108 protein-coding genes and 3 tRNA genes (2 of these 111 running past the window's edge) are annotated in these 115,343 nt (G+C 58.8%); 65 read left to right on the top strand and 46 right to left on the bottom strand.

The window, feature by feature from the left end; all coding sequences use genetic code 11:
- From kdsA to tpiA, 4 genes are all read right to left on the bottom strand, one after another.
- A protein-coding gene (kdsA, locus tag JK202_RS03355) for a 3-deoxy-8-phosphooctulonate synthase (RefSeq protein WP_211558145.1) crosses the window boundary here: on the bottom strand, positions 1-207 show its 5' portion. It extends 618 nt beyond the left edge of the window; the window shows 207 of its 825 coding nt (coding positions 1-207); the start codon lies at positions 205-207; the stop codon falls past the left edge of the window.
- Positions 204-1,835, bottom strand: coding sequence for a CTP synthase (locus tag JK202_RS03350; RefSeq protein ID WP_211558144.1), 1,632 nt, complete (start codon positions 1,833-1,835; stop codon positions 204-206). The genes kdsA and JK202_RS03350 overlap by 4 nt, the downstream gene beginning before the upstream one ends.
- A gap of 103 nt (positions 1,836-1,938) precedes the next feature.
- Complete coding sequence (secG, locus tag JK202_RS03345) at positions 1,939-2,289, bottom strand: preprotein translocase subunit SecG (RefSeq protein WP_211558142.1); 351 nt, start codon at positions 2,287-2,289, stop codon at positions 1,939-1,941.
- Positions 2,286-3,086 carry a triose-phosphate isomerase gene (tpiA, locus tag JK202_RS03340; protein ID WP_211558140.1) on the bottom strand — a complete coding sequence of 267 codons (801 nt, stop codon included), beginning with the start codon at positions 3,084-3,086 and terminating at the stop codon, positions 2,286-2,288. Before tpiA ends, secG begins: the two co-directional genes overlap by 4 nt.
- 190 nt (positions 3,087-3,276) lie before the next feature.
- Between tpiA and JK202_RS03335 the strand changes: the two genes are divergently transcribed.
- The 12 genes from JK202_RS03335 to JK202_RS03280 all read left to right on the top strand — a co-directional run bounded on the left by JK202_RS03335 (position 3,277) and on the right by JK202_RS03280 (position 16,339).
- On the top strand, positions 3,277-5,226 hold the full coding sequence (locus JK202_RS03335; protein WP_211558138.1) for a peptidyl-prolyl cis-trans isomerase: 1,950 nt from the start codon (positions 3,277-3,279) through the stop codon (positions 5,224-5,226).
- Positions 5,226-6,638: an anthranilate synthase component I gene (trpE, locus tag JK202_RS03330; RefSeq protein WP_211558136.1), complete on the top strand. Its 1,413-nt coding sequence runs from the start codon at positions 5,226-5,228 to the stop codon at positions 6,636-6,638. Before JK202_RS03335 ends, trpE begins: the two co-directional genes overlap by 1 nt.
- Before the next feature lie 59 nt (positions 6,639-6,697).
- Complete coding sequence (locus JK202_RS03325; protein ID WP_211558134.1) at positions 6,698-7,294, top strand: aminodeoxychorismate/anthranilate synthase component II; 597 nt, start codon at positions 6,698-6,700, stop codon at positions 7,292-7,294.
- On the top strand, positions 7,291-8,382 hold the full coding sequence (gene trpD / locus JK202_RS03320; RefSeq protein ID WP_211558132.1) for an anthranilate phosphoribosyltransferase: 1,092 nt from the start codon (positions 7,291-7,293) through the stop codon (positions 8,380-8,382). The genes JK202_RS03325 and trpD overlap by 4 nt, the downstream gene beginning before the upstream one ends.
- The gene (trpC, locus tag JK202_RS03315; protein ID WP_211558130.1) at positions 8,379-9,305 is read left to right on the top strand and encodes an indole-3-glycerol phosphate synthase TrpC; all 927 of its coding nucleotides are present in this window, start codon (positions 8,379-8,381) and stop codon (positions 9,303-9,305) included. The genes trpD and trpC overlap by 4 nt, the downstream gene beginning before the upstream one ends.
- Before the next feature lie 153 nt (positions 9,306-9,458).
- On the top strand, positions 9,459-10,463 hold the full coding sequence (pdhA, locus tag JK202_RS03310) for a pyruvate dehydrogenase (acetyl-transferring) E1 component subunit alpha (protein WP_211558128.1): 1,005 nt from the start codon (positions 9,459-9,461) through the stop codon (positions 10,461-10,463).
- 3 nt (positions 10,464-10,466) lie between these two features.
- Positions 10,467-11,834: a pyruvate dehydrogenase complex E1 component subunit beta gene (locus JK202_RS03305; RefSeq protein ID WP_211558126.1), complete on the top strand. Its 1,368-nt coding sequence runs from the start codon at positions 10,467-10,469 to the stop codon at positions 11,832-11,834.
- A 5-nt stretch (positions 11,835-11,839) separates the two neighbouring features.
- Entirely contained in the window at positions 11,840-13,069 is a 1,230-nt protein-coding gene (locus tag JK202_RS03300; RefSeq protein ID WP_211558124.1) for a pyruvate dehydrogenase complex dihydrolipoamide acetyltransferase, read from the top strand.
- Positions 13,070-13,072: 3 nt separating this feature from the next.
- Entirely contained in the window at positions 13,073-14,479 is a 1,407-nt protein-coding gene (lpdA, locus tag JK202_RS03295) for a dihydrolipoyl dehydrogenase (RefSeq protein WP_211558117.1), read from the top strand.
- Between the two features lie 5 nt (positions 14,480-14,484).
- Positions 14,485-15,456, top strand: a complete 972-nt coding sequence (gene lipA, locus JK202_RS03290) for a lipoyl synthase (RefSeq protein WP_211558109.1) — start codon at positions 14,485-14,487, stop codon at positions 15,454-15,456.
- Positions 15,456-15,935 (top strand): type II toxin-antitoxin system RatA family toxin, encoded by a 480-nt coding sequence (locus tag JK202_RS03285; RefSeq protein ID WP_211558107.1) that lies wholly within the window; start codon positions 15,456-15,458, stop codon positions 15,933-15,935. Before lipA ends, JK202_RS03285 begins: the two co-directional genes overlap by 1 nt.
- A gap of 86 nt (positions 15,936-16,021) precedes the next feature.
- A complete protein-coding gene (locus JK202_RS03280) occupies positions 16,022-16,339 on the top strand; it encodes a hypothetical protein (protein WP_211558105.1) in 318 nt (105 codons plus the stop codon).
- Positions 16,340-16,413: 74 nt separating this feature from the next.
- Here the strand turns inward: JK202_RS03280 and JK202_RS03275 are convergent, their stop codons facing one another.
- Genes JK202_RS03275 through JK202_RS03265 form a run of 3 tightly spaced genes read right to left on the bottom strand, consistent with a single transcriptional unit; the run spans position 16,414 to position 19,364 of the window.
- Positions 16,414-16,902 (bottom strand): CinA family protein, encoded by a 489-nt coding sequence (locus tag JK202_RS03275; protein WP_211558103.1) that lies wholly within the window; start codon positions 16,900-16,902, stop codon positions 16,414-16,416.
- Positions 16,892-18,778 (bottom strand): lytic transglycosylase domain-containing protein, encoded by a 1,887-nt coding sequence (locus JK202_RS03270; RefSeq protein ID WP_211558101.1) that lies wholly within the window; start codon positions 18,776-18,778, stop codon positions 16,892-16,894. The genes JK202_RS03275 and JK202_RS03270 overlap by 11 nt, the downstream gene beginning before the upstream one ends.
- Positions 18,762-19,364, bottom strand: coding sequence for a YjbE family putative metal transport protein (locus JK202_RS03265; protein WP_211558092.1), 603 nt, complete (start codon positions 19,362-19,364; stop codon positions 18,762-18,764). Before JK202_RS03265 ends, JK202_RS03270 begins: the two co-directional genes overlap by 17 nt.
- A 91-nt stretch (positions 19,365-19,455) precedes the next feature.
- On the opposite strand from JK202_RS03265, the gene purB reads away from it, so the two are divergent.
- From purB to JK202_RS03220, 9 genes are all read left to right on the top strand, one after another.
- Positions 19,456-20,787: an adenylosuccinate lyase gene (purB, locus tag JK202_RS03260; protein WP_211558083.1), complete on the top strand. Its 1,332-nt coding sequence runs from the start codon at positions 19,456-19,458 to the stop codon at positions 20,785-20,787.
- Between the two features lie 135 nt (positions 20,788-20,922).
- Positions 20,923-21,687 carry a phosphoribosylaminoimidazolesuccinocarboxamide synthase gene (gene purC, locus JK202_RS03255; RefSeq protein ID WP_211558080.1) on the top strand — a complete coding sequence of 255 codons (765 nt, stop codon included), beginning with the start codon at positions 20,923-20,925 and terminating at the stop codon, positions 21,685-21,687.
- Positions 21,684-21,926, top strand: coding sequence for a phosphoribosylformylglycinamidine synthase subunit PurS (purS, locus tag JK202_RS03250; RefSeq protein ID WP_099286711.1), 243 nt, complete (start codon positions 21,684-21,686; stop codon positions 21,924-21,926). The genes purC and purS overlap by 4 nt, the downstream gene beginning before the upstream one ends.
- The gene (locus JK202_RS03245) at positions 21,923-22,330 is read left to right on the top strand and encodes a Rap1a/Tai family immunity protein (protein ID WP_211558078.1); all 408 of its coding nucleotides are present in this window, start codon (positions 21,923-21,925) and stop codon (positions 22,328-22,330) included. The genes purS and JK202_RS03245 overlap by 4 nt, the downstream gene beginning before the upstream one ends.
- Complete coding sequence (purQ, locus tag JK202_RS03240; protein WP_211558076.1) at positions 22,327-23,028, top strand: phosphoribosylformylglycinamidine synthase subunit PurQ; 702 nt, start codon at positions 22,327-22,329, stop codon at positions 23,026-23,028. The genes JK202_RS03245 and purQ overlap by 4 nt, the downstream gene beginning before the upstream one ends.
- Complete coding sequence (purL, locus tag JK202_RS03235) at positions 23,025-25,229, top strand: phosphoribosylformylglycinamidine synthase subunit PurL (RefSeq protein WP_211558074.1); 2,205 nt, start codon at positions 23,025-23,027, stop codon at positions 25,227-25,229. Before purQ ends, purL begins: the two co-directional genes overlap by 4 nt.
- Before the next feature lie 5 nt (positions 25,230-25,234).
- Entirely contained in the window at positions 25,235-25,465 is a 231-nt protein-coding gene (locus JK202_RS03230) for a BolA/IbaG family iron-sulfur metabolism protein (RefSeq protein WP_062032111.1), read from the top strand.
- A gap of 86 nt (positions 25,466-25,551) precedes the next feature.
- Positions 25,552-25,887, top strand: coding sequence for a Grx4 family monothiol glutaredoxin (gene grxD / locus JK202_RS03225; protein ID WP_211558072.1), 336 nt, complete (start codon positions 25,552-25,554; stop codon positions 25,885-25,887).
- 204 nt (positions 25,888-26,091) lie between these two features.
- Positions 26,092-26,418: a hypothetical protein gene (locus JK202_RS03220; RefSeq protein ID WP_211558069.1), complete on the top strand. Its 327-nt coding sequence runs from the start codon at positions 26,092-26,094 to the stop codon at positions 26,416-26,418.
- 4 nt (positions 26,419-26,422) lie between these two features.
- Here JK202_RS03220 and JK202_RS03215 read toward each other — a convergent pair whose 3' ends face one another.
- Genes JK202_RS03215 through JK202_RS03205 form a run of 3 tightly spaced genes read right to left on the bottom strand, consistent with a single transcriptional unit; the run spans position 26,423 to position 29,248 of the window.
- Complete coding sequence (locus JK202_RS03215) at positions 26,423-26,734, bottom strand: YraN family protein (RefSeq protein WP_211558706.1); 312 nt, start codon at positions 26,732-26,734, stop codon at positions 26,423-26,425.
- A 56-nt stretch (positions 26,735-26,790) separates the two neighbouring features.
- Positions 26,791-27,801, bottom strand: coding sequence for a porphobilinogen synthase (gene hemB / locus JK202_RS03210; RefSeq protein WP_408872129.1), 1,011 nt, complete (start codon positions 27,799-27,801; stop codon positions 26,791-26,793).
- A gap of 4 nt (positions 27,802-27,805) precedes the next feature.
- Positions 27,806-29,248, bottom strand: coding sequence for an APC family permease (locus tag JK202_RS03205; protein WP_211558053.1), 1,443 nt, complete (start codon positions 29,246-29,248; stop codon positions 27,806-27,808).
- A 92-nt stretch (positions 29,249-29,340) separates the two neighbouring features.
- On the opposite strand from JK202_RS03205, the gene glyA reads away from it, so the two are divergent.
- Positions 29,341-30,645, top strand: coding sequence for a serine hydroxymethyltransferase (glyA, locus tag JK202_RS03200; protein ID WP_211558051.1), 1,305 nt, complete (start codon positions 29,341-29,343; stop codon positions 30,643-30,645).
- Here glyA and JK202_RS03195 read toward each other — a convergent pair.
- A complete protein-coding gene (locus JK202_RS03195; protein WP_249199568.1) occupies positions 30,642-31,721 on the bottom strand; it encodes a succinylglutamate desuccinylase/aspartoacylase family protein in 1,080 nt (359 codons plus the stop codon). The genes glyA and JK202_RS03195 overlap by 4 nt on opposite strands.
- A gap of 269 nt (positions 31,722-31,990) precedes the next feature.
- On the opposite strand from JK202_RS03195, the gene JK202_RS03190 reads away from it, so the two are divergent.
- Both JK202_RS03190 and JK202_RS03185 read left to right on the top strand, forming a co-directional pair.
- Positions 31,991-33,184 carry a glycosyltransferase family 4 protein gene (locus tag JK202_RS03190; RefSeq protein WP_211558049.1) on the top strand — a complete coding sequence of 398 codons (1,194 nt, stop codon included), beginning with the start codon at positions 31,991-31,993 and terminating at the stop codon, positions 33,182-33,184.
- The gene (locus JK202_RS03185; protein WP_211558047.1) at positions 33,184-34,263 is read left to right on the top strand and encodes a glycosyltransferase family 4 protein; all 1,080 of its coding nucleotides are present in this window, start codon (positions 33,184-33,186) and stop codon (positions 34,261-34,263) included. Before JK202_RS03190 ends, JK202_RS03185 begins: the two co-directional genes overlap by 1 nt.
- Here JK202_RS03185 and JK202_RS03180 read toward each other — a convergent pair.
- Complete coding sequence (locus tag JK202_RS03180) at positions 34,260-35,441, bottom strand: DEAD/DEAH box helicase (protein WP_211558045.1); 1,182 nt, start codon at positions 35,439-35,441, stop codon at positions 34,260-34,262. The genes JK202_RS03185 and JK202_RS03180 overlap by 4 nt on opposite strands.
- Before the next feature lie 62 nt (positions 35,442-35,503).
- Here JK202_RS03180 and JK202_RS03175 point away from each other — a divergent pair, with 62 nt between their 5' ends.
- The 3 genes from JK202_RS03175 to JK202_RS03165 all read left to right on the top strand — a co-directional run bounded on the left by JK202_RS03175 (position 35,504) and on the right by JK202_RS03165 (position 38,505).
- The gene (locus JK202_RS03175) at positions 35,504-36,436 is read left to right on the top strand and encodes a mitochondrial fission ELM1 family protein (protein ID WP_211558043.1); all 933 of its coding nucleotides are present in this window, start codon (positions 35,504-35,506) and stop codon (positions 36,434-36,436) included.
- Between the two features lie 11 nt (positions 36,437-36,447).
- Positions 36,448-38,334 carry a hypothetical protein gene (locus tag JK202_RS03170; protein WP_211558041.1) on the top strand — a complete coding sequence of 629 codons (1,887 nt, stop codon included), beginning with the start codon at positions 36,448-36,450 and terminating at the stop codon, positions 38,332-38,334.
- A gap of 96 nt (positions 38,335-38,430) precedes the next feature.
- Positions 38,431-38,505, top strand: a tRNA-Val gene (locus JK202_RS03165).
- A 279-nt stretch (positions 38,506-38,784) separates the two neighbouring features.
- Here the strand turns inward: JK202_RS03165 and JK202_RS03160 are convergent.
- On the bottom strand, positions 38,785-39,759 hold the full coding sequence (locus JK202_RS03160; protein WP_211558039.1) for a zinc-binding dehydrogenase: 975 nt from the start codon (positions 39,757-39,759) through the stop codon (positions 38,785-38,787).
- Positions 39,760-39,895: 136 nt separating this feature from the next.
- On the opposite strand from JK202_RS03160, the gene JK202_RS03155 reads away from it, so the two are divergent.
- Positions 39,896-40,777 carry a LysR family transcriptional regulator gene (locus JK202_RS03155; RefSeq protein WP_211558037.1) on the top strand — a complete coding sequence of 294 codons (882 nt, stop codon included), beginning with the start codon at positions 39,896-39,898 and terminating at the stop codon, positions 40,775-40,777.
- A gap of 208 nt (positions 40,778-40,985) precedes the next feature.
- Positions 40,986-42,128 (top strand): acyltransferase, encoded by a 1,143-nt coding sequence (locus tag JK202_RS03150; protein ID WP_211558035.1) that lies wholly within the window; start codon positions 40,986-40,988, stop codon positions 42,126-42,128.
- A gap of 211 nt (positions 42,129-42,339) precedes the next feature.
- Here JK202_RS03150 and JK202_RS03145 read toward each other — a convergent pair whose 3' ends face one another.
- From JK202_RS03145 to JK202_RS03135, 3 genes are all read right to left on the bottom strand, one after another.
- Entirely contained in the window at positions 42,340-43,029 is a 690-nt protein-coding gene (locus JK202_RS03145) for a DUF3313 family protein (RefSeq protein WP_408872135.1), read from the bottom strand.
- A 209-nt stretch (positions 43,030-43,238) separates the two neighbouring features.
- Entirely contained in the window at positions 43,239-44,618 is a 1,380-nt protein-coding gene (locus JK202_RS03140) for an ATP-binding protein (protein ID WP_211558026.1), read from the bottom strand.
- Positions 44,615-45,337 (bottom strand): response regulator, encoded by a 723-nt coding sequence (locus JK202_RS03135; RefSeq protein ID WP_211558024.1) that lies wholly within the window; start codon positions 45,335-45,337, stop codon positions 44,615-44,617. Before JK202_RS03135 ends, JK202_RS03140 begins: the two co-directional genes overlap by 4 nt.
- Before the next feature lie 477 nt (positions 45,338-45,814).
- Here JK202_RS03135 and JK202_RS03130 point away from each other — a divergent pair, with 477 nt between their 5' ends.
- Entirely contained in the window at positions 45,815-46,648 is an 834-nt protein-coding gene (locus JK202_RS03130) for an SDR family NAD(P)-dependent oxidoreductase (protein ID WP_211558022.1), read from the top strand.
- A 452-nt stretch (positions 46,649-47,100) separates the two neighbouring features.
- Here the strand turns inward: JK202_RS03130 and JK202_RS03125 are convergent, their stop codons facing one another.
- From JK202_RS03125 to gatC, 5 genes are all read right to left on the bottom strand, one after another.
- On the bottom strand, positions 47,101-47,709 hold the full coding sequence (locus tag JK202_RS03125) for a nucleoside 2-deoxyribosyltransferase (RefSeq protein WP_211558020.1): 609 nt from the start codon (positions 47,707-47,709) through the stop codon (positions 47,101-47,103).
- A gap of 111 nt (positions 47,710-47,820) precedes the next feature.
- Positions 47,821-47,912 (bottom strand) — tRNA-Ser (locus JK202_RS03120).
- A gap of 89 nt (positions 47,913-48,001) precedes the next feature.
- A complete protein-coding gene (gene gatB, locus JK202_RS03115; RefSeq protein WP_211558013.1) occupies positions 48,002-49,459 on the bottom strand; it encodes an Asp-tRNA(Asn)/Glu-tRNA(Gln) amidotransferase subunit GatB in 1,458 nt (485 codons plus the stop codon).
- On the bottom strand, positions 49,456-50,943 hold the full coding sequence (gene gatA / locus JK202_RS03110) for an Asp-tRNA(Asn)/Glu-tRNA(Gln) amidotransferase subunit GatA (protein WP_211558011.1): 1,488 nt from the start codon (positions 50,941-50,943) through the stop codon (positions 49,456-49,458). The genes gatB and gatA overlap by 4 nt, the downstream gene beginning before the upstream one ends.
- Positions 50,943-51,230, bottom strand: a complete 288-nt coding sequence (gene gatC, locus JK202_RS03105) for an Asp-tRNA(Asn)/Glu-tRNA(Gln) amidotransferase subunit GatC (RefSeq protein ID WP_211558009.1) — start codon at positions 51,228-51,230, stop codon at positions 50,943-50,945. Before gatC ends, gatA begins: the two co-directional genes overlap by 1 nt.
- Positions 51,231-51,299: 69 nt before the next feature.
- On the opposite strand from gatC, the gene ruvX reads away from it, so the two are divergent.
- Together ruvX and JK202_RS03095 are read left to right on the top strand one after the other, a co-directional pair.
- Positions 51,300-51,782, top strand: a complete 483-nt coding sequence (gene ruvX, locus JK202_RS03100) for a Holliday junction resolvase RuvX (RefSeq protein WP_211558007.1) — start codon at positions 51,300-51,302, stop codon at positions 51,780-51,782.
- A 209-nt stretch (positions 51,783-51,991) separates the two neighbouring features.
- Positions 51,992-52,141 (top strand): hypothetical protein, encoded by a 150-nt coding sequence (locus JK202_RS03095; RefSeq protein WP_211558005.1) that lies wholly within the window; start codon positions 51,992-51,994, stop codon positions 52,139-52,141.
- Here JK202_RS03095 and JK202_RS03090 read toward each other — a convergent pair whose 3' ends face one another.
- The 5 genes from JK202_RS03090 to JK202_RS03070 are packed head-to-tail and all read right to left on the bottom strand — an operon-like array spanning position 52,142 to position 58,490.
- Positions 52,142-52,978, bottom strand: coding sequence for a transglycosylase SLT domain-containing protein (locus JK202_RS03090; RefSeq protein WP_211558003.1), 837 nt, complete (start codon positions 52,976-52,978; stop codon positions 52,142-52,144).
- Positions 52,979-53,027: 49 nt separating this feature from the next.
- A complete protein-coding gene (locus tag JK202_RS03085) occupies positions 53,028-54,809 on the bottom strand; it encodes an aminopeptidase P family protein (RefSeq protein WP_211558001.1) in 1,782 nt (593 codons plus the stop codon).
- Positions 54,806-55,336: a GNAT family N-acetyltransferase gene (locus tag JK202_RS03080; protein ID WP_211557999.1), complete on the bottom strand. Its 531-nt coding sequence runs from the start codon at positions 55,334-55,336 to the stop codon at positions 54,806-54,808. Before JK202_RS03080 ends, JK202_RS03085 begins: the two co-directional genes overlap by 4 nt.
- A gap of 14 nt (positions 55,337-55,350) precedes the next feature.
- Complete coding sequence (locus tag JK202_RS03075; RefSeq protein WP_211558702.1) at positions 55,351-56,256, bottom strand: 50S ribosomal protein L11 methyltransferase; 906 nt, start codon at positions 56,254-56,256, stop codon at positions 55,351-55,353.
- Positions 56,256-58,490: a UvrD-helicase domain-containing protein gene (locus JK202_RS03070; protein ID WP_211557991.1), complete on the bottom strand. Its 2,235-nt coding sequence runs from the start codon at positions 58,488-58,490 to the stop codon at positions 56,256-56,258. Before JK202_RS03070 ends, JK202_RS03075 begins: the two co-directional genes overlap by 1 nt.
- Before the next feature lie 27 nt (positions 58,491-58,517).
- Between JK202_RS03070 and JK202_RS03065 the strand changes: the two genes are divergently transcribed.
- Positions 58,518-59,207, top strand: a complete 690-nt coding sequence (locus JK202_RS03065; RefSeq protein WP_211557983.1) for a RadC family protein — start codon at positions 58,518-58,520, stop codon at positions 59,205-59,207.
- A gap of 1 nt (position 59,208) precedes the next feature.
- Entirely contained in the window at positions 59,209-59,967 is a 759-nt protein-coding gene (radC, locus tag JK202_RS03060; protein WP_408872128.1) for a DNA repair protein RadC, read from the top strand.
- A gap of 4 nt (positions 59,968-59,971) precedes the next feature.
- Here the strand turns inward: radC and JK202_RS03055 are convergent, their stop codons facing one another.
- The 6 genes from JK202_RS03055 to rpmE all read right to left on the bottom strand — a co-directional run bounded on the left by JK202_RS03055 (position 59,972) and on the right by rpmE (position 63,574).
- On the bottom strand, positions 59,972-61,096 hold the full coding sequence (locus tag JK202_RS03055) for a 5-(carboxyamino)imidazole ribonucleotide synthase (protein ID WP_211557981.1): 1,125 nt from the start codon (positions 61,094-61,096) through the stop codon (positions 59,972-59,974).
- Positions 61,093-61,617: a 5-(carboxyamino)imidazole ribonucleotide mutase gene (gene purE, locus JK202_RS03050; RefSeq protein ID WP_211557978.1), complete on the bottom strand. Its 525-nt coding sequence runs from the start codon at positions 61,615-61,617 to the stop codon at positions 61,093-61,095. The genes JK202_RS03055 and purE overlap by 4 nt, the downstream gene beginning before the upstream one ends.
- Entirely contained in the window at positions 61,618-61,818 is a 201-nt protein-coding gene (locus tag JK202_RS03045; RefSeq protein ID WP_011253895.1) for a YdcH family protein, read from the bottom strand.
- Between the two features lie 117 nt (positions 61,819-61,935).
- Positions 61,936-62,520, bottom strand: coding sequence for a DUF1013 domain-containing protein (locus tag JK202_RS03040; protein WP_211557976.1), 585 nt, complete (start codon positions 62,518-62,520; stop codon positions 61,936-61,938).
- Between the two features lie 211 nt (positions 62,521-62,731).
- Positions 62,732-63,190, bottom strand: coding sequence for an Hsp20 family protein (locus tag JK202_RS03035; protein WP_211557974.1), 459 nt, complete (start codon positions 63,188-63,190; stop codon positions 62,732-62,734).
- Between the two features lie 156 nt (positions 63,191-63,346).
- Positions 63,347-63,574, bottom strand: a complete 228-nt coding sequence (gene rpmE, locus JK202_RS03030) for a 50S ribosomal protein L31 (protein ID WP_211557972.1) — start codon at positions 63,572-63,574, stop codon at positions 63,347-63,349.
- 189 nt (positions 63,575-63,763) lie between these two features.
- Here rpmE and mscL point away from each other — a divergent pair, with 189 nt between their 5' ends.
- Both mscL and JK202_RS03020 read left to right on the top strand, forming a co-directional pair.
- A complete protein-coding gene (gene mscL / locus JK202_RS03025; protein WP_211557964.1) occupies positions 63,764-64,222 on the top strand; it encodes a large conductance mechanosensitive channel protein MscL in 459 nt (152 codons plus the stop codon).
- Positions 64,222-64,617 (top strand): hypothetical protein, encoded by a 396-nt coding sequence (locus tag JK202_RS03020; protein ID WP_211557962.1) that lies wholly within the window; start codon positions 64,222-64,224, stop codon positions 64,615-64,617. Before mscL ends, JK202_RS03020 begins: the two co-directional genes overlap by 1 nt.
- A 37-nt stretch (positions 64,618-64,654) precedes the next feature.
- Here the strand turns inward: JK202_RS03020 and secF are convergent, their stop codons facing one another.
- Together secF and secD are read right to left on the bottom strand one after the other, a co-directional pair.
- Complete coding sequence (gene secF / locus JK202_RS03015; RefSeq protein ID WP_211557960.1) at positions 64,655-65,593, bottom strand: protein translocase subunit SecF; 939 nt, start codon at positions 65,591-65,593, stop codon at positions 64,655-64,657.
- A 5-nt stretch (positions 65,594-65,598) separates the two neighbouring features.
- Complete coding sequence (secD, locus tag JK202_RS03010) at positions 65,599-67,140, bottom strand: protein translocase subunit SecD (protein ID WP_211558698.1); 1,542 nt, start codon at positions 67,138-67,140, stop codon at positions 65,599-65,601.
- Positions 67,141-67,299: 159 nt separating this feature from the next.
- Between secD and JK202_RS03005 the strand changes: the two genes are divergently transcribed.
- Entirely contained in the window at positions 67,300-68,295 is a 996-nt protein-coding gene (locus tag JK202_RS03005; protein ID WP_211557952.1) for a Gfo/Idh/MocA family protein, read from the top strand.
- A gap of 15 nt (positions 68,296-68,310) precedes the next feature.
- On the opposite strand, the gene JK202_RS03000 is transcribed toward JK202_RS03005, so the two are convergent.
- Together JK202_RS03000 and JK202_RS02995 are read right to left on the bottom strand one after the other, a co-directional pair.
- On the bottom strand, positions 68,311-70,119 hold the full coding sequence (locus JK202_RS03000; protein ID WP_211557950.1) for an ABC-F family ATP-binding cassette domain-containing protein: 1,809 nt from the start codon (positions 70,117-70,119) through the stop codon (positions 68,311-68,313).
- Positions 70,120-70,180: 61 nt separating this feature from the next.
- The gene (locus tag JK202_RS02995; protein WP_211557948.1) at positions 70,181-70,921 is read right to left on the bottom strand and encodes a response regulator; all 741 of its coding nucleotides are present in this window, start codon (positions 70,919-70,921) and stop codon (positions 70,181-70,183) included.
- Between the two features lie 222 nt (positions 70,922-71,143).
- On the opposite strand from JK202_RS02995, the gene JK202_RS02990 reads away from it, so the two are divergent.
- The 8 genes from JK202_RS02990 to recQ all read left to right on the top strand — a co-directional run bounded on the left by JK202_RS02990 (position 71,144) and on the right by recQ (position 80,422).
- Entirely contained in the window at positions 71,144-71,650 is a 507-nt protein-coding gene (locus JK202_RS02990) for a sigma-70 family RNA polymerase sigma factor (protein ID WP_211558696.1), read from the top strand.
- A gap of 129 nt (positions 71,651-71,779) precedes the next feature.
- Positions 71,780-72,355, top strand: coding sequence for a sigma-70 family RNA polymerase sigma factor (locus tag JK202_RS02985; protein ID WP_211557946.1), 576 nt, complete (start codon positions 71,780-71,782; stop codon positions 72,353-72,355).
- 201 nt (positions 72,356-72,556) lie between these two features.
- Entirely contained in the window at positions 72,557-72,730 is a 174-nt protein-coding gene (locus JK202_RS02980) for a NepR family anti-sigma factor (RefSeq protein WP_211557943.1), read from the top strand.
- Between the two features lie 86 nt (positions 72,731-72,816).
- Positions 72,817-74,601: a sensor histidine kinase gene (locus JK202_RS02975; protein WP_211557941.1), complete on the top strand. Its 1,785-nt coding sequence runs from the start codon at positions 72,817-72,819 to the stop codon at positions 74,599-74,601.
- A gap of 112 nt (positions 74,602-74,713) precedes the next feature.
- Entirely contained in the window at positions 74,714-76,399 is a 1,686-nt protein-coding gene (gene cydD / locus JK202_RS02970; protein ID WP_211557939.1) for a thiol reductant ABC exporter subunit CydD, read from the top strand.
- On the top strand, positions 76,396-78,078 hold the full coding sequence (gene cydC, locus JK202_RS02965; RefSeq protein ID WP_211557937.1) for a thiol reductant ABC exporter subunit CydC: 1,683 nt from the start codon (positions 76,396-76,398) through the stop codon (positions 78,076-78,078). The genes cydD and cydC overlap by 4 nt, the downstream gene beginning before the upstream one ends.
- A gap of 54 nt (positions 78,079-78,132) precedes the next feature.
- The gene (locus tag JK202_RS02960) at positions 78,133-78,540 is read left to right on the top strand and encodes an OmpA family protein (protein ID WP_211557935.1); all 408 of its coding nucleotides are present in this window, start codon (positions 78,133-78,135) and stop codon (positions 78,538-78,540) included.
- Between the two features lie 13 nt (positions 78,541-78,553).
- Positions 78,554-80,422 (top strand): DNA helicase RecQ, encoded by a 1,869-nt coding sequence (gene recQ / locus JK202_RS02955; protein WP_211557933.1) that lies wholly within the window; start codon positions 78,554-78,556, stop codon positions 80,420-80,422.
- A gap of 4 nt (positions 80,423-80,426) precedes the next feature.
- On the opposite strand, the gene JK202_RS02950 is transcribed toward recQ, so the two are convergent.
- On the bottom strand, positions 80,427-80,918 hold the full coding sequence (locus JK202_RS02950) for a copper chaperone PCu(A)C (protein ID WP_249199566.1): 492 nt from the start codon (positions 80,916-80,918) through the stop codon (positions 80,427-80,429).
- A 131-nt stretch (positions 80,919-81,049) separates the two neighbouring features.
- Here JK202_RS02950 and nrdR point away from each other — a divergent pair, with 131 nt between their 5' ends.
- The 3 genes from nrdR to thiL are packed head-to-tail and all read left to right on the top strand — an operon-like array spanning position 81,050 to position 83,013.
- Entirely contained in the window at positions 81,050-81,550 is a 501-nt protein-coding gene (nrdR, locus tag JK202_RS02945) for a transcriptional regulator NrdR (protein ID WP_211557931.1), read from the top strand.
- Positions 81,547-82,032, top strand: coding sequence for a transcription antitermination factor NusB (gene nusB / locus JK202_RS02940; protein ID WP_211557929.1), 486 nt, complete (start codon positions 81,547-81,549; stop codon positions 82,030-82,032). Before nrdR ends, nusB begins: the two co-directional genes overlap by 4 nt.
- A 3-nt stretch (positions 82,033-82,035) precedes the next feature.
- On the top strand, positions 82,036-83,013 hold the full coding sequence (thiL, locus tag JK202_RS02935; RefSeq protein WP_211557927.1) for a thiamine-phosphate kinase: 978 nt from the start codon (positions 82,036-82,038) through the stop codon (positions 83,011-83,013).
- A gap of 27 nt (positions 83,014-83,040) precedes the next feature.
- Here the strand turns inward: thiL and JK202_RS02930 are convergent, their stop codons facing one another.
- The gene (locus tag JK202_RS02930) at positions 83,041-84,234 is read right to left on the bottom strand and encodes a hypothetical protein (protein ID WP_211557918.1); all 1,194 of its coding nucleotides are present in this window, start codon (positions 84,232-84,234) and stop codon (positions 83,041-83,043) included.
- Positions 84,235-84,373: 139 nt separating this feature from the next.
- On the opposite strand from JK202_RS02930, the gene JK202_RS02925 reads away from it, so the two are divergent.
- Positions 84,374-85,177, top strand: coding sequence for an SDR family oxidoreductase (locus JK202_RS02925; protein WP_211558692.1), 804 nt, complete (start codon positions 84,374-84,376; stop codon positions 85,175-85,177).
- A 114-nt stretch (positions 85,178-85,291) separates the two neighbouring features.
- A complete protein-coding gene (gene glk / locus JK202_RS02920) occupies positions 85,292-86,260 on the top strand; it encodes a glucokinase (RefSeq protein WP_211557910.1) in 969 nt (322 codons plus the stop codon).
- 228 nt (positions 86,261-86,488) lie between these two features.
- Here glk and JK202_RS02915 read toward each other — a convergent pair whose 3' ends face one another.
- Positions 86,489-88,600, bottom strand: a complete 2,112-nt coding sequence (locus tag JK202_RS02915) for a hypothetical protein (protein WP_211557908.1) — start codon at positions 88,598-88,600, stop codon at positions 86,489-86,491.
- 601 nt (positions 88,601-89,201) lie between these two features.
- Positions 89,202-89,275, bottom strand: a tRNA-Cys gene (locus tag JK202_RS02910).
- Between the two features lie 180 nt (positions 89,276-89,455).
- Between JK202_RS02910 and JK202_RS02905 the strand changes: the two genes are divergently transcribed.
- The 4 genes from JK202_RS02905 to JK202_RS02890 are packed head-to-tail and all read left to right on the top strand — an operon-like array spanning position 89,456 to position 95,024.
- Positions 89,456-90,889 carry a TolC family outer membrane protein gene (locus JK202_RS02905; RefSeq protein ID WP_211558690.1) on the top strand — a complete coding sequence of 478 codons (1,434 nt, stop codon included), beginning with the start codon at positions 89,456-89,458 and terminating at the stop codon, positions 90,887-90,889.
- Between the two features lie 32 nt (positions 90,890-90,921).
- Complete coding sequence (locus JK202_RS02900) at positions 90,922-91,431, top strand: DUF2497 domain-containing protein (RefSeq protein WP_211557906.1); 510 nt, start codon at positions 90,922-90,924, stop codon at positions 91,429-91,431.
- 55 nt (positions 91,432-91,486) lie between these two features.
- Positions 91,487-94,153: a valine--tRNA ligase gene (locus JK202_RS02895; RefSeq protein WP_211557904.1), complete on the top strand. Its 2,667-nt coding sequence runs from the start codon at positions 91,487-91,489 to the stop codon at positions 94,151-94,153.
- A gap of 52 nt (positions 94,154-94,205) precedes the next feature.
- The gene (locus JK202_RS02890) at positions 94,206-95,024 is read left to right on the top strand and encodes a hypothetical protein (protein WP_249199564.1); all 819 of its coding nucleotides are present in this window, start codon (positions 94,206-94,208) and stop codon (positions 95,022-95,024) included.
- Here JK202_RS02890 and ilvD read toward each other — a convergent pair.
- Positions 95,002-96,858: a dihydroxy-acid dehydratase gene (ilvD, locus tag JK202_RS02885; protein ID WP_211557895.1), complete on the bottom strand. Its 1,857-nt coding sequence runs from the start codon at positions 96,856-96,858 to the stop codon at positions 95,002-95,004. The genes JK202_RS02890 and ilvD overlap by 23 nt on opposite strands.
- A gap of 152 nt (positions 96,859-97,010) precedes the next feature.
- Between ilvD and JK202_RS02880 the strand changes: the two genes are divergently transcribed.
- The 3 genes from JK202_RS02880 to JK202_RS02870 all read left to right on the top strand — a co-directional run bounded on the left by JK202_RS02880 (position 97,011) and on the right by JK202_RS02870 (position 101,006).
- Complete coding sequence (locus tag JK202_RS02880; RefSeq protein ID WP_211557888.1) at positions 97,011-98,954, top strand: CocE/NonD family hydrolase; 1,944 nt, start codon at positions 97,011-97,013, stop codon at positions 98,952-98,954.
- A gap of 72 nt (positions 98,955-99,026) precedes the next feature.
- A complete protein-coding gene (gene msrA, locus JK202_RS02875) occupies positions 99,027-99,569 on the top strand; it encodes a peptide-methionine (S)-S-oxide reductase MsrA (RefSeq protein ID WP_211557886.1) in 543 nt (180 codons plus the stop codon).
- Between the two features lie 54 nt (positions 99,570-99,623).
- Entirely contained in the window at positions 99,624-101,006 is a 1,383-nt protein-coding gene (locus JK202_RS02870; RefSeq protein ID WP_211557884.1) for a DUF2252 domain-containing protein, read from the top strand.
- Between the two features lie 10 nt (positions 101,007-101,016).
- Here the strand turns inward: JK202_RS02870 and JK202_RS02865 are convergent, their stop codons facing one another.
- The 5 genes from JK202_RS02865 to JK202_RS02845 form a co-directional block, all read right to left on the bottom strand.
- Entirely contained in the window at positions 101,017-102,330 is a 1,314-nt protein-coding gene (locus JK202_RS02865; protein ID WP_211557882.1) for an AAA-associated domain-containing protein, read from the bottom strand.
- Between the two features lie 25 nt (positions 102,331-102,355).
- A complete protein-coding gene (locus tag JK202_RS02860) occupies positions 102,356-104,002 on the bottom strand; it encodes a transporter (RefSeq protein ID WP_211557880.1) in 1,647 nt (548 codons plus the stop codon).
- Between the two features lie 90 nt (positions 104,003-104,092).
- Positions 104,093-104,548 carry a dUTP diphosphatase gene (gene dut / locus JK202_RS02855; protein ID WP_211557878.1) on the bottom strand — a complete coding sequence of 152 codons (456 nt, stop codon included), beginning with the start codon at positions 104,546-104,548 and terminating at the stop codon, positions 104,093-104,095.
- A gap of 29 nt (positions 104,549-104,577) precedes the next feature.
- Positions 104,578-105,768: a bifunctional phosphopantothenoylcysteine decarboxylase/phosphopantothenate--cysteine ligase CoaBC gene (gene coaBC / locus JK202_RS02850; protein ID WP_211557876.1), complete on the bottom strand. Its 1,191-nt coding sequence runs from the start codon at positions 105,766-105,768 to the stop codon at positions 104,578-104,580.
- A 4-nt stretch (positions 105,769-105,772) separates the two neighbouring features.
- A complete protein-coding gene (locus JK202_RS02845) occupies positions 105,773-106,561 on the bottom strand; it encodes a class I SAM-dependent methyltransferase (protein ID WP_211557875.1) in 789 nt (262 codons plus the stop codon).
- A 30-nt stretch (positions 106,562-106,591) separates the two neighbouring features.
- Between JK202_RS02845 and mutM the strand changes: the two genes are divergently transcribed.
- From mutM to glmU, 8 genes are all read left to right on the top strand, one after another.
- A complete protein-coding gene (mutM, locus tag JK202_RS02840; RefSeq protein WP_211557873.1) occupies positions 106,592-107,425 on the top strand; it encodes a bifunctional DNA-formamidopyrimidine glycosylase/DNA-(apurinic or apyrimidinic site) lyase in 834 nt (277 codons plus the stop codon).
- 125 nt (positions 107,426-107,550) lie between these two features.
- Positions 107,551-107,820 (top strand): 30S ribosomal protein S20, encoded by a 270-nt coding sequence (gene rpsT, locus JK202_RS02835; RefSeq protein ID WP_211557871.1) that lies wholly within the window; start codon positions 107,551-107,553, stop codon positions 107,818-107,820.
- A 319-nt stretch (positions 107,821-108,139) separates the two neighbouring features.
- On the top strand, positions 108,140-109,579 hold the full coding sequence (gene dnaA, locus JK202_RS02830; RefSeq protein ID WP_249199563.1) for a chromosomal replication initiator protein DnaA: 1,440 nt from the start codon (positions 108,140-108,142) through the stop codon (positions 109,577-109,579).
- A gap of 90 nt (positions 109,580-109,669) precedes the next feature.
- On the top strand, positions 109,670-110,794 hold the full coding sequence (gene dnaN, locus JK202_RS02825; protein WP_211557869.1) for a DNA polymerase III subunit beta: 1,125 nt from the start codon (positions 109,670-109,672) through the stop codon (positions 110,792-110,794).
- 13 nt (positions 110,795-110,807) lie between these two features.
- Positions 110,808-111,911: a DNA replication/repair protein RecF gene (recF, locus tag JK202_RS02820; RefSeq protein WP_211557862.1), complete on the top strand. Its 1,104-nt coding sequence runs from the start codon at positions 110,808-110,810 to the stop codon at positions 111,909-111,911.
- Between the two features lie 85 nt (positions 111,912-111,996).
- The gene (gene gyrB, locus JK202_RS02815; RefSeq protein ID WP_211557856.1) at positions 111,997-114,441 is read left to right on the top strand and encodes a DNA topoisomerase (ATP-hydrolyzing) subunit B; all 2,445 of its coding nucleotides are present in this window, start codon (positions 111,997-111,999) and stop codon (positions 114,439-114,441) included.
- Positions 114,431-115,222, top strand: a complete 792-nt coding sequence (locus JK202_RS02810; protein WP_211557854.1) for a DUF3108 domain-containing protein — start codon at positions 114,431-114,433, stop codon at positions 115,220-115,222. The genes gyrB and JK202_RS02810 overlap by 11 nt, the downstream gene beginning before the upstream one ends.
- Before the next feature lie 104 nt (positions 115,223-115,326).
- Positions 115,327-115,343, top strand: the 5' end (the start) of a protein-coding gene (gene glmU, locus JK202_RS02805) for a bifunctional UDP-N-acetylglucosamine diphosphorylase/glucosamine-1-phosphate N-acetyltransferase GlmU (protein WP_211557853.1). It continues 1,318 nt past the right edge of the window; the window shows 17 of its 1,335 coding nt (coding positions 1-17); its start codon is at positions 115,327-115,329; its stop codon lies off the right edge, out of view.

Below are 115,343 nucleotides of genomic sequence, written 5' to 3'. Positions count from 1 at the left end.
CACGCCGCGCGCGGCGTGGACCGAGCTTCGGTTGGCCTTGTCGAAGCTGCTTTTATAAATCAGCCCAATGCCCAGCTCACGGCACAGACCGGAGATGGCGTCGGCCATCTCCGTTGCATGTTCGCGGGATTCAATCTGACAGGGGCCAGCGATCAGCGTGAAGGGCTGATCCTGACCGACCTTGAGGTCTCCGATCCGGAAGCTCACTTGCTGTGAGCCTCCTTGACCGCTGCGGCGATGAGGCCGGCGAACAGCGGATGCGGGTCGAAAGGCTTGGACAGCAGCTCCGGGTGATACTGCACGGCCACGAACCACGCATGGTCCGGATACTCGACCACTTCCGGCAGCACGCCGTCAGGGGAGAGGCCGGAGAATCGCAGGCCTGTCTTTTCAAGGCGGTCCTTGTAGTGCGCATTAACCTCCCAGCGGTGACGATGACGCTCACGGATTTCCGTACGGCCATAGATTTCCGCCACTCGGGAGCCGGGAACCAGCTTGGCCGGATACGCGCCCAAACGCATCGTGCCACCCAGATCGCCACCTTCGCGACGACGGAGCAGTTCGCCTCCACGGGCCCATTCCGTCATCAGGCCGACAACAGGCTCATCCGTCGGGCCGAACTCTGTGGAGGATGCCTTGGGAAGACCGGCGAGCGAGCGGGCACATTCGACCACAGCCATCTGCATGCCAAAGCAGATACCCAGGAACGGAATGTTGTTCTCACGAGCGTAACGGACGGCCTGGATCTTACCTTCCGCACCGCGTTCACCGAAGCCCCCCGGGACAAGAATGGCGTCCGCATCCTTCAGGCGCTCGGCGATGTTGCCGTTCTTCTCGAATTCTTCCGATTCGATCCAGTCGAGCTTCACCTTCACATGATTGGCGATGCCACCATGCAGCAGAGCTTCAGCCAGCGACTTGTAGCTGTCGAGCAGGGCCGTGTACTTGCCGACGATGGCCACTCGGACCTCGCCTTCGGGTTCACGAATCGCATGGACGATCTTTTCCCAGCGCGAAAGGTCCGGCTTGCTATCATAAGGCAGGTCGAAATAGCGCAGGACCTCCTGATCCATTCCTTCATTGTGATAGGAAATGGGGCAGGCATAGATTGTGTCCACATCGAGTGCCGCAATGACGGCTTCCGAACGGACGTTGCAGAAATTCGCGATCTTGCGACGCTCGTTTTCCGGAATGGGTCGATCCGAGCGGCACAGCAGCATCTGCGGCTGGATGCCGACGTTCTGCAATTCCTTGACGGAATGCTGCGTGGGCTTGGTCTTGAGCTCGCCGGCTGCCGGAATATAGGGCAGGAGCGTCAGGTGAACGCACATGGTCTGGGCGTGACCGAGATCATTGCGCAGCTGACGGATGGCTTCGAGGAACGGAAGGCTCTCGATGTCGCCAACTGTCCCACCGATTTCCACGAGGACGAAATCATAGTCGTCCGTGCCCGTGACCACGACGTCCTTGATGGCGTCCGTGATGTGCGGGATGACCTGCACGGTCCCGCCCAGATAATCGCCGCGGCGTTCGCGCGCGATAACATCCGAGTAAATGCGTCCCGTCGTGGTGTTGTCAGCACGTGACGCGTGTACGCCCGTGAAGCGCTCATAATGACCGAGATCGAGGTCGGTTTCCGCCCCGTCATCGGTGATGAACACCTCACCATGCTGGTACGGGCTCATGGTGCCCGGGTCCACGTTGAGATAGGGGTCCAGTTTGCGCATGCGGACCTTGTATCCGCGCGCCTGGAGGAGAGCAGCGAGGGCCGCTGAAGCGATGCCCTTGCCGAGAGAAGATACCACACCGCCGGTGATGAATACGAAACGCGTCATGGGCGGTCTTCATACACTGCCAACGTGGGGCAGGGGAAGTGAAGAGACGCGTCTGTTGAAAAGATCCCCGTTAAAAATTCTCAACGGGGATTTTCAGGCTCGGTCAGTGAGCGGGCGTGGAAGCCGGAGCCGCAGGAGCAGCCGGGGTTGCCGTCGCAGGGGCCGTGGTCGTCTGGGTCGCGGCAGGCGGCTCGGCCAGGATGTCATGCGAGCCGACGCCGGAGGAAGCGCCACGGTTCATGACGGCCAGCACCAGGCACAGCAGCATGAAGATACCGGCGAGAACGGACGTGGCCCGCGTGAGAAGCGTTGCCGTTCCGCGGCCGCTCATGAAAGAGCCCATGCCCTGGCCGCTGCCAATGCCGAGGCCGCCGCCTTCGCTGCGCTGGATGAGAATCACCCCGATCAGCGCCAGTGTGACCAGCAGATTGAGAGCAAGCAGAAGAGTGGTCATGAACGATAGGGTCCGGACAGTGGTTGGGCCGACAGGCGGAGAGAGGCTGCTTCAGCAATGCACAGAAAGCTCTTTGCTTCCAGACTGGCACTGCCGACCAGCACCCCTCCAAGCGACCCGATGGAAAAAATGGTCGGCGCCTGAGCCGGTGTTACGGAGCCGCCATACAGGATCGGGACATGAATGTCATCCATCTTGAGCCGGGACTGCAACAGTCCATGCAGCAGCGAGAGGGTTCTCTCAAGCTCGTCGATGGGCGGAACAGTGCCACTTCCGATTGCCCAGACAGGCTCATACGCCAGAATGCCGCTGAAGCCGTCGGTCAGGGACCCTTCGACCTGTGTGGCAAGAACGGTCGTCGTCCGGCCTTCCAGCCGCTCTTCCATCGTCTCTCCGATACACACGATGGGAATGAGGCCCGCGACTTCGGCAGCTTCGACTTTCCGGCGAATCAGGGCATCGGTTTCACCGTGGGCCTGCCGGCGTTCGGAATGCCCCAGAATAACGTACCTGACCCCAAGATCCGCAAGCATCTCGGCCGAGATGTCCCCGGTATGCGGGCCTGAAGAGGTTATATGGCAGTCCTGCGCGCCAAGGCGCAGCGGTGTAGTGGGCCCTTCGGAACTGATGATTCCATGAACGCTGGCGATCTGGGTGAACGGAGGACACAGGATAAGGCGCACGTCGTCAGGGAGGGACTGCGCCCCCTCAGCGACGGCACGGGCCAGCCTGGTGGACTGCTCGCGCAGCCCGTGCATCTTCCAGTTTCCAACGACGAGCTTGGGGGATGGGGACACTCTTCCTCCTTGATGATGACGTCCTGCGAAATGGCGGCGTTATCGGTGTGTGCGGGCCAACCGGATATCAAAGGATGACTCTCGTTCCGGTCTGCTTCTGGTCAAGCCGTTCTCACGACATTATGGTGCGGCAAGTTTAGCGGGCCTTCCTTGTCCGCACCATCCCGTCATCCGGATCTGCCCTGACCCTATGATTACCACGCTCCGCCACCTCTTTGTTGACTCCTGGGCCGGCCGTGCCGCCGCGCTGCTGATCTTTCTGGCCTTTATTGGCTGGGGTGTGGGGGATGTGTACTCCAATATGGGCACGGCAAGCTCCAACGAAGTCGTGCGCGTCGGCGATCGCAGCATTACGCCAGACGATTTCAGCCGGGCGCTTTCAGCCCAGCTTCCCGCAGTGGCCAAGCAGATCGGCCTCGCAGACCCGTCCAAGCTCCCCAAAAGCGAGGTTGAGCAGGTCGCACGTCAGACCCTTCAAAACCTTGTGATCCAGAACGAGACCCAGCTTGCCGCATCCCGGGCAGGCATGATGGTGCCTGATGATCTGGTACGACAGGAAGTCTTTGCCATTCCGGCATTTCATAATGCTGCCGGACAATTCGACCGGAGCGTCTTCAATGACCGTCTGACCCGCATCGGACTGTCCGAAGGCAAGCTGCTTCAGGCCATTCGCGAGGACATCGCGTCCCGCGGGCTTCTGCAGGGGATGGGACAGTCCGTTGTGGCACCGTCTTCCCTGACAGAGCGGATGCTGTCTTTCGATGCGAGCCAGCGCGTGTTCGATCTGGTGCAGATCCCGTTTGCAAGCGGTGTCGTTGCGGCAGCGCCGACAGACGAGCAGCTTCACCGTTTCTATGACAACCACCCGCAGATGTTCCGCACGACGGAATATCGCCATGCGAAAATGGTCGTCATGACGCCGGACAGCGTTGCAAAAACGATCGAGGTTCCCGACGACGTTCTGCACCGTCTCTATGATTTTCAGGCACGGACCTTTGACGTTCCCGAGACGCGGACGCTGCAGGTCCTGACATTTACGGATCAGGCGAAGGCCGAAGCGGCTGCGACGGCTTGGAAGAACGGAACGTCCTGGGACGATATCCAGAAGAAGTTCCCTGAAGCCGCAGCCGTGTCACTCCCGTCCGTGCGCCAGAGCGATATTCCCAATCCCGAGCTGGCCAAAGCCGCGTTTGCTGCTCAGGCCGATCGTATTTCCGGGCCGGAAAAAACGGGAATGGACTGGGTGGTCTTCAACATTACAACGATCGTCGCGCCTCACAAAACGACGTTCGAACAGGCGAAGAGCGATCTGAAGACCCAGGTTCAGAACCAGGAGGCGACAGAAGCACTTCAGGCTCGCCAGAAGCAGTTCCAGGATGCGGTTGCAGGCTCCTCGACGCTAGAACAGATCCCCAGCGATCTTGGCGCCGTCCCGGCTGCCGGTACGCTGGATTCCAAAGGCCTGACGCAGGATGGTCTGCCCGCCCCGATCCCGGGCGATGCGGCTCTGCGTGAGGCAATTATCCATCAGATCTTCACTCAGTCCAAGGGCGCACAGCCGACGGTGGTGAATGGTCCGAATGGCACCGCGTTCTCGCTGCTGGTTGATGAAGTCCATCCTGGTACGCTCAAACCGTTCGATAGCGTGCGCGATCAGGTCGTGCAGGCCTGGACTGCGGATCAAAAACATCATGCCGCCGATCTGCGCGCCACGGCACTGTTCAACGCGGCGAAGGCAGGGACGCTGCACAAGGCTGTCGAAGGGCAGGCCGAAGCCTCCGCTCTTCGTCAGGACGTTGCGGTCTCGCGGGTGCATCCGGATCAGAGCCTGCCGCAGAATGTCCTGCGCGGCGTGTTCGGTCTCAAGCCGGGTACGAGTGGAATGTTTGAATCACCGGATGCGTTCTGGCTGGTCAATGTGACGGCGGACAAGCCTGCTTCTGCCGAGGACATGAAGAGCCTGGGCAGCCAGCTTGCGGACGAATATCTCCAGTCCATGCGCTCCGACATTCCGGTGGCCCTGAACGCCGCCATGGAGAAGGCTGTGCCGCCCTCTCATATCAACATGGCGCTTTACAATCAGGTCGTGTCGGCGGCCACGCCGGCGGGTGCTCCGGCAGTAGAAAACGGGGCGCACTGATGGGCATTGTTTACAGCATCGAAGCCGCGGATCTCCTGACGCCGGTCTCCGCGTTTCTCCGGCTTTCCAACCTGTCGGACGATCCATACCGGCTGCTGTTCGAGAGCGTTGAGGGCGGGGCTGCCCGTGGGCGTTATTCGGTGATCGCGCTTCTGCCGGATCTGGTCTGGAAGTGCCGGGACGGGAAGGTAACGCTGGATGGCAAGCCCCTTGACGGAGTGCCGCTTGAGACCCTGAAAAGCATCGTCGACGAAAGCCAGATGGATCTTCCCGCCGGAATGCCGCCCATGATTGGCGGTGTTTTCGGTGTGCTGGGTTATGACATGGTGCGCCAGATGGAGCGCCTTCCGAACGCCCCGGTAAACGATCTGGGGCTGCCGGAAGGTGTTATGATTCGTCCGCGCCTGTTTGCGGTTTTCGATTCCGTGCGGGACGAGCTCACGCTGGCGGTGCCGGTACGTGATGAGACAACGGATGCGGAGGCCCATGCGCTTCTGGATCAGGCACGGGCCGCGCTGGCCGCCCCTCTGGGAGATGCGCGTGAGACGCTGCCTTCCGGCACGGAACTGGCACCTCCGGTCTCCAACATGACGCAGCGGCAGTTCGAAGATCATGTCCGCAAGGCGCAGGATTATATTGCTGCGGGCGACGCGTTCCAGATCGTCCCGAGCCAGCGTTTCACGACGCCGTTCCCGCTGTCACCGCTCTCGCTCTATCGCAGCCTGCGCCGGGTCAATCCAGCGCCGTTCCTGTTCGTGATGGAGCTCGAAGACTACGCACTGGTCGGTTCTTCACCGGAAATCCTCGTGCGTCTGCGGGACGGCGAAGTTACGGTGCGTCCGCTGGCGGGCACACGTCCGCGCGGAGCGGACCGTGAAGAAGATCTGGCGCTGGAAAAAGAGCTTCTGGCCGACCGAAAGGAACTGGCCGAGCATCTGATGCTGATCGATCTGGGCCGCAACGATGTGGGCCGCGTCTCACAGCTTGGGACGGTTGAAGTTCCGGAAAAATTCGTCGTCGAGCGCTATAGTCATGTCATGCATATTTCCTCGACGGTAACCGGCCGCATCAAGGACGGCAAAACGGCGATGGATGCGCTCGTAGCAGCCTTCCCGGCTGGGACCCTGACAGGGGCACCCAAGATCCGCGCCATGGAAATCATCGACGAACTGGAACCGACGCGACGCGGGCCGTATTCGGGTTGCGTCGGGTATTTCGGAGCGGACGGGGAAATGGACACCTGCATCGGGCTGCGCATGGCCGTTCTCAAGGACGGAAACATGTATGTGCAGGCCGGATGTGGCGTCGTGGCGGACAGCGATCCGAACGCCGAGTTCCGCGAGACACAGGCCAAAGCCCGCGCGCTGTTCCGGGCGGCGGAAATCGCCGTTGCAACGGCCGCGAAAGCCTGACGGAGCCTCGGAAACGTGATGTATTTGACGAAAACAGACACGGGGGTCATTCTGTTGCCATGATCCTTCTCATCGACAATTACGACAGCTTTACGTTCAACATCGTCCACCATCTGGGCGCGCTTGGAGTTGAGTGTGATGTGCGGCGCAATGACGCGCTGAGTGTCGACGAGGCTCTGGCGCTTAATCCGTCCGCGATCGTGATTTCGCCTGGTCCCGGCGCACCGACCGATGCCGGGATCTGCTGTGATCTGATCCGCGCGGCGACAGGAACAGTACCGATTTTTGGCGTGTGCCTCGGTCATCAGGCCATCGGGCAGGTCTTTGGAGCCGAAGTCGTGCGCGCGCCCGTGCCGATGCATGGCAAGATCAGCGCGGTTCAGCATGACGGGACGGGCGTTTTTGCCGGACTGCCCGATCCGGTGGATGTCGTGCGTTATCACAGCCTGACCCTTCGCCCCGACAGCATTCCAGAAACTCTCGTGGTCAATGCCCGGACGGAAGATGGCGTCATCATGGGGGTGCGTCATCGTGACTTTCCCATACATGGCGTCCAGTTCCATCCCGAGAGCATTGCTTCCGTTGCCGGAAGGGAGCTTCTGGCCAATTTTCTGGCAATTGCCGGTATTCCTGTTCTCACGTCGCAGGCCGCATGACAGTGGGTGCGGATTTCACGTCCCTTCTGCACAAGGCTGCATCAGGACATCAGCTTAACAGCCATGAGGCCGAAGCGGCTTTCCACGCCATCATGGCAGGCAATGTTGAGCCTGTTCAGCTTTCCGCTTTCCTGACAGCCCTGAAGATACGGGGCGAAACCTTCGCAGAACTGACCGGGGCCGTTCAGGCGGTCCGTCATCACATGACGGTGCTGCCAGATGCTCCAGCCGGAGCTATTGATGTCTGCGGAACGGGCGGAGACAGCCTGAAAACGCTGAACGTATCGACCGCCGTGGCTTTCGTGCTGGCCGGCCTTGGTGTGCCCGTAGCCAAGCATGGCAATCGTGCGCTTTCGTCCGCGACAGGTGCGACGGATGTTCTGGAAGTCCTCGGTATTCCGCCCACAGATGATCTGGCGCTTCAGGGCAAACGGCTGCGGGAAGACGGACTGGTCTTTCTGGCGGCGCCGCAACATCACCCGGCCATGCGGCATGCGGCTCCTATTCGCAAGGCACTGGGTTTTCGCACGCTGTTCAATCTGCTCGGGCCACTGTGCAACCCGGCTCAGGTCCGCCATCAGTTGGTCGGCGTATTCGATGGGCGCTGGTGTGAGCCGGTGGCGCGTGCGCTTGGCGCACTGGGCAGTCTTTCGGTCTGGGTCGTGCATGGCTCGAGCGAAGAAGGCGGTAGCGACGAGCTCACGCTGGCTGGCCCGTCTCAGGTTTCGGCCTGGGAAGACGGCGCTCTTTTTTCGTTCGGGATCGAACCGGATATGGCCGGGCTGGCTGCTGCACCGATTTCGGCTATCCGGGGCGGGGACGCGCAGGCCAATGCGGCCGCGCTGATCGCCCTGCTGGATGGCGCGGGTGGCGCCTACCGGGATACGGTTCTTCTTAACGCCGCCGCGGCCCTGCATGTCGCAGGGCGCGGCGATATCGTGAAGGCCGGAGCAATTGACGTTCCGGCTTTCCGTCGCAATGTAGGGATGGCGGCGGACTCCATTGACAGGGGTCTTGCCCGTGCCGCGCTTGAGGGTGCGCGCATGTCAGCTCCTTCCATTGCTTCCACAGACGCAGGACGATCATGACATTCATGTACCATCGACCGGCGATGACATATTCGCCTGAGGGAACGGAACAGTTCCCGGACCCGGAAATTCCGGAAACGACCACGCCCCCTATCAAGAATCCGGAAGCGGAAACCGCAGCAGACCGCAGTGACGTGCTGGCGCGGATCTGTGCCCGGACACGCGTGGATATCGAGCAGCGCTCACAGATCATGTCTCTCAAGGACATTACGGCGCGGGCACGAGAAGTCACGACACCAACGCGGGGCTTTGGTCAGGCGCTTCAGCACCTCACGGCGGACCGTCAGGTCGGGCTGATTGCAGAAATCAAGAAGGCCTCACCATCTGCGGGTATCCTGCGCCCGAACTACAATCCGGTCGAAATTGCCCAGGAATATCAGGCCGCTGGTGCGACCTGCCTGTCCGTTCTGACGGAAGGCTCCTGCTTCCATGGCAGCACGGAAGATATTCGCGCAGTACGTGAAGCGTGCACTCTCCCCATCCTGCGCAAGGACTTCATTCTGGACCCCTGGCAGGTTCATGAAAGCCGCCTGATCGGAGCAGACTGCATCCTGCTGATCATGGCGGTTCTAACGGAAACACAGGCCGCTGAACTGATCGCGATTGCGCGCGGACTGGACATGGACGTTCTGCTCGAAGTCCATGACGAGGCGGAGCTGAACCGGGCGCTGGCGCTGGATACGTTCCTGATCGGCATCAACAACCGCAATCTGCGCACGCTCAAGACCGATATCCAGACGACGATCGATCTTGCACCTCTGGTGCCGCCGGATCGTCTGGTCGTCTCTGAAAGTGGCATCCGCACACAGGATGACATGATGAAAGTCGGCGCGGTGGGCGCGAGTGCCGTGCTGGTTGGCGAAAGCCTGCTGCGTGAGCCCGATCCGGGTGTTGCGGCCCGTCGTCTGCTCGGTTTCGTTTGATCTCGGGCCGCCTTTCAGGGCGGTCTGAACCGTTTTTTCACGGCACATCCAGCAGGCCGGGGCTTTCCGCGAAGGCGGGGTGTGGTCTGGCTTTCGGTGGCTTCTGCCGCTAAGAGCATGCAGGATTTTGTGCATTTCCATCAGGAGACCGTCATGGACGAGACACCGTCCGCTTCAGGCCGGAGCAACGGTCCGGCCCTTTCGCCGGAGACCATGAAGCGCGCTTACAGGGACATGCTTCTTGTCCGGCGCTTTGAGGAAAAGGCTGGCCAGCTTTACGGCATGGGGCTGATCGGCGGCTTCTGCCATCTTTATATCGGGCAGGAAGCCGTTGTGGTCGGGATCGGCCTCAACATGAAGCAGGGCGACAAGTCCATCACGTCCTATCGTGACCACGGGCAGATGCTGGTCGCAGGCATGACGCCGCGCGGTGTTATGGCGGAACTGACGGGCCGGGCGGGAGGGTATTCGCGCGGCAAGGGCGGCTCCATGCACATGTTCTCCCGTGAAAAAGAGTTCTATGGCGGTCACGGCATTGTCGGCGCTCAGGTCGCACTCGGTACGGGGCTGGCTTTTGCCAACAAATATCGCGGTACGGACGAGGTTTCGATCGTGTATTTCGGCGAAGGCGCATCCGCGCAGGGGCAGGTCTATGAGAGCTTCAATCTCGCGGCCCTGCACAAGCTGCCCTGCATCTATGTGATCGAGAACAACCGCTACGGCATGGGCACATCCATCGAACGCGCCTCGGCTTCCAAGGATCTGTCTCGTAATGGCGAGCCCTGGGGCATTGCGAGCCGCAAGGTCGATGGCATGGACATTTTTGCGGTGCATGAAGCGGCGCAGGAAGCCATGGAATACTGCCGTGCGGGCAAGGGGCCATTCCTGCTGGAAATGGAAACCTACCGTTATCGCGGACACTCCATGTCTGATCCGGCAAAGTATCGCCAGCGCGCGGAAGTCGAAGAAATGCGCCGTACGCGCGATCCGATCGAGACGCTGAAGGCCGAGATGCTGCGCTGCGGGATCGAAGAGAGCGTCTTCAAGGACATCGAGACGGACGTGAAGGCCATTGTGGCGGATGCGACCGAATTTGCGCAGACGAGCCCGGAGCCCGAACTCTCCGAACTCTGGACTGATATTCTGGTGGAGGCCTGATCCATGGCATCTCTGATTCTGATGCCGGCTCTGTCGCCGACCATGACTGAAGGAACGCTGGCCCGCTGGGTCAAGAAGGCTGGTGACGCCGTTTCTGCAGGCGACGTGATTGCCGAAATTGAAACCGACAAGGCGACGATGGAAGTCGAAGCCGTGGATGAAGGCGTGATCGGCAAAACGCTGGTGGATGAGGGCGCGCAGAACATCGCGGTCAACACACCGATTGCCGTGCTTCTGGCCGAAGGCGAGGACGCTTCCGCTGCGGACAACGTAACCCGCTCTGCCGATCCGGCTGCCGGGGCCTCTGTGGCCATCGAAACACCGGCTGATCCGGGGATCGTGGAAGCGCCGGAAGTGGCACAGGCCGAAAACGACCGGGACTGGGGCGAGACCAGCGAGATCACAGTCCGTCAAGCTCTGCGTGATGCCATGGCTGCCGAGCTTCGTCGTGATGAGGACGTTTTCCTGATCGGTGAAGAAGTGGCGCAGTATCAGGGCGCCTATAAGGTCAGTCAGGGTCTGCTGGACGAGTTTGGCGAAAAGCGCGTCATCGATACGCCAATCACCGAGCATGGTTTCACGGGCATGGCTGTGGGTGCGGCACTGACCGGGCTGAAGCCGATCGTCGAGTTCATGACTATGAACTTCTCACTTCAAGCCGTTGATCATATTATTAATTCTGCGGCCAAAACGCTGTACATGTCTGGCGGCCAGATGGGCTGCCCCATCGTGTTTCGTGGCCCGAATGGTGCAGCGGCCCGCGTGGGAGCACAGCATTCGCAGTGTTTCGCGAGCTGGTTTGCGCATATTCCGGGACTGAAGGTCGTCGCCCCTTGGTCGGCGGCGGATGCTAAGGGCCTGCTGCGGGCGGCCATCCGTGATCCGAACCCGGTCATCGTGCTGGAAAACGAGATCCTTTACGGCCAGAAATTCCCGTGCCCTGTGGATGAGGATTTCATCCTGCCGATCGGTCGCGCGAAGATCGAGCGTGAAGGGACGGATGTGACGCTCGTGGCGTTCTCCATCATGGTTGGTGTGGCTCTGGAAGCCGCAGCAATTCTGGCTGAAGAGGGCATTTCGGCCGAAGTCATCAACCTGCGCTCGATCCGTCCTCTGGACACCGAGACAATCGTGCGCAGCGTGAAGAAAACGAACCGGATCGTCTCCGTCGAGGAAGGCTGGCCGGTGGCTGGCATCGGAGCGGAAATCTGCACCGTGGCCGTCGAGCAGGCTTTTGACTGGCTCGATGCTCCGCCGGCGCGTGTCTGCGGGCTGGACCTGCCGATGCCGTATGCGGCCAATCTCGAAAAACTGGCGCTTCCGAAACCCGAATGGGTTGTGGATGCCGTTCGCAAGCAGCTGCGGGACTGACAACGATGGCTACCGATATTCTGATGCCGGCGCTGTCGCCGACCATGACCGAAGGCAAACTGGCCCGCTGGCTCAAAGCCGAGGGCGATACCGTCTCTGCGGGCGATGTGATTGCCGAAATCGAGACCGACAAGGCGACCATGGAAGTGGAAGCCGTGGACGAGGGCATCCTTGGGCGAATCCTGGTTCAGGAAGGCGCTGAAGGCATCCCCGTGAACACGCCGATCGCGGTTCTCGTGGAAGATGGCGAGACCGTGCCGGATGCATCTTCCACGCAGGCCGCAGCGGCCCCGAAGCCTGAAACAGCTTCCGCAGAAACGACGGCTGCCGCTCCGGCATCCAAGGCTCCGGCTGAAGACAAGGGCGAGCGCATCTTCGTCTCCCCGCTGGCAAAGCGCATGGCGCGCGAGCGGGGCATTGCCCTTGACGCGCTGACGGGAAGTGGTCCGAACGGACGTATCCTCAAGCGCGACGTTGAAAAGGGTGTGAGCGCGCCTAAAGCAGCACCAAAAACTGCCGCTGCTGCACCCGTCACGACTTCGGAAGAGACGATCCGTCGTGTTCCGAACTCGACGATGCGCAAGGTGATCGCCCGTCGCCTGACAGAGTCCAAGACGCAGGTTCCACATTTCTATGTTTCGGTCGATATCGAGCTGGATGCCCTGCTGGCCCTGCGTTCAAAGCTGAATGCGACGGCACAGGAAAACAGCTTCAAGATCTCGGTCAACGACATGATGATCAAGGCCGTGGCGCTGGCACTGAAGAAGGTGCCGGGCGTGAACGTGCAGTTCACGGATGCCGAGACTCTGCATTTCGAGAATGTCGACATCTCGATGGCTGTTTCGGTGCCGGATGGGCTGATCACGCCGATCATCCGCAATGCCGATCTCAAGTCCCTGCGCGAAATCAGCGTCGAAGCCAAAGATCTGGCCAAACGCGCCCGTGCCGGAAAGCTCAAGCCGGAAGAATTCCAGGGCGGAACATTCTCCATTTCCAACATGGGCATGTTCGGCGTGCGTGAGTTTGCTGCGATCATCAATCCGCCGCAGGCCGGTATTCTGGCAATTGCGTCAGGCGAAAAACGCGCCGTCGTGCGCGGGTCGGACATTGCGGTTGCGACTGTGATGACGGCGACGCTCTCGGTGGATCATCGAGCGGTGGATGGTGCTCTGGGCGCCGAGTGGCTGAATGCGCTGCGCGATATCGTGCAGAACCCTTACTTTCTGGTGGTCTGAACCATGTCCGATACATTCGATCTGATTGTTGTTGGTGGCGGCCCCGGTGGCTATGTGGCAGCCCTGCGCGCCAGCCAGCTCGGGATGAGCGTGGCGGTTGTGGAAAGCACGCATTTCGGTGGGGTGTGCCTCAACTGGGGCTGCATCCCGACCAAAGCGCTGCTGCGGTCTTCGGAAATCCATCATCTGCTGCACGACCTGGGCACGTTCGGGCTTTCCGCAGACAACATCTCGTTCGATCTGTCCAAGATCGTCGGGCGTTCGCGCAGCATTGCGCGGCGAATGGGTGGGGGCATTGCGCATCTGCTGAAGAAGGCCAAGGTCACGACGTTTGACGGCCGCGCCAAGCTGGCCGGACGTTCGGGCGAGGCGCATCAGGTTGTGATCACCAAGGACGGCGTTGCGGTTGCGACCATCAAGGCACCGCATGTCATTCTTGCGACGGGTGCACGGGGGCGTCAGCTTTCTGGTCTGGAGACGGACGGCACCCTGATCTGGGGCGCACGTGAGGCCATGACCCCGAAAGAACTGCCGAAGCGGCTCCTCGTCATCGGCTCGGGCGCCATTGGCATCGAGTTTGCCTCGTTCTACCGGAACATGGGCAGCGACGTGACGATCGCCGAAGTCGCGGACAGGATTCTGATTGCCGAAGATCCGGAAATCAGTGCGGCGGCGCGCAAGGCTTTCGAAAAGCAGGAGATGAAGATCATCACCAGCGCGAAGGTCGGACCGCTGAACAAGGGTGAAAACGAAGTATCCACGACGATCGAAAGCCCGACGGGCAAGGTCGATCTGACGGTGGACCGTGTGATCTGCGCGGTTGGTATCGTCGGCAATGTCGAGGATCTGGGGCTTGAGGGCACCAAGGTTCAGGTTGACCGGACCCATATTGTCACAGACGGTTTCTGCCGGACCGGTGAGCCGGGAATCTATGCCATCGGTGACGTTGCCGGTGCTCCCTGGCTGGCCCACAAGGCGAGTCATGAGGCTATCCTCTGCGTCGAGAAGATCGCCGGACGTTCGCCGCAGCCCCTGCATGCGCTGAACATTCCGGGCTGCACCTATTCGCGTCCGCAGATTGCATCTGTCGGGCTCAGCGAAGAGAAAGCCATCGCAGCAGGCCACAAGGTCAAGGTCGGGCGCTTCCCGTTCATTGCCAACGGCAAGGCCGTGGCGATGGGCGAGACGGACGGTATGGTCAAAACCGTGTTCGATGCCACAAGCGGCGAGCTTCTTGGCGCGCACATGATCGGTGCGGAAGTCACGGAAATGATCCAGGGATACGTCATCACACGCACCGGAGAATTGACGGAAGCGGAGCTGATCGAGACGGTCTTCCCGCATCCGACCATTTCCGAGACCATGCATGAAGCAACTCTGGCCGCCTTCGACGGCCCGCTGCATATCTGAGCATCATGTCCCAGCGCATCACCATCGACCATCGTTCGGCGCCGACCACTCTTCGTCATCCGGAGAAGGCCCACCGGCCTGACAACCCGATCCAGCGCAAGCCGTCCTGGATCCGGGTCAAGGCACCGAACCATCCCGTGTATCACGAGACGCGTGCGCTGATGCGGGAGGCAGGACTTGTGACCGTCTGCGAGGAAGCGGCATGCCCCAATATCGGGGAATGCTGGTCGCAGCGTCATGCCACGATGATGATCATGGGCGAGATCTGTACCCGGGCCTGCGCGTTCTGCAACGTCACGACCGGGATGCCGAAGCATCTTGATGCAGACGAACCCCGGCGGGTCGGCGAAGCCGTGGCAAAGCTTGGTCTGAGGCATGTTGTCATCACATCCGTGGATCGCGACGACCTTGAAGATGGGGGTGCGGAGCATTTCGCGCAGGTCATCCGTTCGATCCGTCAGACGTCGCCAGACACTACGATCGAGATCCTGACGCCTGATTTCCTTCGCAAAGATGGGGCGCTGGAGGTCGTTGTGGCGGCGCGACCGGATGTTTTCAATCACAATATCGAGACCGTACCCCGGCTTTACCCCTCCATCAGACCGGGTGCGCGTTACTACCAGTCCGTCCGTCTGCTGGATGGAGTAAAGAAACTCGATCCTTCCATTTTTACCAAGTCCGGCCTGATGCTTGGGCTTGGCGAGGAACGGATGGAAGTGGCTCAGGTCATGGATGATTTCAGGATCGCGGACGTCGATTTTCTGACCTTGGGGCAATATCTTCAGCCATCCGCAAAACATGCGGCCGTTGAAAAGTTTATTACCCCCGACGAGTTTGACGGCTATGCTGCCGCAGCCCGTTCAAAAGGATTTCTTCAGGTCAGCGCCAGTCCGCTGACCCGGTCCTCCTATCATGCGGACAGTGATTTCGCGAAGCTTCAGGCTGCGCGGAACAGCCGTCTGAAAGAAAGTCTCTGATGCCGACACATGCCGAGCAACGGTTGATCGCCTATACGCCGGACCAGCTCTTCGATCTCGTGGCAGATGTGGAGAAGTATCCGCAGTTTCTGCCCTGGTGCGTGAAGGCAAGCATCCGTACCCAGACGGAACAGGAGCTTGTGGCGGATCTGACGATCGGTTTTGGTCCGTTCCGCGAGACCTTCACGAGCCGCGTGACTCTGGAGAGGCCCTCTCGCATCCGGGTGCGTTATGAAAAAGGGCCTTTCCGGTATCTGAACAACGTGTGGACGTTCACGCCTGATCCCCGTGGCTGTCTGGTCGATTTCTTTGTAGATTTCGAGTTCAAGTCGCGGCTTCTGCAAAATGCGATGGGCGTTGTGTTCAATGAAGGCGTGCGCCTCATGGTGTCCGCATTCATCAAGCGGGCGCGGGATATCTATGGAGTGCAGGGAGCAAAGGTTCCCCCATCGACACCCAGCCTTTCCCAAAGGACGTAAAATTTCGTAGTGTTTCGAGAACCATCTGGTGCTTGAGCCGTTTCAGGTCTCAAGCACCGTCATGGTGATATGAAAAGGATTACGTAATGAAAAAGATTTCCTTTGGCGCATTTGCTCTGACCGCTCTGGTTGCTGCTGCCTCTCCTGCAATGGCTGAACATCACCATCATCATGGCAAGCATCACGACAAGGCTGGCCAGATGCAGAAGACAGACAGCGAGTCAGCAACTGACGCCCTGAATGCCCGTTCGCTCCAGCAGGCTCAGACACCGGTTGCTCCGACGGCACCGACGGCCGCAATCCCGCCCGCAGCTCCGACGGCTGTCCCGACAGCTCCGAGCCTTCAGGCTGTACCGCCGGCCCCGGCAGCATCCACAATGCCGGCTCCCACGCAGGGGAACTAAGATCTGAGGCAGACTTCTGCCATCAGATTTTCGGAAAAGCGGCTCCCGATCAGTCGGGGGCCGCTTTTTTTGTTTCAAGTGGCGTCCAGAATGCTTTGAAGCGCCTGTAGCACTGACTGCCTGCGGATACTGATGCGGTCCCCCGTGAAATGACATTCCACGCTCGTCGTTTTGCCTGTGCGTAAGGCCATTCCGAAACAGACGGTTCCGACTGGCTTGGCCGCACTCCCACCTCCTGGGCCCGCAATGCCCGTTACGGAAATTGAGAGGTCGGCGTTTGCCGTATGAAGCAGGCCGCCTTCCGCCATAGCCTCTGCCGTTGAGAGACTGACAGCGCCATATTGCATAAGGGTTGCCTCAGGAACGCTGACGGCACTTATTTTCAAAGCGTTGGAATAGGTCACAAAACCGCCTTCCAGCACATCTGACGATCCGGGAATATCACTGAGGGCAGCCGCGATCATGCCACCGGTGCAGCTTTCCACTGTGACGAGCTTTCGGCGAGACTGGCGCAGATGCTCCAGGACCTGTTCAGACAGTATGCGAATTTCATTATCCAGCATGAGTATTCCTGACGCGATAGATCATCATGCCTGCTTCGATATTCTCGATATAAAGGCGGGTTTCGCGATAGGGCAGGCGCTCGATCCAGTCCAGAACCCCGTCTTCAGACAGCGGTTCCGAAGGGGGATTTGCTTTCAGCCAGAGATCAACCCGATGCGGGCCAGCATTATAGGCGGCCAGCGCATAGGGGATCACATTTCCGAAACGCTCCAGAAGCTGCGAAACATAGGCGTTACCGATTTTCAGGTTCGTCTGCGGATCAGTCAGGGCGGCAGGTGAGACATTGACCGGCCCCAGATGCGCCTTGCGGACCACGTCTTTGGCCGCAGCAGGCAGAAGCTGGAGCAGCCCAATCGCATTGGCACCGCTCAGGGCATTGGGGTCGAACCCGCTTTCCTGCCGGATGATGGCGGGAAGCAGACCGTCCGGAACTGTTGACGCCGCCGGATAAGGGTCTGGAAAACCTTGCGGATAAAGAGCAATGCCTTTACGCGCCAGAGCATAGGAAGCGAAGACCTCCGGCGCGGCCACTCCGAGGCGAGACGCGGCATCGGCGACGGCTTTCTGGCCTTCAGGAGACGGATTGACCACTTCCAGCATCATGAGAAAATCACGCGCATGATCGGGATCGCCCGCCTGCACGAGGTCTGTGGCGGCTTCAAGCAGGTCCGGACGGGCGAGCGTTCCGGCCGTCGGGGAGGACAGGGACTGAAGGGCCTGCGACAGGGCCGCGTCAAAAGCCGGCGATGACTGACCCGAGACCAGAATCGCGTTGTCTTGCGTCAGGGCGGCGAGAGCGAGCTGACCCGGAAACGTCGTTGGAAAGGCTGCAGCCTTCTGAAACGCGGCTTCGGCGTCTTGCAACCTGTCAGCGTCCTGAAGGGCACGGCCTGTCCAGTAATAGCCACGGGCCTGCATCTGGAGCGACGTCGCGCCCTGAAGCAGGGCGAAGAACTGCTCTGCGCGGGCAGGATCGTGAAGGTCTCGAAGGGCAATGATACCGCTGAGGAGAGCGGCTTCCTGACGGTCTGTCGTGTCCGGCGGCAGAGTGGTGTCGTCTGCGAGGTCTTCCGCCTCTTTCGGGCGACCGGCCAGCAACAGTGCACGGGCGAGACTGATGCGTTCGGAAGACCAGTCATGGGACGGGCTCGCCTGCTGGAGAGCTGCACCCTGAGCGTTCCACAGCGACAACGCCTCGTCCAGACGGTCTCCGCGACGCAGGGCCCGAAGGCGATAGCGGATCAGGGTTGGGTCCGATTGCAGTTCGGAGGGCAGCGACGCGAACAGGGAATCGGCATCAGGGGAGGCCAGTCGTTCGGCCAGTCGCGCGCGCGCCAAAGGCTGCTTGTCGGGGGAAAGACGCTCGATCTGTCGGGACGCAGCAGAAAACTGCCCCCGCACGATAAGAGCCTCATAGCGGCTCCATTGATCGGCGGGAGTGAAAGCCTGACCGAAACGCCCAAGCAGTATCTGCTCTTCAGGCGTGGTCAGGGTGTTTCCGGACAACCAGAGGCGGCGTGCCGTGGAGGCCGCGTCGGGAAGGTGATCGGCACACGCCGTAAACGCAGCGGGGAGGGTGAGGGGGTAGAGCGGGCAAAGGGCGCTGAGGGTTTGCGCGTCAGATGTGTGGGAGAGAGCATTCTGGTAGCGCCACAGGATGCGCACTCTCTGCGGCCACTGGGGTTGCTGTGCGAGAAAAGTGGCGTAGCGCTGCGCCGGAAAATCGCTTCCCCCGGGCCCGACGAGACTGAGCCACTCCGCGAGCCGTTCCTGTACGGGTGAGGGAGAGGCTTCCACTGGCACCGCGAGGGCTGAGGACGCAGCAAGAAGCGTCATCAGCCCGGCCAGGAGGGTTGTGTTACCTCGGAAGAACATGGGTCCAGACCTCCCCGCCGCCGCGGATGATGAGTTCGATTGCGACACCCAGAACCACCAGCAGGCCGATCCATGCAATCCAGCGATATTTGGCCAGAAGATTGGCGACGACCGATGCGGCAAGCCCCATCAGCAGCACCGAAAGCACGAGCCCCGCAACAAGAATCCACGGATGCCCGACAGCCGCGCCAGCAACGGCCAGCACGTTGTCGAGGCTCATGGACAGATCGGCCACCACAATTTTGAGAACGGCAGGGCCCAGACGGGGCGGGGCGGCTTCGACGTCCTCATGATGTTCGCCGACGCGAAGTTCGCGATACATCTTCCAGCAGACCCACAGAAGAAGAAAACCACCCGCCAGCGTCAGGCCGACCACGGCAAGGAGCGTGGTGGCCAGCAGGGCCAGCCCCACACGCAGGATCGCGGCAAAGCCTGTTCCGAAAAGAATGGCAAGACGACGCTGCCGCCCTTCCAGATTGCGGACGGCCATTCCGATGACGACGGCATTGTCACCGGCGAGGGTGATGTCGATCAGGGTGATCTGGCCGAGGGCGATAAGGGCGTGGAGCAGAGAGTCAGGGGCCAAGGTGTCATTCTTCCGAAAAGGGGTCCGTGCAATGTCTTCGTATTTGGTCTAAGGAGCCTCCGTAAAGCCCCACCTCGCATCCGGAGTTCCCATGGTACCCCGTTACAGCCGTCCGCAGATGACTGCCATCTGGTCTCCCGCCAACCGTTTTCGCATCTGGTTCGAGATCGAAGCCCTTGCCTGCGAAGCCATGGCACAACGGGGTGACATTCCTGCCGAATCAGCCAGAACCATCCGCGAGAAGGGTGACGTTGCCATGGCTGCGTTCTCCGACGCGGATCTGGCCCGCATCGACGAGATCGAGGCCGAAACGCGCCACGACGTCATCGCGTTCCTGACCTGGCTTGCAGAAAAGGTCGGTCCGGACAGCCGTTTCGTCCATCTGGGCATGACGTCTTCGGATGTGCTGGACACCTGCCTGTCCGTCCAGATGACACAGGCCGCCGATCTTCTGCTGGAAGATCTGGACCGCGTTCTCGCCGCCCTGAAGTCCCGCGCCTACGAGCATCGCAACACGGTCACGATCGGCCGCAGCCATGCGATCCATGCCGAACCGACAAGCTTTGGCCTGAAGATTGCAGGACACTACGCTGAATTCGCCCGCAACCGCGAGCGCCTCATTCAGGCCCGTAAGGAAATCGCGGTCTGTGCCATTTCCGGCGCTGTCGGCACGTATGCCCATATCGATCCAGAGATCGAGGAATACGTCGCTGACAAGCTGGGTCTGGCTGTCGAGAGCGTATCCACGCAGGTTATCCCCCGTGATCGCCATGCCGCGTTCTTCTGCACGCTCGGTGTGATCGCCAGCGGCATCGAGCGTCTGGCTGTCGAGGTCCGTCATCTGCAGCGTTCGGAAGTTCGGGAAGCGGAAGAGTTCTTCCACAAGGGACAGAAGGGCAGTTCGGCAATGCCGCACAAGCGCAACCCTGTCCTGTCGGAGAACCTGACGGGTCTGGCGCGCCTGATCCGCTCGCATGTCGTGCCGGCTCTGGAAAACGTTGCCCTGTGGCACGAACGGGACATCAGCCACTCTGCCGTCGAGCGCAACATCTGCCCCGATGCGACGATCGGTCTGGATTTCGCTCTGATGCGTCTGGCCGGGATGATGGAAAAGCTGGTCGTCTATCCCGAGCAGATGATCGCGAATATGGAAAGCCTCGGCGGCGTCGTCCATTCCGGCGAAGTGCTGCTGACGCTTGCGCGCGCAGGAATTTCCCGTGAGGACGCCTATCGCATCGTGCAGCGTAACGCCATGGAAACATGGACGAAGCTGAACAAGCCGGGCTTCAGAACCTTCCGCGAGAACCTTGAGGCCGATCCGGAAGTCGCCGGTCGGGTCAGCAAGGACATTCTCGATCAGGCGTTTGACCCGGCACAGCATCTGCGCGCCGTGGATCGCATCTTCGCCCGTATCTTTGACTGAGAGGCGTGCGGGACGTAGATTTCCTGCGTTCCGCACACTCGCAGTTCCGGTTCCGCAATGCTATGGAACCACAATTCGTCGCTGCTCCAGCCGTCCGCATTTCCTGTCAGGACGGCGCAACGCTAAGGATTGCTCATGGCTCGCCGCCGCCAGCTCTATGAGGGCAAAGCCAAGGTTCTTTTTGAAGGCCCAGAACCCGGCACACTCGTTCAGTACTTCAAGGATGACGCCACCGCCGGAAACGGCGCGAAGAGCGGTATCATCACCGGCAAGGGTGTTCTGAACAACCGCATCAGCGAATACCTGATGCTCAAGCTTCATGACATCAACATCCCGACCCACTTCATCCGCCGGCTGAACATGCGCGAGCAGCTCATCCGCGAAGTGGAGATCATTCCGCTTGAAGTCGTGGTGCGCAACGTGGCGGCGGGCTCTCTGGCCAAGCGGCTTGGCATCCCCGAGGGGACGCGCCTTCCGCGCACGATCATTGAATATTACTACAAGAACGACGCGCTCAATGACCCGATGGTTTCGGAAGAGCATATTGCGGCGTTCAACTGGGCCGCACCGCAGGACATGGATGACATGAACCAGCTTGCGCTCAGGACAAATGATTTCCTGATGGGCATGTTCACGGCCGTCGGTATCACGCTCGTCGACTTCAAGCTGGAGTTCGGCCGGGTCTGGGAAGGCGAGGAGATGCGTATTCTTCTGGCGGACGAGATCTCGCCGGACAACTGTCGTCTGTGGGATTCCAAGACGAACGAGAAGATGGACAAGGATCGCTTCCGCCGTGACCTGGGTCGCGTTGAGGAAGCCTATCAGGAAGTGGCAAAGCGTCTCGGGATCCTGCCCGAGTCCGGGAATGGTGACCTCAAGGGTCCGGAGGCAGTTCAGTGAAAATTCGTGTTTTTGTTTCCCTGAAAGACGGCGTTCTCGATCCGCAGGGCAAGGCTGTCGGCCATGCTCTCGAAACCCTCGGCTTCAAGGGCCTCGGCGAAGTCCGCATCAACCGCGTCGTTGAACTCGATGTTCCGGCCGACAATGCTGCGGACGCTCTGGCACAGGGCGAGGCCATGGCGCGCGCGCTTCTGGCCAATGAAGTCATCGAAGATTTCAGCGTTGAGGTGGCAGGATGACCCGTCTTTCCACGATGCTCCTGCTGGCCGGCCTCGTAGCCGCGCCGGCTCTCGTTGCAGCCCCGGCTCACGCGCAGCGCGTGTCCAAGGTTTCGGGCAAGGCTCTGGGCCAGATGTGCTCCGGCAAGTCGTCCATCGGCATGTGCGACGCCTATCTGTCCGGCCTGATGGACGGCGAGGCCTGGGCCAAGAAGTACGACAGCTTTGCACATGATGAGTCTGCTCCGGTGGCATTCTGCGTGCCAGCCCAGCAGACGGCACCGCAGGTCCGCGGTCTGGTCGTCGCCTGGCTGCATGCGCACAATGACGCGCTGACGGAACCGGCCGGCAAGGCCGTCTATCGCGCCCTGCATGACACCTATCCCTGCCATGCGGCTTCCGCTCCGGCGGAGGGCCAGAAATGAAGGCAGGTATCGTCGTATTTCCCGGCACGAACCGGGAGCGCGACATGGTCCATGCCCTGAAGCTGGTCACGGGGCAGGCGCCGCGTCTGATCTGGCACGGGGAGACCTCGCTGGGTGATCTGGACCTCGTTGTGCTGCCGGGTGGGTTCAGTTTCGGGGACTATCTGCGCAGTGGGGCCATGGCCGCGCACTCGCCGATCATGCGTGACGTCAAGGCATTCGCAGGCAAGGGCGGTCACGTTCTGGGCGTCTGCAACGGCTTCCAGATCCTGACGGAATCCCATCTGCTGCCGGGTGCGCTTCTGCGCAATGCGGGGCTGCGATTCCTGTCGCAGGACTGCCACCTGAAGGTTGAGAACGGGTCCTCACCCTATACGCAAGGCTGGACGCGCGGCGATGTGTTCCGTGCGCCACTCGCGCATGGTGACGGCAACTACACGGCCTCGCCCGAGACGCTGAAGCGTCTTGAGGGTGAAGGCCGCGTGGCCTTCCGCTATTGCGGCGCGGATGGTGTGGTTTCGGACGATAACCGCGCGACCAACCCCAACGGGAGCACGCGCTCCATCGCCGGTATTCTGAGCGAGAACGGCCGTGTCTGTGGCCTGATGCCGCACCCGGAGAACCTGACTGACCCCGAAATCGGCGCAACCGACGGCGTGCCGCTTTTCAAAGGCCTTGTGGAGGCTCTTGTCGGATGAGTGTGACGATTGATGCCCAGCTTGCCCAGTCTTTCGGACTGACCGGCGAGGAATACAACAAGCTTGTCACGATCATGGGACGGACGCCGAGCTTTACGGAGCTCGGAATTTTCTCCGTCATGTGGTCCGAGCACTGCTCCTACAAATCGTCGCGCATCCATCTCAAGACGCTGCCGACCAAGGCTCCGTGGGTGATCCATGGGCCGGGCGAAAACGCGGGCGTCGTGGATATTGGCGAGGGTCTGGCAGCCGTCTTCAAGATGGAAAGCCACAACCACCCGTCCTTCATCGAGCCTTACCAGGGCGCGGCGACGGGCGTTGGCGGCATTCTGCGTGACGTGTTCACGATGGGCGCCCGCCCGGTTGCGAACCTCAATGCCCTGCGTTTCGGTGATCCGAAACATGCGGGAACCCGTCGCATCGTCGATGGCGTCGTGCGCGGCGTTGGCGGATACGGCAACTGCGTCGGTGTTCCGACCGTGGGCGGCGAGGTCAACTTCCACAAGGCCTATGACGGCAATCCGCTCGTCAACGCCATGACGGTGGGTGTGGCCAAGCAGGACAAGATCTTCCTGTCGGCTGCGGCGGGCGTGGGCAATCCGGTTGTGTATGTCGGCTCCAAGACGGGCCGTGACGGCATTCACGGCGCGACCATGTCTTCGGCAGAGTTCGACGAGGAAGCCGCATCCAAGCGTCCGACCGTTCAGGTTGGCGATCCGTTCATCGAGAAGCTGCTGATCGAAGCCTGCCTTGAGCTCATGGCAACGGATGCGATCGTCGCCATTCAGGACATGGGCGCGGCTGGTCTGACGTCTTCTGCTGTTGAAATGGCAGGTAAGGGCGGCGTGGGCATTGAGCTCAATCTCGATGCCGTTCCGCAGCGCGAGCCGAACATGTCGGCGTATGAGATGATGCTGTCCGAGAGCCAGGAGCGCATGCTCATGGTTCTCAAGCCCGAGCGGACCGAAGTTGCCCGTGCAATCTTCGCGAAGTGGGAACTGGATTTCGCTGTCATCGGTGAGTTGACGGATACGGGCCGTATTACGATCCGCCATAATGGTGAGGTCGAAGCCGATATTCCGCTGGCCCCGCTAGCGGATGAAGCCCCGATCTACAACCGTCCGACCGTGCCCCTGACAGCACCGGCGCGGATCGAGACGCCCGCTGACCCGGAAGGAATCGAGAAGGCGCTTCTGATGCTGATCGGCTGTCCGGATCTGGCGTCCCGCGCCTGGGTCTGGAACCAGTATGATGGCTCGGTTGGTGGCAACACGGCACGTCGTCCGGGTGCTGCTGACGCGGCTGTTGTGCGCGTTGAAGGCACGCGTCTGGGGCTTGCCCTGACGACGGACTGCACGCCGCGCTATTGTCAGGCTGATCCGAAGACAGGTGGTGCGCAGGCTGTAGCCGAAGCCTGGCGCAACCTGACGGCGACCGGCGCGACGCCGCTGGCCGTGACGGATAACCTGAACTTCGGCAATCCGGAACGTCCGGAAATCATGGCGCAGTTCGCCGATGCCATCAAAGGCATGGGGGATGCCTGCCGTGCGCTCGACTTCCCGGTCGTGAGCGGCAACGTCTCGCTGTATAACGAGACGCGCTCTCCCTCCGGTGAGGCTCAGGCGATCCTGCCGACGCCGGCGATCGGTGCGCTTGGCGTGCTGGCAGATGCATCGAAGTCCATCGGGCTTTCGATGCCGGATGCTCATGATCTGGTGCTGGTTGGCACTATTCGCGGCGAACTCGGGCAGTCCCTGTGGCTGCGCGAGATCTGCCAGCGTGAAGATGGCGCACCGCCGACGGTCGATCTTGCGGTCGAGCGTCGTAATGGTGATTTCGTGCGCAGCCAGATTGCTGCGGGCGCAGTTGCGGCCTGTCATGACATTGCCGATGGCGGCCTGCTGGTGACGGTGGCGGAGATGGTCATGGCGAGCGGCATTGGATGCACGCTTGAAGCCGCGCCGACGGATGTTGCGGCGCATGCGTTCTGGTTCGGTGAGGACCAGGGCTGCTACGTTATTGCAACTTCCGACGGTGCAGCCCTTGTAGCAGCGGCACAGAAGGCCAACGTTCCGGCAACGCGTCTGGGACGTTCGGGCGGCAGTGATCTGGTCCTTCCGGGAACAGTCAGTGTCAGCGCGGAACGTCTCAACGAGATCAATGCCGCGTTCTTCCCGCGGTTCATGGGCGAGGGAGCCTGATTTTCATGCCGATGGCAGCATCTGAAATCGAACGCACGATCCTTGCCGCCATTCCCGATGCCCGGATCGAGATCGAAGATCTCGCCGGGGACGGGGATCATTACGCCTGCCAGGTCACAAGTGAGGCCTTCCGGGGCCTTTCGCGTGTACGCCAGCACAAACTGGTTTATGATGCGTTCGGAACCCGCATGGGCACTGAACTGCATGCGATGGCCCTCAAGACGCTCACCCCTTAAGAGCCGGGGCTGACGTCTCTTTTCCCGACGAGCACTGACAGCAGGAACGGGCCTTTCGCCCGTCCTGCCGAAAAAAGGAAAATCCAATGTCCGAAACCGTGTTCCAGCATATCCAGACCCTGATCGACACCAATCCGGTCATGCTGTTCATGAAGGGTGACAAGCTCTTCCCGCAGTGCGGCTTCTCCGCACGCGTGGTCCAGATCCTGACGCATCTCGGCGTCCCGTTTGCGACCTGCAACATCCTTGAAAGCGCTGAGCTTCGTCAGGGCATCAAGGACTTCTCGCAGTGGCCGACAGTGCCGCAGCTTTACGTCAAGGGTGAGTTCGTCGGCGGCTGCGATATCGTGACCGACATGTATCAGAGCGGCGAGCTTGAGACTCTACTGACTGAAAAAGGCATCACGACCGCTAACGCCTGAGTTGCTACGCCCTGATTCGGGGCCAATCATGGCGAAAAGTGCTGAATTCAGCACTTTTTAAGCATTGCTCCTGCCACAATTCAGCCATGAAGCGGCGAAAAGTGGCAGGACCTTGATTTTTTCGGAAACTTTCCCATCAGGGGTTGTCGAACCCCGAGTTCAGCGAATAGGCTGGTTCCATCAAACGGGATGGGATGAACGTCAATGGCGCGGAACTGGGTCAGCAGAATTGCTCTGGGCATCATGGGTGTCGGTATCTGCATGGGGGCAGGCAAAGCCTATGCCCGTCCGGCCATCACCGATTTCGAAGCCAGCAAGCTGACCTTTGATGCGCTGACCGCAACACCGGTCTATCACCGCGCAGTTTTCCATCACGCTCTTGCCCGTCGCGCCACGTCGCATAATACGGCCGTTGCCTGGAACAGCTCGCACGCGATGGTCCGCAACGTCGCCTACCGTCCGCATGCAGTGTCCCACGCACGTGTGACCGTCGCCTCCGCACATCATCACGCCCGCGTCCGTCGTACTTGATCTTTCAGAACTGGCGCAGCGCATCCTGAATGCGTCGCGCCTGACCTGAAAGGTCCACGACGATCAGATCAAACCGGGTGTTGGGCCTGTTCCATTCCGGTTTTGTCAGCAGAATATATTCGAAGGCTTCCATCAGTCTTTGAGACTGTCTGGCTGTAAGGCATGATGCACTTTCCCGCAGGCTGCGTCTTTGCTTGACCTCAACGGCAATCAGCCATTCCGAATCTGCCACCAGAAGATCGAGTTCGCCGTAAGGCGTTCGTAATCTTTGTGCGAGAATTGTCAGCCCGCGCTCCTCAAGGAGGCGGGCTGCAATATTTTCGGCGTTCAGCCCCGTGTAATAGGATTGAACGCCGCGTGTCTGTGGGCTTTTCAGCGCTCGTCCCGCAGCAGACGGGCGGCATCCAGCGCGAAATAGGTGAGGATACCGTTACAGCCTGCGCGCTTGAAAGCGATCAGGCTTTCCATGATCGTGCGGTCACGATCGAGCCAGCCGTTCTGAATGGCCCCCATCAGCATCGCGTATTCGCCCGACACCTGATAGGCAAAGGTCGGAACCTCAAAGCGTTCACGCACGCGACGGATGATGTCGAGATACGGCATCCCTGGCTTGACCATGATCATATCCGCACCTTCGCGCAGGTCCTGCTCGACTTCGCGCATGGCCTCGTCAGAATTGGCCGGGTCCATCTGGTAGGTCTTCTTGTCACCGTGCAGCAGACTGCCGGAACCCAACGCATCACGGAACGGGCCGTAGAACGCGGAGGCATATTTCGCGGTGTAGGCCATGATGCGGGTGGTGTCATAGCCGTTGCCGTCCAGCGTTTCGCGGATGGCTTTAACGCGGCCGTCCATCATGTCGGACGGGGCGATAATGTCATTGCCAGCACGGGCCTGATTGAGGGCCTGCTGGCGCAGGATCTCAACAGAGGCGTCGTTGAGGATACGGCCGTTCTCGATCACACCGTCATGGCCATGATCGGTGTACGGGTCGAGCGCCACGTCGCCGATGATGCCCAGATCGGGGAAGGCATCCTTGATGGTGCGCGAGGCGCGACACATCAGGTTGTCCGGGTTCAGGGCCTCGGTGCCAACAGCGTCGCGGACGCTCATGGGCGTGACGGGGAAGATGGCGATGGCCGGGACGCCGAGGTCCACGGCCTGCCGGACGTGTTCAACGACATTGTCCACGCTGACGCGTTCAGCACCCGGCATGGAGTCGACCTTCTGGCGCTGGTTTTCGCCTTCGCAGACGAAGATCGGCCAGATCAGATTGTCGACATGCAGGCGATGTTCCTGCACCAGACGGCGGGTGAAAGCATCGTGGCGATTACGCCGCGGACGGGAGAGGGGGTATGCTGCATTGCTCATACCCCCAATCATGCGCCTAACTTTGCTCTCTGCAAAGTCGACTGTTGCGGATGCCGTAAGCAAAATACACGGCAAGTCCAATAACGAGCCAGACAACAAGTCTGATCCAGGTCAGACTGTCGAGCGACACCATGACCGCGCCACAGGACAGCACCCCGAGCACCGGAACAAGCAGTCCACCCGGCACCCGGAACTTGCGTGGAACATCGGGTTGTCTATGCCGCAAGACCGGAACGCCGATGCAAACGATGATGAAGGCCAGCAATGTCCCGATGGAGGTCATGTTGCCGAGTTGTCCGATTGGAAGCAGGGCGGCGAGCAGGCTGGTGAGGGCTGCGAACATCAGATGGGATGTCCAGGGCGTCCGCGTCCGGGCGTTGAGTTTCGAGAAGACCGGAGGCAGCAGACCGTCATGGGACATGATAAGGAAGACGCGCGCCTGTCCCATCAGCAGGCCAAACAGCACCGAAATATATCCAGCCGTAATGCCGAGTTTCACGAGACTGGCCAGCCAGGGCATGCCCGCGACATCGATGGCTGTTGCGACAGGGCTCGGGTCATTGGCCATGGCGCGGTAATCGACCACGCCCGTCAGAACCATCGAGAACACGGCATAGACGACGGAGCAGATGAGCAGGCTCCCCAGAATGCCGATCGGAATGTCGCGTGCAGGATTGCGACTGTCCTGTGCCGTCGTGGAGACGATGTCGAAGCCCAGATAGGCGAAAAAAGCCATGCCCGCGGCCCGCATGACGCCGGACATGCCGAACTGCCCGAATGTTCCGGTGTTCTGCGGGATGAACGGATGATAGTGCGAAAAGCTGATATGGGGCGCGCAGACAGCAATCACAGCGACGATCACGGCCAGCTTGATGCAGACGACGATCGTGTTGATGGTCGTCGATTCACTCACACCGCGCATCAGCAGGGCCGTAACGCACCACAGCGCACAGACGGCCGGGAAGTTGAACCAGGCCGATGCCGTGCTGCCATCCGGCATCGTCACAGGTGTCAGCGGCGTGGCAAGCAGGCGGGGGTCGATATGAAAGCCCCAGCCCCCCAGCAGCGATGCGAGATAGCCCGACCAACTTGAAGCGACCGTCGCAGCACCTACGGTATATTCCAGCACGAGATCCCAGCCAATGATCCAGGCAATCAGCTCGCCCATCGAGGCATAGGCGTAGGAATAGGCCGAGCCGCCCGAAGGGATCATGCTGGCAAGTTCGCCGTAACACAGGCCGGCGAAGCCGCAGGCTATGGCTGCGATAATAAAAGAGAGGGTCACGGCGGGACCGGCATTCTGGCCGGCTGCAACGCCTGTGAGGGAAAAAAGGCCAGCACCGATCGTCACGCCGACACCAAGGGCAACAAGCTGCCATGGGCCAAGGACACGCTTGAGGCCAGTCTGGCTGTCAGCTGCGGATGATACGGGTTTGGTCCGCCAGAGCGGAGTGGTCATGAAAGATCCTCGTTTGATAGGCGGATTGTTTTTGCCGAGGCAGGCAATCTGGGCTAGTCACATGCCGAACTCACCCTGGAGAATGGACCACGATGTCGGAACACGCCAGCCAGTCCACGCTGAATCGTTTCTTTCATGCCCCCCTCAAGGAGGTTGATGCCGAAGTTGCCACAATCCTGAACGAGGAGCTGACGCGCCAGCAGGACGGCATCGAGCTCATCGCTTCGGAAAACATGGCCTCTTTCGCCGTCATGGAAGCACAGGGTTCGGTGCTGACGAACAAGTATGCGGAAGGCCTTCCGGGCAAGCGCTATTACGGCGGCTGCGTGGACGTGGACCGCGTCGAGAACCTTGCCATCGAGCGTCTGAAGAAAATGTTCGGCGCAGAGTTCGCCAATGTGCAGCCGCATTCCGGCGCCAACGCTAACCAGGCGGCTTTCATGGCACTCGCCGCTCCGGGCGATACGATTCTCGGCCTGAGCCTTGCCGCTGGTGGACATCTGACGCATGGCGCGGCTCCGAACTATTCAGGCAAGTGGTTCAACTCCGTGCAGTATGGCGTGCGCGCTGAAGACGGTCTGATCGATTACGACCAGATGGAAGCACTGGCCCGCGAGCACAAGCCGAAGATCATCGTGGCCGGCAGCTCCGCCTATCCGCGCGTCATCGACTTCGCCCGCTTCCGCAAGATTGCCGATGAAGTCGGTGCGTATCTGATGGTGGACATGGCGCATTTTGCCGGTCTGGTTGCCGCTGGCCTGTATCCGAACCCGGTTCCGGTTGCCGACATCACGACGTCCACGACGCACAAGACACTGCGTGGCCCGCGTGGCGGCATCATCCTGACGAACAACCCCGATCTGGCGAAGAAGGTGAACTCCGCCGTGTTCCCGGGCCTGCAGGGCGGTCCGCTCATGCATGTCATCGCGGGCAAGGCCGTCGCTTTCGGCGAAGCACTTACGGATGAGTTCAAGGCCTATCAGAAGCGCGTCCTCGCCAATGCCCGCGCTCTGGCTGACGAGCTTCAGAACCGTGGCTTCGACATCGTTACGGGTGGCACGGACAGTCATCTGATCCTCGTGGACCTGCGACCGAAGAAGGTGACGGGCAAGCTCGCCGAAGCCATTCTCGAGCGTGCCGGCATCACGGCGAACAAGAACGCCATTCCGTTCGATCCGGAAAAGCCGTTCGTGACGTCCGGCATCCGTCTGGGCAGCCCGGCGGCGACGGCACGTGGTTTCGGCGAAGCCGAGTTCCGCGAAATCGGTCGTATGATCGACGAAGTGCTGACGGCAGCTCTTGAAGAGCATAATGCCGAAGCCGTAACGGCTCGCGTGCATGAGGAAGTGAAGGCCCTGTGCCGCCGCTTCCCGATCTATGACCGCGCTTCGGCCTAAGACCTGAGCGGCGCTGCGGTCCGTCTGGCCAGCCGGACCGCAAGCTGTCCCCGCCGGGGACGAAGATTGGGCATGATCAACATGCACTCGTCATAGGGTGTATAGATCAGATCGTGCCCGTCATGGGCGAGGGGGGTCCCGGCTTCCGGGATCGTGACTCCGCCCTCCCATGGCCGGATAAAACTAAAATCTGCATTCCGTGCAATAATGTTGTCTGTCACGACAGCCATTTCAGGCTCGCAGACCTCCTGAGTCGCCTGTCCGCGAAGATGGATGGTCTCGGCTTCTGACAGCAGGCGGGTGATCGCATTTTCCATGACGGTGACTGTCGCGGGGTCCCAATGGGAACCGGCTTCCAGAAGACAGCTCCGTCCCGTACCGCCCGGCGACATGAAATGCGCATGCTCGATCAGCCTTGAACCGCCATGATGTCCAAGATCCGTTAGAACCGTCTGGGGCAAATCCTTGTCAGCTGCCAGCGCACAGGCAAGTTCAGCAGACCGTTGACGGGGAGGGGCAATGAACAGGGGCTCAGACGGCCAGAGCGTAGAATGCAGATCCAGAAGCAGGTCAGCGCGCGCGATGTAAGGCTGAATCTGACGTGCCCGCTCAAGTTCACTGGAATGATCGCGTCCATTCAAACGCGTGCTGTGCCACAGACGGTTCAGGTCTTCATCAATATGGCGGGCCATGACCGGATTTGCTGCATCAAAACGGTCGAAAGCATCAAGGTTTGCCAGAATTAGTGTCAGGCGTCCGCAGGACAGGGCAAAGCCCCGTCTGCGAAGATTTTCAAGCGCCCAGCCACCAGCATATTCATTCCCGTGCACCAGAGACGTGATGACAATTTCCGGGCCGGATCGACCCGAATCGAAAATCCACACCCCTGGTACACCCGAAGGGGGGCTGCGCCACTGTGAGAGATCGGGCGGCGAAAGCGCCACATTGAAGACCAGTGGCGGTCGCCCAAGCCCAGGTAACGTTTCCGACAGGCGGGGCTGACGGATCCGGATAGGATGGTGCCGCTGTCCCGCCTTGCAACTCATGGCATCGTGCTCCGCGTCAGGGCGAAACAAGAATGACTGCTCCCCGACCGGCGGCCCGGCGGAGCCATACCTGCACCGGGGAGCATAGGACATGGATCGGTCATGGGTTGTAGTGTAAGCACGTTGGGAGCAGGTCACCAGAGAGAGAATGTCACCTTTTTCTTCGTCTGCACCTGAAGAGAATCACATTTCGCCGAGGTTGATTTGGCGCGTTCCATTTCCGTTATTCGCCCGGTTTTTCGCAGATTTTGGCTCATAGTCTTATCCACGATCGAACACAGACGGCCCATGAACGGACAATGAAACAGTCTCTCTCCATTTTTCACAAATTATGGCAACGGCTTCCGGCAGGATCGCGACGGCGTTTTTTCGCCTGGGCCACAGCCATAGCGGCACCTCCGGTCAGGCCATACAAATGCGTTCCGGCTCACGGGATGATCGTGGCGGGCGAGTTCAGCCGGAGTTCTGGGCTGGGAGAAGGCGCCAGACTGATGGTCCAGGCGCTGCGGGACATGCACATCCCCTGCGCGACATGGGACACTGACCGCCGGGTGTTGGAAGGTGACGTCACCGGTCCAGGAGCACCGCTGGTGATGCATGTGAATGCGCCGATGTTGCCATATGCTCAGCTTTTCATGCCACGCACACTGCGGACCGGGCGACGGATCATCGGATACTGGGCCTGGGAGTTGCCGGTTGTGCCCGGAACATGGCGTCATGCCAGAAGGCATGTGCATGAAATCTGGGCGCCGTCGCACTTTACGGCCGAGGCTCTCCGTCCACTGGGACGTAAAGTGCGCGTTGTGGAACACCCGGTTGGCCTTGCGGAACAGAAGCCATCTGAACGTAACCGGGCATCTTTTGGACTGCCGGAAGACTGCGTTATTGTTCTCGTTTCGTTCAGTCTATCCTCAAGCATGGTCCGCAAGAGCCCGATCGAAACGATCCATGCATTTCGACAGGCCTTCGGGGACCGGCGCGACCGGCTTCTGGTCATGAAGGTCGGCCATACCGAACATTATCCTGACGATCTGGCGGCGATCCGCGCGGCTATTGGTGGCGCACCCAATATCCGGATCGAAACCGGGCAGCTCAGCGGTGCCGACAGACTCGCTCTGACAGCCTGTGCGGATATCGTGCTATCCCTGCATCGCAGCGAGGGGTTTGGTCTTGTCGTTGCCGAGGCCATGGCGCTGGGGCGCTGCGTGATTGCGACGGACTGGTCCGCAACGACTGAATTTCTGGATGTGAGCTGTGGCCTGCCGGTCTCTTACACGCTTGTTCCCGCACGGGACCCGCGCGGGATCTGGGACATGCCGGATAAGCAATGGGCGCTTCCGAATATTGATGACGCCGCACAAGCCCTTCGGATCGCTGCAGAGGATCCGGATTTGCGATCCCGTCTGGGCACAAATGCCAGACACCGGATTGCCGCACACCTAGATGGCGGGACGCTCCAGGGTGCCGCCTTGGCTATTGGAGCCCGGGCGTGATGGTGGCGAAGTCTTCCCAGCGCGTTCTGGTCTGGCAATGGGGGCGCCGGGGTGCCGGACCGCGAATTGCCGTTGATCTGGCGGATGGGCTGAGACGACTGGCCGGAACAGATGTTCTGCTGTGCCTGTCAGACAGAGCAGAAATTCTGCAAAGCAGGAATGCTCCGGAAGCAGTCGTTAAAATCGGAACTTACAGTTCTGTCCGGGGGCTGGCGGGGCGTCTGTTGACGGCACCATGGCTACGGATGCAGCTGAGGCGAATTGTCCGGAATTTTCGTCCGGATATGGCGATCTGTGCCATGCCGGGGCCGCTGGATCTGCTCATGGCTCATGTCCTCCGCCGGATGGGTATTCCGCTTGTGGTCATTATTCATGATGCACAGCCGCATCCAGGCGATGGGCATCCCTTTCAGGTCCTGTTGCAACGAGCTCTGATCCGCCGGGCCGATCAGATCGTGACGTTCAGCCGCCATGTTGCCGAGGGGCTGGCCTCCGGGCCGCACGCAGCGCACTGTCCCGTCCTTTCACTCGCCCATCCTCCGTTCATTGGGACTGCGGGAAGTGTACCATTTGCTCATGCAGGGACACCGCGCCTTCTCATGTTCGGGCGTCTGCTGCCTTACAAGGGGCTGGACCTTCTGGCGGAGGCTCTGCCACTGGTTTCGCACGCATTTGAATGCCGGATAGTCGGGCAGGGACCGCAAAGCCCGGAACTGCAGCGGCTTTCAGAATTAGAAAATGTCAGCGTCGAAAACCACTGGGTAGCGGAAGACGAGCTTCCACGACTGGTCGAGTGGGCTGATATCGTGGTGCTACCCTATCGTGAGGCGTCCCAGAGCGGCGTGGGAGCCATGGCGATGGCCAGCGGACGCTATGTGGTGGCCACGCGGGTCGGGGGACTGGTGGAACAGTTTTCGGGCAACACGCACGCCGTGCTGTGCGATCCGGACGCCACGTCAATCGCCAGAGCGCTGGAGACAATCCTGCAAGCGCCTCCACCCATAGGCCTGTGTGTTGATAACGGGCAGGCATGGGAAAATCTGGCGAGGAACATTCTCGCCAGCCGGGATGCCGCTTAACGGTCCAGCGTGTCTTCCGTCGCGATCCGGACGCGGTAGCCGATATGTTTTTCGACATCCCGCAGGAACGTGCGCTCATCGATATTGATGAGGGAGAACGCTACACCCTTGCGTCCAGCACGGGCTGTCCGGCCGATACGATGGACGTAGGCCTCTGGCGTTTCAGGCATGTCCATGTTGATGACGAGGTCCACATCCGGAATGTCGAGACCGCGCGAAGCGATGTCGGTCGTCACCAGAATGGGCACTCGCCCCTGACGGAACAGGTCCAGCGCCTTGTTGCGAGCGCCTTGAGTACGGTCGCCGTGCAGGGTTTCGATCCGCAGGTTCTGCCTCCGCAGGATTTTGGCGAGAGCGTCCACCGTGTTCTTCGTCCGTGCAAAGACGATGCTCCGGCCCTCGAAATGCTTCAGCAGACGCGCCACGGTTTCGGGCTTGTCGTCCTTTTCCACGAAGATCGCCCGCTGGCGGATATTCTTGGGTGTGAAGGACTCCGCCGCGATTTCCACACGAACAGGATTGCGGGTCACGCGTTTGGCAAGATCCATCACAGGCTCGGGCAACGTGGCCGAACAGAAGACGGTCTGGGGCGGCTGATCCGGAAAATAAGGCGTCAGGGCCGTCATGCTGGCAGAGAAGTCCTCGTCCAGCAGGCGGTCAGCTTCGTCCAGAACAAGATAGGTCAGATGTTCCAGAACAAGGTCCGCCTGCTGGACCAGATCCAAAAGACGGCCATGCGTGGCAACAACGATATCCACGCCATCGCTGACAGACAGGACCTGCTGCTCACGCGACGTGCCACCGCAGACGACGCGGGTTTTCAGGGAGAGCCTGCGTCCAAGCTGACGGCACACGGCAGCGGTCTGGGCTGCGAGTTCGCGCGTGGGCTCAAGGATGAGTGCACGCGGCCCCGGCGCCGGGCCGGCCTCTTCGAGCTTCTGGAGCATGGGCAGCACGAAGGCTGCGGTTTTGCCACTTCCGGTCTGGGAGCCGACCAGAACGTCCTTTCCCTTCAGCAGGGGGGGAATGGCCTGCGCCTGGATCAGGCTCGGACGTTTGTGTCCGGCCTGGGCAAGAGTTGCCAGCAGGGGAGCAATCAGCCCAAGCTCTTCAAATCCGGGAGCAGGGGCGGTGGGCGTTGCAATCGGCGCGGCGGTCGGCGTCTGTGGCGTTGTCATATGCGCTTCTTGCCAAATTTCTCGCAGTTCGGGAAACACCTTCTTTTTTGCGGAGTTCCGTCATGAAAGCCATCATCATCGCGGAGGACTTCGCCGGCATGCGCGCACAGGGGGCGGGACTGGCTGAAAAGGCCGGACTTGAATGGGATTTCCGCCCTGTGTGCATCCAGCCGTTCTGGTCACGTTTTCCCGCCCGGTACTGGCCTTTTCCCCTGCGGCGGGTCGATCCCATCAGGATTCCCGAAGACACGCGGCTCATTATCTGTATTGGGGGGACGGGCGGGGTGGTCGGCCGGGCTGTAGCACGGCGTGAGGGACTACCAGTCGTACAGATCCAGAACCCGCGCATTCCACCCCAAAAGTTCGATCTGGTAATTGCCAACACACATGATGGCATCACTGGGCTGAACGTCTTGATCTCGCGCAATGCACTTCATCCCATAACGCAGCAGAAGCTCGATCTGGCACGTGCCCAATGGGAAGGGCGGCTAAAGCGGGATGAACGTCCGCTTCTGTCCGTTCTGATCGGGGGCGCAAATGGCCGTTTCACACTGGGGGCGGCAGAAGCGGAACGGATAGCGGAAGGGATCATCGCTTTTACGATGCGCAGCACCATGCAGGCCGTTCTGACACCCTCGCGCCGGACCGATCCGGCTGCGGTCGCCATTTTTCGCGACCGGCTGGAGCCGCACGGAATTGCCGTCCTAACGGGAAGCGGCGATGACAACCCGTATATGGGTATGCTGGCCTGTGCGGACATGATTGCTGTGACGACAGACAGCGTTTCCATGATTTCCGAAGCAGTCGCGACATCAGCCCCAGTGCTGGTTTTGCCACTGCCCGGGCGGTCCAGCCGGATCTCACGCTTTGTGAAAACACTCGAAGACGCCGGGAACGTGAAAATGTTCGACCCTGAACAGGCCCCGTGGGACGTGGCCCCGCTTGACGATACCCCCCTCGTGGCGAGAGAAATGCGCCGACGTCTGAAGCTCTGAAAGGGCCCTGTATGCTCGATATCCGCACCTTTGGTCCGCAGGGTGGCAATATTCTGTACAAGGCGCTGGCACATCCGCTGGCCGCCGAAGCCCTCGTTCGCATGGAAGCCGAATTCGCCGGGCGGACCCTCGCTGTCTACGATCCGGATGATGCTGCACGTACGCTGGCTGCGCTCTATCCTGGCCTGAAACCGGCCCATGTCTATGTTCATGACACGGAGCAGGTCGGAAAGCCGGACGGGTTTGGCGGGACACTGCGTGCGCTTGTGGATCTTCCGACGACGGAAGCGGATGTCATTCTCGCCCTGTCGTTTGAAGATGCGAAAATGCGTACGCGCCTGAAGGGGCTCCTGAACGGACGGGAACTTCAGACCCTCGCACCCGCCCGCCTTCCGGATAACATGCTCGTTAAGGGGCGGCCGTATCTGGACAAGCTGAACTTTGCGACCAATTTTGCTTTTTTTCGCGAAACGGACCGCTTTTCCTGCCGGATCGTGACGGCCAACTACTGGTCCAGCTATGCCGCTGAAAACCTGCGCTACTGGATGCGGCTGTATGACGAAACCGGCAACATCCTGGCGCAATGGGAACAGCCGGTAACGGAAGCCGGTGCGGGAATTACGATCGACAGCGCCGAAGTGCGGCACCAGTTTGATCTGCCTGAGTTTACCGGACAGCTTTTCATTCACGTTCTGGGCGCGCGTGGGCATGACGTCGTAAAATACGCGCTCGATAGCTGGGGCAAGAACGGCGATCCGAGCCTGTCCGTCACGCATGACGCGAATGCCTGGCCCTCCGTGCGTTATGCGACCCTTCCGGCCCCTGAGCCTGACGAGACACTGATCGTCTGGGTCCAGAACAGCCATGCGACGACGATTCCGGCGGGTGCGATCTCATTTAATCGTATGGGTGAGGACACGGCGCATCCGCTCGATCGGGCGGTCGGACCGTTCGAGACGGTGGCTGTCGATGTGGGTGCGCTCTTTCCGGGACTACACTGGCCTGCACAGCTTGAACTGCGCTCCGGGCGGCATCTGGTTCGCCCGCGCTATGAAATCACCCAGCGGGGCCTGACCCGCATTGCCCATCTGAACGTGGAGCGGGACAATTTGCGTCCCGACCCCGCCATCCGTCAGTTTCCGCCTTCGCTGGGCCGGGGCTTCCTGCTGCCGTTCCCGATCCTCGACCCGAAGCGCTTCGAGACCTTCCTTCAGCCGAACCCGATGTCCGAAGCACTGGAAACGCTTCCCGTCAGGCTGGACCTGTTTGATGAATCCGGAGAAAAGACCGGCTCACATTTTCTTGGAAACCTCCCGCGCAATCACGACACCACCGTGGCCCTACATGACCTGACCAACCGTCCCGGCCATGCGGATCTGGTCTATGATTTCCGCGATGGTGGCGAGGCAGACGGCTGGTTGCATGCCATGATGCGTTATCGCAACCGCGAGAGCGACCACGCGGCCGAAACAAGCTTCGGAGCGCATATCTTCAACACGCTCATGACGTGGCGTTCAGAACCTCAATCCTATTCCGGTCCACCGCCGGGCCTGACAACGCGGCTTTTCCTCAAACTGGGGCAAAAAACAGCCCAGGACACGCTGCGCAGCTTCTGTTGCCTGATCCATCCAGCCTCTGTTAAGGGAACGGAAGCCTCGGAAACGACGCTTCTGCTCCACGGCGCAAACGGAAGCCTGCTGTCCCAGACAACCATAAGGATCGCGCCAAATGGATCATTCATGGTCCGCCCGCATGAACTGTTCGAGGCATCACATCTCGAACGGGCAGGGGAGGGCGGCTATGTCCTTATCCGTGACCTGACCTGCCGCCTCTTCGGCTATCACGGACTAGAAAACGGGAAGGGCGCATTCTCACTGGACCATATGTTCGGCTTCTGAGCGCCAGAACAGGGAAGCCGGAGCGAACAATCCGGCTTCCTGAGAAAAAGACCTTGTCAGAAAAACATCACCTTGCTAGAAGCCCGTCCAGCGGATGGGCGCGTAGCTCAGCGGTAGAGCACTGCCTTCACACGGCAGGGGTCACAGGTTCAATCCCTGTCGCGCCCACCATCCTAAATCCTTGAAAATAAATCATAACATTCTTGATATCTAATCTTGCATGAGACAGATCGAGGCAGTGTCGTGAATATTTTATTTCTGATCGTGGTAACACCTCAAGGCGGTGAGGGGTTACTTCTTGCTTTCCTTTTAGAGAAATAACACAATTTCATCCGAAGTATTTTCTTGGGTTAAAAGTGATGGGACGTCGCACACCATCATCACAGATAATTAAATGTCGGACTGTTTATACTTAGTATCTCTGAGAAAAATGAAATATTGACATCAATACTATCTTAACTGGGATGTAGAGAGAACAATTTTTCCAGCAAAATTCCGATCTTCCAGCAGGCGATGGGCATCCTGTCCTGCACTCAATGGAAAGCTTTGGATGCGAGGTAATGTAATATCGCCTGCAGCCAAGGAAGCGAAAAGGCGGTTTACGCGGTCTTGGCGGCTCTTGCGGCTATCCAGATAGGTCCATAGATCTCCGCCAATGATAGCTTTTGACCCTTCCATCAAATCAAGCGGGTTTATGAGCGGAGGCTGTCCCCCGGCTTTGCCAAAAATGACTGCGCGACCACCAGGGCGTAATACAGCCATACTTTTCATCAAGGTTGTGCCAACCGAATCATAGGCAATATCGACACCTTTCCCGGTGTCCTGCTGAATAAGTGTCACCCAGTCCTGCTCATAACCATATGTTGCGATAGCGCCGTTTTCGCGGGCCTGCGCACGCTTTCCAGGCGTTGAAGCCAGTGCATAGACCTGAGCGCCCCGTGCGGTCGCCATCTGTGTCAAAAGCCGACCAACGCCTCCTGCTGCTGCCTGGATCAGTATCTGGTCGCCAGCACGCAAGGCTCCGCTGTTCTCAAGCAGATACTGCGCTGTTAGCCCCTGAAGCAGTAGAGCGGCAACATTCTCGTCTTCAACGTCATCTGGCAACGTGACCAGTTGATCAGGAAGCGCAACAACGAGGCTGGAATGGGCACGAGGCACATCTGCAAAGCCGACACGCTGCCCTATCTTCCAATCCAGGACATCCGCGCCAACCGCCACGATGCGGCCGACACCTTCGTAGCCACCAATCCATGCCGCCTCACCCTGTAATATATAGTGGCCCTGACGCCGATAAATATCCGCGAAATTCAAACCAACAAAAGATGGAGCAATCAGTACCGAATTTTTGTGCAAAGTGGGAGAGGGGATATCCCCGAAAGACAAAACATCTGAACCTCCAAAATTTTTGAAATATAACGCTTTCATAATTACATACCTTTATTATCATTAGCTTGATTACATTCTTTTTGGTTCAAAATAAATTCTACTATAGCTTCAAACTGGAATTAATCGCCAGTTCGTGTGATATTTCCAAACCATCAGTTTTGAATGAAGTCGTTTTATGGATCGTCTGACAAGTATGGCCGTTTTCTTATCGGTCATCGACCTGGGCAGTTTTACTGCAGCAGCCGAACGGCACTCAATTTCCGGCCCCATGGTCGCCAAGCACGTCAATGCACTTGAAGCAGAGTTTCAGACACGCCTTTTACACCGAACAACACGCCGGCTCACATTGACGGAGATTGGCTCGGTTCTGGCGGAACGATACCGCAGAATACTTGCTGATATGGCAGAGGCCCAAAACGTCGCACGAGCGGCAGTGATCAAACCTTCGGGCCGTCTGCGCATCAGTGCACCAGTGACGTATGGAAGCCTGAGAGTTGCTCCATTACTGGCAAGCTATCTCGAGCTTTATCCGGATGTCCAGGCGGAGCTTATGTTTGATAACCGTATAGTGGATCTCATCGAAGACAGCTTCGATGTCGCGTTTCGGATCGGAGAGTTGAAAGACGACTGGCTTGTTCCCAGTCGTCTGGGTTCCTACCAATCTTTTCTCGCTGCAGCCCCCGCTTATCTTGCTAAATATGGATGTCCACGCAGCATTGAAGATCTTCAGTTCCATCGCCTGATCGGCTTTCCTCAGTGGCAATCAGACAATGTGTGGACGCTTTATGGACCAGGCGGGGAATATCAAATTCCATTACCGGCGGCCCGGATACGCATCAATCACGCTGCTGGTCTGCGTGAGGCTGCAGTTGCCGGCTTCGGAATCATTCTTCAGTCCTCATTAGCACTGGAGTCTGAATTATCAGCCGGACGACTTGTAAGAATCCTGCCGGATTATGCGCCAATGCCGCGTCCCATTAATCTTCTTCATCTACCTGATCGACGAATGCCCGCAAGCCTCCGTTTATTTATTAATTTTATTAAAAATAATATCTAAGCATGAAAAATATTATTGAATATACATATTATTTCTTTGTAGTTTATTTTTGATATTTATTTTTTACTCAAATAGATACAATTATCTACAAAATCTATGAAAATCATGGCTTTTTGAATGGCATCGAAAAACGCACAATACACTTAAGTTGCTTGGCTGCGCTTATGATGCTATCGCCCAGAAAATCAGCTTATAGAAAGAAAAAAGAGTGAAGCGACAGTATTTTCCACTTATCGACCTGCTTCGTGGTTTTGCTGCGCTTAGCGTTGTTGTCTATCACGTTGTCAATCATTTCAATTGGACCTCATTCCCCATCGATGGACCATTATGCTGGTTTCGAATTGGCTGGATGGGGGTGGATCTGTTCTTTGTTATTTCCGGGTTTGTTATAGCCCTCACCACCATGCGTACGTATGATAGAAGTCCAAATTATCCTCAATTCTGTAAGACTTTTCTTACCCATCGTATGGCGCGTATTGTTCCCTTATATTATTTAACCTGCTTTATATTTATTATTTTTATTCAGCCTGCATTTCTATTCTCAGATAATTTCAGTCATCTTCTGGGAACGCATCTTCTTTTTATTCACAACTGGTTCATTACCGATCAGGGGGCAATTAACGGTGTTAACTGGTCTTTGGGTGCGGAGATGCAGTTCTATGTTTTGATGATGTTGGTAGCGCCCTGGCTTGCGAAAGCGCCCTGGTGGCTTATTGCTATGATAACCATAACAATCTCGTGGTGCTGGCGTGCGGTAGTCTTTCACTACGCCACGGAAAATGGAGCACCAGACGTCTATCATGAGTTCGTCTACTCAACACAGATGCCTGGAATGCTTGATGAATTTGGCTTCGGTATTCTTACTGCTCGATTTGTCATAAGTGAGTTCGGCGGAAAATTAATGGATAACCGCCTTTTCTCAATTGCTTTTTTACCGATTGCCACGCTGGGAGCCATTCTGGTTACGAAATCCATATTCTGGCAAGAAGCGGATTACTGGCAGTCTGCCCCAATGGTCATCTGTTTCCGTACACTGCTGGCAATATGCTGCTTGTTGGTGATTCTACTGATGTGTAGCCTAGGCCGCAGTGAAACACTCTGCAGACTTTTACGCCCACTGACCTATATTGGAACGATTTCATATGGGATATATCTTTGGCACCTTTCAGTAATTCTATCACTACATCGCCTTGACTGGCTTACCGGGCAACGCTGTATCTGGATTGTTCTGGCTGCCTCGATCATTCTTGCGATGCTTTCTTGGCATTTCTTTGAAAAGCCGATTTATCAGCGGTTTGCTCGCAAACCCGCTCCCGACAAACCGGTAAATATACTCCAAACCATGTCCTGAACCGTAGTCGGTAGGCACAGGCATTTTCCTACCGGCGAATTAATATTGTTTTACGATCTACTCGACTTGCAACGGCATGAATTGTAAGCGGGAGATAGACCTCCAGAACATTCAACACCGAGCGGTTCACAACAAGCCCTAAAAGGGGCCAGTTTTTACGGATTTGTATTCTTAACCGGTTCACGCGGCGATGCTCCTGATCTGGGATGACTCACGAAGGGGTTCGTGAGGCGAGCTGCGTACTTTCTTCTTTTCTGATTTTGTGGAATTCCTCATCCATCAGTTCGGAAGCGAGGCGGAAAGCCCGTTTCGCGTGGGCATAAGGAAGCCACTGGCCCAAAGCATTCCAAGGCATCCCGTTGTTGTAAGTCGCCACTGCGATCAGGGTTTCCCCCGTTGTTGCATCCGTCGCTACAAGCTCCTCGCTTGCTCCACCAGGAAAAGGCGGTGGGATCGGGGGCATGCCACCACCTGCAGCGCCTGCTGCAAATCCTGCAACGACTGGAATGGCATTATAGTACCACTTGCTACGGCGAATATTGGTAATGGCTGCACGAATACGAATAGTATTGTCACAGGTCGTGCCGCATTCTTCCGGCGTAATGATCTGGAAGTCATGCGCGAGTGCTTTAGCGAGTGAGTCGTGGAAAGCCTGCGTCATACGGGCTTCGGCCTTGGAATTGAGCTTTGGTGCCTTTGCAACCGGATGCCAGACGACTGGATCGATGACCATGAAGCGATATTTTGCGGCGTCGATCTTCGGAGACACGTAAACCAGATCGTCCGTATGGTCCTTCTGGTGCGTCATCTGCCCATAAGTGTCTTTTGGAATGAAACCCGTCTGAGTAGGCTTCTGACCTGCACATCCCGTAAGGGAAAGGATGAATGCACAGGAGATCAATACCGGAACGGCCGGTAAAAAGCGTGATGATTGATTTAGCTGAGTACTATTTGCGAGAAGCGTCATGGTGTGGTTCTTTTCTGAAAAAGAAGGTTAATCCAGAAGCTGCAGCACTCTGATTATGCGAGCGCTGCGTGTTGAAGCCACTTTAAGGAACCTACTTTTCCAGCGTGTGTCTCAAATATACCAGTTCTGAAACATGCGTCTTTTTATCGAATTTTCGGAAGGATGATCTGGACTTCGAGGCCACCTTCGGGGCGATTGACCATTATGATATCGCCGCCATTGGAGCGGACGATGGTTTGTGCGGATGTCAGTCCCAGACCCACTCCGCCAGTCTGGCGGTTACGTGATTTGTCGAGGCGGAAGTAGGGCTCGAAAACTTCGGAGAGCGCGTCTGGCGGGATGCCTGGCCCCCTATCGCGAATCAGGATCCTGTAACCCCCATCGCCAGATGCCTCGAGGGTAATAGTCGGTGGGGTTGCATATTTGATGGCGTTTTCAACCAGGTTCGAAAAGACCCGCTTCATGGCATAAAGCTGACCGACATATCCTGCTTTTGCAGGCCCATCATATTCCACGAAAAACTCCTGATCGCAGTAATCGTTTGCGATGGTCTGCAAGAGTCCCGGCAGATCGAACATGATACTGTCTTCGCGCGATGCATCATTGCGGAAGAAAGACAGCGCGCCATCAATCATGGCCTGCATTTCATCTACGTCCCGGAACAGGTTTTTTTGCTGCTCCGGGCAGTCGATGAACTCACCACGCAGCCGAATGCGCGTGAGAGGAGTACGAAGGTCGTGCGAAATAGCGGCCAACATGGTTGTTCGATATTCAATGAACTGCTGGATCTGGGCCTGCATGCCATTAATTGTTTCCGAGACGAGCCGGATTTCGCGTGGCCCGTCCTCTTCTAGTCGGGCAGAGCGGGGCTGAAGCCCGAGACTGCGAACCGCGCCTGCAAGATGCTCGATCGGACGTGACAGCTGACGAGATGCGATTAGGGAAACAGCAATGGCCCACAAAGCAAACATCAGGAACTGAAGACAAAAGCGCTCAAACGCATAAAGGCCCCAGAAGCGTTGCAGCGCGACACACAGGATCCAGCTTCCATCGTCCAGTTGAATTCCCGCGAAATAGGCATCGTCGAAACGGGATCTGTCATAAGGAAGACCAGCGGTCCGGGAGACAGGATTATTTTCCTGAAAAACAACCATCCGATCCGGATGTTGCCCAAGATAAGGCTGGAGAAACCGCCACCCTTCAGAGATTTCATCACTACTGTAATGGCCGTTTTGAAGAGCCTGGGCCAGTAGAGAGTCTGATGGATACCATGCGAAATGGACCTCATCAGTGTTCGCTGCCCGGGCCAGATGCTCACGGTCGGATGCCGGGGCAGCACTTACAATACGGATAACCGCCCCGACCTGACTGACCACGCCAGCTTCCTGGATATCGGGCTTGGCCCACTTGCCCCCAAAGGTGAAAAACAGTTCGAGAAGAACAAGTGTAACAGCGGCAGCAAGGGTAACGGTAACAGCTAGGCGCCTTGCAATGGTGTCTTCCATGAAGGATGGGCGTTTCATACGCGAGTCACCGTCGTTTCGAAAATATAGCCACCATTGCGAACCGTGCGGATCAGGGCGGGATTTTTGGGATCGTTTTCCAGCTTGTGGCGCAGGCGGCTGACCTGAACATCGATACTGCGGTCGAAAGCCGCATGATCAGGGCCACGGGCCATATCCATGAGCTGATCGCGTGTCAGAACACGCTGGGGGTGCTCCACGAACGACAGCAGAAGATCGAACTCTCCGCTGGACAGCAGAACCAGAGAATCATCAGCGGACCGCAGTTCGCGACGGGCAACATCGAGCTGCCAGTCTCCGAATTTCAGGACCGGTCGCGTCGGAATACTGCATGTCACCGGCGCGGGCTCAGCCGTACGCCTCAGCACGGCCTTGACCCGGGCAAGAAGCTCGCGCTGATCAAAGGGTTTGGTCAGGTAGTCATCAGCCCCAATTTCCAGCCCCACCACACGGTCTGTGTGATCAGCCATGGCGGATAACATGATAACCGGTATTTTCGAGGAGGATCGCAGCCGCCGACACAGACTAAATCCATCTTCGTTGCGAAGCATAATGTCGAGAATTACGAGATCGATATTCTGCGTGCGCAGAATATCGAACATCGCTTCCCCGTCTTCCGCCACGGAAATGCGATAATTATGTCTTTGCAGAAAACTGGTCAGGAGCGTCAGAATGTCCTGATCGTCATCAACAATGAGGAGGTGAGGCATGGAAATCATCTCCTGCTCATAGCACGCCCAAATGTGCTGCATGATGTCTGGTCAGGACAACATATTTCAACTCTGAAATATGTTATCCTACTGTCTAAATCACATTGAATGACATGTGGTATACCTCATATTCCCAATGAGAGTGACAACTATTTATTTTTATCATGCATCAATACTTTTACCTTCGCATATCGCCACGATATCTATTAATAATTTAAGTAAAAGCCTCATAAATCGAGCGCATTACATGAATAAATAACCAATTATTTCAATAAACCTCTGTTGCGATCGCTGATTGTTATATCAAATGGTCGAAAAATTTTAATGAACGAAAAATGAAGCCGCGTGCGCTTCATTCCTCTCATGTCAATACCAAAAAACCATAGGATACGTACGAATATCGCGTTATGAAGATGCAGATGTCTTTTTCAGAAAGTTGATCATGCCTTTCCTGACGCTCTTAACTCTGGCCGGTTCGCACAATACATGAATCTCTTTTCTTTCCGAAAGAAGGTAACTGAACCATCATTTGCTGTCATGACAGGCGGAACGGGAGGGATTGGCAGCGAAGTTGCAGAAATTCTTTTGGAACAAGGTTGGGACGTTCTTCTTCTCACGCGCCATCCCCAAAAGGCAAAAGATCAGATTCAGAGCAGAAACGGGAAATTTGAGTCTATATACTGCGATTTAACAAAACCTTCAGACCTAGAGGCTTTGAGTGCCTCAATTTTAAAAAAACATAAGACCATAAGGTTTCTGCTTCATTGCGCAGGTAAAATACAGCCGGAATTTACGAAAAACATTACACATTCCAGTCTTCAAGAGCAGATGACAGTCAACCTGACGTCACCAATCCTGTTGACCAGTCAATTACTTCCTGCACTTTCACCCAATGGACATATTATCTTTGTCAATTCCATTGCCGGTGTCATGCCGCTGCAGGGAAGCTCGATTTATAGCGCCACGAAATTTGGTCTAAGAGGGTTTGCCCGTTCGCTTGCACTTGAATTCAAACCAAAGACAATACGCATTTCATCCATTTTCCTTGCGGCAGTTGATACCCAGATGCTCGAGGAGGAAACGCGCGAGGGCGGCTCCGTTCTAAACTTCGTTAGTCAGCCTCTGTCACCTCGTTACGTCGCTAACCTTATTGTTCGCACCAGCAAGGGCGCTGGACGTGAAATTTTCCTACCAAAAATAGATGGAATTTTTGCGCATGCCTGCCTCATCATGCCACGGCTCTTACAGATCAGTACGCCATTGCTGGAAAAAATAGGGCAGGTTGGATTGAAACGCTTTTTAAAAAAAAGAGGCATTTAAGAATTCAGAAAATAACAAATGATTGAAATTTTTCAATTATACAGAAAAGAAATTTATGATTTCATTAAACAAGAATTATACCATTATATATTTACAAAGTTCTATTTTATAAATTTTTTAGAAAAATAGATGATTATACTTCGAACTTTCAAACGAATTAGTTCGCTCCAAGCAAAACCGGCTGATTTTCTGCAAGTAAAACAGCATTCTTCTGACTGGTTTGCAGAGCAGATCAGCCGTAAAAAACGAATTGCCGCTACAACTTTAAAGGTGAACGACAGAAATCTTGGCCATCAATCCAGACTGAGGAACCCCCGGCGTTAGGGTAGAGGCCCTAACGCTTCCAGAGCTGTTTGTTCAACAACGATCCCTTAATAACCATATTATACGCAATGGCTGCAGTCTGGCACTGCGTTATCATCGATACATTTGCCCAAAAAACTATGATTTACCTAAATAATCTGCAAGTTCAGGCGCTTAGAAAGACGTTTCGCAGCTTTACGAAAGGCGTGAAAGAAATTTCGGTCGATCGCCACACTTCCACCAGACATACCAATAAATCCTTCTACCATCCCGTTCTGAAGCAGACCCTCCGAATGGACGAGCATCCCGTCCGGGTCTTCCATACAGCCTGAAGAAGGGGCGTCACTCTCTCGACGTTCTCGAAGGTTTTCACTCCAGACATCACGCCAATATGTCTCAACTTTCTCGGAATAAAGCCGCCCATCGACCGTATAGGCTTCCATCGGCTTGCCAAGACCCATCATGTAGCCGATTTCGACAGCAGTTCCCGGATCCATTTCGGGGGAACGGCGGAACGGATCGATACAAAACAGCCCTGCAACACAACGGTCCATCAGATCACGATCCGCGCGGACGAAAGCGAGAATGGTTTCGCGACCCGGAGGAAGAAGGCGTGCTTCGGCCTGACCGTCAAATGGCGCAACACCGTCAAGGCCATATTCGGCACAGATCGATTTCAGCTGAGCAAAAAGGGCGAGGGCTTCCGGACGGAAGACCAGATCCCCCGCCAGATAAACTGGAATAAGATTTCCTGACATAGACCCAAGCCTCTACACGTTCTCAAAGCGTGAAGAAAGCCTGCCAGAACCATGTGGCTGAACAGCTATGCAGAAGATTTTTCTAGAAGATTAATTTTTTTAGGGTCGCACTGGCGGAGGGGATGGGATTCGAACCCACGATACGACTTACATCGTATAACGGATTAGCAATCCGCCGCCTTCAGCCTCTCGGCCACCCCTCCGCGCTTTACGCAGTTCACACGGCGTATGCAGGAGTGTTCTTAGGGGGTAACCGCGTCGTGGTCAAACCCCCAAGAACATTTTTTTTGCCTTACTCTGAAAGAAGTTTCTTCAGGGTTTCGTTGACGAGGGCAGGGTTCCCCTTGCCCTTCATGGCCTTCATGGTCTGACCAACAAAGAAGCCGAAAAGCTTGTCCTTACCGATTTTATATTCCGCAACCTTGTCGCTGTTGGCAGCAAGAATTTCGCGGATGGCGCCTTCGATAGCGCCCGTGTCAGTGACCTGACGCAGACCCTTTTTCTCGACGATGGCTGAAGCAGATTCGCCTGTCTCGACCATGTCTTCCAGGACTTCCTTTGCGATCTTGCCATTGATCGTGGAATTGGAAATCAGACCCAGAAGTTCACGCAGACCTTCAGCACTGACAGGGCTGTCCTCAATGGAACGGCCGGTGCGGTTCAGGGCTGCAAAGAAATCACCCAGCATCCAGTTCGCGGCGAGACGGGCATCTGCACCGCGCGCGACCGTCTCATAGAAATCAGCGATCGCCTGCTCGACGCACAGAACGGACGACTCATAACGGCTGACGCCGTATTCCTGCTCCAGGCGCGCGCGCTTGGCTTCCGGGAGTTCCGGAAGAGCGGCCTTGAGTTCATCAACCCAAGACTGCTCAATCACCAGCGGCAGAAGGTCGGGATCCGGGAAATATCGGTAATCATGCGCATCTTCCTTGCTGCGCAGAGACCGCGTTTCGCTCCGGACATGGTCGAACAGGCGTGTTTCCTGATCGACGGTTCCACCAGCTTCCCAGACCTCGATCTGACGCTGTGCTTCAACCTCGATCGACATCATCACGAAGCGGATCGAGTTAACGTTCTTGATCTCGCAGCGGGTGCGATATTCCGTCTCGCCCGGCTTGCGAACGGACACGTTGACGTCGGCACGCATGGAGCCTTCTTCCATATTGCCGTCACAGGTGCCGATATAGCGCAGGATCTGGCGCAGCTTGCGCAGATAGGCGCCAGCTTCTTCAGGCGAGCGGATATCGGGTTCGCTGACGATTTCCATCAGAGCCACGCCCGCACGGTTCAGGTCGATGAACGAGCGCGTCGGGTCCTGATCATGGATCGACTTACCTGCATCCTGTTCCAGATGCAGACGGGTAACACCGATTTCGCGCGTACTGCCATCGACCAGATCTACGAGAACCTTGCCCTTGCCGATAATCGGATGAGCGAACTGGCTGATCTGATACCCGGTGGGCAGATCAGCGTAGAAGTAGTTCTTGCGATCAAAGCGGCTGAACAGGTTGATCTCGGCTTCAAGCCCCAGACCCGTGCGGACGGCCTGCGCGACACATTCCTGGTTCAGAACCGGTAGCATGCCCGGAAATCCCGCATCGACGAGACTGACATGCGTATTCGGCTCGCCGCCATATTCCGCAGACGCGCCGGAAAAGAGCTTGGCTTCACTGACGACCTGGGCATGAACTTCAAGGCCGACAACGATTTCCCATTCGCCGGTGCTGCCGGTGATACGATAGCTCATGCCGACACTCCTGCATGAATGGTGGGTCTGTGATGGAACGCCGCAGCCTGTTCGATGGCATGGCCTGCTGCAATCAGCGTCTCTTCATCGAAGAACTTGCCAATAAGCTGCAACCCGAGCGGCACGCCGCGTGCGTCCAGACCCGCCGGAACGGACAGGGCAGGGACGCCCGCCATGCTCGCCGGAACCGTGAAGACGTCATTGAGATACATCTGCACCGGATCTGTCGGCTTCTCATCCTGTGCAAAGGCACCGGAAGGCGCCGTCGGAGTCAGGAGCACATCGACGTTCTCAAAGGCTTTCAAGAAGTCCTGCTGGATCAGCGTCCTGACCTTCTGAGCACGCAGGTAATAGGCATCGTAATAGCCCGAGGACAGCACATGCGTGCCGATCAGGATACGACGCTTGACCTCTTCGCCAAAACCAGCCGCGCGACTGGCCTCATACAGGCCATCCAGCGACGGCGCACTCACGCGCTCACCAAACCGGACGCCGTCATAACGGGCCAGATTGGAAGACGCTTCTGCCAGCGCCGCAATGTAATACGTCGGAAGGCCATACTTCGTGTGGGGCAGAGAAACCTCAACGACCTCCGCCCCAGCATCACGCAGCCAGTTCATGCCCTGCTGCCAGAGCGCTTCGATTTCCGCAGGCATGCCCTCGACGTGATATTCCTTGGGAATACCGACGCGCAGACCTTTAACGCCACGCTTGAGGGAAGCTTCGTAGTTCGGGACCGGAGTATCGACGCTTGTGGAATCACGCGGATCGAAACCCGCCATCGATTCGAGCAGAATGGCGCAATCCTGAAGGTTGCGTGCCATCGGGCCAGCCTGATCGAGCGAGCTTGCGAAAGCGATAGTGCCGAAGCGCGAGCAGCGACCATAGGTCGGCTTGATTCCGGCAATGCCCGTAAAGGCCGCCGGCTGACGGATGGAACCGCCCGTATCCGTGCCCGTGGCGCCCAGCACCAGCCCAGCCGCCACAGCCGCGGCGGACCCACCCGAAGACCCACCCGTTACGAGCTTGGCGTCAGAATCCTTACGTTTCCAGGGATTCACTGCCGGACCGAAAGCCGAGTTCAGGTTGGCCGAGCCCATGGCGAATTCGTCAAGGTTCAGCTTGCCCAAAAAGACCGCGCCATCCTTGAGAAGATTGGCCGTGACCGCGCTTTCATAGGGCGGAACAAAGTTGCCAAGGATTTTGCTGGCTGCCGTGGTGCGGACGCCATTCGTGCAGAACAGATCCTTAATGCCCAGCGGAATACCGCAAAGGCTCCCGCCTTCACCTTTGGCCAGAGCTTCGTCCGCAACCTTTGCGCCTTCGCGAGCCTGATCAGGCGTGCGGGTGATGAAGCTGTTGAGCTGACCGTCCAAACGCTCAATGGCGTCAATATGGGCGTTCGTCAGTTCGACAGCGGAAATCTTGCGGGATTTCAGTGCGTCCCGGGCCGAAGCCAGCGTAAAATCGTGAATACCGGACATTATTCGACCACCTTCGGGACCGTGAAGAACGGACCTTCCCGTTCGGGAGCATTGGCGAGAACCTTGTCACGGCAGTTGCCGTCCGTGACACGATCTTCTCGCAGGCGGGGCGTTGCAAGGCCTGTGCCGATCATGGGGGAGACGTCCGTGACGTCCACTTCCTTGAGCTGTTCCACCCAGTCGATGATGGAGCCCATGTCCTGGCCGAGGGTTTCAACCTCTTCGGGTTTGAGACCGATCCTCGCCAGTCTGGCGATGCGCGTAACCGTTTTCGCGTCGAGCGACATGAATATTCCTGAACAAGAGGAAATTTTATGGTGGCTTTTCAGCCTTCAGGGGGATCATAACGCCGTGCTATGCCCCTGTTCAATCCACATGATCTCCGTAATCTTCTTCAGTCCGGTCAGCGCATCCTCGGTCTCGACCCCGGATCGAAGACCATCGGCGTTGCGCTGACGGATGTTTCGCTCATGCTGGCGTCCCCTTTCATCGGTCTAAAACGCCGGAAACTGGGAGAAAACGCGCAGGAACTGGCCAAGATCGTACGGACGCAGGACGTCGGTGCACTTGTGGTCGGGCTCCCCCTTTCGCTGGATGGATCTTTTGGCCCGGCAGCGCGTGCGGCCTCAGACTGGACGCAGGCTTTGTCGGAAAAAATCAGGATTCCCGCAGGAGTGTGGGACGAGCGCCTGTCTTCCAGTGCCGTCAACCGTTTCCTGATCCAGGACGCCGACATGACACGCGGACGCAGAGCCGAGGTCGTCGATAAAATGGCCGCCGCCTATATGCTCCAAGGCTGGCTTGATGCGTCACGGCCTGAAATGCCGGAAATTTTCTGATCCCGACGGTTCAGGCACCCCTGTTTCCGATCAAGGTCGAGCGGGACGACGTGTTGGCCAGAATACGGAACCACGTCCGGGCCGCCATAGCGCCCACCAGCAGGAAGAACAGGAACTTCATGATTTTTCTCCAGTCATGAAGCATAAAACGAACCGCTTTGGTCCGGGTTTTTCGGCAGAAAATTTCAAAGTGTAAGGTGGACTGTCACATGAAATCTCACGTGCTGATCGTAACGCTTTTTCTGGGGCTGTCGGCCTGCGTCCACCATTCGGATGACGGGGGAGCTTCTGTCACCCGCTATCATGCGTCGCCACACGGAGCCTATGCCGGAGCAGGCGCCGGCTGGTCCGGATACTGATCAGCGCTGACGCCACGCCAGTCGGACCGGCATGGAGCGATAGGATGCAAGGTCCCGCCCACCACGCATGGGCAAAGCACTCCCTGCCTGTCCGACCGCATGATGTATAATGCGGGGTGGGGGAGCATACGACACCATATGAACGGAAGGCATGGCCTCCATGCGAGGTGTCGGACGCTCCGAAAACCCGGACGGTCTGTTCAAAGCGAAATAAGGAGCAGGTCTGGCAGCTGGGAGCATGGCCTGAAGGCCTGACGCTGTCATGACGACCTGCGGCAGGAAGTCTGGCGGACGGTAGCTGTCGGGCTGACCGTTCCAGATGGCCAGCACATGCCGCGCATAGTCGGCGCCAAGGGCAGGGGTAAGGGAGTGGTAGGCAGCTGTTGCAGCGGGCCAGCCCTGAAGCTGGTTATGCAATCCGGACAAGAAATGTGCGCCGTACCGGGCATTGCTGAACGGATCAAAAGCGTCTTCGAGCGAGAAAAAAGCGTCCGGGTGATGGTGTAGGTTGATCTGCATGCAGCCCACATCGATCGAGACGATGCCATGCGCCTGAAAATCCCGCACTGCCGCGATGGCTTCGTCTTTGCTTTCGTAAAAATAGCCTTTTCCGGCCGCATTCACGGTCCAGGGCCAGGCGACGGTCGCAGTCCCATTCGGGTCTCGCCGTCCACTCTCTACCCGACTGATGGCGTCCAAAAGACGAGTCGGAATACCAGCCTGCTGTTCCGCAGCCTGCACGGCCGTTTTGCAGACAGAAGGCGCATCATAGGCATACGCAATCGGTACGCTGGAGAGCGTTACGGCGGCGGCAAGGAGAGGAACTTTCCCGATCATTTTTCTGTATATGATCGGGAAAGGTAAAAATACGGTTATGCCTGCAACTTTACCGAACGAGCGGTTTGCAGACCTTGGCCAGCCACTGTGCAACCTCCGCTTCGACATGCGGTGCAACCCGCGCCTGAACCTCGGCATGATAGGCATTCAACCAGTTCAGCTCGGCATCATTTAAAAGCGCCACATCAATCAGCCTGTGATCGATCGGCGTGTAGCTGAGGATCTCGAACTCCAGGAATGTGCCCTTACTGCCTTTGAAGGAGGAAGGACGCACCAGCATCAGGTTCTCGATCCGGATGCCGTACTGCCCGGGCTCATAATAGCCCGGTTCGTTGGAAACGATCATACCCGCTTCAAGTGCGACAGGACGGGGCGCCGGGGAAATATTCTGCGGCCCTTCATGAACGGACAGATAGCTTCCGATGCCATGTCCTGTCCCATGGTCGTAATCCATACCGACCTGCCACAAAGCCGCACGCGCCAGCACGTCCAGCCGGTGTCCGGTCGTGCCGGGCGGGAATCGGATGCGGGAGAGGGCAATATTGCCCTTCAGAACACGCGTGAACGCCTCGCGGACATTAGCCGGCGGTTCCTGATCCCCCACCCAGAGCGTGCGGGTGATGTCAGTCGTGCCGAACGGATACTGGCCGCCACTGTCGATCAGATAGACGCTTCCGGCTTCCAGCACGCGGTCATGGCCGACCTGCGCCCGGTAATGAGGAAATGCGCCGTTCGGACCAACGGCGGAAATCGCATCAAAGCTCTGCTCCCGATAGTCACTGGAGCGGGCACGCAAACCATCCAGCTGGGTGACGAGATCCGTCTCGTGCTGGCCAACTCCCGAGACCGTCAGGGAATACAGGAAGCGGGCCATCGCCACGCCATCATGGGCATGCGCCTGTCGCGCGCCCTCCTGTTCGGTCCTGTTCTTGATCGCCTTGGGAAGCATGCAGGGATCCGTACCGTCCACGACCGTCACACCCGCGGCACGAAGCGTGGTGTCGAACCACACGGCCGTCGAAACAGGATCTACGCGCACCGTTCTGCCCTTGAGGGCCGCGAGGCGATTCGCCAGATCCGCAGGGGCATGAACCGTCACGCCACTCCCACAGACATTCGTCACACCGTCCGCTAGCCGATCTGCCGAGACGAACCATTCAGTCGTTCCGTCGGCATGCAGGATCGCATAGCCATGCGCGACGGGAGTGAGGGGCACGTCACTACCCCGGATGTTCAGCAACCATGCCAGCGACGTGCAGTCCGCGATGACTGCCGCATCCTGCCCGGCCTTGCGCAGAGCATTACCTAGACGCTGGCGCTTCTCCGCACTGCTTTCGCCGGAAAACTCCAATACCTGAGGCAGCACCGGACCGGCTGGAGCGGCCGGACGATCGGTCCAGGCCTGATCGATGGGATTGTGGAACAGCGGAACAAGCTCGACGCCCGGCGTCTGCCAAGAAGCCAGCATGGACTGGCTGACCAGACGCGGATCATAGCCGATCCTGAGTCCCTTCGCTTGCTCTGCCAGCCAGTCGGACAGCGGTTCCAGAGAAACATGGCGACGCTCCCACAGATCATGTGGAACCTGCTCTTCCATCTGCACCGTGTAGCGCCCGTCGGAAAATACTGCGGCGACGTCCGGCAGGATCGCCGCCAGACCGGCACTTCCGGTAAAGCCCGTCAGCCAGGCCAGACGTTCCGCACAGGGTGCGACATATTCGCCGAGATATTCGTCACCGCGCGGAATGATGAAACCGTCCACACGCAGCGCCTTGCAGGCTGCGCGGACGAGGGCAGGGCGCTCATTGAGCGGGAGGGAGGACAGGGTCATGAAAAGTCCTTTTCCACAGAAGAAATATCGTCGAGGCAGAGCGTCATGAACAGCAGATCCAGCCAGCGCTCGCGCTTGCGACCGACTTGCGGGAGCGTGCCACAGTTCCGGAAACCGAACTCATGGTGCATTGCGACGGAAGCAGCATTGTCAGCCGTAATCCCGGCGACCATGACATGAAAGCCCGCGCCTTTCGCGTGGTCGATCAGGGCTGTCAGAAGCTGACGGCCAATGCCCCGACGCTGATGATCAGGCGAAACATACACCGAGTGCTCAACCGTACGGGCATAGCCTTCAAAGCTCCTGAAAGCCCCGTAGGAGCCATATCCGGCAACAGCACCAGCCGGATCGAGCGCGACAAGCACGGGGTAGCCTTGCGCCAGCCTGTCTTCGAACCACTGACGCCGCTGATCCAGCGTAAAGGGCGTGGTAATCCAGAGCGCATCGGTGTTTTCGATGGCGTCATTGGTGATACGCAGGATGGCCGGAAGATCGTCAGCGCTGGCCTTGCGAATCAGGGGCAGCATTTCCGGCGTCCCCATCAGCCGCGACGGCGCAGGATCAGTGTTGCCCAGTCGCCCTCACGCAGGATTCGCTCCAGCACAAGGCCCTGACGCTGGTGTGCAGCCAGCACCATCCGCGCCTGACTGTACAGCAGACCCGCGAGAATGGCCGTTCCGTTCGGCGCCAGATTGATCGCCAGAGACTGCGCCATCCGGCAAAGCGGGCGGGCGAGAATATTGGCAAAAACCAGATCATACGGCGCCTTGGCCCGCACGGCTTCGGTCTGCCAGCCATTCCCAAAACGGCAATCCAGCAGATTGCCCTGACCATTCAGCCGCGCATTGAGCTTTGCCGTCCGCACGGACCAGGGCTCGATATCAACGGCCAGAACAGGACGATGCAGCAGCTTCGCCGCGGCCATCGCCAGAATGCCGGACCCACAGCCCATATCCAGAATACGCTGCGGCTTGCGATACGCGACCATTTCCAGCGCTCGCAGACATCCCCGCGTCGAACCATGCTCGCCCGACCCGAACGCGATTCCGGCGTCCAGCGTGATCGTCAGGCGGGACTGATCCGGCGCGCCATGCAGATGGGTGCCACGAATGGCAAAACGCTTGCCAACATTCTGCTGCGGAAAGGATTCGTAGGTCCGGGCCAGCCAGCCTTCAGATTCGGTCGGGGTGCGCTCGAGCTCGGCGTCACAACCGGTCAGCATCCGTGCAACCGCCAGAGCATTTTCGAGCTCGTCTTCCTTGAAACCCGTGTCCTTCACGCCTTCTACACGCCAGTATTTCTGCGCGTCATCGGCCTCGAAGATGCCGACCGTTTCGCAGGCGCACATCAGCGCCTGCTCGAACAGGGGAACGAAGGGCTCTTCAACCGTGATGGACAGGGTTTCGAGCGCACTGGCATGGCGACGGCCAATGCTGCGGGGTGCCATCACGATCTGATCTCCACAAAGTTTGACATGACGCGCTTGACGCCAGCGTTTTCAAAATTGATGTGCAACTGCGGCCCATCAGCACCGATGACGGTGCCTTCGCCGAATTTATGATGAAAGACCGTCGCCCCGATCGCGACAGTCGGCTCCGGTTTCACGTCATGAATTTTCGGGCGTGGAGCGCGGAACCCTGACGGGCGCGTGCTGGTCAAGGGGCCGGACGCGAACATGGACGGTGCCGCAGCAGCCTGACGCCGCGTTTCGAACGCCTGACCATTCAGTTGCACATGCTCGGACGGGATTTCTTCAATAAAACGGCTCGGCATCGAGGACTGCCAGTTCGCATAGATCCGCCGACTGGCCGCATGCAGCACGATCGCCCGACGGCGCGCCCGCGTCAGCCCCACATAGGCCAGCCGCCGCTCTTCCTCCAGCGCCCGGTTTCCACCCTCGTCAAGCGAGCGCTGGGAGGGGAACACGCCTTCTTCCCAGCCCGGAAGGAATACGGTGTCGAACTCCAGTCCCTTGGCGCCGTGCAGCGTCATGAGGCTGACCTTGTCGTCGGACGTCTCGCTCTCGGTATCCATGACGAGCGCGACATGCTCCAGAAAACCCTGAAGCGTTCCGAATTCGCCAATCGCGCGCAGAAGCTCACGAATGTTATCCAGACGCCCCGGCGCCTCGACGGAGCGGTCATCGCGCCACATCTGAAGATAGCCGCTGTCTTCAAGAAGCTGCTCAGCCGCAACGACATGGCCTTCGGTTTCAAGCGTTGTCTTCGCGTGATGGAACGCCCCCATCAGCACGTCCAGCGCTTCCTTCGACTTACCCTTGAGCAGTCCTTCCTGAAGCTGCCAGCTCACAGCCGCCGTCAGCGGGCCGGGGAGGGCGCGCGCCTGTGCGTGCAGCTTCTGCACCGCCACGGAACCCACGCCACGCTTTGGCACATTGATGATCCGCTCGAACGCCAGATCATCCGCAGGCTGCGACAGCACCCGCAGATAAGCCAGACAGTCCCGGATTTCGGAACGCTCGTAAAAACGCAGGCCGCCCACGACGCGGTAGGGGATACCAATCAGCATCAGGCGCTCTTCAAACGGCCGCGTCTGAAATCCGGCCCGCATCAGGATGGCGATTTCCGACAGCGGATGCCCGTCCCCGCGCAGGCGCTCAATGGCGCCGCTCACGATCCGCGCTTCCTCATCCGAATCGCGAACGCCGATGATCTGGACCTTCTCACCGTCCGCGTCTTCACGCCCCGGCCGCAGCGTCTTGCCGAGCCTTCCCTCGTTATGGGCGATCAGCCCGGCAGCCGCCGCGAGAATCTGCGCTGTCGACCGGTAATTGCGCTCCAGACGCACCACCTCCGCGCCGGGAAAATCCTTCTCGAATCGGAGAATGTTTTCAACTTCAGCCCCACGCCAGGAGTAGATGGACTGATCGTCATCCCCCACGCAGGCGATGTTGGACGGTCCATGCTCGCGTTTGGCCAGCAGACGCAGCCACAAATACTGAACGGTATTCGTGTCCTGATATTCGTCCACAAGGATGTAGCGGAAACTCCGGTGATACTGCGCCAGCACATTGGGCTGGTTGCGCAGGATCTCCGTCACATGCAGCATCAGATCACCGAAATCGCAGGTGTTCAGTGCAATCAGGCGCGCCTGATACGCCCGATAAATCGCTAGCGCATGACCATTCGCAAAATCGGAATCTTCCGCGGGCGTCACCCGGTCCGGCGTCAGGCCGCGATCCTTCCAGCGCTGGATGATACCCATGAGCTGGTTCGGCGGCCAGCGTTTGGTGTCGATCTTCCACGGGTCCATGACCTGCTTGAGCAGCCGGATCTGATCATCCGTATCAAGGATGTTAAAGCTGCTCGTCAGGCCGACATATTCCGCATGACGCCGCAGCATCCGCGCGCAGATCGCGTGAAATGTTCCGAGCCACAGACCTTCGGCGGGTTCCCCCAGAATCGCGCTGACACGTTCGCGCATTTCGCGCGCGGCCTTGTTCGTGAAGGTCACGGCCAGAATCTGGCTTGGATAGGCGCGCCCGGTGAGGAGGATATGCGCAAACCGCGTCGTCAGGACGCGCGTCTTGCCTGTTCCGGCGCCGGCCAGAATGAGGAGCGGGCCCTCGGTTATCTCGATGGCGCGTCTCTGCTCCGGATTGAGGCGGGAGAGATACTCGGGCGTCGAGGCGGGCGGGGGGAAAGAGAGGTCTTGCGGCACCCTCCCGATATAGAGTGAGATACCGTCATGGCCAACACCTATCCCCGGATCGATCTGACACGCGGCACAGGCCCTCAGGGACACCGGGCCAGAATGCGCGCGCGCGTGCTGAACAATGGCGCCAGCACTCTGGCGGACTATGAAATTCTGGAAATGCTTCTTTTTGCAGGCGTGCCGCGCAAGGATACGAAGCCGCTCGCCAAAGGACTGATCGGCCATTTCGGCAGTCTGGTGAAGGTGTTTCGTGCGCCTACGCAGGCATTACGGTCTGCAGGACTAAAAGACGACGCCATCCGCGTGCTTCGGCTTCCGGGCGTTGCCGCGGAACGGCTGGCATCTTCAGAGCAGCGTGAACGTCCGACGCTCAGCAACTGGGACCAGCTTGTGACGTATCTCGATCAGGCGCTTGAGGGAGGCATCTCCGGGCAGTTCCGCCTGCTGTATCTCGACAACCGTAACCGGCTTCTGGCTGATGAAGTCGCGCCTGACGCCGAAACAGTGACCGCAGGCAACCGCGCCATTGCCATTCGGGCACTTGCCCTGCATGCTACGGCGCTGATCGGTTTCTATGTACGCCCGGCACAAAGCCCTGCAGAACTCTCCCAGGCGGCCCGGCAACTGGATTTTGCAATGCGCCCCCTGTCCATCACGCTCCACGATGTGCTGGTGACAGGAGAGGGGCCACCATCCAGCCTGCGTCAGGGAGGCCTTCTGTAAGATGCAGGATACGGATACCGGAACGACTGGATTTTCGGATGGCATGACGGGCCTGTCCTCGGCCGATCTGCGACAGATCGCGACGCTGACCGAGGCGCCTCCCGGCGCGATGGAACCGCTGCTTGCCCTTCTGACAGGCCGGGGGCGCCATCTTGATGACGAAACTCTTCTGCATCTCATGACGGTCCTGTTTACCGGCCGTGAGGCGGGCAGCGTCGCGCTTTCGCATAGTCTGCATGCCCGTTTCGGATCACTGGCTGCCGTCCTCTCCGCCACGGACCGGGAGCTTGAGAGTATCACCAATATGGGCGCGCATATGGTGCCCATGATCCGCGTTCTTCAAGAGGCAGCGCTCCGCTACAACCGGGCGCGCCTGCCTCCCGAGGATGTTCTCGATAACGAACAGAAACTTCTCGATTACCTGACCGCCCGACTGGCACGGGAAAACATCGAGCAGTTCCGCATCCTGTTTCTCAATGAAAAGAACAGCCTGATTGCGGACGAAGCCCAGGCCCGGGGCACGGTCAATCACACGCCCGTCTATCCCCGGGAAGTCGCCAGACGTGCCGTGGAAATCGGTGCGAGCGCGCTGGTTCTGGTTCACAACCATCCCAGTGGGGATCCCACGCCGTCAGAAGCCGATCTTCAGATGACCATGCAGGTTCAGGCGGCCCTCGACGTGGTCGGGGTCACGATCGCAGACCATTTCATCATCGGCAACGGCCGCCACACCAGCTTTCGCCGTAGCAACCTGCTCTGAGGCTTCAGCCGCGGGGCGGAAGAAGCCCTTCGAGGGCCAGTTCGCCGGGAAGGGCGCCACGCGGGACAATGGTGTTTACATGCCCCATCTTCCGGCCTTCACGCGCTTCCGACTTGCCATAAAGATGGAGCGACGCCCCGTCTGTCGCGAGAATGGCCGGGACGCGGGCCATGTCTTCTGGACCGATCAGATTGTGCATGACCGCATCGGAATGCCGCCGTGCCGGAGGCAGCGGCAGACCTGCAACAGCCCGCACATGCATCTCGAACTGATCTACCAGACACGCATCCATGGTCCAGTGACCGGAATTATGCGGGCGAGGGGCAATTTCGTTCACCATGAGGCTGCCATCAGCCACATGGAACATCTCAACGCCCATGATCCCGACCAGATCCAGCGCTTCGGCAATCCGGGCTGCCATATCCTGAGCCTGCCGGGCAATATCGGGCATGACGTGTGCAGGTGCGAGCGTTACGTCCAGAATGCCGTTCCGGTGACGGTTTTCAACCGTATCGAAACACCGCACGGCACCATCCAGACCCCGCACAACCATCACGCTGAGCTCACGCTCGAAATCGACCATCTTCTCCGCAACAAGCGGGTAGGGCAGATCTTCCAGAGCGGCGAGGGCCTCGGCATCCGGCACGCGGAACTGGCCCTTGCCATCATAGCCAAAGCGCGTCGTCTTGAGAATCAGCGGGAAGCCCAGCGCCTCAAGCGCAGGCAGATCTTCGGGACCATTGACCGCATGCCAGGGAGCAAGGCTGACGCCGATTTCAGACAGGCGCGTCTTTTCCGCAATCCGGTCCTGACTGATACGCAGGATTTCGCCCGCGGGGCGCACAGGCCGGTGCTTCTCAAGCAGCGCCAGACCTTCAGCGCTGATATTTTCGAATTCAAACGTCACCACATCACAGCGTGAGGCGAAATCCTCCAGAACCGCCGGATCGTCATAGGCACCGATGGTAACGGATGCCGCGACTTCCGTGGCCGGGCTCGGAAATTCCGGGCTCAGAACATGCACGTGATAGCCAAGCTTCGATGCAGCTACGGCAGACATGCGGCCAAGCTGGCCGCCGCCGATGATCCCGATCGTACAGCCGGGAGCAAAAACATCCTGAGTGTTCATTCGACCGGAACATCCGCAACGGCAGCCGTCTGCGTTGCGCGCCAAGCGTCCAGACGCGCCATCACCTGCCCATCGGAAACGGAAAGGATCGATGCCGCCAGAAGACCCGCGTTGATCGCACCGGCCTTGCCGATCGCCAGCGTTCCCACAGGGACGCCACCCGGCATCTGTACGATGGAAAGAAGGCTGTCCTGACCGTTCAGCGCCCGACTCTGAACGGGAACACCCAAAACGGGAATGCTCGTCCAGGCCGAGCACATGCCCGGAAGATGGGCTGCTCCACCAGCGCCTGCAATAATGACATGCAGGCCGCGTCGGCGCGCCGTCTTGGCATATTCTACCAGACGGTCCGGCGTACGGTGTGCCGAGACGATCCGCTTCTCATGGGCAATGCCCAGATCGTCGAGAATTTCGCAGGCATGACGCATGGTGTCCCAGTCAGACTGGCTTCCCATGATCACGCCGACACGGATCGGCGCATCGCCCTGAAGGGTTTCGTCGGCGGAGAGGATCTGGCTCATTCAGGCAATATTATCCGGGATGAGACGGGTCTCGATCCACGAAATCTCATCTTTAAGCTGAAGCTTGCGCTTTTTGAGACGCTGAAGCTGAAGCTGGTTGAGGGGATGATGGACGAGACGCTCGATGACGGTATCCAGATCGCGATGCTCGCTGCGCAGTTCGTGCAGACGTTTCAGCATGGCATTGTCGTCAGTCATCATGGCATCCGGTCCCGGAGAACAGTCAGGCATCGTGGAAAGACTGATTCTTTCCACTATTACCATGCAGTATCATGCCTGAAGGGCACCGGACCAGTACCCGTCAGGCATTCATCCGGATCAGGCGTGACTGTCGCTGTCCGGCACATAGGCTTCAACGACCGGAAGGGCATGGCCTTCACGGGCCAGACGGTCATTGGCAGACGTAACGGCTGCATGCAGGTCGGTCTGGGTGCACAGCCCGAGGATCACGGGATCACGCGGCTTGATATTGGCGCTGTTCCAATGCTGGCGATCACGGACCTTGGTGATGGTGTCCTTGGTCGTGCCGAGCAGCTTGACGATCTGGGCTTCGGACAGTTGCGGAAACTGACGCAGGACGAAGGCAATGGCATCGGGGCGGTCATTGCGCTTGGCAACAGGCGTATAGCGCGCGCCCTTGGCACGACGCTTCACGGGGCTGGCCGTCGGCATGATCTTCAGGCGTGCGTTGGTGTCTTTTTCGCAGCGCTTGATTTCGGCGTCGGCAAGCTGATGGTTCTTGACCGGATCGTAGCCGTTGATTCCGGCCGCGACTTCACCATCAGCAATCGCCTGGACTTCAAGCGGGTGCATGCCACAGAATTCTGCGATCTGGGTGAAGGTGAGACCGGTTTTTTCGATCAGCCAGACGGCCGTCGCCTTGGGCATCAAAGGCAGGGTCATGTCGATGCGTTCCTTGCTGGGACACGGATGGAGCCAGCTTCCGCAGGCACCGATCAGGCGTATCCGGCGAGGAACTGATCCCGCCCGGGATATGATCGCGGCACCTGCTGGATGCTCTGCGATAATGGAGATGGGTATGGGCCACCAAAGCCGCGATGGTCAAGCACCAAAAAGGAACGGGCCTGCTTTTAAAGCACACCCGTTCCTGAGCTTACGCCGCGTATACGGCTCCAGATGGGGCTGCGTGCCCTGTTCCATTGCGAACCGGAATATGACGTGGCCGGGAGGCCTCTGGCACGACCTGACGGACCACGATGGACAACAGGCCATTCACTAGATCCGCCTGGTCAATTTCCGTATGGTCGGCCAACATGAAACGACGCTCGAACGCCCGCGTGGCGATGCCGCGATGCAGCCAGTCCCGGTCACGAGTGTTTTCAGGAACGCTGCCGCGCACGACAAGCGTGTTGTTTTCTTGAACAACGTCCACATCTTCAGGCTTGAAGCCCGCAAGAGCCATTGTCAGTACGTAGTCCGTCTCACCGGTTTTTTCGATATTGTAGGGAGGGTAGCTTGGGATTGCCTGAGCATTGGCAACATTGCCAGCTATCGTGGCAAGTCGGTCAAAACCGATCGCGCTGCGGAACAGCGGTGTAAAATCGTAGGTCACTGAAACCTCCTTCTGGCAGGAATCATCTGGCGCATTCCCCGATATGGCGAAATGCTATGGTCAAATCAGCCACGACCCGAACGGCATCGTGGCTGATTCTCCAGATAGGTTCCGACCCGACCGCCTTCAAGAGGAGACGGCAGGAGGGGCGCCGAATTACTTCGTGCGCGTACCGATACCTGCAAAGCGCTTGTTGAACTTTGCGACCTGGCCCCCGGTATCCATCATGCGCTGGACGCCTGTCCAGGCCGGATGGGACTTCGGATCAACGTCGAGACGCAGCGTCGCGCCCGGCTGACCGTAGCAGGAGTGAGTCTTGTATTCAGTCCCGTCGGTCATGATGACGGTGATCTCGTGGTAGTCAGGATGGATGCCGGATTTCATGAATTTCTACTCCATAAAGAAAGCTCCGATGCCGACCGGAGCGAATCATCAGGCGCATATAACGGAAAGCGCTTCTGGATGAAAGTGGCCTTTACTGGATCATATGAGTCCGTTTATCCCTTGAAATGAATGCGGGCTCGGATGTCAGGCCTGCGACCGTGATTTCACGGATACCAAGAAAGGTTTGATATGAGCGAGACCAAACACACCCTGCATACCCCAGGCTGGGTCAATGATTTCCAGAAATTCATCATGCGCGGCAATGTGCTCGACCTCGCTGTCGGTGTTGTCATTGGTGCAGCGTTCAGCGCGATCGTCGGCAGTGCGGTCAAGGATATCCTGACGCCGTTCATCGGCCTGCTTACCGGTGGCGTTGATTTCTCGAACCTGTTCATCACCCTTAAGGGTCCTGTGAAGGATACGCTCGCCGACGCCCAGAAGGCTGGTGCAGTGACCGTGAACATCGGCGTCTTTCTCAATGCCGTGATCCAGTTCCTGATTGTCGCATTCTTCATCTTCTGGCTGACGCGTATCCTGAGCAAGCTGAGCCGCAAGCAGGAAGCTGCTCCTGCAGCTCCGCCGGCACCGACCAAGGAAGAAGTTCTCCTCACGGAGATCCGCGACCTGCTGGCGCAGAAAAACGTCTGATGAGCGACAGGAAAGCCTCTCTGCCCACAACCGTGTGGCGCTCTGCGACAGCACTGCTCGTGGCGGGAGGTTTTCTGGCGGGATGCGTGGCACGCCCTACGATGACAGGGCTGCCACCCTCTCCAAACTCCCGGCTCTACGCATATCTGATCGCCCATGGCATGGCTCGTGGCGCGCTCATGACTGGCCAGATTGGTCCTGAGGGGCTTACGCGGCTGGTCACACTGGACAGGGCAGCGCAGCAGGCCACGGTAAATGCTTTGAAGCTGCAAAGTTCTTCGGCCAATCGTCAGGCCGATCAGGCGCTTTCCAGCCTTCTCGCGGATCTTCCCCAGAAAACACCACCGTCTCCTCCAGATCCTTCGGAGCAGACACAAAAAAACCGGCTCCCCTGAGGGACGCCGGTTTTTTTGTGTCCGGGGGCAGGCCGGATCAGCCTGCATCCGTCTCCTTGCGCAACCGCTTCTCGCCCATGAGAAGCAGAAGTGGTGCTGCAATGAAGATGGACGAGGACGTTCCCACGACAATCCCGAACAGCATGACCGTCGCAAATCCGGTCAGCGTGCTGCCGCCGAACAGGGCCAGTGGCAGAGCCGCCAGAAAGACCGTCATGGACGTCCCGAGCGTCCGGTTCAGGGTTTCGTTGATGGACAGGTCCAGCAGTTCGCGCAGTGGCATCGTGCGATACTTGCGAAGGTTCTCGCGGATCCGGTCATAAACGACCACCTTGTCGTTCGTGGAATAGCCCAGGATCGTGAGAAGGGCCGCGACCATCACCAGATCAAATTCAAAGCGCGTGATGGCCAGAAAACCGATCGTCTTGGTCAGATCGAGGATGAGCGTCACAACCGCGCTGATGGCGAATTCGCGCTCGAAGCGAACCCAGATATAGATCAGGATCATCGCAAGGCTGAAGCCCAGCGCCAGCAGGCCGTCACGGAACAGTTCGGACGACACCGAAGCACCTACGGCATCGGCGCGAAGAACCTGCGTGCCGGGTTCAGCCGTCGAGATGGCGCTCTTGACGCCATCGACCAGCTTCTGGGTCTGCGCCTCACGATCCGCACCCTCCGGCGCGTTGATCGAAATGCGGACATCACGCGGCGAACCGAACGCCTGCACGGCGTCCGGATGAATCCCGGCATGATCCAGTGCCGCGCGCAGCTTACCGAAATCGGCAGGGCCGGGGGTCTGGGCTTCCACGATGATGCCACCGCGGAAATCCAGCCCGAGCTTCAGACCGGGCTGGAAGAACAGAATGACGGAAGCAATGGAGAGGACCGCCGAAACGATCAGCCCCATATGACGGCCGCGCATGAAATTGATGCGCCGATCGTCACGGACAAAACGGAAAAGGGGACGTGACAGCATGACGATCAGACCGGAAGTTCTTTAGGACGGGCGAGGGCGTACCACCGCACGACCAGAAGGCGTGACAGCAGGAGGGTCGTGAAGAGTGTCGTGACGATACCGATGGTGATCGTCAGGGCGAAGTTGCGGACCGGCCCGGTTCCGAACACGAACAGCATGACATGCGCCAGAAACGCCGTGGCGTTGCTGTCGATGATGGTGCCGGTCGCACGGTCAAAGCCCGCCTGCAAGGCCTGAAGCGGGGCACGGCCGCGCTTCACTTCCTCGCGGATCCGCTCGTTGATCAGGATGTTGGCATCAACAGCCATGCCCAGGGTCAGCAGCATACCCGCCATACCTGGCAGGGTCAGTGTTGCCTGGAACAGCGAAAGGATCGCCACCATCAGGATCAGGTTCGCGAACAGGGCGACGTCCGCATACAGACCGAACCGCCCGTAGAACAGCACCATGAACACGATGACCAGAAGCAGTCCGGTCAGCAGGCTGATAACACCCGCATGAATGGACGCAGCGCCGAGGCTCGGGCCAATCGTCCGCTGTTCCATGACGGACAGCGGAGCAGGAAGTGCGCCGGCACGGAGCAGAAGCGCAAGATCGGAGGCGCTCCGGGCATCAAACCCACCCGTGATCTGGCCGTTTCCAGCCGTGATCGGACTGATGATGTTCGGCGCCTCGATGACCTTGTTATCCAGCACGATCGCAAAACGCTTGCCGACATTGGCGCGCGTCACGTTCGCAAACGCGGTCGCACCAGCGCTGTTGAGCTGGAACGTCACGGCCCAGCCACCGCTCTGCTGATCGATCACCGCACCGGCATTCGTCAGGTCTGTTCCGTCAACATCGACGTGATCCTGAACTGCCACCTGCGTATGAACGCTTTCGTCCTCCAGCATCGTGGAGCCGGGGCTCGCAACGCTCGGGTTCGGCGCCAGCAGGCGGAACGTCAGACGCGCCGTCGTACCCAGCAGGCTCTTGATCCGCTCCGGATCGCTGACACCGGGAAGCTCGACGACAATCCGGTCATCGCCTTCACGCGCAATGCTCGGATCGATCGCGCCCGTTGCATCAATACGGCGACGGACGATCTCGATCGACTGTGCCACGGCTTCACGCGCACGGGCCAGCATCGCTTCGTGCTGAAGCGTCAGGACAATGCGTCCATCCTTTTCAGACGTCGCGAATTCGTTCGGCACCACAGGAGGCAGCGACTGCATGGCCTTGAGAGCCGCATCGCGCTCGGCATCCGAACGCGGCGCAAAGCTCAGGCTCGCGGTCACATCGTCGCGGACGAAATCCCGATAGCCCAGAGAATGATCCAGAAGGGTCTGGCGTGCCTGATCCTGCAGGGACTGCAGGCGGTCATGCTCAAGGGACTTCAGGTCAAGCTGAAGGAGAAGGTAGGACCCACCCCGCAGATCGAGCCCCAGATGAATCTGCCGCCAGGGCATGGACGGTGCAGGGGAACGCAGGAAATTGGGCAGACACAGGAGCACGCCAATCAGGCAGATGCCTGCGACGCCCAGCAGTCTGAGCCGGCTGTAATACATCATATCAGGTCGAGACGTCCTCGGCGGATTTGGACAGATCGTTTTTCAGATCATTTTCAGGCCGGGACCATGCCGTTTCCGCCATGCCGATGCAACCTTTTGCCTCTTTGGGGCCTCACTGCCTTTCCGGGAAACGCGCTGGCTGATAAGCGTGTCTGCATGAACAGAACGCAACAGCTTCGGATCGGTATCGTCGGAGCCGGCCATTTCGGACGGTTCCATGCCCTCAAGTCCGCCGCAAATCCGATAGAACAGCTTGTTGCGCTTTACGACCCCGATCCAGCCCGCGCAGCGGTCGTGGCGGGTGAAGTTCGTTGCGGAATTGCCACAAGTTACGAAAATCTGCTGAATCAGGTCGATGCAGTCATCATCGCAGCCCCGGCGGAATATCACTTTGCCCTGACGAGCCAAGCCCTTAGGGCCGGACGGCATGTTCTGGTCGAAAAGCCGATTGCCGCAACACTGGACGAGGCGCACGCCCTCGCTGAACTGGCCACAGAGACCGGAAAAGTCCTTCAGGTCGGTCATCTACTGCGCTATTCCGCCGAGCACAGAGCCATTACCGAGCGGATCAAAGCACCGCTCTATATCGAGGCAACCCGCATTGCCCCATACAAACCGCGCGGGACAGACGTCTCGGTCATTCTGGACCTGATGATCCATGATCTCGACCTCGTGCTGGCAATCGTGGACAGCCCGATTGCAGAAATCGACGCGTTGGGAGCTGCCGTTTCAAGCGCACATGAAGATATTGCCAATGCCCGTGTCCGGTTTGAAAACGGATGTGTAGCGGCCATCACGGCAAGCCGGATTTCACTGAAAACAGAACGTCGTATGCGGCTTTTCTCACAGGACGGATATCTCTCAGCCGACTTTATGGAGCGCAAGCTGAGTTTCATCGGACGTGAACGGGGCATGCCGCTTCCGGGTACAGGCGGCTTCAGGCGTGAGGCCATAAGCTGGAAAGATCACGACAATCTGGCTGTCGAGCATGAAGCGTTTGCCGCATCATGCCTTCATGGAGCCCCGGTGCTGGTCGACGCCCAGGCGGGGATCAGGGCTCTGGACGCTGCCATCAGGGTGACGGACAGCATTCACCGCTCCCGGAAGATCATGGAGCTTTCCGGCCTGATCCCCACATCAGAAAGAAACTAAGAATTTTCTCTTAGTTTATTGATTTTCAAGAATTTCTTTCTTCATTTCCAGCTCAAGCCACTCTTCTTCCGAGCGAGCCAGATCCTGCTCCGCATCTTCCAGAAGCTGCGTGGTTTTTTCGAACTTTGCAGCGTCCCGACTGTACAGCGCGGGGTCTGCAAGGACATCGCGGTAGCTTTGGATTTTCTTTTCCAGATCAGCCATTTTCTTTGGCAACAGATCCAAAGCCCGCTTGTCATTATAACTGAGCTTTTTCGCCTTCTTATCTGTTTTTAAAGCAGATTTAGGCGCGGTGCTTTCAGTTTCCGAAGACGCACTCTCACGACCTGCAGGAACATCTCCGCGCTGGATCAGCATGTCGGAATATCCTCCGGCATATTCGATCCAGTCTCCGCCGCCATCAGACACCAGAACGGAACTTGCAACCCGATCAAGGAAGTCACGGTCATGGCTCACGAGCAGGACCGTACCCGCATAATCGGCCAGCATGTCCTGCAGAAGATCGAGCGTTTCCAGATCAAGGTCATTGGTCGGCTCATCCAGCACCATAAGGCTGGATGGCTTGGCCAGGGCACAGGCTAGCGCCAGCCGTCCGCGCTCACCACCCGAAAGTTTCCCCACTGGCGTGCGTGCCTGTTCCGGGCGAAACAGGAAGTCCTTCATGTAGCCGATGACGTGACGTTTCTCGTCACCCACCTGCACCATGTCTCCGGTGCCACCCGCCAAGGTTTGGGCAAGGGTTTTGGTAGGATCGAGGCTCTCGCGCTGCTGGTCCAGCGTGACCATGGCCACGGAAGGGCCCATTTTGATAGTGCCAGACTGAGGCTCCATCTTGCCAGTCAGCAGGCGCAGAAGCGTTGTTTTACCCGCGCCATTCGCACCCACCAAGCCCAGCCGGTCGCCACGCAGGATCCGCAGATCGAGGTCCCGGACGATGGCGCGGTCATCATAGGCCCAGTTCACGCCCTCAGCGGCAACCGTGATCTTGCCTGCGCTTTCAGCATCCGTTGCTGCCATGCGAAGGGTGCCTTTGCCCTTGGAGGCAAGATCCCGGCGTTGCGCCCGAAGTGCGGCCAGTTCGCCGACGCGACGGACATTGCGCTTGCGACGTGCCGTGACACCGTAAATCATCCAGTCTTCTTCGCGTGCAATCTGGCGGTCCAGCTTGTGCGCATCGCGCTCCTGCTGTTCCAGAACTTCGTCCCGCCAGGTTTCGTAACGGGAAAATCCCTGATCCAGCCGACGGGTCACGCCATTTTCCAGCCAGACAACGCTGCGAGACAGCGTCTCAAGCAGGCGTCGGTCATGGCTGATGACGATCATCGCGCAGCGACAGGCGGAGAGTTCCTTCTCCAGCCAGGTGATGGACGGCAGATCCAGATGGTTGGTCGGCTCATCCAGCAGCAGCAGATCGGGTTCGGCCGCAAGAGCGCGGGCGAGGGCGCAACGACGGACTTCGCCGCCAGAAAGATTCTGGCAGCTTTCCTCACCCGTCATGCCGAGTTCGGCCAGCATGGACCGCGCACGATAGGTCTCGGTCTCGTCCAGGCCCTCGGCCGCGTAGTCGAATGTGGTGGCGTAGCTGGAAAGATCCGGCTCCTGCGCCAGATAATGAACCTTGGTTCCGGGCTGAACGAAGCGCTTGCCGGAATCCGCCACGATATCGCCGGAAGCGATTTTCAACAGCGTGGATTTTCCGGAGCCGTTACGCCCAACGAGACAGATCCGCTCCCCGGGCAAAACGCCCAGTTCCGCGCCATCCAGCAGAGGGCGTCCGCCAAGAGTGTAAGTAATGTTCTGCAGGGAGAGAATGGGTGCCGACATGGCTCCCTATGTGTCGCAGCGGGACGCCCGCCGCAAGCCACCCCCGTACCGAATTATACCGTCAGACCAAGGTGACGCCGCCTGTGACCGCCTGATAGGTCGCAACGGCAAGCGTCATGGGCTCGAACGGTTTCGTGATGACGAAAGATGGTTCCTGCGTTTCGCCTGTCAGCAGACGCTCCGGATAGGCCGTGACGAAAATGACCGGCGCTTCGTGCGTGCGCAAAATACGCCCCACGGCCTGCATGCCATCGCCGCCGCCGCCAAGATTGATATCTGCGAGGATAAGACCAGGTTTCGTCTTTGCCGCCAAAGCCACGGCGTCGGCCTCGGTATGAGCGACCCCTGCAATCTTATGGCCACAGCGTTCGACAAGATCCTGGATATCCATCGCAATGATTGGCTCATCTTCGATAATCAGAACACTGGTCTGGGCGATACTCTGAAGCCCTTCGCGCGCCTTATTCAGTTCCGCTGCAGCTTCTTCGTCTGTAATGCCCAGCGCCTGAGCACTGGACGCCAGGGACTGCTCCTCCAGAGAAGTCAGCAGCAGCAGCGCACGCTGACGCAACGGCATACCAACTTTCGCATCGGCGCCATGCCGTTCCAGAAAGACTTCCACAAGCAGCCCGTAAAGAGCCTGTCGCGAAGACAGATCGGTCTTGCGCGGCGTCTCCATCAAAGCCTTCAGAGCCACGGCCACAAGCTGATCGCCCGCTTTCTGGTCCCCGACCAAAGCGCGGGCGAAGCGGCGGGCGTAGGGAAGCGCCTTGACGAGTTCCTGACGTGCCGGATCAGTCATGAGTCCATGGCCTCCTGAAAAGATATCTGCCAACGCATCCCGGACGGAACGCATCTCGTTATGAAGGTTGAATAGTCATGACACGATGCCCAATCTCCGTATAGTCTTTGTGGCCGCCCCGGTCGTCTGCAATGTCGCATGAAGGATCTTCTTCTGAGCACACCAGCGCCCGTAGGTCAGCAATCAGGCCCATCCTCCCAAAAAGGCAGCTTTCACCGCGGCCTGCTCCAGACTCTTCCGGATCTGCGAGGTTTTGCGCGTTTCCTGACTCGGGATACTGCCGCAGCGGATGATCTGGTGCAGGACACGATTGTCCGGGCGCTCGCCTCGCAGGAGCAATTCCAGCAGGGAACAGTCCTGAAAGCCTGGCTGTTCACAATCCAGAGAAACGCCTTCTACGAGCAGACACGCCGCCGGAGCCGCGAGCAGGAAATCATGCTCGATATTGAACTCGACATGCAGCCTTCCACGGCAACGCCGTCACGTCAGAACGCCCGCGATGCGGTACAGGATCTGGGCGAACTGCTATGGAAACTACCGGACCTGTTAAGAGAGGCGCTCATTCTCGTGGGCGCTCAGGAACTTTCCTACGAAGACGCAGCCCGCGTCTGTGATGTTCCAGCTGGCACAATGAGAGCCCGTGTTTCCCGGGCCAGAGCCCAGCTCGCAGAGCTGGCAGCAGAAAATGCTGATGCTTCGGAGACAAATCCCGAAAAAAACATCACCTGATTCTGGCAGTTTTCCTAGGGTTTTAGCGTCCTGATTTCTTTTTCGGATTTTTTTTGCAGTCCGATGCAACAAAATCGTCAGGCCGTTCATTGATCAGATGAAAACAGAGCGAAATCAGGAGTCAGTTCCATGACGTTCCACGATCAGGTCATTGCCATTCTTCCGAAGCTGCGTGTTCAGGCTCTCTCACTGACCCGCAACCGCGCTGCTGCCGAAGACCTTGTACAGGACGCCGTGTGCAACGCTCTGGCTGCCCAGAACAGCTTTATTCCCGGCACAAATTTCTCAGCCTGGATGCATCGTATTCTGCGCAACCGTTTCATCTCCGATCTTCGCAAGCGTCGTGAGACGACCGACATTGATGATGTGCCCGCATCGTCCTTTGCCAGCCCGGCAACCCATGAAGACAGCCTTGCCCTGAAGGACCTGTCGATGGCGCTGTCTCGTCTTCCCGCGGATCAGCGCGAAGCCCTCATCATGGTCGTAATCCAGGGCATGAGCTATGAGGCGCTGGCTGAAGCGACCGATTGCGCTGTTGGAACAGCCAAGAGCCGCGTCTTCCGCGCACGCCGTCAGCTGGAAGCCTGGATGAGCGGTGATCTGCCAGCCAATGACAAGTTGCGCATCAAGGTCAAGGCCCTTCGCGACGCTATGGATGCGCGTCGTCGTGCCGGCCAACCCTCTGACGATCTCATGCTTTCCTGAATGCAACTCACGCAATGGATAAAATATGACATCCATTGCGGATCAGAAGCGATTGCAGAAAACGCGCTGTTTTCGTAAGACTGGATGGTGGCTCCTCCCGTAGAGGCTTCTCAGAAGAAACCTGGAGTTCACGTTATAGTTAGTATCAGAGGTGCAGGAATTTGCATCTTCTGACGTCACAGGAAGGTTCAGGACCAGCCAATGACCGCAGGAGACAAGCGAAAGTCCTCAGCAAGAGATACTACGGGGGAAGAACAGGACTCGCCTTTCGGCATCTGGCTGAGCAGGGGCCTGCATCAGCTTTTTGATGACGTTGCCAATGAGCCGATACCCGACGAGCTTCTCCGCCTGATCGAGGAAGACCGAAACAAGTGACTGTTACCCGGTCTGGTTCGCCAGACCTGAATCCGCGGCGTTGGCGTCGCCTGTTATATAGGCGCGAGGCCCTTCGCAACATCCGGATGCTTGATACTGTCGGCGCACGAGTGATGGCGCTGATTGTTGCAACGACGCTTCCTCTTGCCATCATTGCGTCTCTTCTGGCCTGGCACAGCTATCAGCAGAATGTCGGTAACGGTGCAATGCGCACCGAGCGTGATACGCAGCTAGCAATATCAGAAATTACAACAGATCTCGATCAGACTCACACCCTGCTGGATATGCTCGCTGACGGTGATATTTCCTCGGGAAATGCGCTGCGGGAATTTGCACTCGTCCAGACCATTTCACAGCATCATTATTGCCTGCTGATGCTGACGGACGTTGCAGGAAGACCTTCGGTTGTCCTGCCGCCGGCATCGACACAGGACGCAGCGATCTGCCGCTCTCCAGAACTTGCGGCACCTTCGATGATGTCCAATTCTGCAAAACTTCCTGTTGTGGGCGTTGATGTTCTTAAGGGGGATCGCGGTCCTCTTCTGAAATTTGTCGTTCCGATTCTGAGTAACAATTCAGTCTCTGGCTATATTATTGCCGTTCGGACCCTGGGTTGGCAGCGAAGCCACCTTCCTAAAGGTGACAGTCGACTTCTCTTGGGCACGGAAAACGACTCACGACATTTCCTGGCGATGCGGGACGGTTCCCTTTATTCCCTTTTTCCCGATCAGCCGGTGATTGCGAATTTGCCTTCCAGAGCACTTGGGCGCCTGAAGCGGGACATCGCATCTCTTAGCTTGCATGACGTTTTTACAAGCCAGGGTATTACCTACGCCTTTCAGAACGCCTATGGCTCAGTCAGTTTGATTGTCGCGACCGAACGGACTGCTGAAGAAAGCCATGCTCTCAACATATTCCTAATCCGTGTCAGCCTGATTGTTGGGCTTCTGGTCCTTGAACTGATGGCTGTTGCACTAGGGGCACGACTGTTTCTGGTCGATCCTCTTGAGAAGCTTGCGCTTGCTGTGGCGGATTGGAGACGGGGCGCGCCGTTTGCGCCAAGAACCAGCCATTCAATCCCGCTTGAAATCCGTCACCTGGAAAAAGCCTTCCTACGCGCGACACGTCGGCTCAGTCAGCATGAACAGGACCTGGAACAGTCGGCCCGCAATCAGGACATGTTAATCCGCGAAATCCATCATCGCGTTAAGAACAACCTGCAGGTTGTGGCCTCGCTACTGAATTTGCAGGCAAGCCGCATCCGCTCCCATGAGGCGCGTGAAGAGTTCCGTCTCGTACGGGACCGGGTGCGAGCACTCGCCACCCTGCATCGTTATCTCTATTCCGAAAGCGGCCTCTCAGCACTCGACGTCCAGAGTTTTCTGGAGGAGCTGTGCAGCATCCTGCTGTCTGCAAACAGCATGAACGCGCAGACCCGGATCCGCCTGAGGCTCGATATCGAGCATGTCCTGATTTCGCCCGATCAGGCTGTCCCGATTGCCCTGATCGTAACCGAAGTCCTCAGCAACGCCCTGCGATATGCATTTCCTGAAAACAGGGCAGGGCATATCGTCATCGCTCTGCACAAGGTCAGGCCTCCCGATCCAGAAAAAGAGGGCCTAGTGGAATTAAAGCTCGGGGATGACGGAATCGGTATCGATGCTGGTCAGGCCAGCGAGTCCCGGACACGCAGGGAAGGAATCGGAATGCAGCTCATCCGAGGATTTGCCCGGCAAATCAACGCAGAGATGACTGTCAGCAACGAAAACGGAACCTGGTACACCCTGCGTTTCATTCCCGAGCAGCCGTCACTGACGGCGCTGGCCATGGCGCGCAAGGCCATCAGTCACGGCAAAGACTCGGGTCTGTAACCGCAAAGCAGCATCAGGTTCTGCCCACAAATCCATGAAAAAACCTAAATAAGCGGCAAGAATTGCCGGAAGCACTGTCTTGCAGAGCTTTTGCGACCTATATGCAGGGGTCATGAAGGCCGACAAGACAATCGCAAAAGCGTGGGTAAAGGCACAGGGACGCGCAAGCCGCTCCCGAACCTCTGTCGTAGTAGTTTTAGGGTTGCTCTCGACCCTGCTGGGACTCCTGCAGGCCTGGGCGCTGGCCCGAACGCTTGCATCCGTCCTGACCCGTGACACAGACAGCACCGGACCAGCCATTGGCGTCTTTCTTCTGGCCTGTGTCCTCCGGGTGATCCTCTCCACCGTGCAGGACATGACCGCTGCCTCGGCTGGAATTCACGCCCGACGCCGCCTGCGCCGCGAGGTGCTGGACCGGATCATCGGGGAGGGGCCGGCTCTTCTGCGCCGCCATCATAGCGCCGCCATAGCCGCCACACTGGTTGACCGTATCGAAGCGCTGGACGGCTACTTTGCACGCTGGCTGCCCGCAGCATCACTCTGGCTTGTGTCCCAGTGGCTGGTCGTGATCGCGCTGTATGTGGAAAACCATCAGGCCGGTCTGATCCTTGCAGCCTGCTGCGCCATGCTTCCGATTTTTCAGGCCGTCTTCGGCATTGCCACAGCCGTCGCGTCCCGCAAGCAGTTCCTGGCCATGAACCGCCTTCAGACGCGTTTTCTGGACCGGGTGCGAGGCATTGCGACTATTGTCCTTTCGGGTGGGACGGACCGCGAGACGCAGGCTCTGGCAAAAAGCGCCGATGACCTGCGCCAGCGGACCATGAAAGTCCTGCGAATCGCCTTTCTGGCCTCTGCGACCACGGATGTCGCCATGGTCGTGGCCCTTGTGCTGATCGTCGTGACACAGGCGCACAATCTGATGGGACATCCTTCTGATGCCGTCCTGACACGTGCACTATACGCCGTCCTGCTGGTGCCCGAGGCTTTCGCGTCTTTCCGTGCTCTCTCGGCGGCCTATCAGGACCGTGCCCATGCAACTGCTGCCGCGGAGGCCATGCACGAACTGGCGCCACTGAGTGACCGGGCTGCTGCAGGCCCCGACATTCTGCAGGCCAAGGGTGGCATTTCGGTGACGGCAGAAAACGTCTCGTTCGCCTGGGATGAGCAGCGCGGGACCGTCATTCATGATGTCAGCTTCACGCTTCCCGCAGGCGCAACACTGATTCTCGAAGGCGCATCAGGAGCAGGAAAATCTACGCTCCTGGAACTGTTGCTCGGATTTGTTGCCCCTTCACAGGGGCACATCCTGTTTGACGGGCAGGACATGCAGAGCCTCTCGCCTCGCCAGATTTCCTCGCGGATCAGCTGGATCGGGCAGAAGCCTGTCCTGTTCGCCGGAACCATCCGTGAAAACATCCTTTTCGCCCGCCCCGATGCCTCTGCCGAAGATCTGAACCGCGCTGTGTCTGCAGCAGCAGTCGATCAGTACCTGTCGTCACTGCCGGAAGGTCTGGAAACGCGGATCGGTGAGGGCGGATTTGGTCTTTCCGGCGGTCAGGCACAACGTATCACCATTGCCCGCGCCTACCTCAAAGACGCGCCACTTCTGCTGCTGGACGAGCCGACATCCCATCTTGATCCAAAAACCGAAGCGGAAATCCTTGTCAGCCTGAAAGAGCTGGCCGCGGGTCGAACCGTCATCCTGTGCAGCCATTCCGCGCAGGCACGCCAGTTTCAGGGGCGGCACCTCGTGCTTGATGCCGGTCGTGCCATCGCCTTTACGGGAGAAGCCGCATGAGCGCCTCGCTGCCCACAAATCCGGTTGCACAAACAGGAAGCGAGACGGCTCTGTCCCGTATCCTTCAGGTCTGGCGTCCGCAATATACGCGCCTCATCACCGGCATGGTCATTGCCGAACTGGCCGTCTGCGCAGGACTGGCCCTGATGGGGCAGGCCGGTGGACGCATTGCCGGCGCTGCCGTTGGAACAGGGGCCGCCTATCTTCTTCTGCGCCTCTCGGGCGTGGCGCAGATCGTTCTGCGCTATTTCGAGCGTCTTTATACGCATGACGCCATGTTCCGCGCACTGGCGGACCTGCGGGTCTGGTTCTATCGCAAACTCGCCGGTGGCGCTGCCGCGGGTCTGGGATTCCAGCGTTCGGGAGACCTGCTGACACGTCTGGTTTCAGACGTTCAGACGCTGGACAATCTGTATCTGCGGACTCTTGTCCCGCTGGTGTCCGCCCTTCTGACACTCCCGGTCGCAACCTTCGTCTGGATGCGGGCCGGAACGGAAGCGGGCCTGCTGACCGGTGCGCTGTTTGCCGTCCTTGCATTCATTCTGCCTCTTATGGGCGCCCGGCTGTCCCGCCGTTTCGGGCCGGATATCCTGCGTGCGGAATCGGAACTGCGGATCGCGGCACTCGATCTGACATCCGGTCTGCGCGAGGCACGGGCGTTCGGCGCTGAAGACGTTCTTGCCGCCGCTGTCACGGAACGTCAGGAAACCCTTTTCCAAGCCCAGCGCCGCCAGCAGACACGCATGGCGCTCATGCAGGGCTTTGCGGGCCTGATCGCCAAGGGTGGCATTGCCGTCATCCTGTGCGCGACTGCGGGTATCCTGTTTCCGCAGGCTCCCGCCATTGCCGGCATTACGGCGCTTTTCGTCGCGATCACCGCACTTGAAGGCGTGACAGGTCTGGCGCGTGCGGGTCTGCTGAGTGGGCAGGTCAGTCACGCAGCCCAGCGGATTGTCGAAATCGCTGACCGCACGCCTCCGGCCCCCGAAGGCAATGCCCCACTTCCGGTGGGACGTGACCTGCGCCTTGAGAATGTGACGTTCCGCTGGACACCTGATCGGGCACCGGTTTTCCAGAACCTGAACCTGACACTCCGTCAGGGAGAGCGCGCGGCCCTGATCGGCCCGTCCGGTGCTGGAAAATCCAGCCTTGCCGCCCTGATTCTCAAGGCGGCGTCTCCCGAACAGGGCCGGATCCTGCTTGGGAATACGGACATCACCATGCTGCGTGACAGCGACCTGCGCTCGCAGATCGCCTGGCTGTCGCAAGCCAGCCACCTATTCGATGATACGGTACGTGGAAACCTGCTTCTGGGCCGGACAGATGTTTCAGACGCAGCACTATGGGCCGCACTCGAGCAGGCGAGGATCGCGGATGTTGTCCGCGACCTGCCTGACGAACTGGACACCTGGATCGGTGAGGGCGGCTCAAAACTTTCAGGCGGGCAGGGACGGCGTATCGCTCTGGCACGCGTCCTGCTCTCCAATGCGCCGATCCTTGTTCTGGATGAGCCTGCAACCGGGCTGGACGCAGATACCGAGCGCGCTTTCCTTGAAACGCTCAATAACGCGACAGAAGGACGGAGCGTCCTGCTGATCGCCCATCGCCTGACCGGGGTGGAAAAACTTGACCGCATCTGGCGCCTTGAGGACGGACAGGTTATTTCCAGTGCGTGCTGACCGGCCCGCGCCGATCCAGCTTCACGCCTTTTCATCCTGACAGGACGCTACGCCATGGCACGTTTCCTCTCCTTCGTCCGCATTGCGGCCCCGGTTTTCGTTCTGTCAGCTGCGCTGGCAGGCTGCGCCGAGCAGCCGTCGCGTGACAGCTACGTCGTTTTCTTCGACCGTGAATCCGTCACACTCAGCCCCGTTGCTGAGGCTGTCGTGACCAAGGCTGCCACGGCTGCCCGTGCAGAACACGCTACTGTCGTCCGCGTTTCCGGCTCTGCTGGTGTGAACGGCGATGCCGCAGTTCTCAAGGAATTGGCTACAAGCCGCGCGCAGGCTGTCGCCACACAGCTCAGCAATGACGGGCTCAATGGTGCGCGCGTTGAAATGGCGCCCTACACGCCGAGCCAGCTTGAAGACTCCCACGTCGCCCTGCGTCGCGTCTCCATCACCATCGTTCCGGGTCTCTGATCCGGCGCCCGGGATGACGCAGGCGCAGAACAGCCCTCCCGTCGTTCCGGGAACGACGCAGCCTTTGACACCTGAAGGCGTGCTGGCGGAAGTCTTCGGATTTTCCGGCTTTCGCGGCCTCCAGCAGGATGCCGTCGAGACGGTCATGCAGGGTGAGGACGTCCTCGTCCTCATGCCGACCGGTGGCGGTAAAAGCCTGTGTTATCAGGTCCCCGCTCTCTGCCGTGAGGGTATGGGACTGGTTATCTCGCCCCTGATCGCCCTGATGGACGATCAGGTTGCGGGCCTGCGGCAGCTCGGCGTCCGCGCGGCAGCCCTGCATTCCGGACTTGAACCGGATGAACGGGACGAACTTCAGAGCGATCTGCGCAATGGCCGGATCGATATTCTCTATATCTCCCCGGAGCGCCTGCTTCAGTCTGCGACGGCAAATTTCCTGTCAAAGCGCCAGATCTCGCTGATCGCGATTGACGAAGCGCACTGCATTTCAGCCTGGGGCCATGAATTCCGCCCCGAATACCGGGCTCTGGCGAGCCTGCCTGAAATGTTCCCTGGCGTGCCACGCATTGCCCTGACAGCCACGGCTGACCCCCGAACACGCGATGACATCCTGAACGCGCTCGGCATGCCCAATGCGCGGGTCCTGATGGCGAGCTTCCATCGTCCCAATCTGATTGTGGAAGCCCGGGCCAAGGCCAGCGAAAGCCGGCAGCTTCTCGAGACCCTTCAGAGCCACCGCGAAGGCGCGTCCATCGTCTATTGTGGCAGCCGTAACAAGACGGAACGCGTCGCCACCATGCTGCGGGACAAGGGCCTGACCGCCCTGCCGTTTCATGCGGGTCTTTCTTCCGTCGAGAAACGCGCCACGCTAATGCGCTTCCGCTCCGGCGAGGAAATGGTGATCGTCGCCACGATTGCGTTCGGCATGGGAATCGACCGGCCGGATGTGCGCTGCGTTGTTCATCTGGACATGCCGTCATCACCGGAAGCGTATTACCAGCAGATCGGGCGGGCAGGACGCGATGGCGAGCCGTCCGACACTCTGCTGCTGTATGGTGGGGAGGACATGGCTCGGGCACGATACTGGCTCGAACAGTCCACCGCACCCGACAACGAAAAGCGCGTCATGCAGGCCCGGCTCGAAAGCATGATCGCGCTCACGGAGACTACAGGCTGCCGGACACAGGCATTGCTGGCATGTTTCGGGGAAAACCTTACGCAGCCCTGTGGTCATTGCGACAACTGCATCAGCCCGGTCTCAACATTCGATGGCACCCAGGCGGCCCAGAAGGTCCTCTCGGCCATTTATCGCACTGGTCAACGTCTTGGAGCGGTTCAGCTCTCCAATATCCTGCGCGGGAAGCTTAACGAGACCATCGAACGCAATGCCTATCAGCATCTTTCAGTCTTTGGAATCGGCAAAGAACACAGTGAGCAGTGGTGGCGCGCGGTCATTCGCCAGCTGATTGCGCGCGGCGCCATCCGGATGCACGGTGAGTATGGAAGCCTCGCACTTCAGAGCGACATCGCACGCCCCATCCTGCGGGGAGAAGAGCGCGTGGCCCTCCGGCTGGAAGCCAAGGCTGCCCTGACCGCCAGTGCAGGTTCGGATGGCAATACGGAAAATGATCGCCTGTCACCGGATGAAAAGCCGTATTTCGACGCCCTGCGCCAATGGCGTCTGTCTGAAGCGCGGGAGCAGGAAATTCCGCCCTACGTCATTTTCCACGACTCAGTCCTGCGGGACATCGCCCGCGAACAGCCCGCCAGCCACAACGAACTGGGGGGCATAAAAGGGGTGGGCGCGTCGAAACTGGACCGCTACGGAACTGCGGTCCTGACGGTCCTGCGCGAAATCCGCGAACCGGCGTCAGCACAGTAAAACGTCAGTCGTGCGTCAGTTCGTCAGGCGCAGTGACGGTGAAACTGATGGTGATGCTGCCACCATTGAGAATATCGAACGTGAACGGCACCTTGCTGCCGGCAGCGGGCATCTGCCGGATGCCCATACACATCATATGATAACCCGAACGCGGGAAAATCATCGTTGATTCATGCGGCAGAGCGAGATGTGTGAAAAGGTCGTTCGCCCCTTCCGTCTGCTGCTGGTTCGTATGATGCGCAACGACATTCTGACATAGCGGAGAAGAAATCCCCTTCAGCAGGTGATCAACGCTGTCGTCATTGCGAATCGTGAAATAACCGGCCCCCCGGTTCGGGAAATAGGCTGAGGGACGGAATGTCCCGTCCATGACCACCACCCGCTGCGCATCATGATCGGCATCTGGCGCCGCTACCATCCCTGGAGAGGCCTGCTGGGCCATGGCCTGAACAGTGGAAAGAGCAAAGAGGGCGGACAGGACAGATACCCGTTTCAACGACAGTCTCCCGGTGTTGTGCGCGATTTCCCGAAGCCCGTTGGAGGAGCCCATTTGGGCCGGAACGCATCATCCGGTAAAGTGCTCCCATTTCCCCGGCCCCGACAAGGCCCGAACACTCAGGATCGCGAATGCGTTGCCCTTTTTGCGGACACGACGATACCCAGGTCAAGGACAGCCGCTCCACCGAAGACGGCGTTGCGATCCGCCGTCGGCGCGTCTGTTCAGCGTGTACGCAACGTTTCACGACCGTGGAGCGTGTCCAGCTCCGCGAACTCTCCGTCACCAAGGCCGACGGCAGGCGCGTCCCCTTTGACCGGGACAAGCTTGCACGTTCCATCCGTGTTGCCCTGCGCAAAAGACCGGTTCCCGAAGAGCGTCAGGAGCGCCTTGTTAACGGGCTGGTCCGGCAGCTTGAGGCCTCGGGAGAACATGAGATTTCTTCCCATCGCATCGGCCAGCTCGCGATGGATGCATTGCGCGAAGTGGACGGTGTGGCCTATGTCCGCTTCACCAGCGTCTACCGCGACTTCCGCGAGGTCGAGGCGTTCTCGAAAATCCTCGCCGACATGAAACCCATTCCCGGGGACACGGACACACCGTCCCCCGACGACTCCCAGGAGACACCATGACTGTTACCGACGCCCCAGCCGCCAACCCGACACGGCGCAGCCGGACCGTTGCCCGCGTTGCGGCCGTTCAGGCGCTGTTCCAGTGCGAGCAGTCCGGCGATACAGCGGAAACCGTCATCAGCCAGTTCATCCGTCATCGCCGTGTCAGCTCCACGGCGTCTTTCGACGATGGACATATTCCAGACGCCGATCTGAAGCTGTTTCAGGAAATCGTCCTCGGCGTCACACGCCGGCAGGATGACATCGATGCGAAGCTGAGCGACGTTCTGCCCGAACAGTGGCCGCTGCCGCGTCTGGACCCGGTCCTTCGGGCTCTGCTGCGCGCTGCCGTGTTCGAACTGATCGGCACCGATACGCCCGACCGCATCATCATCAACGAATATCTGGATGTGGCCCACGGCTTCTTTTCGGGCGACGAACCCAAGATGGTCAACGGGATCCTCGATACGCTCAGCCGCCGCGGCAACGACGGCAACGTCTGATCCATGACGAAGATGTCGGGCAACGAAGGAGCCGGGGCAGGCGAGTTCGGCTTCATTGCCCGTCATTTCCGCCCTCTCGCCGGAGCGGAAAGTCTCGATCTCCGGGATGACTGCGCCCTGATGCGCAGCCCCGAAGGCGAGGAATTTGCCATTTCGACCGACACCATGGTCGAGAACGTCCATTTCCTCCCCGACGATCCGCCAGAGACCCTGGGCCGCAAGCTGTTACGCTGTAACCTCTCCGATCTGGCAGCTATGGGCGCACGGCCCTATGCTTACACGCTCAACGTAACTGTCCCACGCGGGGGACGACACGACGAAAACTGGTTCGATGCATTTTCACGCGGACTGGGGGACGACCAGAAGCGCTATGGCATTCATCTGATCGGCGGCGATACCACGTCCATTTCAGGACCAATGGTTCTTTCCGCTACGGTATTCGGACTTCTCCGCCAAAATACAGCACTTCGCCGCAACAGCGCCCGACCCGGAGACGAAATCTGGGTCACCGGCACGATCGGAGACGCGGCTCTGGGACTTCTCGTGCTGCAGGGCAGACTGGAAGATCCATCTGGTTTTCTGGCGGAACGGTATCATCTGCCGCGCCCCAGAACAGGGCTTCAGCTTCATGGCATTGTTAATGCGGCTATGGATATTTCAGATGGCCTGATTCAGGATTGTGGCCATATCGCAGAAGAATCCGGCGTTCAGCTTGCAGTTGAGGCAGATGTCGTTCCGATATCACGTGCAGCTGCGGCATGTGGGCCGGAGTGGCTCATGCAGTGTTTATGCGGCGGCGATGATTACGAATTGCTGCTCACGTGCCCGCCGGATCGGTCAGTAGCCCTTCAAGAAGCGTGCCGGGCATCAAATATTTCCGTTCACCGCATTGGAGCGGTTCACAAGGGTGCGGGTGTCAGGCTTCTAGACGCGAAGGGACAGGATATCGTCCCGGAACAGGGCGGCTGGCAGCATTTCTAATGAAGGCCGCCCTGTAAACCTGCGGCTTCAGGCCGGATCGGCGATGGGACGTTCGTAGAGCCGGTACCGCTTATGCGGTTCAGGCACGATGCTTTCTGCCAGATTGCGCATGTTGGAATCAGAAGCCTGAATCCAGCCCAGTTCAACCCAGGAATACGGCAGGGACTTCCGGCGACGCATCAACTCAGCAATGGCAAGCGACGGCAAAAGCGCACCCAGAACCGTACCGCGCAGACGCTGCGTCACGCCGAGCAAAATGACCCGGGCGGAATGAAAGCGATGCGTGGTCAGGCGTGCCGCAAGCTTTACCCAACCAAGAGGCGAGGGGGAGCCGCCAAGGTCACCCGCGATATCGTAAAGATTGGGCACCACCAGCGCCATGGCAACGGGTTCACCATTCTGGTCGATCTGGACGTAATGTTCAGGGCGAAGGACCGGACCAAGCTGCTTGATCATGGCCTTCATCTCGTAGTCCTGAAGCGGTACGAAGTTGAACTTGTCGCTCCAGGCATCGTTATAGAGCTGACGCAGGATTTCGCCCTGCTGCGCAATCTGCTTTTTCGACAGACGGCGAATGGCAATGGAACCCAGCCGTCCTTCTCCGACCTTCAGATCGCCCGGAACCTTGAAACGCGACTCCGTCTGGTCGTCCAGATCGAGCTTGTAACTCAGCAGGTCTTCCACCGGCTTGTAGCCGGCGTCCTCGACCAGCTTGCCCATCAAACGTGGATGCCAGGGCATGGCAACCATCAGCGGCTGGTCCTGACCTTCGATCATCAGGCCGGATTCGCCGTTTCCGCTGAGGGTGACCGGCCCGCGCATCGTCTGCATCCCCTGAAGGCGCAGCCAGGCCCGTGCCGTTTCCAGAAGGGCACTGACCACGCCGCCTTCCGGAACAGCATCCAGAGCACCAAAGCAGCCAATTTTCATGCCCCAGTGCTCGATGGCACGATGGTCAACAATGGCAGCGATGCGTCCTACAGCCGTTTTGCCACGCCAAGCCAGAAAGTACCGGATGCTCGCATGGCGAAAAATCGGCGCTTTCTTCGGGTTGAGCAGCTCGTCCTGTTCCATATCGAAAGCCGGGACGAAGCCCGCCATTCCGGCGTAGATACGACGCGGAAGCGTCATGAACAGTTTGAGGTCAGCCCGCGTCGTCACTGGCCGAACCACAAGATCATCATGCGGCGCAGGGATGTCAGTCCTGTCGGGCAGTGTCATAATGGCAGGTGTACCTCTGATCGAAAAAAACATCCCGTCCGACGGGGTGATGTGCCAGTACGGCACGGGGTCGCATCTTGTTGCATGGGAGGGCTATACCCTTCCAGCCCCGATCCGACCACGAATAAAGCGGTTTTCCATGCCAGATGCTTCTGTTTCCCCCACCACTCCCCCGTTTCACGTCCTTATTACCGGAGGATCGAGCGGCATTGGCGCCTCCTTGGCTCTTCGGTATGCAAGGCCCGGAACGCACCTGACGCTCTGGGGGCGCAATACTGAACGCCTTGAAAACATCGCCGCAGACGTCGTTCGCAAGGGGGCAACTGCCGATACCCTTTCCCTGGATCTGAGCCAGACCGAAGACGCACTGGCAGCTTTGCGCAAGACAGATGACGCAAATCATATCGACATTCTGATCCTTGGAGCTGGACTGGGAGACATTCGTCCGGAAGGTGCCCTGACGGAAACAGCCGAGCAGGTTCGCGATATTTCCCTGGTCAACTTTACGACTCCCGTGACCCTCGCGACTGAAATGGCGTCGCGCATGGCCGTCCGTAAAAGTGGGCGAATTGCGCTCATAGGATCGGTAGCGGCCTTCCACGATCTCCCGGTTGCGACGGCCTATAGCGGCTCAAAGGCTGGTCTGGCCCGCTTCAGCACGGCGCTCCACGCTGCCATGACACCGCACCATGTCTCGGTAACCCTGATTTCCCCGGGCTATGTCGATACCCCCATGAGCCAGCGCCTTGAGGGGGCGAGACCTTTCCTCGTCTCGTCAAAGCGTGCCGCCCGCATGATCACGCGAGCCATCGGACAGGGCAGGGCACATCTTCTCTTCCCGTGGCCGTTCGCCGTCGCCCGGTTCCTCGAAATGGTCGTACCCCGGGCCATCGTTCATCGGCTACTCCGCATGGCGGAGGTAAAGCAGCGCCCCACACAATGAAGAATTGCTTTCAGGGCATCCGGAACTTGACGCGAAGGGACCGGTAGGCAACTGCTGCGCAATGGGAAAAAGCGCGGGCCATCGGCCATGCATCGCCAGAGGATTTGAGGTGCCATGAGGGAAATCGTAGCCGTCGATATCGGTGGAACGCACGCACGGTTTGCAATTGCGACCATCGAGGATGGCAAGGTTGTCACGCTGGGTGAAGACACGACGCTGAAATGTGCGGAACATGGCAGCCTGGCTCTGGCCTGGGAGGCATTTGGCCGTTCGCTGAACCGCACGCTGCCCCGTGAGGCCGGGATTGCAGTCGCCTGCCCGGTGAACGGCGAGATCCTCAAGCTGACCAACAACCCGTGGATCATCCAGCCCAGTCAGCTCGCCTCGCGACTGCACCTCGACAATTTCGTGCTCGTCAACGATTTCGGAGCTGTGGCGCACGCCGTCGCCCAGGTCGATTCGTCGTACATGAAGCACCTCTGCGGACCGGACATCGATCTTCCAACCGAAGGCGCCATCACGATCGTCGGTCCCGGCACGGGGCTGGGCGCAGCGTGTCTGCTCCGTCGCAGTGACCGCTATTTCGTCATGGAGACCGAAGGCGGCCATCTGGATTATCCACCGCTCGACGAGTTGGAAGACAAGATCCTCAGCGCTCTGCGCCTGCGCTTCCGCCGCGTCTCCGCCGAGCGGATCGTGTCAGGACCGGGTCTGACGAATCTGTACGAAGTTATTGCTGAGATGCAGGGCTGGCCCATCACCCTGCGTGATAACCGGACATTGTGGAAAAATGCCCTCGACGGCTCTGACACTGTCGCAGCAGCCGCGCTGGAGCGTTTCTGCCTCAGTCTCGGTGCCATTTCCGGCGATCTGGCTCTGGCACATGGCGCCCGTGGCGTCGTCATCGGTGGTGGTCTGGGACTGCGCCTGGCCGACAGCCTCGGACATTCAGGATTCGCCGAACGCTTCGTAGCCAAGGGCCGTTTCGAAACGATGATGACCGAAATGCCGGTCAAGATCATCACTCATCCACAGCCCGGGCTGTTCGGAGCCGCAGCAGCGTACGCGGAAGCTCACCCATAAAAACAAGATAAGCCTGGATTTCTTGAGAAAGTCTCTGGAGGTCCGGGCGGGACCAATATCAAGAATTTACCGGTGTAAAGCCTTAAAATTCCACCTGCCAACTCGTGTTGAGCAAATCATAGCGAGCGTGAAACCTGCGTCGAACTAGGCGTCTTGCCTGCCTAATCGCATAGTTCGATCGTAATCGAACAGTATGTTCGGTGGCTAGGTGAGACAGCTTTATGGATGTTACTGAAGTGCTTTTCCGAGCTGGATCGGATACCAGTGCCCATTCTCATAAATCAGAGGAATATGATCGTCCGCATCATTTTCCAGCATTCCGTCCTGTGGATTAGAGATAGCTAGAATGGCCGCTTTCGTGTTCCCTCGGATCTGGAGAACGTTACCGAGGGATATTTGCCCTACGTTATTGATGTAAACGGAGCTCCCTACATTCACACCGCCGTTGCCATCGCCTGTGATCCATGTGCTCCTTGTCCCGTCCTTTGACTGAAACTGGATGCCATTCGTCCCTGTTCCCGCAAACGACTGGTTCCCACCATTAATAGCCAGCGAGCTTTCGCCCAAAAGATTCAGATTATACCCACCTTTAATATTGAATGGGGCTCCCCAGACAGACAGACCACCATTTTTCCCATCCCATCCCAGATATGGAATTGCGGTCGTGGAACCCACACCGAACGCGAGAGTATTCGGCCCCAACACGTTGATGTTGTCTGTTACCTGGGCCCCTTCAAGCGCAGGGTATTTTAGATCAGCCTTGTCATAGTCAGTGTACGCGAGAGAGCCCAGGCCGACTTGCCCTGTGCTGATGACCGGCTTTGCGGATTGATAACCAGACAAGACAGTGGCGGCACATGCCTGCGATATTTGACCCATGTTTGGCATGTTCGTGTAGGTCGAAGTTGGTGCATTCTCAGCTACCCACCGTGCAACATACGAGACGGTCTGATTAACAGAATCTGTATCAGAACCCATGAGATTAGCTATGACACGAGTGCATCCCTTGCAAACTGTGCCGCTCAAAGTGCCACTTATAGGGTTATACCACTGAATCGGACTATAGCTCACGACGGACCAGGCAGTTGGCGCAGCCCCGGCCGCCTGTAGCCATCCTACGATATTTCGAACGTGCGTCAGAAACTGGCTATCATAACGCCACTGAGGATAGACCTTTCTCCCGTAACCCGCGGGCGTGTCCTCCGCATATGGGGACAAAAGTACAACGGTCTTGATGCCGAGGCTGTTCGCCCATTTGATCTCTTCTGCAATCGACGCAACGCTCCCAGGGCGATTGAGAGAATAGAGACCAGCCGGAACGTCAATCCCGACGCCGCCAGCCTTTTGCAAGGTGTCTCGTGTTGTCGTCCAATAATCATCAGTTACGAAATCGTGCCCGCTCCGGTTGGGAAGAATAAACGGCCAGACATTTTTTACCGTTGGTATATTTTTCTTGATGTCAGATATTGATCTTAGGAAATTATGTTCGTCATTGGCTGTCAGGTAGGCCTCGTCATCATTTGCGACAACGCCTACATCCACGTCACGGCGGATATTAAGCAGTGCGACAGCCGGCTTGAAGCCAGTTTGAGTCAGCATGGTACTGTCATCAATGGACTGTGAGCCGGCTGGGTTCTCGATATTCTGCCAGTATTTCGATGGGATGTCGGGCGTCATGAAATGCGTGTAAGCAAGCTCAATTATACCGCTGGTTCCGGTGGTCTTCAGGATGTTCTGAAACCCCCTCACACCGATCGGGCCTGACACGTCACTGATCGCGCCGCCGGCGCCATAGATTGTCCCAGCAATGCCTGAGATATTGAAATACGGCAGGACATTTCCTGAGGCCAAGAGATGTTGTGTATTTGTCGGATCGCCCATTTGAGACGAGGAATTGACCGCGCCGTAATAGATATTTGGCGACGAGGTTGAGCAAGACTGAATGACTTTGGATATGAGAATGCCGTTTGTCAGGGCCCCGCTGACGTCCATGCCAGGAGCCGATCCGCCTCGGATATTCGGGTTGCTGAGCCATCCATTTTCTTTGAGCGCATACGAGGCGGAAGCCGCGCTTCCAAGTGCGGTCACAGCCCGGTCCACATATTGGGTATTGGCAAGAGATCGGCTGTTATCCCCGAAATTTGGGGTGATCATCTCTTTACCGCCGTTAACTACCGGCGTTTTCAGAACACCATTCTGCGTATTGACGAAGTTAGTGAAAGCGTTTGTCAGAGCCTCAATCGAAACTTTTGGGCTGAACGTCGGGGCGTGCTGCGCATGCGCCTCGCTGCACAGGAAGACGGCCCCAATAGAAAAGGCTCCGCAAATCATTCGCTTCATGTCGTCAATCCTTAGCCGGGCTTTGTGAGGCACGGACCTGACCCCGGAGACCTATGTAATCCCGGATCCACCGGATAGTCTGCGACTGAGGATATGCCGTGATTTCTCTGACAAACGTCTGCTGAGCAATAGTCTAAAATGTTACGAGCGCGAGGCAAGGGACATAGCGCATACTGGTGCAGCTGTGCAGGGCAAAGGCCAGAGCATTCCACCTCGTGCCATGCCAGCCTTTACTAGGCTATCACATCATTCTGGATCGCAGATTTGTCTGCCTAACAACGAGTTCCGATTCCTTACAGCGTAGAATGCAGCAACGGCATCACACCAAAAGCCTTTGCGTAGATGGGTTCCACTTCCCAAGAGAAGGGACCTAGGCAAACCAATTCTGCCTCAGAAAATAATTTTTCGGCTTCATACCGCTCAATGGCATTTCTCCGAGAACAGGTTCGTCGAGTTTTCCTGCGCGCGCGATTAGGCAGCACGCAGAACCGACATGCTCAACCTGTCCTCAGAGGGCGGCTGGAAAGCTGATTCGCAAGAGGAGTAGAACTTGGAGCTCACATCCTAACTCGTTGATTTTATTTGGATATGAAGTTCTCTTTGGAGGTCCGGGCGGGAATCGAACCCACGTACGCGGATTTGCAGTCCGCTACATCACCATTCTGCCACCGGACCTCGATGGAGACAGGCGCTATATCTCTCCTGACGCTAAAAGGGTCAAGACCGATAATTGATCTGCGGAAGGATTTTTCTTCTGACCTCCAACAGGCTATTAAGGACTGATTCACATAATGCTGTGATATGATGCATACTTAAAGAGCAGGAAAACCCATGACTTCAGGATGCAATGGTGCGATGAAACTGACAGCCCCGCTCGGGCTTGGTCTGCTATCGCTTCTCCTGAGTGGAACTGCTCTTGCCCAAAAATATGATGGCAGCGGTTCACCGAGTTTTATCCCACACACCCTGCAGGAAGCGCTGTCGACAGCGTACCTGACCAACCCGACACTTCGTGAAGAACGCGCCCATTTGCGGGCAACTGATGAACAGGTTCCTACGGCTCTCGCGGGTTGGCGGCCAACCGTTCAGACGAGCATGAATCTGACCTATTACGACGGCAGCACAAATTATGCCTCGAAAGGTGGCTATCTTGGCAGCGCACGACGTTATCAAACACCGGGATATTCCGGGAGTGTTGCTATCACCCAGCCACTTTATCAGGGCGGAAAAACCGTCGCCAGTGTCCATGCGGCAACGAACCAGATCATGGCCGAGCGTGCCCACCTGATCCAGACGGAACAGGAAGTTTTTGGCAATGTTGTCGACGCCTATGTGGGAATAATAGAAGACGAACAGCTGCTGCAGATCGCCATCAACAATGAACATGTCTTGCAGCAACAGGTCGAGGCCACGCAGGAACGTTTTCACGTCGGCGAAATTACCCGGACCGACGTTGCACAGGCGCAGGCCGCACTCGCGAGCGCAACAGCTGAGCGCCAGCAGGCGGAAGGAACGCTTCAAAGCGCTCAGGCAACCTACCTGCAGATCGTAGGAATCGCTGCATCCTCCAATCTGGAAGCTCCTCAACCCCTCAATCTTCCCGTACACAGTGAGCAGGAAGCTGTTGGGGTCGCCGTTCAAAACAATCCCATGGTCGTCAACGCACTCTTCACCGAAGCTCAGCGTAAAGACAACATTTCTGTCCAGATTTCCCAGATCATGCCCAAAGTTTCGGCAACCCTGAATTATCAGCGCTCAGTCAATCAGGCATATGGCGATTCACTTCAGGACAATAAGTTCGGCGAAATCGAATTTTCTGTTCCGCTTTATCAAGGCGGGTCTGAGTACGCATCTATCCGCGGCGCTCGTCAGGATGCCCAAGCGGCCCACCGTGAAGTCGATGTTCAACGCCGAACAGCTCTTCAGAAGGCCGCGTCAAGCTGGCAGCAGATGGTCGCTTACAAGCAGTCCATTTCCAGTGATCGTATGGCCATATCGGCGAATGCGATTGCATTGGACGGGGTTGAGCGGCAGGCACTTGTTGGAACAAGCACGACACTCGCAGTGCTTCAGCAGCAGCAGACCCTCCTGCAGTCCCAACGTACTCTCGTTCAGCACCTATCAAACCTTGTAACGTCTTCTTATGCAGTCGCGGCCTCGATCGGGCGCCTCACGGCAGTGGACCTCAAGCTCGGCGTGCCACTGTATGACGAAAAAGCCTATTACAATGCAGTAAAGAACAAGCTCTGGGGACTGAGTGATTATGCGATCAATCAGCCCGGTCGATAATTTTTTTTTGTGAAAACGGAATATCAAAAAACATGACTTCTCCTGACTCGATCCAGCATGACGATGCCCCAATGACCGATGTCCTGAGCTCGATCCGACGTATCCTTCATGACGATCCCAACGCGCCTCAAACGACAGAGGAGAAGGCGAGCATGAGCCCACAGGAAGAAGAACTGACCCTTGACAGCTCCATGATGGTCGCGCCGCCCGTAGAAGCCACTCCAGCTGAAACAAAGGCTGCGTCATCCCCGCTTACATCGGCTGCGTCTTCAGCAAAAAGCAAACCGACAAAGGATGACCTCATGAATGCCCAGACAGTCGCTGCAGCGGAACGCTCTCTGGATGAGCTGCATGCGGCATTCAGCGGAACCACGCCTCTTGCATCCGACACCGTTATCAGCCGAGGCAGCGGTCTGACGATTGAAGACATGGTTCGTGGGGAAGTGCGGAGTATGGTGCGCACATGGCTGGACGCCCATCTCCCGTCGCTGGTTGAAATTCTTGTCCGTGCAGAAATTGCCCGTCTGCGTCCACGAGAGTAAGAGAGGGGGTGGAAGCACGTTCTTCCACCTGCTGTACTGACTGTCCTGGATAACCATGCTCGAAAAAAGCTTCGTCCCCGCCGACCATGAAAATGCCCTTTACGACGCGTGGGAGAAAAGCGGCGCTTTCCGGGCTCATCCCGACCGCCCGGGTGAGCCTTTCTCGATCATGTTTCCGCCACCGAATGTCACGGGAACACTTCATCTCGGGCATTCGCTGAACTTCGTCCTTCAGGACATGCTGATCCGCTGGAAGCGGCAGGAGGGCTTCAACGTTCTCTGGCAGCCAGGGACAGACCATGCTGGTATCGCAACACAGATGGTCGTCGAGCGGGCCCTCGACAAGGAAGGCACCAGCAGAACCGCTCTTGGCCGCGAAGGGTTTCTCGAGCGTGTCTGGGACTGGAAACAGGAATATGGTGGCACCATCGTCCAGCAGCTCCGTAAGCTCGGGGCGTCAGCCGACTGGGAGCGTGAACGCTTTACAATGGATGAAGGACTGTCCCGTGCAGTCCGCAAGGTCTTCGTCACCCTCTACAACGAAGGCCTGATTTATCGCGACCGCCGCCTGGTAAACTGGGATCCCAAATTCCGCTCTGCCATCTCGGACCTGGAAGTGGAAAACCATGAGACCAAAGGGTCCATGTGGTATATCCGCTATCCACTGGAAGATGGCCGGACCATCACCGTGGCCACAACACGTCCGGAGACGATGCTGGGTGACGTCGCGGTTGCCGTTCATCCAGAGGATGAGCGCTATGCTGACATGATCGGCAAGACCGTAATTCTCCCGCTGACGGGGCGTCGCATTCCCGTTGTTGCCGATCTGCATTCCGATCCGGAAAAGGGCACGGGCGCCGTCAAGATCACACCAGCCCATGACTTCAATGACTTCGAAGTGGGCAAGCGTCATAACCTGCCAGCTCCGACTGTTCTTGATGAAACAGCCTGCCTGTGGATTGAGGAAATCCGCACTGAACTCCGCGATGTAGAGGGACTGGCATCCGTCGCGTTTGTTGAGACTCTGAGTGGTCTAAGCCGCGAAGAAGGCCGGAAGCAGGTTGTCGCCGAACTAGAACGTCTGGAATGGCTGGAGAAGATCGAGCCTCATAAGCTTCAGGTGCCACACGCAGAACGTGGTGGCGCAATCGTTGAGCCGCGCCTGACCCTCCAGTGGTACTGCGATGCAAAAACCCTGTCCGGCCCCGCCGTAGAAGCGGTTGAGAGCGGTAAGATCGCTTTTGAGCCACGTCAGTGGGAAAACACGTTCCATGCCTGGATGCGCGATATTCAGCCTTGGTGCATCAGTCGGCAGCTCTGGTGGGGGCATCGTATCCCCGCCTGGTATGGCGCGGATGGCAAAGTCTATGTTGCTGAGAATGAACAGGATGCTCAGGCCCAGGCTGGCGAAGACGTAAACCTTACGCAGGATGAGGACGTTCTGGACACGTGGTTCAGTTCCGCTCTCTGGCCTTTCACCACACTTGGCTGGCCTGACAAGACCGAAGAGTTGGCCCGCTATTACCCAACCAGCGTGCTGGTTACGGGTTTTGACATCATTTTCTTCTGGGTCGCCCGGATGATGATGATGGGGCTGCACTTCATGGACGATGTTCCGTTCCGTACTGTCCTGATTCATGGGCTAGTCCGGGACGAGAAGGGGCAGAAGATGTCTAAGTCCAAGGGGAACGGACTCGATCCTCTGGACCTTGTTGCCGAGTTCGGGGCGGATGCGACTCGTCTGGCGATCTGTGCGGGCACGGGGCCGGGGCGGGATATCAAGCTTGGGCGCAAGCGCGTCGAGGAACATCGCGCGTTTGTCACGAAGCTTTGGAATGCCGCGCGTTTCCTTGAAATGAACGGCGCCACGCCGACGGAAGGATTAGACCCGGCAAGCGTCAAGAGCGCGCTTGGACGTTGGATCCTGACAGAAGCGAACGATGCCATCACAGAAGCTGGGCGGGCTCTGTCGGTCTATCGCTTCGATGAATATGCCAGTTGCTGTTATCGTTTCGTGTGGAGCCGCTTCTGTGACTGGTTCGTGGAATTCTCGAAGCCCGTCTTTGCGGCGGAAAACGAGGAAACTGCCGAACTGCGGACTGTCAGCGCGCATGTGCTGGGGCTGATCCTGCGGCTGATGCAGCCTGTCATTCCGTTCGTCACCGCGACGTTGTGGGAGGAACTCGGTTATCCGGGAGATTTTGAAGAAAGTCGCTGGCCGGAGATCATGACGGTTCACCAGGCGGACGAAGCCCGTGCGGAACTTGACTGGGTTATCCGCCTGATCGGTGACGTCCGGACAGTGCGCTCGGAAATGAACATTCCGCCGTCGCAGAAGGCACCGCTTCTCCTGCGTGATGCCGCACCGGAAAATCTGGAGCGTGCAAAGACGTGGGCCGAGGCCATTGGCCGTATGGCCCGTGTTTCCGAAGTTGGCATTGTTGGTGAAGATGCGCCGCGCAATGCCGCGCAGATCGTTCTGGATGAAGCGACCGTCTTTATTCCGCTGGAAGGTCTGATCGATCTCGATGCGGAGCGAGCGCGCCTTGCCAAGGAAGCAACGCGGATTGAGGGCGAGATCCTCAAGGTAACGCGCAAGCTGGACAATGCGGACTTCGTGGCCCGTGCCAAACCGGAAGTTGTGGAAGAAAACCGCGAACGTCTGTCGGCTTTCCAGAGTGATCTGGATCGCCTGAAGGCGGCTCTGGGGCGTCTTGCCTGATTTGAAAACGTCTGCTCGCCTTGGGGCAACCATTCTTGCTTTTGTAGCAGGGATGGCTGACGCCAGAGCGTTGCCGGAAGGGCGTAGCCTCGAGAATGCCGCTGTTGCTGGCGAGCATCTGGACGTTGCGGTCTTCCGCCCGGCTTCCTGCCAGATCCGGGCCATTCTGTTTGTCCTCGCCGGGAAAAACCGGAACAGCACGACATATCGCGACGACAGTATTCCGCTTGCCAGACACGAATGCAGTCTTGTGTTCGCGCCTGAATTTCCCGTATCGCGGTTCTCGACGCAGCAATATCAGCGCGGCGGCTTTCCCGCCTCATTACAGACGACACCTGCCGCTACTTACATGCGGCCGCTGGAACAATGGGCCCGCGCCATTTCCGGCGAACCACATGTCCCCATCATTCTGGTGGGGCATTCTGCCGGAGCGCAGTATCTGGAACGGGTGGAGGCCTATGCCCCGGGTGAGGAAATCATGACGGTGATCATGAATCCTTCCAGCTATGTCGAGCCGGAAACGGAAACCGCAGTTCCTTACGGGTTCCGCAACTGGCCGGAGGCCGCCAGCCTTCCAGACCTCAGGCGCTATCTTTCACGAAATATCGCGGTCATTCTTGGGGCGGAAGACACGGAAACGTCGTCTGCCACGGAACATATTCCTGCAGCGACAGAACAGGGTCGCAACCGCCTTGAACGCGGGCAATGGGCCTATGCTCAGGGCAGGGAACAGGCTGAAAAGCTCAATGTTCCCTTTGGCTGGACGATTACTCTCGTCCCGGCGACCGGCCATGTCGCGTCAAAGATGCTGGCGTCCGCTGAATTGCAGGAGGCCGTTGAGACAGCAATCAGATCCGCGTCTTTACGATGATCTGCGAGAGATCGCGGACGGCGCCATGGGCGGCACTCGTAGTCATTGCGGCGTAGGCCTGCAGGGCTTTCGAAACCACCCGCTCGCGGTTCGGTTTCCAAGCGTTTGCACCGCGTGCGTTCATGCGCTCGCGGCGGTCGGCAATGTCGGAATCCGAAACGGCGAGGTGCAGGCCGCGCTTGGGGATATCGATCTCGATGCGATCGCCGTCCTCGACCAGTCCGATCAGGCCACCCTCGGCGGCTTCGGGGGACATGTGACCGATGGACAGGCCCGAGCTTCCGCCTGAGAAGCGGCCATCCGTGATCAGGGCGCAGACTTTGCCGAGGCCTTTGGATTTCAGATAGCTCGTCGGGTAGAGCATTTCCTGCATGCCTGGTCCGCCCTTGGGGCCTTCGTAACGGATGACCACGACGTCTCCGGCTACGATGCGATTGCCAAGGATGGCCGCTACGGCATCGTCCTGACTTTCGAAGACGCGTGCCGTGCCCGTGAAGGTCAGGATGCTGGCTTCGACGCCGGCTGTTTTGACGATGGCGCCGTCTTCGGCAAGGTTGCCGTACAACACAGCCAGACCGCCATCCTGCGAGAAGGCATGCGCCTTGTCGCGCAGGACGCCGGCTTCGCGGTCCTGATCCAGTTCATGATAGCGGCTGGACTGTGAGAAGGCGTGGACGGTGCGGACATTGCCCGGCGCGGCCTTGAACATATGGGCGGCTTCTTCGTCTCCGTTCAGGATGTCCCATTTGTTCAGGGCGTCCCCGAGCGTCGGAGCGTGAACGGTGGGAACATCCGTGTGGATCAGTCCCGCGCGGTTCAGTTCACCCAGAATGGCCGGGATGCCGCCTGCGCGATGGACGTCTTCCATGTGCACGTCATTCTTGGCGGGAGCCACCTTGCAGAGGTTGGGGACGCCACGCGACAGGCGGTCGATGTCGTGCATATGAAAATCGACTTCGCCTTCGCGGGCCGCGGCCAGAAGATGCAGGACCGTGTTGGTCGAACCGCCCATGGCGATATCGAGCGTCATGGCGTTCTCGAAAGCGGCGCGCGTTGCGATGCTGCGGGGCAGGGCGGAGGCGTCGTCCTGTTCGTACCAGCGGCGTGCGAGTTCCACGATCTGGCGCCCGGCGCTCAGGAAGAGTTCACGGCGGTCGCTGTGGGTGGCGAGGAGCGAGCCGTTGCCGGGGAGGGACAGGCCCAGCGCCTCTGTCAGGCAGTTCATGGAATTGGCGGTGAACATGCCCGAGCAGGAACCGCAGGTCGGGCAGGCGGAGCGCTCGATCTGTTCGGACTCGCTGTCGGACACGTCCGGATTGGCGGCTGCGACCATGGAATCAATCAGGTCCAGCTTGCGCGTGACACCCGGACCATTGATCTTGCCGGCTTCCATCGGGCCGCCGGAGACGAACACGACGGGGATGTTCAGGCGCATGGACGCCATCAACATGCCCGGCGTGATCTTGTCGCAGTTGCTGATGCAGACAATGGCGTCAGCGCAATGTGCGTTGACCATGTATTCCACGGAATCTGCGATCAGCTCACGTGATGGCAGGGAATAGAGCATTCCGCCATGGCCCATCGCGATGCCGTCATCCACCGCGATCGTGTTGAATTCCTTGGCAATACCACCGACTTCCTCGATCGCGGACGCCACCAGACTGCCCATGTCCTTCAGATGAACATGGCCCGGTACGAACTGCGTGAACGAGTTGGCAATGGCAATGATGGGCTTGCCGAAGTCGCCGTCTTTCATGCCCGTCGCCCGCCAGAGGGCACGCGCGCCAGCCATGTTGCGGCCATGAGTGGTGGTGCGGGAACGGTAGGCAGGCATGGAACAGACTTTCATGACAGGAGAAGGCCCTGATCCATAGCGAATCAGACGCACAGAAGCCAGTGCGAGAAAGATTTGAAAACCCGGGGCGGCTCCCCTTGCCCGAAAGTCTCCGTCCGGTCCAAACTCGCAACAAAAATCAGGAGCATTTCGTGAGACGTCATTTTCTGAGCCTCGGCACAGCTCTGGCCGTAACCTGCCTGTGTGCAGCACAGGCCGCCGAACCCGCCACCAGCCCTTCGGTCACGCCTGACATGATCCAGACGGGCAGCGATATTCCCGCTCATGTCAATATGCCGATCGAGCAGCGCGATTATATCAAGCGCGACGTCATGATCCCGATGCGCGACGGCATCAAGCTGCATACCGTCATCGTCATCCCCAAGGGCGCGAAGAATGCCCCGATCCTGCTGACGCGCACCCCCTATCACGCCAGTGAGCGTGCAAACCGCGTTCCCGATGCCTCAACCATGCGCGCCATCCTGCCGCAGGGTGACGGTGTTTTCGTGGATGAGGGCTATATCCGCGTCTTTCAGGATGTCCGGGGCAAGTATGGCTCACAGGGCGACTATGTTATGACGCGGCCGCCGATCGGACCGCTGAACCCGACCAAAACGGACGATACGACCGACGCCTGGGACACGATCGACTGGCTGGTGAAGAACCTGCCCGAGAGCAACGGCCGCGTTGGTATGACGGGATCGTCCTATGAGGGCTGGACTGTCGTCATGGCGCTGCTCGATCCGCATCCGGCGCTGAAGGTTGCGGCTCCGGAAAGCCCGATGGTCGATGGCTGGATGGGCGATGACTGGTTCCACTATGGCGCTTTCCGCCAGCCGGGACTGGATTACTTCACGGCCCAGATGACGGAAGCCGGGTCTGGCCCGTCCATTCCGCGCCCCGACGCTGACGACTACACAACGTTCCTTGCTGACGTTTCCACTGGCAATTTCGCCACGAAGACGGGGCTGGACCAGTTCCCCTGGTGGCGTCGCATGAAGGCCCACCCTGCCTATGATGCCTTCTGGCAGGATCAGGCACTGGATCAGTTGATCGTGAAGAACCCTCTCAAGGTTCCGACAATCTGGGAGCAGGGCCTTTGGGATCAGGAGGACATGTGGGGAGCGATCCATTCCTGGATGAACCTCAAGGCGCATCATACGCAGGTACCGAACATCCTTGTTATGGGGCCGTGGCGCCATAGCGGCGTGAACTACGACGGCTCCACGCTTGGTCCGCTGCATTTCAATGGTGATACGGCACTGTGGTACCGCGCCAATGTCATGCGTCCGTTCTTTGATCACTATCTGAAGAACGCGCCCGATCCGCATCTGGATGAAGCCATCATCTACAATACCGGTGAGAACCACTGGGATCATTTCCGCAACTGGTTGAGCGACTGTGGCACGACCTGCATGCAGAAGGGCGAGCGCCTGTATCTCCAGCCGGGTCATGGGCTGGCCTTCAGGCGCACGCTGCCTGGAACGGACAGCTATGTTTCCGATCCGGCGCATCCGGTTCCCTTCGTCGAACGTCCCTATACGATGGGCGAAGATCCACGCTGGAAGGCCTGGCTCGTCACGGACCAGCGTTTTGCCGAAAGCCGCCCGGATGTCCTGACCTACGAGACGCCGGTGCTTGATGCTCCCGTTACGGTGTCCGGTGTGCCGACAGCTGATATTTTCGCCAGCACGACAGGAACGGATGCTGACTGGGTCGTCAAGATTATTGACGTCCAGCCCGGCCTGACGCCGGATGACCCGAAAATGGGCGGATATGAACTGCCAATGTCCATGGATATTTTCCGCGGGCGTTACCGGCAGAACTTCGCCCATCCGTCTGCCATTCCGGCGGGGCAGGTACAGGAATATCGCTTCACGCTTCCGGCGATGAACCATGTGTTCCAGAAGGGGCACCGGATCATGATCCAGATCCAGTCGAGCTGGTTCCCGCTTTATGACCGTAACCCGCAGACCTTCGTGCCGAACATCTTCGATGCCAAGGCTTCGGACTATCATATGGCGACCCAGACCATCCATCGCGGTGGCGATCATGCCAGTGCGATCTGGCTCCCGACTGTCGCGCCTGCTCAGTAATTCCGCCTGACACTCGTCAGACAGGCTCGGCCTTCCCATATGGGAAGGCCGTCCTTTTAACGGAGCATTATTATGACAACCCAGTCTTCCATTCTTCTTGGCGCAGGCTGCTTCTGGTGTGTCGAGGCCGTCTATACCGGTCTGCGCGGCATTATTTCGGCCGAGCCGGGCTATGCCGGTGGCTCCGTCGAAAACCCGAGCTATGAAGGCGTCTGCACCGGCCGGACAGGCCATGCGGAAGTCGTGAAAGTTGTGTTTGATCCGGCCGAGATCGGTCTCGAAGACGTCCTGCGCGTGTTTTTCACGACGCATGATCCCACGCAGCTCAACCGCCAGGGCAACGATGTCGGCACGCAGTACCGCTCCGTCATTTTCGCGGACGCTGCCCAGCAGGAAACAGCCCGCAGGGTGCGGGACGAGATCGCGGCCGAGGGCATCTGGCCTGATCCGATCGTGACGTCCATCGAAGGGCCAGCCCATTTCTGGCGGGCTGAGGAAAAGCATCACGATTACTTCGCCCGCAATCCGCAGACGGCGTATTGTGCGGCTGTCGTGGCCCCCAAAGTCGCCAAGGCCCGCAAGCTCTATCGGGACCGTCTGAAGCAGCCGGACTGAGGCGGCGCATGTGATGCTTTGTCGCGGAGCATTTTTCGGCTATCGTGACAAACAATGACAAAAACACCCGCATTTCCCCCGCTTCGTACCCGTCAGGTCCGCTACGACGCAGGCGTGGCCCTGCGCAAAACCGTCAAGCGCAGTAGCCACTCACTGTGGGTCCCGCCCGCAAAGCGCCCTGATCCGATCGGAATCCTGCTGGAGCAGGGGAAGAGCCGGATCGCAGATCTGCTGCCGATCCGTCACCAGCGCATGAAAGCCTCGCCCTTCGCCTTTCTGCGGGGGGCGGCGGCTGTCATGGCGTCGGATCTGTCCTTCACACCGAAGACCGGGCTACGGGTCCAGTCCTGCGGGGATTGTCATCTGGATAATTTCGGATGCTATCCCTCACCGGAAGGGATCCCGGTCTTCGACATCAACGATTTTGACGAGACCGCGCCTGCGACGTTCGAGTGGGATCTCAAACGTCTGGCCACCAGCCTTGTGCTAGCCGGGCGCGAGGCCTCTTTGTCCGAGAAGAACTGCTGCCGTCTGGCTGTGTCGGCGGTGCGGCATTATGTCGATGAAATTGCCCGTCTGTCGGAACTGCCACCGCTTCAGGCGTGGAACGAGCGCATTGATCTGCGTGCAGTTATCGACGGGATTGTCGACGACAAGATCCGCTCGGGCATGATGGAAAAGATCCAGTCCGAGTTGGGGGCCATTTCCGGTCATTTCGGCATGATCGACCCGAAATCCGCCGGACGCCTGAAGGAACATCCCCCTTTCGTTACGCGCCTGCCGCAGCACAACGATATCGTCCGTGGTGCCTTTGCGCGCTATGTCAGCGATCTGCCGCCTGAGCGCAGGATCGTCTTGGAGCGCTATGCCCTGCAGGACGTGCTGTTCAAGGTCGTCGGCATTGGCAGTGTCGGGACGTTCTGTGCGCTCGGACTGTTCACGACAGCCGATAACGAGCCCCTGATCCTACAGATCAAGGAGGCCCAGACCTCCGTTCTCGAACCCTTCCAGGGTGCTGTGGACCTGCCCAATCACGGAGAGCGGGTCGTGACCGGGCAGCGCATCATGCAGGCCAGTTCGGATACATTTCTCGGCTGGACGCATACGACCGGCAAACGCACGACGGCCCAGACGGGGCGCAAGGCCGGTGGTGGCCGGGACTTCTATGTCCGTCAGACCAAGGATGTCCGTCTGGCCATGATTGGCGAGAAAATCGAAGACGGACTTCTGCCGGAATATGCCGCGCTCTGTGGGCGGACCCTCGGACGCTCACATGGCCGTTCCGCCGATCTGCCCCTACTGGCCGGTTATCTCGGGAAAGGCCATTCCTTCGCCCGGGCCATTGCCGATTTTGCGGTGCTCTATGCCGATCAGAGCGAAAAGGACTGGAAGGCCTTCACGCAGGCCATCGCGGACAAGCGAGTCTGCTGCGCCTGACGCGGGCAGCTTATTCCTCGTTCTCCAGATGGAAGCGGTCGGACTCCTCGTCGTAGTCGAAGAGTTCCGCGTAGCGGGCCCAGCCGATGGCCGTGGTGAGGGTCTGGCGTGCATAGTCGGGCGACATGCTCTCCTCCATAGCCTTGCGGAAGCGGGCAGCGTCCACGACATGGCTTGAACGCTCGTCCAGCGTCCCGCGGATGGAGCGGAGCAAGGGAAGATGATGCAGGAGCGCTGTTCGCATCAGGTCCTTGCGGGTGTCGGAATCGCCCTCAACGAAGGCCTGACCGTCGGGCGTGAGGAGGATATCGCCATCTTCCAGCTCTGCCAGATCCAGTAACTGCAACGATTCACCGAGCGGGAGAAGATCATCGAGCGTCATCTGAAGTCGCTGCGCAAGCTCCGGCAGATCAGCCCGGCCTGAGAGCGGCTCGCTCCCCAGAACTTCCATCAGCCCGACCAGAACTTCAACTGCAAGATCAGGCAACACGATCGAAAACGGTGGAAGGGTCATGCCCGCAGCAGAGGAAGGCTGAACCGGGTCCGCTTCAGACACGATGGGTGCACGACGTGTCATGAGCGAATAGATCTGGTCCACGAAGCGCCGGAAATCCTCATCGTCGCGGTTGCGCGGATGGGGGAAGGGCACCGCGATCTCATGGGTCACGCGGCCCGGACTGGACGAAAAGATGAGAATGCGGTCACACATCAGGACTGCTTCCTCAATCCCGTGCGTGGCTAGAAGCATGGCCTTGAGGGGCAGGCGTTTTTCATCCCACAGCTCGATCAGATCGGTCCGCAAATTCTCCGCACTCAGGACATCCAGCGCCGAGAAGGGCTCATCCAGCAGAAGCAGGGACGGCTGAAGCGCCAGCGCGCGGGCGAAGGAGACACGCTGGCTGAGCGCTTCGGACAGCTCCTTGGGGTACGCGTTTTCGTAGCCCTCAAGACCCATGACCTCGATGGCGGCGTCTGTCATGGTCTCGCGTTCGGCACGAGGCAGGCGGCGCATCTCCAGCCCGAGAGAGACATTCTGCCGCAGCGTCAGCCAGGGAAAGAGCGCGCCAGACTGAAAAACCGTCGCGACACCATCCAGCGGGCCGGTTACAGGAGCCCCCTGCCAGAGGACCTGCCCCGACATCGGAGGTGTCAGCCCGGCCATGATCCGCAGCAGCGAGGATTTTCCAGACCCGGACCGCCCGAGCAGACCCAGGATTTCACCCGTGCGCACATCGAAGCTGACATGATCCAGCACAACCAGATCCGTGCTGCTTTCCTTGAGATAGGTCTGGCGACATTCGCGAAGGGATAGAAGCGATTTCATGGGTCTGTGAATTTCAGCCTGAGGTTCAGATCGTATATTTTTGGGCCGCATTGACGGCGAGAGGCTGTAGAACCAGTCGATCCAGCAGCATGGACAGAAGCGTCAGGAGCATCAGGGCAAGGATCTGCGCACCTAAAGCCCCACCGAGGACCTCGGAGAGCAGAACCGCCCCGAGCCCGCTGTCAGACGGCACGAACGCCTCCGCCACCATTACGGCATTCCAGACCGGAACCACGGCTGTCAGAAGGCCGCCACAGAGTTCCGGCGCAATGGCAGGAAGCAAAAGACGCCGCCACAGCAGAACACCGCGCAGACGTAATCCGGCAGACACCTGACGCAGGCCTGAAGGGATGGCCTTTGCTGCATCGAGAACAACGATTCCGACCAGCCAGTGCGCTCCCAGAAAAAGCAGTATGGCCGCGGAATTCAGTCCCAGTTTCCTGCAAAGTGGATAGAGCAGAAGGGCCGGAAAGAGCCCACACGCCGCCACGGCAGCCCGACATGGATTGCGGAATGCAGGTTTGCGCTCACTGATCAGAAGACCCAGCGGAACCCACACCAGAACACACAGGACCAGCGTCCCGCAGACATGCGAAAGGGTCAGTACGCTTTCAGCAAGATCCGACGGAAGCAGCCGTAACAGACCCGCGTGATAGATCGCGTACATGAGCAAAAGTAGCGAAATTATCGGCAGGAGAGCATCGGGAAACTCCCGAAGCACCACCGCATCTTTTTCAGGAAGAATGGTGCGGGGGCGTCCAAGACGCCAGTTCCCTATCCAGGTAAGCGCACGCCCCACAGCTCCGCTGAGCCAGAGCATCGGTTTCGTCCGCCGCCAGAATGTCAGCAGCCAGGATTGCGGCCGGACGCGCTCTTCGAAAGGGCCCTCTGGGCGATAACGCTGCGCCCAGCCTACCATCGGTCGAAGCACTGCCTGATCGATCACGAGAATCAGAAAAAGAATAATCAGAGAAACTTCGATGATCCGGAGTGGATGGTGATCGAGCATGGCTCTCAGAGCCGCTGCACCGCATCCCCCAGTGGTCTGATGGCTCATCAGCATCATAAGACCTTCCGCAGCCAGAAGTCGCACCCAGAAGGCAGGCATGGCCTGCATGGCTCTGAACGTCGTCAGCGGCACGGCAACAGGAATGTGCAACCGCCAGAAACGCTGCCAGCCTGTCATGCGCAGGCCCGTCGCCACTTCATCAAGCGCAGACGGAAGCGTGTCCTCGGCATCCAGAACGGCTGTCACGATCCGCCAGATCATACTCGATGCCGCAACCAGCATAATCGTCAGGGAAGGCGGGAAAACAGCCCCCAGAATGCCAATCAGTCCAAGACCGGGCACGGCGCGGGCAACTGAAAGGGCAGGGATCAGAAATATTCGAAAACGCGGCCACTGACAGGCCGCACCCGACAGGAGCAGAGAGGCTCCGACGACGATCATCAGCGACAGAGCGATATGCAGGAGTGTCAGCGCAGCGGCTTCCCATAAAGGAGACGCGACACCTGCTGGCACGGCAGACAGGACAGGCGCAACGGATCCACGATGCGCGACAAACAGGGCGAACGCTGTTGCGCAGAACAGAATCGAAAGTTCGATACCGCTCATGCGCTGACGCCAGCGATGCATGATCCGCAGGGGCATGGCCATCGGGCTGCCCGTCATGATGACGTCTGTCCTCGTTCCTGATGGAAAGCAGAGGTTAGAAAGAGACGTCTGGAAGGCTCAAGTGTTTTCTGCATCTCACCGGCCGGATCAGTGGCCGGTGCTGCCAAAGCCGCCTTGGCCACGGACCGTCTCGTCCAGCGTTTCGACTTCGGCCCAGCGCAGGCGCGAAACCGGGGCCAGCACGCCCTGTGCGATCCGGGTGCCACGCTCGACGGTGAACGGCTCGGTACCAGCGTTCATGACGATGATGCGGAGTTCGCCACGATAATCCTCGTCGATGGTGCCGGGGGAATTAGGCAGCGTGATGCCGTGCTTGAGTGCCAGACCGGACCGCGGGCGCACCTGAAGCTCGTAAGCGGGCGGCAGGGCAATGCACAGGCCGGTCGGCACCAGAACGCGCTCACCCGGAGCGATCGTCATGGGGGCGTCCACAGCGGCCAGAAAATCGAATCCTGCGGCACCAGTAGTGGCATAGGCGGGAAGGGGAAGGCCTTCGGAATGAGGCAGGCGCGTGATGCGCACATCAATCAGGTCTGTCGTCATGACACCTGTCTTATCGCGGATTGCGATCCCTATGAAGATGGATCAGCGAAGAACGCTGCAATCCTCTGCACAAGCTGCTCCGCGACGTCCGTCTTGTCCATTTCCGGCCAGTTCTGAACGCCAGTGTCGTCAATCAGGCTGACAGTGTTGCGCATGGCGCCGAACACGCCCTGTCGCACATCATTGGCCACAAGCCAGTCGCACCCTTTGCGCAGACGCTTGGCCTGGGCGTTGTCCAGAACGTCGTCCGTTTCGGCAGCAAAGCCTACGACAAGGGGGGGGCGTTGAGGCAGACGGCAGATGGTCGCCAGAATGTCCGGGTTTTCCATCAGTTCAAGCGTGGGCGGCCCATCACCGGTTTTCTTGATCTTGCCAGGGGCGATGTCTTTTGCGCGCCAGTCGCTGACAGCCGCTGTGCAGATTGCGGCATCGGCCGGCAGAGCGGCTTCACAGGCGGCAAGCATGTCGCGCGCCGTCTGAATCGGGATACGGTGTACGCCCTCGGGGACAGGGATCGAAACCGGACCGCTGACCAGCGTGACTTCCGCACCGCGCTTCGCCAGAGCCGCCGCGATGGCGTAGCCCTGCCGGCCTGAAGAATTGTTCGACAGGAAACGCACGGGATCGAGCGGCTCGACAGTTGGGCCCGCCGTCACCAGAATGTGACGTCCGGCCAAGGAATGGTCCGGTGTCAGAAGACGCAGAATCGCATCGCGGATCACCGGAGGCTCGCTCAGACGTCCGGCACCGACTTCGCCACAGGCCATACTGCCCACATCTGGTCCGACGACGGAGACGCCACGCGCCTCAAGCAGTTTCAGGTTGGCCTGCGTGGCGGGATGTTCCCACATTCGCACATTCATGGCCGGGGCCAGCAGAATGGGGGACGTGGTCGCGAGCAGCAACGTGGTCGCCAGATCATCCGCCAACCCATGAGCCATGCGCGCCATGATGTTGGCTGTGGCGGGGCAGACAAGCACCAGATCCGCGCTGCGGGCCAAAGCGATATGGCCGATTTCACTTTCCTGCGTGGGTTCGAACAGCGCGTCGTGCACACGTTCGCCCGCCAGCGTTTCAAGGCTGAGCGGCGTGACGAAAGCCTTTGCCGCTTCGGTCATGACGGGCGTGACGGCAATGCCCTCAGCCCGCAGCAGGCGCACCAGTTCAAGCACCCGGAACGCTGCGATCCCTCCCGAGACGATCAGCAGGACGCGGCGCATGGTTTTACAGACGCCAGCCGGAATGGATGGCGGCGATGCCACCGGACAGGTTGCGATACTGGACCTGTTCCAGCCCGGCATCGCGCATCATCTGGGCCAGCGTTTCCTGATCGGGGAACATGCGGATGCTTTCGGCGAGATACTGGTAGCTCTCAGAGTCCTTGGCAATGATCTGTCCCATCTTGGGCAGCACCTGAAAGGACCACAGGTCGTAAACCGGAGCGAGGGCTGCGATTTCGACCTGCGAGAATTCGAGACAGAAGAAGCGCCCACCCGGCTTGAGGACGCGTCGTGCCTCGCGCAGCACGGCCGACTTGTCCGTGCAGTTGCGCAAGCCAAAGGCAATCGTCACGCGATCAACAGAGCAGTCCGGCAGGGGGATGGCTTCCGCGTCCACGACGCAGACCTCGATCTTGCCGATCAGTCCGGCCTTGATGGCGCGGTCACGGCCGACGGACAGCATGGCGGCATTGATGTCGGACAGGATGGCGGGGCCACCACCGGCACGCAGCCAGCCGAACGTGATGTCGCCCGTACCGCCCGCCAGATCCAGCAGCTTCATGTTGGGGCGCGGATTGAGCATCCCAACGAAAATGCGCTTCCAGACGCGGTGAATTCCCAGCGACATCACGTCATTCATGATGTCGTATTTCCCGGCGACGCTCTCGAACACCTCCCGGACCATCGTCTTTTTCTGGCCACGCGGGACGTTGCGGTAGCCGAAATCGATGGTGTCCTCGGCTTGTGCGGAGGACTGGAAGGGCGAGGCGTTGTGTTCTGCGCTATCGGTCATGGGCCAATCGATATATCTTTGCGCCCACCCATGCCAGAGCTTCCAGAAGTCGAAACCGTCATGCGCGGGTTTCGTGATGCCTTTGAAGGGCATCGAATCAGCCATGTTTCCGTCAACCGCCCGGACCTTCGATGGCCGTTTCCCGCAGATCTGCGGGAGAAGCTGGAAGGCCGGCGCGTTCTCTCGTTCCGCAGGCGCGCGAAGTATATTCTCATGCGCCTTGAAGGCGGGTGGAGCATGCTACTGCATCTGGGGATGTCGGGCCGACTCACGATCGGCCGGGCGCGGACGAATGCGACTCCACCGGCGCACGAGCATCTGGTTCTGGAGACGGAAAGCGGTGCGCGGGCAGGGTTGGTCGATCCCCGGCGCTTCGGGATGGTTGATCTGGTTCCTACTTCTGAGGAGGACAGTCACCGTCTCCTGGCCCATCTGGGCATGGAGCCTCTTTCGGACGTCATGAATGGGCCGGCACTGGCAGATCTGTTCCGGGACCGTCGTACGCCGATAAAATCTGCGCTCCTCGACCAGAAGCTGATTGCAGGTCTGGGAAATATCTATGTGTGTGAGGCGCTGTTCCGCTGCGGCATTCATCCCGAGCGACAGGCTCTTACCCTTACGAAAGAAGACAGCTCCGCCCTTGCGGAAGCCATCTCGCAAATTCTGGAACAGGCCATCGCCTCTGGAGGATCGTCCCTGCGCGACTACGTGCAGGCTGACGGTACCAAAGGCGGGTTTCAGGCCTTGCACCTCGTTTATGGACGGGAAGGGGCTCCATGCCCCAATTGTGGAGAAGCCAGCCCGATCCGGCGCATCACGCAGTCGGGCCGTTCGACGTTCTTCTGCCCGGCCTGTCAGAAATGATCGCGGTCCGGAAAGATGCCCCCATCCTGTGTAAAATGTGCAAAACGCTTGACGGGACCCGCCAGAGCGGAGTAGAGGGCGCCAACCATTTACGCGACCAAAACGCAAACTGAACCGAAAGATCCATGGCAAACACAGCTTCTGCCCGCAAGCGTATCCGTCAGAACGAACGTCGCCGTGAGCGCAACGTTGCCCGCATGTCCCGTATGCGCACGTTCATCAAGAAGATCGAACTCGCCATCCAGTCCGGTGACAAGTCCGCTGCTGCCGAAGCCTTCAAGGTTGCACAGCCGGAAATGCAGCGCGCAGCTGGCAAGGGCGTGATTGCCAAGAACACGGTCAGCCGCAAGCTGTCCCGTCTGTCCGCTCGCGTGAAGGCTCTGGCAACCGCCTGAGCTTCACCTTCGGGTTGGAACTGAAGAACGCGCTCCCCTCCGGGAGCGCGTTCTTTTTTGACTGCATCCCAGATCTTTTCCCCGAGTGTCTGACCTTGGGTTGCTTATGGGGAACACCCTCATGACATCCCGCTGAACCCTTCGTGTTCCAGCTTGCTTCGGGCAGAGCGGGCGCCTATCCTGAGCGTTCGACAAAAAAGTATCGGATGCCTGGCTCTCCGGAAATTCGCCAGCTTTTCTGCTGCAGATTTCTGTCGAGAGCACAATCGCCCTGCGCGCAGGGAACCACAACTGACGCCCGTCTCGTGCGGGAATGGATATGAAAGGGGGTACAATGGTGGAAAACGCTCAGTATCTGGACGCCAGCGCCTCCGCCCCCGGTTCGACGACACCGCTTGAGACCGCCTGGGTCCGCGTTCGTGAGAAACTGAAGAGTGAGGTCGGCGAGGTCGAATACCGGACATGGCTCCGGCAGATCGTTCTGGGGCCACTCGACGAAGATGAACTGACTCTCTATCTGCCCACGCGATTCCTGCGTGACTGGGTCCGCAGTCAGTATGAGGAGCGTCTTCAGACGCTCTGGCGTACCGAGCGCGAAGACATCAAAGGCGTGGAGCTTCAGGTCAAGCGCGGCCTTCCTGAAGTCTCGATGGGGGATGCTGACGACGCTGGCGAAGAAACCGGTTCTTCCGCGGATATCGTGCCGCAAAGCGCTCCGCCTGAAAATCGCAGCGATCTGGCCGTACCGCTTGATCCGCGTTTCACGTTTGACACGTTCATCGTCGGCAAGCCGAACGAGTTCGCTTATGCCTGCGCACGCCGCGTCGCCGAAAAGCCTTCAAGCCCCGGCTTCAATCCGCTGTTCTTGTATGGCGGCGTGGGGCTCGGCAAGACGCATCTGATGCATGCCATCGGCACGGAACTGACCCGGACCGGCAAGGTCTCCGTAGCCTATATGTCCGCGGAAAAGTTCATGTACCGCTTCATCGCGGCGATCCGTTCGCAGTCCACGATGGAGTTCAAGGAACAGCTCCGTTCCGTTGACGTGCTGATGATCGACGATCTGCAGTTCCTGATCGGCAAGGACAACACGCAGGAAGAATTCTTCCATACGTTCAATGCCCTCGTCGATGCTGGGCGCCAGATCATTGTCAGCGCCGACAAGAGTCCTTCTGACCTGTCAGGCCTTGAAGACCGTCTGCGGACCCGTCTGGGCTGCGGTATGGTCGCAGATATCCATGCCACGACCTTCGAGCTGCGTATTTCCATTCTGGAAGCCAAGGCCAAGGCGTCCGGCACGCATGTTCCATCCAAGGTGCTGGAATATCTCGCCCACAAGATCACGACCAATGTCCGTGAACTTGAAGGCGCGCTCAACCGCCTGATTGCCCATGCAGATCTCGTTGGTCGCCCCGTGACGCTCGATACGACGCAGGATGTTCTCAAGGACATGCTGAAGGCCCATGATCGCCGCGTCACGATCGAGGAAATCCAGCGCAAGGTTTCCGAGCACTGGAACATCCGCCTAACGGATATGTCCTCCGCCCGCCGTGCCCGGGCTGTCGCACGGCCGCGTCAGGTGGCCATGTATCTGGCCAAGCAGCTCACCAGCCGCTCTCTTCCTGAAATCGGACGCAAGTTCGGCAACCGCGACCACACGACCGTCATGCACGCCGTCAACCGCGTCACCGAACTGATGGACCAGGATGCGTCCTTCGCCGAGGACGTGGAACTGCTGCGCCGGATGCTGGAAGGCTGACCGGGCAGGACCTCCGATCCCTCTCTTTCCCGAGGGGCGGGAGTCTGCTAGGTTCTCTCAATTAATTCAAGATCTTCGCCGAGGCTCGGAATGAAATTCAAGGTTGACCGTACCCTGCTGCAACGGGCTCTGGCGCATATTCATGGCGTTGCGGAAAAGCGGAATACCATTCCCATTCTGGCCAACGTTTTGATGACCTATCAGGATGACGTCCTGCGCCTGACAGCGACAGATATGGAAATCGCAGTGGTGGAAGACGTTCCCGCGACTGGCGAGCGTTCCGGCTCCACGACCGTTCCGGCGGCCGTGCTCTTTGAGATCGTCCGCAAACTGCCCGATGGCGTTGCCCTTGAGTTCGATCATCAGGACAGCGAAGCACCGCTCGCCCTGCGGGCCGGTCGCTACGCCACCAGTCTGAACGTGCTGCCGGTCGATGATTTCCCGGCCATGGTCGCGGGTGACCTGCCGCATCGCTTCACTATCCCAGCCGCGACACTTCGTGGGCTGATTGACCGCACCAAATTCGCCATCTCCAACGAAGAAACCCGCTATTACCTGAACGGCATCTATCTGCACGTCGCAGAAAATGGGGCCACCCCGATGCTGCGCGCTGTTGCGACGGATGGCCATCGTCTGGCACGCGTTGAAACGGATGTGCCTGAAGGCGCGCGCGGCATGCCGGGCGTCATCATCCCGCGAAAGACCATCAACGAACTGCGCAAGCTGCTCGATGAAGGGGCAGCCGATCTGGAAGTGTCCCTGTCTGACACCCGCATCCAGTTCCAGGCGGGTCCGGTTCTGCTGACGTCCAAGCTGATCGATGGAACCTTCCCGGAATACGAGCGCGTTATTCCCAAGGGCAATGATCGCATTCTGCGTGTCGGCAAGCGTGACTTCGCAGCAGCCGTCGGTCGCGTTGCAGCGATCAGTCAGGAGCGTTCGCGCCCGGTCAAGCTGTCGGTGACGCAGAACATGCTGAACCTGTCCGCTACCAGTCCTGATCAGGGTGTGGCCCACGAGGAACTGGACGAAAATGCCGTCTCCTACGATGCCGCACCAATCGAAATCGGCTTTCAGGCGCGCTACCTGACCGACATCACAGACCAGATCGACGTGGAAGTGGAATTCGCATTTTCCGACAGCTCTGCGCCTACCATCGTCCGTGACACGGCGTCGCCTTCGGCGCTGTATGTCCTGATGCCCATGCGGGTCTGAACACGAGCCCAGATTGAAACTGACCCGGCTCGCGCTGACGGATTTCCGGAACTACACCCATACTGTCTGGAGCCCGGATGCTTCCATTCTGGTTCTGACAGGGGAGAACGGTTCTGGAAAAACCAATCTGCTCGAAGCCGTCTCCCTGCTGGCGCCCGGACGGGGGCTGCGCGGGGCCGCTCTTCCTGCGCTCTGCCGCACAGGAGCCGAGCGGTGGGGCGTTGCGGCGACGCTCCAATCCGGACTGGACGAATTCCGGATCGGCACAGGCAGCGACCTGACCGAAAAACAGCGCCGTACCTTTCGCCTTGATGGTGAAAACATCCGCTCGCAGGCCGCAATCAGCCAGAAGTTTTCCTGCGTCTGGCTGACCCCGCAAATGGATCGGCTTTTTCAGGAAGGCTCCAGCGGCCGACGGCGGTTTCTGGATCGGCTGGTCATGGCGCTGTCCCCCGATCACGGACGTCAGATTGCGGCGCATGACCGCTCGGTTGCCAGCCGGAACAGGGTCCTTTCCGAACGCCCCACTGAAGCAGCATGGCTTTCTTCCATCGAAGATTCCATTGGCCGCCACGCGGTTGCGGCCTCCGCAGCGCGCCTTGCACTCATTGAGAGCATGAACGCCCATCCTTTTGAGAATACTGGATTTTCAGCCAGCACATTGCATCTGGACTGCGCGATCGCCAGCCGCCTCGCAACTCAGCCGGCACTGGACGTTGAAGACTGGATCAGAAGCAGCCTGCAACAGGCCCGGGCCGAAGACAGGCAACGCTCCACGACATCCATCGGGGCACACCGGGCTGATTTTACGCTCTCGGATACCGCAACAGGACGCACCGCCGAGCTTTCAAGCAGCGGGCAGCAGAAAATCATGCTGACCGGCACAATCCTGTCCCATGCCCGCCTCATGACACAGGAGCGGGGGCAGGCCCCGGCGATCCTGCTTGACGAACCCCTGCTGCATCTGGACGAAACGCGACGCCGCGCCCTGCTCGAAAGCCTTGAGGGATTACGGGCACCGATCCTGATTACGGGTACGGATGCCGAAGCCTTTGCGCCAATAGCAGGCCGTGCACAGTTTTTTAGCGTCAGGGATGGCACCATATCGCCGTCCTGACATCCCGCCGCCGCTGGCCTAAACGGACGGCAGGGGCTATACTGATCCAACAGTTTTTCAGAGTACCACGGAGACCGTCACGCGCATGTCAGACACCCAGAACCAGCCCGAGATTCCAAGCGTAGACGGTGACGATTATGGCGCGTCCTCCATCTCGGTACTCAAGGGCCTGGATGCCGTCCGCAAGCGTCCGGGCATGTATATCGGCGATACGGACGATGGTTCGGGCCTGCATCACATGGTCTTTGAGATCATCGATAACGCGGTCGATGAAGCCCAGGCTGGCCATGCGACATATTGCATTCTGACACTGAACGGAGACGGTTCGGTCTCCGTACGGGATGACGGGCGAGGCATTCCGACCGATCTGCACCCTGAAGAGGGCATCAGCGCGGCTGAGGTTGTGCTGACCAAACTCCATGCTGGTGGCAAGTTCAACCAGAATTCCTACAAGGTTTCCGGCGGTCTGCATGGCGTGGGCGCGGCTGTGGTGAACGCGCTGTCCGAATGGATGGAAGTTCTCATCTGGCGAAATGGTCTGGAGCACAAGATCCGCTTCCAGCATGGCGAGCGCGACGAAGCCCTGCATGTCATTGGCCCATCCACCGAGGACCGTGGCACGCTGGTCACGTTCAAGCCGAGCAAGCAGACCTTCACGAAGGTCGATTTCGATCTTTCCATCCTTGAGCGTCGCGTCCGCGAGTTGGCGTTCCTGAACTCGGGGATGCTGATCGTCCTGCGCGATGAACGTCATGCTGAGCCGAAAGAGCTGCGTTTCCACTATGATGGTGGCCTGAGCGCATTCGCCCAATGGCTTGATTCTTCAAAAACTTCCATCGTTACGCCGCCAATCATCGGCGAGATCGACAACCCGGAAAGCGGCATCCGCGTCGAGTTCGCTCTGACCTGGAACGACAGCTATCACGAGACGATGCTGTGCTTCACCAACAACATTCCCCAGCGCGATGGCGGCACACATCTGGCAGGTTTCCGTCAGGCCCTGACGCGCGTTGTCGGCAAGTATGCCGAGGGTGTAGCCAAGCGTGAGGCCGGATCGCTGACAGGCGAGGACATGCGTGAAGGCATGACGGCTGTCCTGTCCGTGAAGGTTCCGGATCCCAAGTTCTCGTCCCAGACAAAGGACAAGCTCGTCTCGTCTGAAGTCCAACCTGTCGTGCACGCTGCCGCGTCCGATGCGATTTCTCACTGGTTTGAGACGCATCCCAAGGAAGCCAAGGCGATTGTCGCCAAGATTATTGATGCCGCCAGTGCTCGTGAAGCAGCGCGCCGTGCGCGTGAGCTGACGCGCCGCAAGGGTGTGCTCGATGTCTCGTCCCTTCCGGGCAAGCTTGCAGACTGCCAGGAACGCGATGCGTCCAAGGCTGAAATCTTCATCGTCGAGGGTGACTCCGCAGGCGGCACGGCCAAGCAGGGCCGGGACCGTCGCTTTCAAGCCATTCTTCCGCTGCGTGGCAAGATCCTGAACGTCGAGCGCGCCCGTTTCGACCGGATGCTGGGGTCGGCTGAAATTGGCACGTTAATTACGGCTCTCGGCACCGGCATTGGGCGCGGGGAAGTCGATCAGGGTGGTTTCTCGGCCGAAAAGCTGCGCTACCACAAGATCGTCATCATGACGGATGCTGACGTTGACGGCTCGCATATCCGCACGCTGCTGCTGACATTCTTCTTCCGTCAGATGCCGGAGCTGATCGAGCAGGGCTATCTCTACATTGCCCAGCCGCCGCTTTATCGCGCCAAGCGCGGTCAGGAAGAGCGTTATCTCAAGGATGACGCCGCGCTTGAGCAGTATCTGCTGGACAAGGCGTTGTCGAATGCAACCCTGCGCTTTGCGGATAGCCGTGAACTGACGGGCGAGGTTCTGGCCGAAGAAATTACGTTCATGTCTGCTGCGGCCCGTCGCCTGCAGAGCATTGCCTCCAAGGTTCCTGTCTGGGTTATGGAGCAGGCTGCCATTTCGGGTGTTCTGGACAGCAATATCGCTGTTGCGACATCGCGGATGGCGGAGTTCCAGCAGCGTCTTGATGGCGCTTCGCTGCCAAACGAGCGCGGCTGGAAAGTCTCGATTTCAGAGACCGGTCTGGAATGTGCCCGTTCGGTCCGTGGCGTGGGTGAGGTCTACCGGATCGAGCCGTCGCTTCTTCGTTCAGCGGAAGCCCGCTGGCTGGTGTCGGAACGGGAGCGTCTGGCCCGCGATTTCGCAAAGCCTGTCACCCTTACGCTCGATCCCACCGCCTACGAGCTGTTCGGACCAGCCGCCGTCATGGAGCGCATCCTGCTTCAGGGACGTCGTGGTCTGACGATCAACCGCTTCAAGGGCCTTGGGGAGATGAACGACGAGCAGCTCTGGCATACCACGCTCGATCCTTCGACCCGCACCCTGTTGCAGGTCCGGATCGGGGACGTGGAAGATGCCGGACAGGTATTCTCGACGCTGATGGGCGACGTCGTGGAGCCCCGCAGGGACTTCATCGTCGGCAATGCCCTGAAAGTCGCGAATCTTGACGTTTAAGGCTTTCGCAGCGGGTGCGGCCCTTGCCCTGCTGGCCGGACTGGGCTGCGGCTCGGCTCGCGCTGACGGACAGGTGAATGCGGCTTACGCAGTCTATATCAAGGGCTTCCACGTCCTGAACGCTCAGGCGTCTTATCAGCTCCAACCCTGGGGCTATGGCGGAAGCACGCAGATCAAGCCTGCCGGTCTGATCAGCTGGTTCGTGACCATGGATGTGACATCGCGCGTTCAGGGGCAGTTTACCCCTGACGGCAATGTGCAGCCTGTCCTGTTTGACAGTGGGGGCATCTCCCGTGGCAAGCATCGGCATGTCCGCCTCGAGTTCTCGAATGACACCCCCAAGGTTGTGGACCTTCAACCGCCGGAAACTGACCGTGAACCGATCCCCGACAGTTCCCTGCCACATACCGTCGATACCCTGAGCGGCATGGCACATCTGCTGCATTCCCTGACAACGACGGGGAAATGCAACGGATCACAGATCGTTTTTGATGGCATCCGTTTGAGCGAAATGGTCGTGCATGGCCCCACCATGGCGGACATCCCGCAGGGACAGGATGAAGCTTACTCCGGTCAGGCCATGCGATGTGATTTCGTGGGTCGCCAGCTTGCCGGCTTCGTGAAAGATTCCCCGAACAGGGAAAAGCTGGCATCTCCCCAGCCGGGAGAAGTCTGGTTCAGAAAGATCGATGGTCTGGGGCTGGTCCCCGTGCGGATCGAGTTTAATCATCCAAAACTTGGGCACGTCATGGTCGTCATGCAGCATGCCGTAACGCCCTGAACAGGGCTTTAGATCGTCTTGCAATAATCGGCAATTCGAAGTGATGAAACAGTCTGCGGGCTCCGTTTGACGCGGGCCTGCGGTTTGGATACCCCGGGCGGGACATGACCGACACAACCCA

It is taken from the genome of Gluconobacter sp. Dm-62, from assembly GCF_018256155.1.
In the GTDB taxonomy this organism is placed as follows: Bacteria; Pseudomonadota; Alphaproteobacteria; order Acetobacterales; family Acetobacteraceae; genus Gluconobacter.
This window is presented reverse-complemented; position numbering and strand designations above follow the sequence as displayed.

Excerpts from the sequence above, each read along its gene's own strand:
- JK202_RS02900 (WP_211557906.1), top strand. The coding sequence starts at position 90,922 with ATGACTTCTCCTGACTCGATCCAGCATGACGATGCCCCAATGACCGAT.
- JK202_RS02985 (WP_211557946.1), top strand. The coding sequence starts at position 71,780 with ATGACGTTCCACGATCAGGTCATTGCCATTCTTCCGAAGCTGCGTGTT.
- JK202_RS03170 (WP_211558041.1), top strand. The coding sequence starts at position 36,448 with ATGCTCGATATCCGCACCTTTGGTCCGCAGGGTGGCAATATTCTGTAC.
- JK202_RS03140 (WP_211558026.1), bottom strand. The coding sequence starts at position 44,618 with ATGAAACGCCCATCCTTCATGGAAGACACCATTGCAAGGCGCCTAGCT.
- coaBC (WP_211557876.1), bottom strand. The coding sequence starts at position 105,768 with ATGCGCCGCGTCCTGCTGATCGTCTCGGGAGGGATCGCAGCGTTCCGG.
- recQ (WP_211557933.1), top strand. The coding sequence starts at position 78,554 with ATGACGCAGGCGCAGAACAGCCCTCCCGTCGTTCCGGGAACGACGCAG.
- JK202_RS03335 (WP_211558138.1), top strand. The coding sequence starts at position 3,277 with ATGATTACCACGCTCCGCCACCTCTTTGTTGACTCCTGGGCCGGCCGT.
- JK202_RS02865 (WP_211557882.1), bottom strand. The coding sequence starts at position 102,330 with ATGAAATCGCTTCTATCCCTTCGCGAATGTCGCCAGACCTATCTCAAG.
- JK202_RS02845 (WP_211557875.1), bottom strand. The coding sequence starts at position 106,561 with ATGACCGATAGCGCAGAACACAACGCCTCGCCCTTCCAGTCCTCCGCA.
- JK202_RS03275 (WP_211558103.1), bottom strand. The coding sequence starts at position 16,902 with ATGCTGGATAATGAAATTCGCATACTGTCTGAACAGGTCCTGGAGCAT.
- gyrB (WP_211557856.1), top strand. The coding sequence starts at position 111,997 with ATGTCAGACACCCAGAACCAGCCCGAGATTCCAAGCGTAGACGGTGAC.
- mutM (WP_211557873.1), top strand. The coding sequence starts at position 106,592 with ATGCCAGAGCTTCCAGAAGTCGAAACCGTCATGCGCGGGTTTCGTGAT.
- JK202_RS02925 (WP_211558692.1), top strand. The coding sequence starts at position 84,374 with ATGCCAGATGCTTCTGTTTCCCCCACCACTCCCCCGTTTCACGTCCTT.
- JK202_RS03125 (WP_211558020.1), bottom strand. The coding sequence starts at position 47,709 with ATGTCAGGAAATCTTATTCCAGTTTATCTGGCGGGGGATCTGGTCTTC.
- cydC (WP_211557937.1), top strand. The coding sequence starts at position 76,396 with ATGAGCGCCTCGCTGCCCACAAATCCGGTTGCACAAACAGGAAGCGAG.
- secF (WP_211557960.1), bottom strand. The coding sequence starts at position 65,593 with ATGCTGTCACGTCCCCTTTTCCGTTTTGTCCGTGACGATCGGCGCATC.
- JK202_RS03065 (WP_211557983.1), top strand. The coding sequence starts at position 58,518 with ATGGCCAACACCTATCCCCGGATCGATCTGACACGCGGCACAGGCCCT.
- secG (WP_211558142.1), bottom strand. The coding sequence starts at position 2,289 with ATGACCACTCTTCTGCTTGCTCTCAATCTGCTGGTCACACTGGCGCTG.
- JK202_RS03045 (WP_011253895.1), bottom strand. The coding sequence starts at position 61,818 with ATGATGACTGACGACAATGCCATGCTGAAACGTCTGCACGAACTGCGC.
- dut (WP_211557878.1), bottom strand. The coding sequence starts at position 104,548 with ATGACGACAGACCTGATTGATGTGCGCATCACGCGCCTGCCTCATTCC.
- nrdR (WP_211557931.1), top strand. The coding sequence starts at position 81,050 with ATGCGTTGCCCTTTTTGCGGACACGACGATACCCAGGTCAAGGACAGC.
- gatC (WP_211558009.1), bottom strand. The coding sequence starts at position 51,230 with ATGTCGCTCGACGCGAAAACGGTTACGCGCATCGCCAGACTGGCGAGG.
- JK202_RS03040 (WP_211557976.1), bottom strand. The coding sequence starts at position 62,520 with ATGACCCTGCCTTTGATGCCCAAGGCGACGGCCGTCTGGCTGATCGAA.
- JK202_RS03285 (WP_211558107.1), top strand. The coding sequence starts at position 15,456 with ATGCCGACACATGCCGAGCAACGGTTGATCGCCTATACGCCGGACCAG.
- trpC (WP_211558130.1), top strand. The coding sequence starts at position 8,379 with ATGACATTCATGTACCATCGACCGGCGATGACATATTCGCCTGAGGGA.
- purQ (WP_211558076.1), top strand. The coding sequence starts at position 22,327 with ATGAAGGCAGGTATCGTCGTATTTCCCGGCACGAACCGGGAGCGCGAC.
- JK202_RS03205 (WP_211558053.1), bottom strand. The coding sequence starts at position 29,248 with ATGACCACTCCGCTCTGGCGGACCAAACCCGTATCATCCGCAGCTGAC.
- cydD (WP_211557939.1), top strand. The coding sequence starts at position 74,714 with ATGAAGGCCGACAAGACAATCGCAAAAGCGTGGGTAAAGGCACAGGGA.
- glk (WP_211557910.1), top strand. The coding sequence starts at position 85,292 with ATGAGGGAAATCGTAGCCGTCGATATCGGTGGAACGCACGCACGGTTT.
- JK202_RS03020 (WP_211557962.1), top strand. The coding sequence starts at position 64,222 with ATGAGCGACAGGAAAGCCTCTCTGCCCACAACCGTGTGGCGCTCTGCG.
- JK202_RS03055 (WP_211557981.1), bottom strand. The coding sequence starts at position 61,096 with ATGAACACTCAGGATGTTTTTGCTCCCGGCTGTACGATCGGGATCATC.
- pdhA (WP_211558128.1), top strand. The coding sequence starts at position 9,459 with ATGGACGAGACACCGTCCGCTTCAGGCCGGAGCAACGGTCCGGCCCTT.
- JK202_RS02960 (WP_211557935.1), top strand. The coding sequence starts at position 78,133 with ATGGCACGTTTCCTCTCCTTCGTCCGCATTGCGGCCCCGGTTTTCGTT.
- msrA (WP_211557886.1), top strand. The coding sequence starts at position 99,027 with ATGACAACCCAGTCTTCCATTCTTCTTGGCGCAGGCTGCTTCTGGTGT.
- radC (WP_408872128.1), top strand. The coding sequence starts at position 59,209 with ATGCAGGATACGGATACCGGAACGACTGGATTTTCGGATGGCATGACG.
- mscL (WP_211557964.1), top strand. The coding sequence starts at position 63,764 with ATGAGCGAGACCAAACACACCCTGCATACCCCAGGCTGGGTCAATGAT.
- JK202_RS03000 (WP_211557950.1), bottom strand. The coding sequence starts at position 70,119 with ATGTCGGCACCCATTCTCTCCCTGCAGAACATTACTTACACTCTTGGC.
- JK202_RS02860 (WP_211557880.1), bottom strand. The coding sequence starts at position 104,002 with ATGACGGGCAGCCCGATGGCCATGCCCCTGCGGATCATGCATCGCTGG.
- purE (WP_211557978.1), bottom strand. The coding sequence starts at position 61,617 with ATGAGCCAGATCCTCTCCGCCGACGAAACCCTTCAGGGCGATGCGCCG.
- ruvX (WP_211558007.1), top strand. The coding sequence starts at position 51,300 with ATGCCCCTGTTCAATCCACATGATCTCCGTAATCTTCTTCAGTCCGGT.
- purC (WP_211558080.1), top strand. The coding sequence starts at position 20,923 with ATGGCTCGCCGCCGCCAGCTCTATGAGGGCAAAGCCAAGGTTCTTTTT.
- JK202_RS03280 (WP_211558105.1), top strand. The coding sequence starts at position 16,022 with ATGAAAAAGATTTCCTTTGGCGCATTTGCTCTGACCGCTCTGGTTGCT.
- JK202_RS02975 (WP_211557941.1), top strand. The coding sequence starts at position 72,817 with ATGCTTGATACTGTCGGCGCACGAGTGATGGCGCTGATTGTTGCAACG.
- dnaA (WP_249199563.1), top strand. The coding sequence starts at position 108,140 with ATGAAAGGGGGTACAATGGTGGAAAACGCTCAGTATCTGGACGCCAGC.
- JK202_RS02890 (WP_249199564.1), top strand. The coding sequence starts at position 94,206 with ATGGCTGACGCCAGAGCGTTGCCGGAAGGGCGTAGCCTCGAGAATGCC.
- grxD (WP_211558072.1), top strand. The coding sequence starts at position 25,552 with ATGTCCGAAACCGTGTTCCAGCATATCCAGACCCTGATCGACACCAAT.
- JK202_RS02930 (WP_211557918.1), bottom strand. The coding sequence starts at position 84,234 with ATGACACTGCCCGACAGGACTGACATCCCTGCGCCGCATGATGATCTT.
- JK202_RS03270 (WP_211558101.1), bottom strand. The coding sequence starts at position 18,778 with ATGTTCTTCCGAGGTAACACAACCCTCCTGGCCGGGCTGATGACGCTT.
- hemB (WP_408872129.1), bottom strand. The coding sequence starts at position 27,801 with ATGATTGGGGGTATGAGCAATGCAGCATACCCCCTCTCCCGTCCGCGG.
- purL (WP_211558074.1), top strand. The coding sequence starts at position 23,025 with ATGAGTGTGACGATTGATGCCCAGCTTGCCCAGTCTTTCGGACTGACC.
- trpE (WP_211558136.1), top strand. The coding sequence starts at position 5,226 with ATGGGCATTGTTTACAGCATCGAAGCCGCGGATCTCCTGACGCCGGTC.
- JK202_RS02980 (WP_211557943.1), top strand. The coding sequence starts at position 72,557 with ATGACCGCAGGAGACAAGCGAAAGTCCTCAGCAAGAGATACTACGGGG.
- JK202_RS02995 (WP_211557948.1), bottom strand. The coding sequence starts at position 70,921 with ATGACTGATCCGGCACGTCAGGAACTCGTCAAGGCGCTTCCCTACGCC.
- JK202_RS03245 (WP_211558078.1), top strand. The coding sequence starts at position 21,923 with ATGACCCGTCTTTCCACGATGCTCCTGCTGGCCGGCCTCGTAGCCGCG.
- JK202_RS03175 (WP_211558043.1), top strand. The coding sequence starts at position 35,504 with ATGAAAGCCATCATCATCGCGGAGGACTTCGCCGGCATGCGCGCACAG.
- ilvD (WP_211557895.1), bottom strand. The coding sequence starts at position 96,858 with ATGCCTGCCTACCGTTCCCGCACCACCACTCATGGCCGCAACATGGCT.
- gatA (WP_211558011.1), bottom strand. The coding sequence starts at position 50,943 with ATGTCCGGTATTCACGATTTTACGCTGGCTTCGGCCCGGGACGCACTG.
- JK202_RS02905 (WP_211558690.1), top strand. The coding sequence starts at position 89,456 with ATGAAACTGACAGCCCCGCTCGGGCTTGGTCTGCTATCGCTTCTCCTG.
- JK202_RS03135 (WP_211558024.1), bottom strand. The coding sequence starts at position 45,337 with ATGATTTCCATGCCTCACCTCCTCATTGTTGATGACGATCAGGACATT.
- JK202_RS03190 (WP_211558049.1), top strand. The coding sequence starts at position 31,991 with ATGAAACAGTCTCTCTCCATTTTTCACAAATTATGGCAACGGCTTCCG.
- JK202_RS02915 (WP_211557908.1), bottom strand. The coding sequence starts at position 88,600 with ATGAAGCGAATGATTTGCGGAGCCTTTTCTATTGGGGCCGTCTTCCTG.
- JK202_RS03300 (WP_211558124.1), top strand. The coding sequence starts at position 11,840 with ATGGCTACCGATATTCTGATGCCGGCGCTGTCGCCGACCATGACCGAA.
- trpD (WP_211558132.1), top strand. The coding sequence starts at position 7,291 with ATGACAGTGGGTGCGGATTTCACGTCCCTTCTGCACAAGGCTGCATCA.
- purB (WP_211558083.1), top strand. The coding sequence starts at position 19,456 with ATGGTACCCCGTTACAGCCGTCCGCAGATGACTGCCATCTGGTCTCCC.
- JK202_RS03130 (WP_211558022.1), top strand. The coding sequence starts at position 45,815 with ATGAATCTCTTTTCTTTCCGAAAGAAGGTAACTGAACCATCATTTGCT.
- lpdA (WP_211558117.1), top strand. The coding sequence starts at position 13,073 with ATGTCCGATACATTCGATCTGATTGTTGTTGGTGGCGGCCCCGGTGGC.
- JK202_RS03085 (WP_211558001.1), bottom strand. The coding sequence starts at position 54,809 with ATGACCCTGTCCTCCCTCCCGCTCAATGAGCGCCCTGCCCTCGTCCGC.
- JK202_RS02870 (WP_211557884.1), top strand. The coding sequence starts at position 99,624 with ATGACAAAAACACCCGCATTTCCCCCGCTTCGTACCCGTCAGGTCCGC.
- JK202_RS03080 (WP_211557999.1), bottom strand. The coding sequence starts at position 55,336 with ATGCTGCCCCTGATTCGCAAGGCCAGCGCTGACGATCTTCCGGCCATC.
- JK202_RS03185 (WP_211558047.1), top strand. The coding sequence starts at position 33,184 with ATGGTGGCGAAGTCTTCCCAGCGCGTTCTGGTCTGGCAATGGGGGCGC.
- JK202_RS03005 (WP_211557952.1), top strand. The coding sequence starts at position 67,300 with ATGAACAGAACGCAACAGCTTCGGATCGGTATCGTCGGAGCCGGCCAT.
- JK202_RS03350 (WP_211558144.1), bottom strand. The coding sequence starts at position 1,835 with ATGACGCGTTTCGTATTCATCACCGGCGGTGTGGTATCTTCTCTCGGC.
- JK202_RS03230 (WP_062032111.1), top strand. The coding sequence starts at position 25,235 with ATGCCGATGGCAGCATCTGAAATCGAACGCACGATCCTTGCCGCCATT.
- lipA (WP_211558109.1), top strand. The coding sequence starts at position 14,485 with ATGTCCCAGCGCATCACCATCGACCATCGTTCGGCGCCGACCACTCTT.
- rpmE (WP_211557972.1), bottom strand. The coding sequence starts at position 63,574 with ATGAAATCCGGCATCCATCCTGACTACCACGAGATCACCGTCATCATG.
- dnaN (WP_211557869.1), top strand. The coding sequence starts at position 109,670 with ATGAAATTCAAGGTTGACCGTACCCTGCTGCAACGGGCTCTGGCGCAT.
- JK202_RS03160 (WP_211558039.1), bottom strand. The coding sequence starts at position 39,759 with ATGAAAGCGTTATATTTCAAAAATTTTGGAGGTTCAGATGTTTTGTCT.
- JK202_RS03305 (WP_211558126.1), top strand. The coding sequence starts at position 10,467 with ATGGCATCTCTGATTCTGATGCCGGCTCTGTCGCCGACCATGACTGAA.
- thiL (WP_211557927.1), top strand. The coding sequence starts at position 82,036 with ATGACGAAGATGTCGGGCAACGAAGGAGCCGGGGCAGGCGAGTTCGGC.
- rpsT (WP_211557871.1), top strand. The coding sequence starts at position 107,551 with ATGGCAAACACAGCTTCTGCCCGCAAGCGTATCCGTCAGAACGAACGT.
- JK202_RS03220 (WP_211558069.1), top strand. The coding sequence starts at position 26,092 with ATGGCGCGGAACTGGGTCAGCAGAATTGCTCTGGGCATCATGGGTGTC.
- JK202_RS03090 (WP_211558003.1), bottom strand. The coding sequence starts at position 52,978 with ATGATCGGGAAAGTTCCTCTCCTTGCCGCCGCCGTAACGCTCTCCAGC.
- secD (WP_211558698.1), bottom strand. The coding sequence starts at position 67,140 with ATGTATTACAGCCGGCTCAGACTGCTGGGCGTCGCAGGCATCTGCCTG.
- gatB (WP_211558013.1), bottom strand. The coding sequence starts at position 49,459 with ATGAGCTATCGTATCACCGGCAGCACCGGCGAATGGGAAATCGTTGTC.
- JK202_RS02895 (WP_211557904.1), top strand. The coding sequence starts at position 91,487 with ATGCTCGAAAAAAGCTTCGTCCCCGCCGACCATGAAAATGCCCTTTAC.
- JK202_RS03095 (WP_211558005.1), top strand. The coding sequence starts at position 51,992 with ATGAAATCTCACGTGCTGATCGTAACGCTTTTTCTGGGGCTGTCGGCC.
- JK202_RS03180 (WP_211558045.1), bottom strand. The coding sequence starts at position 35,441 with ATGACAACGCCACAGACGCCGACCGCCGCGCCGATTGCAACGCCCACC.
- nusB (WP_211557929.1), top strand. The coding sequence starts at position 81,547 with ATGACTGTTACCGACGCCCCAGCCGCCAACCCGACACGGCGCAGCCGG.
- JK202_RS03325 (WP_211558134.1), top strand. The coding sequence starts at position 6,698 with ATGATCCTTCTCATCGACAATTACGACAGCTTTACGTTCAACATCGTC.
- glyA (WP_211558051.1), top strand. The coding sequence starts at position 29,341 with ATGTCGGAACACGCCAGCCAGTCCACGCTGAATCGTTTCTTTCATGCC.
- JK202_RS03075 (WP_211558702.1), bottom strand. The coding sequence starts at position 56,256 with ATGGCACCCCGCAGCATTGGCCGTCGCCATGCCAGTGCGCTCGAAACC.
- JK202_RS03155 (WP_211558037.1), top strand. The coding sequence starts at position 39,896 with ATGGATCGTCTGACAAGTATGGCCGTTTTCTTATCGGTCATCGACCTG.